The 115,343-nt window shown below is 57.7% G+C and carries 103 protein-coding genes and 1 pseudogene (2 of these 104 cut by a window edge); 34 read left to right on the top strand and 70 right to left on the bottom strand.

Features of this window, described 5'->3' with window-relative positions; genetic code table 11:
• Window positions 1–567, top strand: partial view of an LrgB family protein gene (locus HMPREF9451_RS08910; RefSeq protein WP_009139963.1) — the 3' portion only. Its footprint begins 129 nt before the window's first position; only the last 567 of its 696 coding nucleotides appear in the window; its start codon lies off the left edge, out of view; its stop codon occupies window positions 565–567.
• Window positions 568–691: 124 nt separating this feature from the next.
• Here HMPREF9451_RS08910 and HMPREF9451_RS08905 read toward each other — a convergent pair whose 3' ends face one another.
• Complete coding sequence (locus HMPREF9451_RS08905; RefSeq protein WP_009139962.1) at window positions 692–1,312, bottom strand: flavodoxin family protein; 621 nt, start codon at window positions 1,310–1,312, stop codon at window positions 692–694.
• A gap of 89 nt (window positions 1,313–1,401) precedes the next feature.
• Window positions 1,402–1,602, bottom strand: a complete 201-nt coding sequence (locus HMPREF9451_RS08900; RefSeq protein WP_009139961.1) for a hypothetical protein — start codon at window positions 1,600–1,602, stop codon at window positions 1,402–1,404.
• 409 nt (window positions 1,603–2,011) lie between these two features.
• Between HMPREF9451_RS08900 and HMPREF9451_RS08895 the strand changes: the two genes are divergently transcribed.
• Window positions 2,012–2,797: an HAD family hydrolase gene (locus tag HMPREF9451_RS08895; protein ID WP_083851920.1), complete on the top strand. Its 786-nt coding sequence runs from the start codon at window positions 2,012–2,014 to the stop codon at window positions 2,795–2,797.
• Between the two features lie 264 nt (window positions 2,798–3,061).
• Here the strand turns inward: HMPREF9451_RS08895 and HMPREF9451_RS08890 are convergent, their stop codons facing one another.
• Window positions 3,062–4,675 carry an FAD-binding protein gene (locus tag HMPREF9451_RS08890; RefSeq protein WP_009139959.1) on the bottom strand — a complete coding sequence of 538 codons (1,614 nt, stop codon included), beginning with the start codon at window positions 4,673–4,675 and terminating at the stop codon, window positions 3,062–3,064.
• A 280-nt stretch (window positions 4,676–4,955) separates the two neighbouring features.
• On the opposite strand from HMPREF9451_RS08890, the gene HMPREF9451_RS08885 reads away from it, so the two are divergent.
• Both HMPREF9451_RS08885 and HMPREF9451_RS08880 read left to right on the top strand, forming a co-directional pair.
• Entirely contained in the window at window positions 4,956–6,431 is a 1,476-nt protein-coding gene (locus HMPREF9451_RS08885) for a response regulator transcription factor (RefSeq protein ID WP_009139958.1), read from the top strand.
• Window positions 6,432–6,556: 125 nt separating this feature from the next.
• Window positions 6,557–6,808, top strand: coding sequence for a glycoside hydrolase family 3 N-terminal domain-containing protein (locus tag HMPREF9451_RS08880; RefSeq protein ID WP_009139957.1), 252 nt, complete (start codon window positions 6,557–6,559; stop codon window positions 6,806–6,808).
• Window positions 6,809–7,329: 521 nt separating this feature from the next.
• On the opposite strand, the gene HMPREF9451_RS08870 is transcribed toward HMPREF9451_RS08880, so the two are convergent.
• The 8 genes from HMPREF9451_RS08870 to HMPREF9451_RS09555 form a co-directional block, all read right to left on the bottom strand.
• Window positions 7,330–8,082, bottom strand: coding sequence for a cyclase family protein (locus HMPREF9451_RS08870; protein WP_009139956.1), 753 nt, complete (start codon window positions 8,080–8,082; stop codon window positions 7,330–7,332).
• 185 nt (window positions 8,083–8,267) lie between these two features.
• The gene (locus HMPREF9451_RS08865) at window positions 8,268–9,536 is read right to left on the bottom strand and encodes an ABC transporter permease (RefSeq protein WP_009139955.1); all 1,269 of its coding nucleotides are present in this window, start codon (window positions 9,534–9,536) and stop codon (window positions 8,268–8,270) included.
• Window positions 9,537–9,538: 2 nt separating this feature from the next.
• Entirely contained in the window at window positions 9,539–10,408 is an 870-nt protein-coding gene (locus HMPREF9451_RS08860; RefSeq protein ID WP_009139954.1) for an ABC transporter ATP-binding protein, read from the bottom strand.
• 44 nt (window positions 10,409–10,452) lie between these two features.
• On the bottom strand, window positions 10,453–11,280 hold the full coding sequence (locus HMPREF9451_RS08855; protein ID WP_009139953.1) for a hypothetical protein: 828 nt from the start codon (window positions 11,278–11,280) through the stop codon (window positions 10,453–10,455).
• Window positions 11,277–11,738, bottom strand: coding sequence for an RNA polymerase sigma factor (locus tag HMPREF9451_RS08850; RefSeq protein ID WP_232204117.1), 462 nt, complete (start codon window positions 11,736–11,738; stop codon window positions 11,277–11,279). The genes HMPREF9451_RS08855 and HMPREF9451_RS08850 overlap by 4 nt, the downstream gene beginning before the upstream one ends.
• A gap of 284 nt (window positions 11,739–12,022) precedes the next feature.
• Window positions 12,023–14,395, bottom strand: a complete 2,373-nt coding sequence (locus tag HMPREF9451_RS08845) for an autotransporter outer membrane beta-barrel domain-containing protein (RefSeq protein WP_009139951.1) — start codon at window positions 14,393–14,395, stop codon at window positions 12,023–12,025.
• Between the two features lie 192 nt (window positions 14,396–14,587).
• On the bottom strand, window positions 14,588–14,839 hold the full coding sequence (locus HMPREF9451_RS08840) for a TIGR03905 family TSCPD domain-containing protein (RefSeq protein WP_009139950.1): 252 nt from the start codon (window positions 14,837–14,839) through the stop codon (window positions 14,588–14,590).
• Between the two features lie 90 nt (window positions 14,840–14,929).
• On the bottom strand, window positions 14,930–15,604 hold the full coding sequence (locus HMPREF9451_RS09555) for a thermonuclease family protein (protein WP_187364060.1): 675 nt from the start codon (window positions 15,602–15,604) through the stop codon (window positions 14,930–14,932).
• A 176-nt stretch (window positions 15,605–15,780) separates the two neighbouring features.
• Here HMPREF9451_RS09555 and HMPREF9451_RS08830 point away from each other — a divergent pair, with 176 nt between their 5' ends.
• Window positions 15,781–16,563, top strand: coding sequence for a hypothetical protein (locus HMPREF9451_RS08830; RefSeq protein WP_009139948.1), 783 nt, complete (start codon window positions 15,781–15,783; stop codon window positions 16,561–16,563).
• An 18-nt stretch (window positions 16,564–16,581) separates the two neighbouring features.
• On the opposite strand, the gene HMPREF9451_RS08825 is transcribed toward HMPREF9451_RS08830, so the two are convergent.
• From HMPREF9451_RS08825 to dnaK, 8 genes are all read right to left on the bottom strand, one after another.
• Entirely contained in the window at window positions 16,582–17,058 is a 477-nt protein-coding gene (locus HMPREF9451_RS08825; protein ID WP_009139947.1) for a hypothetical protein, read from the bottom strand.
• A 190-nt stretch (window positions 17,059–17,248) separates the two neighbouring features.
• Window positions 17,249–19,867: a heavy metal translocating P-type ATPase gene (locus tag HMPREF9451_RS08820; RefSeq protein WP_009139946.1), complete on the bottom strand. Its 2,619-nt coding sequence runs from the start codon at window positions 19,865–19,867 to the stop codon at window positions 17,249–17,251.
• A 3-nt stretch (window positions 19,868–19,870) separates the two neighbouring features.
• Complete coding sequence (locus tag HMPREF9451_RS08815; RefSeq protein WP_009139945.1) at window positions 19,871–20,233, bottom strand: metal-sensing transcriptional repressor; 363 nt, start codon at window positions 20,231–20,233, stop codon at window positions 19,871–19,873.
• A gap of 276 nt (window positions 20,234–20,509) precedes the next feature.
• The gene (gene clpB, locus HMPREF9451_RS08810; RefSeq protein WP_009139944.1) at window positions 20,510–23,230 is read right to left on the bottom strand and encodes an ATP-dependent chaperone ClpB; all 2,721 of its coding nucleotides are present in this window, start codon (window positions 23,228–23,230) and stop codon (window positions 20,510–20,512) included.
• Window positions 23,231–23,262: 32 nt separating this feature from the next.
• Window positions 23,263–23,649 (bottom strand): heat shock protein transcriptional repressor HspR, encoded by a 387-nt coding sequence (locus HMPREF9451_RS08805; RefSeq protein ID WP_009139943.1) that lies wholly within the window; start codon window positions 23,647–23,649, stop codon window positions 23,263–23,265.
• 15 nt (window positions 23,650–23,664) lie between these two features.
• A complete protein-coding gene (locus HMPREF9451_RS08800) occupies window positions 23,665–24,636 on the bottom strand; it encodes a DnaJ C-terminal domain-containing protein (protein WP_009139942.1) in 972 nt (323 codons plus the stop codon).
• A 115-nt stretch (window positions 24,637–24,751) separates the two neighbouring features.
• Window positions 24,752–25,441, bottom strand: coding sequence for a nucleotide exchange factor GrpE (gene grpE / locus HMPREF9451_RS08795; RefSeq protein WP_009139941.1), 690 nt, complete (start codon window positions 25,439–25,441; stop codon window positions 24,752–24,754).
• A 2-nt stretch (window positions 25,442–25,443) separates the two neighbouring features.
• Window positions 25,444–27,357 (bottom strand): molecular chaperone DnaK, encoded by a 1,914-nt coding sequence (gene dnaK / locus HMPREF9451_RS08790; protein ID WP_009139940.1) that lies wholly within the window; start codon window positions 27,355–27,357, stop codon window positions 25,444–25,446.
• 1,069 nt (window positions 27,358–28,426) lie between these two features.
• Between dnaK and HMPREF9451_RS08780 the strand changes: the two genes are divergently transcribed.
• The gene (locus HMPREF9451_RS08780) at window positions 28,427–28,810 is read left to right on the top strand and encodes a helix-turn-helix domain-containing protein (RefSeq protein WP_009139938.1); all 384 of its coding nucleotides are present in this window, start codon (window positions 28,427–28,429) and stop codon (window positions 28,808–28,810) included.
• Between the two features lie 734 nt (window positions 28,811–29,544).
• Here the strand turns inward: HMPREF9451_RS08780 and HMPREF9451_RS08770 are convergent.
• Both HMPREF9451_RS08770 and HMPREF9451_RS08765 read right to left on the bottom strand, forming a co-directional pair.
• Window positions 29,545–30,279, bottom strand: a complete 735-nt coding sequence (locus HMPREF9451_RS08770; protein ID WP_009139937.1) for a tyrosine-protein phosphatase — start codon at window positions 30,277–30,279, stop codon at window positions 29,545–29,547.
• Window positions 30,269–31,876, bottom strand: coding sequence for a helix-turn-helix transcriptional regulator (locus HMPREF9451_RS08765; RefSeq protein WP_009139936.1), 1,608 nt, complete (start codon window positions 31,874–31,876; stop codon window positions 30,269–30,271). The genes HMPREF9451_RS08770 and HMPREF9451_RS08765 overlap by 11 nt, the downstream gene beginning before the upstream one ends.
• Window positions 31,877–32,205: 329 nt before the next feature.
• Between HMPREF9451_RS08765 and HMPREF9451_RS08755 the strand changes: the two genes are divergently transcribed.
• The 3 genes from HMPREF9451_RS08755 (at window position 32,206) to HMPREF9451_RS09750 (ending at window position 35,493) form a co-directional block, all read left to right on the top strand.
• On the top strand, window positions 32,206–34,005 hold the full coding sequence (locus tag HMPREF9451_RS08755) for a molybdopterin-dependent oxidoreductase (RefSeq protein ID WP_009139935.1): 1,800 nt from the start codon (window positions 32,206–32,208) through the stop codon (window positions 34,003–34,005).
• Between the two features lie 11 nt (window positions 34,006–34,016).
• A complete protein-coding gene (locus HMPREF9451_RS08750; RefSeq protein WP_009139934.1) occupies window positions 34,017–35,075 on the top strand; it encodes a molybdopterin-dependent oxidoreductase in 1,059 nt (352 codons plus the stop codon).
• Between the two features lie 286 nt (window positions 35,076–35,361).
• Window positions 35,362–35,493: a LysR family transcriptional regulator gene (locus tag HMPREF9451_RS09750; protein ID WP_009139933.1), complete on the top strand. Its 132-nt coding sequence runs from the start codon at window positions 35,362–35,364 to the stop codon at window positions 35,491–35,493.
• A 41-nt stretch (window positions 35,494–35,534) separates the two neighbouring features.
• Here the strand turns inward: HMPREF9451_RS09750 and HMPREF9451_RS08745 are convergent.
• Window positions 35,535–36,661 (bottom strand): IS3 family transposase gene (locus tag HMPREF9451_RS08745; RefSeq protein WP_392391631.1). Its coding sequence is split into 2 segments (ribosomal slippage): window positions 35,535–36,403 and window positions 36,403–36,661, totalling 1,128 coding nucleotides; the frame shifts between segments, so codons are not numbered across the junction.
• A gap of 63 nt (window positions 36,662–36,724) precedes the next feature.
• On the opposite strand from HMPREF9451_RS08745, the gene HMPREF9451_RS08735 reads away from it, so the two are divergent.
• The 4 genes from HMPREF9451_RS08735 (at window position 36,725) to HMPREF9451_RS08720 (ending at window position 38,988) form a co-directional block, all read left to right on the top strand.
• The gene (locus tag HMPREF9451_RS08735; protein ID WP_316245094.1) at window positions 36,725–37,174 is read left to right on the top strand and encodes a transposase; all 450 of its coding nucleotides are present in this window, start codon (window positions 36,725–36,727) and stop codon (window positions 37,172–37,174) included.
• A gap of 189 nt (window positions 37,175–37,363) precedes the next feature.
• Window positions 37,364–38,215, top strand: coding sequence for an FAD-dependent oxidoreductase (locus HMPREF9451_RS08730; RefSeq protein ID WP_040626843.1), 852 nt, complete (start codon window positions 37,364–37,366; stop codon window positions 38,213–38,215).
• 86 nt (window positions 38,216–38,301) lie between these two features.
• Complete coding sequence (locus tag HMPREF9451_RS08725; protein WP_009139930.1) at window positions 38,302–38,508, top strand: hypothetical protein; 207 nt, start codon at window positions 38,302–38,304, stop codon at window positions 38,506–38,508.
• 15 nt (window positions 38,509–38,523) lie between these two features.
• Window positions 38,524–38,988, top strand: coding sequence for a hypothetical protein (locus tag HMPREF9451_RS08720; protein WP_009139929.1), 465 nt, complete (start codon window positions 38,524–38,526; stop codon window positions 38,986–38,988).
• A 299-nt stretch (window positions 38,989–39,287) separates the two neighbouring features.
• Here the strand turns inward: HMPREF9451_RS08720 and HMPREF9451_RS08715 are convergent, their stop codons facing one another.
• The 3 genes from HMPREF9451_RS08715 to htpG form a co-directional block, all read right to left on the bottom strand.
• Window positions 39,288–41,531 (bottom strand): oxidoreductase, encoded by a 2,244-nt coding sequence (locus HMPREF9451_RS08715; RefSeq protein WP_009139928.1) that lies wholly within the window; start codon window positions 41,529–41,531, stop codon window positions 39,288–39,290.
• A gap of 132 nt (window positions 41,532–41,663) precedes the next feature.
• Window positions 41,664–43,352, bottom strand: coding sequence for a helix-turn-helix domain-containing protein (locus tag HMPREF9451_RS08710; RefSeq protein WP_148508776.1), 1,689 nt, complete (start codon window positions 43,350–43,352; stop codon window positions 41,664–41,666).
• Window positions 43,353–43,521: 169 nt separating this feature from the next.
• Window positions 43,522–45,468, bottom strand: coding sequence for a molecular chaperone HtpG (htpG, locus tag HMPREF9451_RS08705; protein WP_009139926.1), 1,947 nt, complete (start codon window positions 45,466–45,468; stop codon window positions 43,522–43,524).
• 288 nt (window positions 45,469–45,756) lie between these two features.
• On the opposite strand from htpG, the gene HMPREF9451_RS10165 reads away from it, so the two are divergent.
• The 3 genes from HMPREF9451_RS10165 (at window position 45,757) to HMPREF9451_RS08695 (ending at window position 48,131) form a co-directional block, all read left to right on the top strand.
• Entirely contained in the window at window positions 45,757–46,098 is a 342-nt protein-coding gene (locus HMPREF9451_RS10165; RefSeq protein ID WP_232204116.1) for a helix-turn-helix domain-containing protein, read from the top strand.
• Window positions 45,999–46,706 (top strand): substrate-binding domain-containing protein, encoded by a 708-nt coding sequence (locus tag HMPREF9451_RS08700; RefSeq protein ID WP_232204115.1) that lies wholly within the window; start codon window positions 45,999–46,001, stop codon window positions 46,704–46,706. The genes HMPREF9451_RS10165 and HMPREF9451_RS08700 overlap by 100 nt, the downstream gene beginning before the upstream one ends.
• A gap of 306 nt (window positions 46,707–47,012) precedes the next feature.
• On the top strand, window positions 47,013–48,131 hold the full coding sequence (locus tag HMPREF9451_RS08695) for a 5-methyltetrahydropteroyltriglutamate--homocysteine S-methyltransferase (protein ID WP_009139924.1): 1,119 nt from the start codon (window positions 47,013–47,015) through the stop codon (window positions 48,129–48,131).
• Window positions 48,132–48,209: 78 nt separating this feature from the next.
• Here the strand turns inward: HMPREF9451_RS08695 and HMPREF9451_RS08690 are convergent, their stop codons facing one another.
• Window positions 48,210–49,004, bottom strand: coding sequence for a helix-turn-helix domain-containing protein (locus HMPREF9451_RS08690; protein WP_009139923.1), 795 nt, complete (start codon window positions 49,002–49,004; stop codon window positions 48,210–48,212).
• A gap of 330 nt (window positions 49,005–49,334) precedes the next feature.
• On the opposite strand from HMPREF9451_RS08690, the gene HMPREF9451_RS08685 reads away from it, so the two are divergent.
• From HMPREF9451_RS08685 to HMPREF9451_RS08680, 3 genes and pseudogenes are all read left to right on the top strand, one after another.
• A complete protein-coding gene (locus tag HMPREF9451_RS08685) occupies window positions 49,335–49,547 on the top strand; it encodes a helix-turn-helix domain-containing protein (protein WP_009139922.1) in 213 nt (70 codons plus the stop codon).
• A gap of 2 nt (window positions 49,548–49,549) precedes the next feature.
• Window positions 49,550–49,846: pseudogene (locus tag HMPREF9451_RS10280) on the top strand (HipA N-terminal domain-containing protein); the annotation flags it as partial.
• Window positions 49,847–49,951: 105 nt separating this feature from the next.
• Window positions 49,952–50,836, top strand: coding sequence for a HipA domain-containing protein (locus tag HMPREF9451_RS08680; protein WP_232204114.1), 885 nt, complete (start codon window positions 49,952–49,954; stop codon window positions 50,834–50,836).
• Between the two features lie 95 nt (window positions 50,837–50,931).
• Here HMPREF9451_RS08680 and HMPREF9451_RS08675 read toward each other — a convergent pair whose 3' ends face one another.
• On the bottom strand, window positions 50,932–51,120 hold the full coding sequence (locus HMPREF9451_RS08675; RefSeq protein WP_009139920.1) for a helix-turn-helix transcriptional regulator: 189 nt from the start codon (window positions 51,118–51,120) through the stop codon (window positions 50,932–50,934).
• A gap of 25 nt (window positions 51,121–51,145) precedes the next feature.
• Entirely contained in the window at window positions 51,146–51,460 is a 315-nt protein-coding gene (locus tag HMPREF9451_RS08670) for a DUF6442 family protein (protein WP_009139919.1), read from the bottom strand.
• A 228-nt stretch (window positions 51,461–51,688) separates the two neighbouring features.
• On the opposite strand from HMPREF9451_RS08670, the gene HMPREF9451_RS08665 reads away from it, so the two are divergent.
• On the top strand, window positions 51,689–52,927 hold the full coding sequence (locus HMPREF9451_RS08665; RefSeq protein ID WP_009139918.1) for an ATP-binding protein: 1,239 nt from the start codon (window positions 51,689–51,691) through the stop codon (window positions 52,925–52,927).
• A 131-nt stretch (window positions 52,928–53,058) separates the two neighbouring features.
• On the opposite strand, the gene HMPREF9451_RS08660 is transcribed toward HMPREF9451_RS08665, so the two are convergent.
• From HMPREF9451_RS08660 to HMPREF9451_RS08575, 18 genes are all read right to left on the bottom strand, one after another.
• Window positions 53,059–53,826: a GyrI-like domain-containing protein gene (locus tag HMPREF9451_RS08660; protein WP_009139917.1), complete on the bottom strand. Its 768-nt coding sequence runs from the start codon at window positions 53,824–53,826 to the stop codon at window positions 53,059–53,061.
• 168 nt (window positions 53,827–53,994) lie between these two features.
• On the bottom strand, window positions 53,995–54,402 hold the full coding sequence (locus HMPREF9451_RS08655; protein WP_009139916.1) for an MmcQ/YjbR family DNA-binding protein: 408 nt from the start codon (window positions 54,400–54,402) through the stop codon (window positions 53,995–53,997).
• Window positions 54,403–54,561: 159 nt separating this feature from the next.
• Window positions 54,562–55,422, bottom strand: coding sequence for a hypothetical protein (locus HMPREF9451_RS08650; protein ID WP_009139915.1), 861 nt, complete (start codon window positions 55,420–55,422; stop codon window positions 54,562–54,564).
• A 134-nt stretch (window positions 55,423–55,556) separates the two neighbouring features.
• Window positions 55,557–56,042 carry a PIN domain-containing protein gene (locus HMPREF9451_RS08645; protein ID WP_009139914.1) on the bottom strand — a complete coding sequence of 162 codons (486 nt, stop codon included), beginning with the start codon at window positions 56,040–56,042 and terminating at the stop codon, window positions 55,557–55,559.
• Window positions 56,033–56,386 (bottom strand): type II toxin-antitoxin system RelB/DinJ family antitoxin, encoded by a 354-nt coding sequence (locus HMPREF9451_RS08640; protein ID WP_009139913.1) that lies wholly within the window; start codon window positions 56,384–56,386, stop codon window positions 56,033–56,035. The genes HMPREF9451_RS08645 and HMPREF9451_RS08640 overlap by 10 nt, the downstream gene beginning before the upstream one ends.
• Window positions 56,387–56,755: 369 nt before the next feature.
• Window positions 56,756–57,274 carry a helix-turn-helix transcriptional regulator gene (locus HMPREF9451_RS09895; RefSeq protein WP_009139912.1) on the bottom strand — a complete coding sequence of 173 codons (519 nt, stop codon included), beginning with the start codon at window positions 57,272–57,274 and terminating at the stop codon, window positions 56,756–56,758.
• Window positions 57,223–57,696 (bottom strand): helix-turn-helix transcriptional regulator, encoded by a 474-nt coding sequence (locus tag HMPREF9451_RS09890; protein WP_009139911.1) that lies wholly within the window; start codon window positions 57,694–57,696, stop codon window positions 57,223–57,225. Before HMPREF9451_RS09890 ends, HMPREF9451_RS09895 begins: the two co-directional genes overlap by 52 nt.
• Window positions 57,697–57,988: 292 nt before the next feature.
• On the bottom strand, window positions 57,989–58,783 hold the full coding sequence (gene yaaA / locus HMPREF9451_RS08625) for a peroxide stress protein YaaA (protein WP_009139910.1): 795 nt from the start codon (window positions 58,781–58,783) through the stop codon (window positions 57,989–57,991).
• Window positions 58,784–58,859: 76 nt separating this feature from the next.
• Window positions 58,860–60,086, bottom strand: coding sequence for a Fic family protein (locus HMPREF9451_RS08620; protein ID WP_009139909.1), 1,227 nt, complete (start codon window positions 60,084–60,086; stop codon window positions 58,860–58,862).
• Between the two features lie 341 nt (window positions 60,087–60,427).
• Window positions 60,428–61,687 (bottom strand): DNA (cytosine-5-)-methyltransferase, encoded by a 1,260-nt coding sequence (gene dcm, locus HMPREF9451_RS08615; RefSeq protein ID WP_009139908.1) that lies wholly within the window; start codon window positions 61,685–61,687, stop codon window positions 60,428–60,430.
• Window positions 61,688–61,888: 201 nt separating this feature from the next.
• Window positions 61,889–62,257: a VOC family protein gene (locus HMPREF9451_RS08610; protein ID WP_009139907.1), complete on the bottom strand. Its 369-nt coding sequence runs from the start codon at window positions 62,255–62,257 to the stop codon at window positions 61,889–61,891.
• A 266-nt stretch (window positions 62,258–62,523) separates the two neighbouring features.
• Window positions 62,524–64,221: a Na/Pi cotransporter family protein gene (locus tag HMPREF9451_RS08605; protein ID WP_009139906.1), complete on the bottom strand. Its 1,698-nt coding sequence runs from the start codon at window positions 64,219–64,221 to the stop codon at window positions 62,524–62,526.
• A 607-nt stretch (window positions 64,222–64,828) separates the two neighbouring features.
• Entirely contained in the window at window positions 64,829–65,596 is a 768-nt protein-coding gene (locus tag HMPREF9451_RS08600; protein WP_009139905.1) for an SDR family NAD(P)-dependent oxidoreductase, read from the bottom strand.
• Between the two features lie 220 nt (window positions 65,597–65,816).
• The gene (nrfD, locus tag HMPREF9451_RS08595; RefSeq protein WP_009139904.1) at window positions 65,817–66,701 is read right to left on the bottom strand and encodes an NrfD/PsrC family molybdoenzyme membrane anchor subunit; all 885 of its coding nucleotides are present in this window, start codon (window positions 66,699–66,701) and stop codon (window positions 65,817–65,819) included.
• Window positions 66,702–66,707: 6 nt separating this feature from the next.
• Window positions 66,708–67,247, bottom strand: coding sequence for a 4Fe-4S dicluster domain-containing protein (locus HMPREF9451_RS08590; RefSeq protein ID WP_009139903.1), 540 nt, complete (start codon window positions 67,245–67,247; stop codon window positions 66,708–66,710).
• A complete protein-coding gene (locus HMPREF9451_RS08585; RefSeq protein ID WP_009139902.1) occupies window positions 67,247–69,451 on the bottom strand; it encodes a molybdopterin-containing oxidoreductase family protein in 2,205 nt (734 codons plus the stop codon). Before HMPREF9451_RS08585 ends, HMPREF9451_RS08590 begins: the two co-directional genes overlap by 1 nt.
• 47 nt (window positions 69,452–69,498) lie before the next feature.
• Complete coding sequence (locus HMPREF9451_RS08580; protein ID WP_009139901.1) at window positions 69,499–70,131, bottom strand: molecular chaperone TorD family protein; 633 nt, start codon at window positions 70,129–70,131, stop codon at window positions 69,499–69,501.
• A 45-nt stretch (window positions 70,132–70,176) separates the two neighbouring features.
• The gene (locus tag HMPREF9451_RS08575; protein ID WP_009139900.1) at window positions 70,177–70,893 is read right to left on the bottom strand and encodes a 4Fe-4S binding protein; all 717 of its coding nucleotides are present in this window, start codon (window positions 70,891–70,893) and stop codon (window positions 70,177–70,179) included.
• A gap of 264 nt (window positions 70,894–71,157) precedes the next feature.
• On the opposite strand from HMPREF9451_RS08575, the gene HMPREF9451_RS08570 reads away from it, so the two are divergent.
• A complete protein-coding gene (locus HMPREF9451_RS08570; protein ID WP_009139899.1) occupies window positions 71,158–73,272 on the top strand; it encodes an aldehyde ferredoxin oxidoreductase in 2,115 nt (704 codons plus the stop codon).
• A gap of 82 nt (window positions 73,273–73,354) precedes the next feature.
• Here the strand turns inward: HMPREF9451_RS08570 and mazG are convergent, their stop codons facing one another.
• The 3 genes from mazG to HMPREF9451_RS08555 all read right to left on the bottom strand — a co-directional run bounded on the left by mazG (window position 73,355) and on the right by HMPREF9451_RS08555 (window position 75,882).
• Window positions 73,355–74,149: a nucleoside triphosphate pyrophosphohydrolase gene (gene mazG, locus HMPREF9451_RS08565; protein ID WP_009139898.1), complete on the bottom strand. Its 795-nt coding sequence runs from the start codon at window positions 74,147–74,149 to the stop codon at window positions 73,355–73,357.
• A 242-nt stretch (window positions 74,150–74,391) separates the two neighbouring features.
• Window positions 74,392–75,018 (bottom strand): iron-sulfur cluster assembly scaffold protein, encoded by a 627-nt coding sequence (locus tag HMPREF9451_RS08560; RefSeq protein WP_009139897.1) that lies wholly within the window; start codon window positions 75,016–75,018, stop codon window positions 74,392–74,394.
• 9 nt (window positions 75,019–75,027) lie between these two features.
• Window positions 75,028–75,882 (bottom strand): hypothetical protein, encoded by an 855-nt coding sequence (locus HMPREF9451_RS08555; protein ID WP_009139896.1) that lies wholly within the window; start codon window positions 75,880–75,882, stop codon window positions 75,028–75,030.
• Window positions 75,883–76,259: 377 nt separating this feature from the next.
• Here HMPREF9451_RS08555 and HMPREF9451_RS08550 point away from each other — a divergent pair, with 377 nt between their 5' ends.
• The 3 genes from HMPREF9451_RS08550 (at window position 76,260) to HMPREF9451_RS08540 (ending at window position 78,786) form a co-directional block, all read left to right on the top strand.
• Window positions 76,260–77,774, top strand: a complete 1,515-nt coding sequence (locus HMPREF9451_RS08550; protein WP_009139895.1) for a helix-turn-helix transcriptional regulator — start codon at window positions 76,260–76,262, stop codon at window positions 77,772–77,774.
• A 202-nt stretch (window positions 77,775–77,976) separates the two neighbouring features.
• Window positions 77,977–78,165 (top strand): 4Fe-4S binding protein, encoded by a 189-nt coding sequence (locus HMPREF9451_RS08545; RefSeq protein WP_009139894.1) that lies wholly within the window; start codon window positions 77,977–77,979, stop codon window positions 78,163–78,165.
• Between the two features lie 261 nt (window positions 78,166–78,426).
• Window positions 78,427–78,786 carry a winged helix-turn-helix transcriptional regulator gene (locus tag HMPREF9451_RS08540; protein WP_009139893.1) on the top strand — a complete coding sequence of 120 codons (360 nt, stop codon included), beginning with the start codon at window positions 78,427–78,429 and terminating at the stop codon, window positions 78,784–78,786.
• A 163-nt stretch (window positions 78,787–78,949) separates the two neighbouring features.
• On the opposite strand, the gene HMPREF9451_RS08535 is transcribed toward HMPREF9451_RS08540, so the two are convergent.
• Complete coding sequence (locus HMPREF9451_RS08535) at window positions 78,950–79,408, bottom strand: hypothetical protein (protein WP_009139892.1); 459 nt, start codon at window positions 79,406–79,408, stop codon at window positions 78,950–78,952.
• Between the two features lie 176 nt (window positions 79,409–79,584).
• Here HMPREF9451_RS08535 and HMPREF9451_RS08530 point away from each other — a divergent pair, with 176 nt between their 5' ends.
• The 7 genes from HMPREF9451_RS08530 (at window position 79,585) to HMPREF9451_RS08500 (ending at window position 87,399) form a co-directional block, all read left to right on the top strand.
• Entirely contained in the window at window positions 79,585–79,839 is a 255-nt protein-coding gene (locus HMPREF9451_RS08530; RefSeq protein ID WP_009139891.1) for a hypothetical protein, read from the top strand.
• A gap of 2 nt (window positions 79,840–79,841) precedes the next feature.
• Window positions 79,842–80,351, top strand: coding sequence for a nickel-responsive transcriptional regulator NikR (gene nikR, locus HMPREF9451_RS08525; RefSeq protein ID WP_083851915.1), 510 nt, complete (start codon window positions 79,842–79,844; stop codon window positions 80,349–80,351).
• Between the two features lie 189 nt (window positions 80,352–80,540).
• Window positions 80,541–82,988: a carbamoyltransferase HypF gene (gene hypF, locus HMPREF9451_RS08520; RefSeq protein ID WP_009139889.1), complete on the top strand. Its 2,448-nt coding sequence runs from the start codon at window positions 80,541–80,543 to the stop codon at window positions 82,986–82,988.
• A gap of 38 nt (window positions 82,989–83,026) precedes the next feature.
• Window positions 83,027–83,263, top strand: a complete 237-nt coding sequence (locus tag HMPREF9451_RS08515) for a HypC/HybG/HupF family hydrogenase formation chaperone (RefSeq protein WP_009139888.1) — start codon at window positions 83,027–83,029, stop codon at window positions 83,261–83,263.
• A gap of 2 nt (window positions 83,264–83,265) precedes the next feature.
• The gene (gene hypD, locus HMPREF9451_RS08510) at window positions 83,266–84,345 is read left to right on the top strand and encodes a hydrogenase formation protein HypD (RefSeq protein ID WP_009139887.1); all 1,080 of its coding nucleotides are present in this window, start codon (window positions 83,266–83,268) and stop codon (window positions 84,343–84,345) included.
• 68 nt (window positions 84,346–84,413) lie between these two features.
• Window positions 84,414–85,439, top strand: a complete 1,026-nt coding sequence (hypE, locus tag HMPREF9451_RS08505) for a hydrogenase expression/formation protein HypE (protein ID WP_009139886.1) — start codon at window positions 84,414–84,416, stop codon at window positions 85,437–85,439.
• Window positions 85,440–85,647: 208 nt separating this feature from the next.
• On the top strand, window positions 85,648–87,399 hold the full coding sequence (locus tag HMPREF9451_RS08500; RefSeq protein WP_009139885.1) for a glucose-6-phosphate isomerase: 1,752 nt from the start codon (window positions 85,648–85,650) through the stop codon (window positions 87,397–87,399).
• A 405-nt stretch (window positions 87,400–87,804) separates the two neighbouring features.
• Here the strand turns inward: HMPREF9451_RS08500 and HMPREF9451_RS08495 are convergent, their stop codons facing one another.
• Window positions 87,805–89,469 carry an FAD-dependent oxidoreductase gene (locus HMPREF9451_RS08495; RefSeq protein ID WP_009139884.1) on the bottom strand — a complete coding sequence of 555 codons (1,665 nt, stop codon included), beginning with the start codon at window positions 89,467–89,469 and terminating at the stop codon, window positions 87,805–87,807.
• 1,048 nt (window positions 89,470–90,517) lie between these two features.
• On the opposite strand from HMPREF9451_RS08495, the gene HMPREF9451_RS08485 reads away from it, so the two are divergent.
• Window positions 90,518–91,126 (top strand): response regulator transcription factor, encoded by a 609-nt coding sequence (locus HMPREF9451_RS08485; RefSeq protein WP_040626833.1) that lies wholly within the window; start codon window positions 90,518–90,520, stop codon window positions 91,124–91,126.
• 113 nt (window positions 91,127–91,239) lie between these two features.
• Here the strand turns inward: HMPREF9451_RS08485 and panF are convergent, their stop codons facing one another.
• Both panF and HMPREF9451_RS08475 read right to left on the bottom strand, forming a co-directional pair.
• Window positions 91,240–92,760, bottom strand: coding sequence for a sodium/pantothenate symporter (gene panF / locus HMPREF9451_RS08480; RefSeq protein WP_187364059.1), 1,521 nt, complete (start codon window positions 92,758–92,760; stop codon window positions 91,240–91,242).
• Window positions 92,729–93,013, bottom strand: coding sequence for a YhdT family protein (locus HMPREF9451_RS08475; protein ID WP_009139880.1), 285 nt, complete (start codon window positions 93,011–93,013; stop codon window positions 92,729–92,731). Before HMPREF9451_RS08475 ends, panF begins: the two co-directional genes overlap by 32 nt.
• Window positions 93,014–93,331: 318 nt before the next feature.
• Between HMPREF9451_RS08475 and HMPREF9451_RS08465 the strand changes: the two genes are divergently transcribed.
• Complete coding sequence (locus HMPREF9451_RS08465) at window positions 93,332–95,011, top strand: hypothetical protein (protein WP_009139879.1); 1,680 nt, start codon at window positions 93,332–93,334, stop codon at window positions 95,009–95,011.
• A gap of 91 nt (window positions 95,012–95,102) precedes the next feature.
• Here the strand turns inward: HMPREF9451_RS08465 and HMPREF9451_RS08460 are convergent, their stop codons facing one another.
• From HMPREF9451_RS08460 to HMPREF9451_RS08425, 8 genes are all read right to left on the bottom strand, one after another.
• Window positions 95,103–95,816 carry a LytR/AlgR family response regulator transcription factor gene (locus HMPREF9451_RS08460; protein WP_040626906.1) on the bottom strand — a complete coding sequence of 238 codons (714 nt, stop codon included), beginning with the start codon at window positions 95,814–95,816 and terminating at the stop codon, window positions 95,103–95,105.
• A gap of 345 nt (window positions 95,817–96,161) precedes the next feature.
• Complete coding sequence (locus tag HMPREF9451_RS08455) at window positions 96,162–97,460, bottom strand: GAF domain-containing sensor histidine kinase (RefSeq protein ID WP_009139877.1); 1,299 nt, start codon at window positions 97,458–97,460, stop codon at window positions 96,162–96,164.
• Between the two features lie 12 nt (window positions 97,461–97,472).
• Complete coding sequence (locus tag HMPREF9451_RS08450) at window positions 97,473–98,297, bottom strand: sulfite exporter TauE/SafE family protein (protein WP_009139876.1); 825 nt, start codon at window positions 98,295–98,297, stop codon at window positions 97,473–97,475.
• Between the two features lie 3 nt (window positions 98,298–98,300).
• Complete coding sequence (locus HMPREF9451_RS08445; protein ID WP_009139875.1) at window positions 98,301–99,584, bottom strand: glycosyltransferase family protein; 1,284 nt, start codon at window positions 99,582–99,584, stop codon at window positions 98,301–98,303.
• Between the two features lie 389 nt (window positions 99,585–99,973).
• A complete protein-coding gene (locus HMPREF9451_RS08440) occupies window positions 99,974–100,564 on the bottom strand; it encodes a QueT transporter family protein (RefSeq protein ID WP_009139873.1) in 591 nt (196 codons plus the stop codon).
• A 189-nt stretch (window positions 100,565–100,753) separates the two neighbouring features.
• Complete coding sequence (locus tag HMPREF9451_RS08435; protein WP_009139872.1) at window positions 100,754–101,458, bottom strand: DUF805 domain-containing protein; 705 nt, start codon at window positions 101,456–101,458, stop codon at window positions 100,754–100,756.
• Between the two features lie 210 nt (window positions 101,459–101,668).
• The gene (locus tag HMPREF9451_RS08430) at window positions 101,669–103,255 is read right to left on the bottom strand and encodes a sensor histidine kinase (protein WP_009139871.1); all 1,587 of its coding nucleotides are present in this window, start codon (window positions 103,253–103,255) and stop codon (window positions 101,669–101,671) included.
• 93 nt (window positions 103,256–103,348) lie between these two features.
• A complete protein-coding gene (locus HMPREF9451_RS08425) occupies window positions 103,349–104,059 on the bottom strand; it encodes a response regulator transcription factor (RefSeq protein ID WP_009139870.1) in 711 nt (236 codons plus the stop codon).
• Between the two features lie 425 nt (window positions 104,060–104,484).
• On the opposite strand from HMPREF9451_RS08425, the gene HMPREF9451_RS08420 reads away from it, so the two are divergent.
• Entirely contained in the window at window positions 104,485–105,750 is a 1,266-nt protein-coding gene (locus HMPREF9451_RS08420) for a hypothetical protein (protein WP_232204113.1), read from the top strand.
• Between the two features lie 904 nt (window positions 105,751–106,654).
• Here HMPREF9451_RS08420 and purB read toward each other — a convergent pair.
• From purB to HMPREF9451_RS08375, 9 genes are all read right to left on the bottom strand, one after another.
• A complete protein-coding gene (gene purB / locus HMPREF9451_RS08415) occupies window positions 106,655–107,998 on the bottom strand; it encodes an adenylosuccinate lyase (RefSeq protein WP_009139868.1) in 1,344 nt (447 codons plus the stop codon).
• A gap of 26 nt (window positions 107,999–108,024) precedes the next feature.
• A complete protein-coding gene (locus tag HMPREF9451_RS08410) occupies window positions 108,025–108,705 on the bottom strand; it encodes a potassium channel family protein (RefSeq protein ID WP_009139867.1) in 681 nt (226 codons plus the stop codon).
• A gap of 163 nt (window positions 108,706–108,868) precedes the next feature.
• Window positions 108,869–109,528: a potassium channel family protein gene (locus tag HMPREF9451_RS08405; RefSeq protein WP_009139866.1), complete on the bottom strand. Its 660-nt coding sequence runs from the start codon at window positions 109,526–109,528 to the stop codon at window positions 108,869–108,871.
• A gap of 57 nt (window positions 109,529–109,585) precedes the next feature.
• Window positions 109,586–110,311 (bottom strand): hypothetical protein, encoded by a 726-nt coding sequence (locus HMPREF9451_RS08400; RefSeq protein ID WP_009139865.1) that lies wholly within the window; start codon window positions 110,309–110,311, stop codon window positions 109,586–109,588.
• A 371-nt stretch (window positions 110,312–110,682) separates the two neighbouring features.
• Complete coding sequence (locus HMPREF9451_RS08395; RefSeq protein WP_009139864.1) at window positions 110,683–111,111, bottom strand: PspC domain-containing protein; 429 nt, start codon at window positions 111,109–111,111, stop codon at window positions 110,683–110,685.
• 9 nt (window positions 111,112–111,120) lie between these two features.
• A complete protein-coding gene (locus HMPREF9451_RS09745; RefSeq protein WP_009139863.1) occupies window positions 111,121–112,011 on the bottom strand; it encodes a PspC domain-containing protein in 891 nt (296 codons plus the stop codon).
• A 31-nt stretch (window positions 112,012–112,042) separates the two neighbouring features.
• Window positions 112,043–113,374 carry a hemolysin family protein gene (locus HMPREF9451_RS08385; protein WP_009139862.1) on the bottom strand — a complete coding sequence of 444 codons (1,332 nt, stop codon included), beginning with the start codon at window positions 113,372–113,374 and terminating at the stop codon, window positions 112,043–112,045.
• Window positions 113,375–113,455: 81 nt separating this feature from the next.
• Entirely contained in the window at window positions 113,456–114,286 is an 831-nt protein-coding gene (gene trhA, locus HMPREF9451_RS08380; RefSeq protein WP_009139861.1) for a PAQR family membrane homeostasis protein TrhA, read from the bottom strand.
• Window positions 114,287–114,337: 51 nt separating this feature from the next.
• On the bottom strand, window positions 114,338–115,343 hold the final stretch of the coding sequence (locus tag HMPREF9451_RS08375) for a PH domain-containing protein (RefSeq protein WP_009139860.1). It continues 1,061 nt past the right edge of the window; only the last 1,006 of its 2,067 coding nucleotides appear in the window; the start codon falls outside the window, past its right edge; its stop codon occupies window positions 114,338–114,340.

Raw genomic sequence — 115,343 nt, 5'->3', positions numbered from 1 at the left:
GTCATCATCTCCGTATTGGTCCTGCTGCAGATTCCCCTTGAGACCTACGAGCAAGGAGCGGAGGCTATTTCCGCCATGCTCGGCCCCGCGACCGCCGTGCTTGCCTATTCCATCTACCAGCAACGACGCGTGCTGAAAAGCCACTTCCTGCCCGTACTGCTCGGATGCCTTGCCGGATCGGTCACGTCCATGGTCAGCGCCTACGCGCTGTGCCAGCTGCTGGGACTGGGCAACCAAGTGGCCCTTTCCACCTTGCCGAAGTCGACCACTGCCCCCATAGCGCTCTCCATTACGGGCGAGCTCGGCGGTACTGCATCCATCACCATGGCGGCTGTCATCACCACAGGCGTGCTCGGCGCAATTCTTTCGCCCACGCTAGCAAAGCTGTTCCGCATCCGCAGCAAAATTGCGCAAGGCGTGGCCATCGGCACCTGCAGCCACGCCATAGGAACGACGAAAGCGCTCGAAATGGGAGAGCTCGAAGGAGCCATGAGCGGCGTTGCCATTGCCGTATCGGGGCTTTTAACCTGTTTCATCGTCATAGGGGCGCAGGCGTTTTTCGGCTAAGCGCCCGCAAACGCAAGGCGCCCGCAAAACCTGCAGACGCCTTGCAAGACAACTCGCCCTCTCTCAAGAAAGAAGACGAGCCTTCATCAAGCGAAGAGCGGAGATTCATCTCGCGCTAAGATAGCTATCGAATGAAATTCGTGCGAATGACGGGTTCGCGCGGCGGCATCTCGATTCCGGCGTTCTTACCCGCTTCGATGCACTTCATAATCCACGCCATATTGCGGCCGAGCGTACGCATGGTCTGCATGCCCTCTTCGTCGTGCATGACCTCCTCGGGCGTGTTTCCATGAACTTGATTCCAATACTGAGAGCCAACAACCACCATGTTCGAAATGGTGAAATACTTATTGAGCTGGTCGAAGGTTGCCGTTGCGCCCCCTCGGCGACAACTGGCAATAGCAGCAGCGGGCTTGCCAGCGAACAGATCGCCCCTGCCATAGAACGCACGATCCATAAACGACGTGAGCGCGCCCGACGCGCTGGCAAAATGCACCGGCGACCCGAAAACGAACGCGTCGTAGCGCGAAGCGTCGTCGAGGAATTGGTTCACCGCGTCATCAATAAAGCAGCGACCCGACTTGAGACACTTCCCGCAACCGAGACACCCGGAGATAGCGCCCGTTCCAATCCACATGATGTCGGCGTCGATGCCTTGCTCCTGCAAACCGGCCTCGACCGCGCCAAGCGCCGTATACGTGCAGCCGCGACGATGCGGGCTTCCGTTGATAAGCAATGCCTTCATGAGGACCCCCTTTTTGGTTCAAGCTATCGCATCCCCATGATACCGCGCCTGAACCCCAAGCTGCCCCGTCGTTGCCAGGATGTATCGCATTACCCGGAATGGCTCTTTCGAACGCACAGCCCTGCAACAAAAAGAGCGAGCAAGAACGCACCTGCTATGCCCATGGCAAGCACCCCCGCCTGCTCGCCGAAGATGCATCCTATCAGTGCGCTTGCCAGAACGGAAACCACCAGATAGAACGAGGCCACCGCATAGACAACAAGCACTAACGATCCATCATGCTGTTCCATTCCTGCCTCTTTCCGTATCGGTGATCATGACGGCCGACAAAACAATGGAACGAACTGCGGAGGGGCCAGGCAGCGAGCGCCGCCCGCCACACCCGTACGTAGCCGTCGTCGCGAGCGGCAGCCGCATTGACGCATTGACGACTTCGTCAGCAAACTCAGGGCAGTATAGGCAGAGCCCCCTTGACGATGCCGCCGCTTTCGTTTGTTTTGCCGATTGGTTGATCAGCCAAGACGGACTCTTCACATGGTTTCGCCCGAAAAGCCGCCCGCGGCGCAAAATCGTCCGCACAGCGCAATGCCGCTCCTTACCGCCGGGTTTTTCCTCCAGGCACATGCCGTTGCAACCTATACACTGTCACGACAAATCGTTTACAAGGAGAAACGGTCAAACGAGAACAAGGGACGCACTATGAACGATTGCACCGAAAGCTACGAAGAGAGCCGTACTTTTAACCCCGAAAGCAACGAAAAGGAGCGCACCGCCGCCAGAAGACGAGAGCACAACGGGTTCCCCCTCGCTTCATTCGCCCATGCAGATATCCGACCCAGCGCTCCCGACATGGTCGAGGGCGTGATTTTCGACCTTGACGGCACGCTTCTCGACTCTATGCCTTGGTGGGAGAACCTTGGCGAAAACTACCTGATTTCGCGCGGGAAGACGCCCGCGCACGACATACGCCACCACTTCAAGAGACTCACGCTTGAAGGCTCCGCCCGATACATGAAAGAAGAGTACGGCCTCGAAGAGTCTATCGCGGAGATTTCTGCCGGGATTTTGGCCGGAATCGAACACGCCTATCGTGACTCCATCCCCTTGAAGCCCGGAGTTATCGAGATGCTCGAAGCATTCTCTCGGTCGGGGGTACGCATGTGCGTGGCAACAGCCACGGAGCATCATTGCGCCCAGGCTGCGCTGGAAAGACTTGAGGTCCTGCATTATTTCTCAGCTGTTTTCACTTGCAGCGAAGTGGGGGCGAGCAAAACCGAACCGCTTATCTTCGACATATCGCTTGCGCATTTGGAAACACCATGTGAAACAACATTCGTCATGGAAGATTCGCTCCATGCCATAGAAACGGCACGCAGGGCCGGCTTTCCGACCATCGCCGTGCACGAAGCAGCATCGGCAAGCGACGAAGCGGCAATCAGGCGCATTGCAGATGTGTATCTGGATTCGTTCGGACTGAAGGCGTAGCACCTCTCCCTCAACATGCAAAAGCCCCGAACCGTCCGCCTTGCTTCTCTCAAAGCGAAAGACAGACGACTCGGGGCCAAGAGCTTGCCGCACGCGAAGGGGAGGGAACGCGCGGCAATACATCGTGAAAAGTCGGCAAGGAGAGGTGGTGCTTCAAAGAACGGAAGCACCGAAATGCCCTACTGCGTTAAGGCGCCATGCACCGCCATGGACGAATTGCTTCATCACATTGCCGTACGAAGGCACCCGCAACGGCATCATCGGCTACTTCGCAGCCAGAGCGCGGCCAACCACGTAGCCCTGCGTATGGCAGCGACCAAGCGAAAGACCGGGAAGATCCATCGGGTAGTCGGGGCTTCCGAAGAAGTTGCCCGCGCAATTGCCAATGGCGTAAAGGCCTTCAATCGGATTGCCCTCGGCATCGAGAACGTTCATTTCCTCGTTCACGTTCACGCCATGCACGATTGCAGAAAGACGAATGTGACGATGGATGCCGTAGAAGGGTGCCTGCTTGATAGGCTTGAGCCATTTCGCCTCTTTGCCCATGTCGGAATCTACGCCGGCATCGACAAGCTCGTTATAGCGCTTCACCGTCTCGGCGAAAGCAGCTACATCGGTAAGGCCGAGCTTTTCGCCAAGTTCCTCAATGGTGTCCGCCTTAAACGTCGCAATGAGGTCTTCGTACACGCCCGTCTTCTCGCCCTCTTCTTCAGGCATGTAGGCCTTCAGAGCTTCGGGGTCATAGAGCTTGCCGGGCCAGTCGGCGCAGTCGGTCATGTAGTTGCTATCGAAGACCTGCGTGTAGTAGCCCTCGTCTTGCGGGCCGGTAAGGAAGTTGCCCATATAGGCCATTGCAGAACGAGATTCGTTGCAGAAGCGCGTGCCGTCGTTTTTCACGCAGAGGAATGGCATGTCAGCCATGGAGCCAGGGCCCGCGTCGAAGTCGTGCTGGACCTTAGAGCCGCATACCGGCTCCATGCGAGCGCCCGCCCACACCATCATCTTCTGACCGTCACCCGTCTTGTTGTTCTGCTTACGAGCAATATTGGCCATATCGGGATTGTAGTAGGCCATCATTTCGTCGTCATTGGTGTAATCGCCCGTGGCAATTACGACGCCCTTGGAACCGTTGAACTGAACGTGGCCATTATCGGTATCGCAAATCACGCCGATAACCTTGCCGGAGTCATCTTTGACAAGCTGTTCGGCACGAGAGGAGTAGAAAATCTCCAAGCCGTCTTTGCCGCCGAAATAATCGCACAAGTCCTGCATTCCCGTGCCTGTGTTATACGGCTTCGGGCCGTAATCGAAGGCGAAATAGGTGATAGGCTGGCCGTCAATCGTACTGATAGAGGAAGTCCACTTCGCCGTTGTGTCAACAATCTGGCATCCCGCCTCAGTGGATTTGTCCCACAGCCATTTCAAAGCCTCGCCGGAATTGTTCGCCCACAGGTTTACCTGATCGCGATGGGAGCGCCAAGCGCACTGTTCGGTCACCCACGAAACAACCGCAGCGCGACCTGCCTCGTCGGTCTGGTCCGCAACCAGAGAGTCGCAGGTATTGCCCTGAGAGATAGCCTTGCTCTCCTTTTGGACAAGAGCGACCTTGGCTCCGCTTTCGGCCGCGGCAAGAGCGCACGGAACGCCCGCAGCACCGGCACCCACGACCACGATGTCGAATTCTTTGGTTTCAGCAATATCGGTAATAGCCTCAGGCTGCTGGAAGAAGCTCGGAAGGCCGTCGCTCGACGCGCCGCCTTCGGCCGATCCGTTTTTGCCCGCCGAAGAAGGCGCGCAACCTGCAAGCATGCCGGCGCCCGCGGCGCCCATTGCGGCAACGCCGCCGAACTTGAACAAATCACGACGAGTAAGTTCCATGATTCCTCTTTTCTTTTTCCCTCCTGTGGTTTCGACGCTTTGACCAAAAGTCCTGGCCGCGTCGAACTGAGGAGAACTCTACTCGGCAATTTGAGAGATTCCATCGACCTCCGCACGTAAACAGTGGTCTATTTCTTATAACCCCTTTCTATAACCCCCTGTTTACCAGGAGTTTCGCTAAGATTGCAGTTTCCGACGAAAGCCCGCTTTCGCTACAATACCCCTGTAGAAAACCCCCGCAAGATTCGTCCGGAAAGAAATTTCGCCCTCGGAGACCCTTATGCAGCCTTCTGATTCGCACGAAACCGCCCAGGAAAACGTCGGACGACCGACGCTTCTCTTTGGCTTCATCCCCCTAGTTCCCCTGGCCTTTCTAGGTCTTGGAATCTACCGCGCCTGGATAGAGATCGCTTTCGTCGGATCGTTTACGGGCTTGCCGGCGCATGCGCAAAACATCTTCGGAGGAAGCCTTGGCGTACGCGACCTTTTCGACGGAAGCATGGTGGCCGCCTCTTTTGCCTGTGCACTTTTCGCAAAGCAAATCGGTCCGTTTTTTGACAAAAAGCCGATTTACGCCATAAGCTCCTTGCTTCTGGTTCTGTCCACCGTACTTGTTTTCTCAACGCGGTTCTTCCCTGAATCTTCCTTATTCCTAGGGTCGTTTGCCGCCGTAGCAGGCGGCGTAGGAATAGCCTTTCTTATCCTGCTTTGGAGCGAACTGTACGGATGCCTCAACCCGCTGCGCGTTGCAACGTATTATTCGCTTTCCATTGTCGTAGGAGCGATTGTCATATACATATGGCATGGATTCATGTTTCCCTGGCTTTTCGTAATGACCGCCTTGCTGCCGCTCGTCTCCATTCTTTGCGTATACGAAAGTTTCCGTCAGCTGCCTTCGGAGGAGCGGCCGCAAAATACAAAAGCTCGTCTTTCCATCCCCTGGAAAGCAATTATCTTGATGTCTATCTACGCTTTTGCTTACGGGCTTCTGGAAAACACCACGTATTCGGGCTACTTCGGCCCCCATTCGGCGCCGGGCACGCTTGCTGCCGGAGCGGTTGTATTCTTCGCCGTTGCCGCGCAGGGCAGACATTTCGACTTCGGCATGATTTACAGGCTAGCACTCCCCTTTACCGTTGCCGCCTTGTTGCTCATTCCCGCTTTCAACATCCTAAGCGAGCCAGTCAGCAGCTTCTGCGTCTCAGCGGGCTACACTGCGCAGTCCATACTCGTCATGGTCATCATCGCAAACCTATGCTATCGCTATGGAGCATCTGCCATTCTGCTTTTCGGAATCGAGCGCGGCGTGCGGCAAATTTCCATGATTGCAGGGCGCGCAGTAAACGACCAGGCGCACCTTCTCGGAAACAACGGAGAAGTGTTCTTAGCCGCATTGACCGTCGTTGCGGTAATGGCGGCAACTTTGATTATCATGTCGGAGCGCGAGCTTTCAAGCAGCTGGGGCATCACGGTGGATAAAACAAACCCTGGTGAGACATCGCCCATCGCACGCAAGCACGAACTCTCCTCGCGCGTTGCCGACGTTTCACGCGAACATAAACTGTCCGCCCGCGAAGAAGAGGTTCTTCTCCTGCTTGCGCAGCATAAAACTGTCGGCAGCATTGAGCGCGAGCTTTTTATTGCGAACGGCACCGCAAAAGCTCACGTCCGCCATATCTATCAAAAACTCGATATTCATACGAGACAGGAATTGTTCGATATGCTCGGCGTCGTTGACAACGAAAGGGTTCGGTAGAAAGTCACACCCGAAGAAGCGGCCGACACCGCAAGTGCCATTGCAGCCTACCTGGCCGACCTGGGCTTCAACGTAGATTTCGCGCCCGACGCCGACGCACCCTTCGTCATGGCCGGGCATCTGACGTGCGAAACAGCCACGGGAAGCCCGCTGCCGGCATCTTTGAACCAGGTTATTTCCGCGATGTGCTTCGTTCTCAGCTGGGATACCAAGGCATCGTCATTACCGATTCGTTGAGCATGGCGGCGGCCACCGAGGCGACTTCGCCCGATTGCGTAGGCGTTGACCTGCTGAACGCCGGTGGCGACATGATTCTCATGCCCCTCGATTTCACCGCCGCTTACCAGGGGATATTCGATGCTGCAGCATCAGGCTAAATTCCCGAAGCGCGCTTGACGAATCCGTCAAGCGCGTGCTGACCGCCAAGCTCATGCATCTGGACTAGCCGGCCAACGGGGAATGGCAGCGGTCGTGCAAGACCGGGAGGAAACCCCGTTTGTCCGAGAGAGCGTTCAAAAGCCTGCACACGAGAGACGAGGCGCGCACGCCCCCGGTTTTACCCGAGACAGAGTCAAACCATACTGTTTCGTCGTTTTGCGCAGCGAGATTGGCAGTTTCGACGAAATAGTATGGATGAAAGGCCGCGACGACGGACCGCTCAAAATCGGCAAGCTTTTGACCTGGGATTTCTCATGGATGGATGTCGGAGCCGAAATCGAAAGCGCACCCGAGCCATGCTATCTCGTCAAAAGTGACAAAAAACATGGCAAGAAACGACGAGATAGCATGGATTCGTGCCGAAAGCGGACGAGGGGGCGAATCGGGCGTCGCAGCGGACGAGTGCGAAGGGCGAGTCGGGCGTCAAGGGCGAGCGAGCCCGCCCTCTAATGGGGGCGCGCTATTCTTCGCACACGGCCCACACGCGGGCGGGCAGGCCAGACGCGCCTTCGATACGAGGCCACGCCACAAAGACGATCGCGCCCGCAGGAGGAACCTTGTCCAGATTGGCCATGATTTCCACCTGAAGATGGCACGTGTCCAGCACGTAACGCTCAACCGCCAAATCGTCGGCCTCGACGGCCAAATACGACGCGTCGGTATCAAACGTCTCATGGCCGTTCATCGCAACGCCGCGCTCCTCGAACAGGAACTTCAGCGTCTCGATAGACCATCCCGGGCAATGCTCGCCGCCCTCTTCGTCGAAATTGCACAGCGCATCATAGCTAGGCCAGCGCTTGTACCAGTCGGTGCGCAAGGCGACAAACGCCCCTTCGGGAATGCGGCCGTGCTCTTCTTCGTACGCGAGAACATCATCGACCGTCACCGCGTAATCGGGGGTTTCGGCCACCTTGCCCGAGATGTCGATGACGCACAGCGGATACACGCTCTGTTCCACGCCAAACTCTTCCGCAGCAGGACGACCAGGCACGAAATGCATGGGAAAATCAACGTGCGTGCCCAATTGACCAGGGAATTTGTACGTATGGATGCGGCACGAGAGCATTTCTTCATCGTAGTCGAACACGGTCTTGCACAGCTCAACCGACCCGTCGGGAATGCCGCCCCAATACGGGCTTTCGTTGGTCAGCGGATGGGTCAAATCAACCCATCGACAGCGCTTCAATTTCTCAAGATCGCCCCACAAGCTCATGACGGTCTCCCTTTCGTCCGGTCGAATGCCTTTTGGCCACTGCCCTCCATTGTGCCGCATTAAAGGCAACTGCGCGCGCAGAAGACGAGACTTGTGCCACTACGTTACATCGGCGGCGCTTTTCCGAAGAGAAACGCCTCGAGAAGGAAGCGTCAAGCCAGGCGACGGCACCTGGAGACGGCGGCCTACGCCACCTCATGCCGACGAAACGCCCACGCAGAAAGCGGCACGCACGCAAGCACCATGACACCATAGACAAGCGCCATCATAGCGGGATGGTCCAGCACAAGCCCTCCCAGGGGGTACGACATATAACGCCAGAACATGGTAGGCGCCACCAGCCCCGATGTCGGAAAGAGGACCACCAGATGCGTGAGAATTCCCAGCCCGCCCGTAGGAACCATGCCCGTCAATAGCACCAGTGCCACGTCTATTGCGAAGATAGACAACACCGAACGAAGCACCGACGACAGTAGAAACGTCAAGGCCGCGAACCCCAGCGTCATCAGGTATGCAAGCCCCACCATGATTCCTGCGCACTGCGCCATCGTAAGTGCATACGGCGACGAAAGCGCCATCACCTGAGCAGGCAAGTCGCCGCCTCCCGCCCCGTATGCCCCAAGAGAAACGCCGCAGATAATAACCGCACATACCGCAAACACCGCCGTTGCAAACACGAACGAGGCCACGAGCTTCGCGCCGATGAGTTTCGTCCTGCCATAGCGCGATGCAAGCAGCACGCTATCGGTGCGTTCGCGATATTCTCCCGCGAACATAGGGGCCAGGCCCACGCATACGGCAATCATCGCAAACGCAGCGAACGCTATGCAGTCCATGATGTTTTCCCATCCGCCTGCGTAACCGTACGAAAGCGGCTCCGCCACCTGCTGCTGCTTGTTCGTCCAAAATGCACGCTCGGCATCGGAGTAGACCCACGACCCTTCCTGCCCGTCATCAAGGGTCGCCTGAACCTTTTCTTCGATCGCATCGTAAAAAGGAACCTCGGGGTCAGGGCCCAAAAGCGCCGATACCTGGATGGGCTCTTTGCCGCCCGAATTCCATGCCGAAAAAAGCCAGGGATAATATCCTGCGCCATACAGTTCGCTCCACGTTTCATCATCGTATGTTAAAGAGACCGCATCGTATGCAGCCGCGTTGCTCATCGACGCGATTTCCGAGGGGTCAAGCTCGGAAAATGCCAAGTCATAATAGGCCGCCACTTCCTCGGCAACGCGATCGCCGCTCAGCACACCCGCATGCTCCTCGGCGGCCGCCTGCCTTTGATGGATAGCGTCGAAGCCGCTCAGGATTTCTTCGGTATTGCTCGTCGTCTTGGTCTGAAGCACATTAAGGGTCATGATGGCGCAGAGCGCCAGAACGACAGCCAGGCAGGTATAGCGCGTAGACGGACGCGCGATGATTTTCTTCAGCTCGAATTTCACCAGGTCGAACATGACTACCTACCTTCCTTGAACGTGTAGAGATACAGGTCTTCCAGCGTCGGCTCTACGGAACGAGCCTCTTCGGTGGGCGCCTCGTCCGACACAACACGAACGACGGCCGCCCCATCCGACGCGTAATGCACGTTGCTTGCGCACAGTTCTTCTGCCATGCGGGCCGCCTTCTGCGCCGACGCGCGACACTCCCACACCTTCCCCGCAACGGAGGCAACAACCGATTCGGGAGCACCGCGCATAATGAGCGCCCCGCTCTTCATAAGAAGAACCTCGTCGGCGATGTATTCGACATCCGACACGATATGCGTGGAGAGCAGCACGATCTTATCCTGCGAGAACCCTGCTATCAGGTTGCGAAAACGCACGCGCTCTTTGGGATCGAGACCCGCCGTCGGTTCGTCGAGCACCAAAACTTCCGGATTGTTCAGCACGGCCTGGGCAATTCCCAAACGCTGCTTCATACCGCCCGAAAACGTGCGGATTTTGGCCTTGGCGTGGTCTGCCAGCCCAACTTCATCCAGCAAGTCCGCACAGAGGGAACGCGCCTTGCGACGTGGCACGCCCTTCAGCGCCGCCATATAAAGCATGAAATCCATCGCCGTGAAATCTGGGTAATAGCCGAAATCTTGCGGCAAATACCCTAGCAGCGCACGGTATTCCTCACCCATCGAGGCCACGTCGACACCGTTGTACGCAATGCGCCCGCTCGTCGGTCGCAAAACATCGCACACCATGCGCATGAGCGTCGTTTTACCAGCTCCGTTCGCCCCAAGCAGGCCATAGACTCCCGGCTTCAACACAGCGGAAACTCCTGCTACCGCATCCTTCTGCCCAAAGCGCCTTGTCACATTTTCGAGAGAAAGCTCCACGGTTTCCTCCTTTACCATCTAAGACTTCTCCAAACCCGCTAAGCTCATCGATTTACATACGAGGAATCGAAAGCAAGAACCCTGGGAGAGAACCGCATGTCGGAAAGCCAACGGCGCGCCTCGAAAAGCATCCATGCCGCCGCAGCAACAACGACAATCCCCCATATCCACCAGGAAGCCATCTCGTAGACCCAGGAGCACTTGATTGCCAAACCATAGGCAACCGCCACCACGATCGAACCCCAGGCCGCCGAAGCAGCGAGCGCGCCCGATGCGCCCATGCGACGTGCCGCCGCAAGGCATCCGCCCACCGTAAGAAAGTACGGCGCGAAGACCTGCGCGACGACCAAGACAACCTCGCCTTCTGCGGCGATGAGGCACGATGAGACGAAAAGCGCCACGGCGTTTGCGCATGCCAGCACCGTCATGCGCGCGGACGCAACGGACCGCGCATTGAACTTGCACGACCGCTCGAGCTCTACAAGGCCGCACATGCGCGATGCGAATATGTCGGGCAAGCCGCACACGGCAATAGCCGCACCTGCAAGACAGGCAAAAAGTCCCATCGTCCCAGACGGGTCAGCCCAGGAAACGAAAACCACAAGCGCCACAACAGCCGCCTGAAGCAGCCATGAACGGACGCCCATGAAACGCGCCTGCCCCGCAACGAACGCAGCATAATCGGCCACTTGTCCGCATCGAATCTTTTCGGCGACGGATAAGGGCATCCCGTCAAACGCAACATCCCGCTCTGCGCGAATATCGGCACATTCACGGGCGACCCTGTCCGCCACGGCCGCTTTTACCGCCGGGTCTGCGGAAACGCGGCGGGAGCGGTAATACGCCTTCAAATCGTCTTCGAGAGTCCTCACTTCAACCTCCCTTTCGGTTCCGGGGCAAGAGCGCTGCGCGCGTGCGCGAGCGCACGTTTGAGGAGCCTATTCATCGCAAAACGCGACATCCCCATGACAGAAGCCGCTTCTGCCACACCAAGACCCTGATCGAAACGCAGTTCTAAAGCCTCACGCTCATCAGGCGGCAACGAAGCTAAAGCCGATTCCAGCTCTACGGCATACGAATCGCTCTGCGACGGCTCAAGGCCTTTGTCAAGTTCGACAAAACTCGGTGCCCGACCGGCCGATCGCGCCGCATCGATACACGCATTGCGCGCTATGGTTAAAAGCAACGCAAGGGGCTTGCCCCGTTCGTCATACGCTTCGGCACGACGAACGAACCGAAGAAACGTCTCCTGCGTCAAATCTTCCGCCGCAGACACGGGGGCGTGGCGCCTGCAGTACGCCAACACATCTTCATAGTGCCGCTCAACCATGAGACGCATCGCTTTCTCGTCAAACGATGTGCTTCCTGTCTTCAAACGTTTCTCACCTCCTATCCTCTTTAACGACGAAGCGCCCCCTTAGGTGCGAATTTATTTAGAAATTGTTGCACCATCTTCGAAAGACTCCGAAAACAGGCAAGAAAAAAGGCTCCGATTCGTCGGAGCCTTTTTGCGTGCGCCCATTCGCGGAAACGTTAGGGCGAAATGCTACGTCGTCTTCTCGAGGGCAGTAGCAATCCCTCTATTCCAACGACTTTGCCTTTTCAGCGAAGCCGCTACTCTTCGCGACGCTTGCGCGTCGCAGCGGCAGCGGCACCTGCGGCCACAACGCCGGTCAGCGCAACTACGGCAACCGCGGCATTGGATGCGTCATTCGTCTTAGCGAACGTTGCGGAGCCCTTCGAGCCGTCGGCCTTCGCGGCCTGGTTCGTATCATCAGAAGAGTTGCCGCCCGCATTGCCAGCAGCCGAGCCTCCCTCGGAGCCAGAACCGGCAGCGGAGTCGGAAAGCTTCACCGTAACGGTCAGGGGGTCGACCCCGCTCTCGTCACCTTCGGCCGTTCCGTCTTTAACCGCAGTGAAAACGAAGTCGAACGTTTTGCTCGTATCGGCAGCGCCGATAGCCTTGTTCAGCTCTGCAAGATGCTTCGTGTCCACCTTCACCGCGTAACCTTGCTCGACACTCATCTCGACAAGAGCAAGCAGATCGCTCTCGGCGAGCGCGGCAGCCTTGCCGCCCTTTACGTCGTAGGAATACACGCCGTCGATAACGGAATCCTTCGCCAGAAGCTTAGCAGCAACAATTCCGAAAGAGCCGTCCTCTTGCTTTTCGAATCCAAAGCCAGGGGCGATGTATTCATCTGCAGGAGGATTACCTTCAAACACGCCTCCAGAAACCTCAGCATTTTCAGACTTATTGGCGTCATCGCTCGTGAAGATGACCTCTTGATCGCCCGTGGTCACAAAGGTTCCGCCAAGAACAACGGTCTTGCCCTGCTCGGAGTCTCCGGCCTTTACGTTGAACACAACGCCATTCGCGTCATCAGCAGGATCGAACGTTCCGCCGGTGATGGTCAGCTCGTTCCAGTTGAGAATAGAGGCTTCGGCTCCGTTCTTAACCTCTCCGCCGTTGATGGTCATCGTTCCATAGGAGTCGTTCTTGAGGTATTTTCCGCCCTCGACTACGCCACCGTTCATCGTGAGCTGCGCCGTATAGCCGGGCGTGCTCGGCGAACCCGAATACCAGCCGTTGGCAATGACGCTCGAGAAGGCGGCGGGAGAGCCGTCTGCCAGCAGCAGCTTCACCGTAGTACCGCCGTTGATTTCAAGATCGCCTTCATTGAGGATCGTGTAGTAGGAGTTACCGTTTGCGCCCGAAGCGGTTCCGGCCTCTTTGGAGCGCTCGAACGTTCCGCCGTTCAGGACGACCTTTGCGCCCTCCTCGATGGAAAGAGCCGCCTTGCCATGCGTTACATTGTCCACAACGCCGCCGCCAACGGAATCGACAACGGAGAAGTTGGCGTCCGCGCCAACCGTAATGGTGTTGCCCGTCAGGTTGGCAATCTTTTTACCCGAAAGATCGATGGAGACGGTTTTGCCCTCAGGAATAACCACGTCTTCTTCGACATCGGCGAGCAGGAACACAACCGTGCCGTCCGATGCCTTCTCAATCGCCTCGGAAACGCTTTCGTACCCTACAACGGAGCCGTCTGCATTTTTAATCGCAGCAACGTTGTTGCCGACCGCAACCAGGCTGCCATCCACCCACTGATGCCCGTCGGGGGCGGGAAGCGCCACGTTCTCGCTCTTTTCGACCTTCACCTTATCGCCGCCGGACGCAACGTTCAAGCTAGCCGCAGAAAGATCTCCACCGTTAATCGAGAGAGAAAGATCCGCATCGTTTCCGGAAGAAAGCTCGATTGCGCCCACAATAGCGCCGGCATCGGGAGAAACCGTCACGCTAACTTGCTTGTAGGACGAAAATCCGCACACATCGAATGCGACCCCGGGAGCAGCCTGGCCGGCTTTCACATTCGTGCCCGCGCCGATCGCCGTGTTGCCATTATTGTTGGACAGGGTGTACTGGGTAAGCTTGCCGCCTTCGAGGGACACGCCGTCAAGAGTCAGATTACTGTAATTCTGAATCAGGATTACAGCCTTATCGGACTTGATGGTTCCGTTCTTGAACGTGATATTGCTATTCTGGAGAAGCTGGAATCCGTTTGTCTCGGTTCCCGCCGATCCAACGGTGCTTCCATCCACCGTATAGGTGTGTCCTCCAAGGTCAAGCGTAAGATCCGTTCCGCTCTTGACCACCACTCCATTGCCAGAGACATCGCCCGTCAGAGTGACAACCGTGCCAGATGCCGTTCCGGCAGACACGGCGTCAACGGCCTCTTGCAAAGTCGGATAAGACGTTTCTCCGATTTTGATGGCGCCTTCCACCTGAGCCTGTGAAGCCTTCTGCTCCGTCGGAGCAGCCGCAGGAGTGCCCTGCTGAACGCCATCATTCGCCGCAGACTGCTCAATAGCCGCAGGCGTAGGCGCTGCCTCGTCCGCCACGGCCAACGCCGGCACACCGAACGTTGCCGCAAGCGTTGCTGACATCACAACGGAAAGAGCCTTGCCCCTCCTGTTTTCCTGCTTCATACCGAACCTCCTTGTTTGCCACCAACAACAAAACACGCAGCACACCGGTTCGCCAAGAAAAGCATCAGCGCCCAGGTCACCGTTCGTTTTACGAACAGCCTGTTTACGTAATGTGCGCTTTACCGTGAATGATACGCAATAAACAGCCAGCATCAAGGGTAATTCGGCCGAAACAGCCCACTTCTCTGCAAACTATCTTTGATTCTCCAACGCAAGTTTCAAGGCTTGGGCGAGCTGATCGGGACAGCTCGTAGGGCGCGGTCCGCATGACGTTCCCTCGAGCAGCTCGACGACGCGCTGCGCCGGCATGCCCTCAACGAGCCTGCCGATACCTTTCAAGTTCCCATTGCAGCCGCCCTCGAAACGAACATCGCGCACAACGCCGTCAACGACATCGAACTGAATGGAGCGGGAGCATGTTCCACGCGTCTTATACGAATACATAGTTCCTCCTGTTTGCCTTGTGCCGTCTTTTGAAGAAGTGGCAGCCAATCGCCCACACAGCGCCATGCCGCACGCGAAGCGAACACACCCCTAGATTGCGTAGGACCAGTCAGCACCCTCCGCCCAAAGGCCCTTATCGGCGTGGTACGCCTCGAGCTGCGACGCCTTGAAAATGGTGAAATACGCATCGTTCGGCTTATCCTTGTGAGCGACGCCATAGCCCTCTGCCAACATTTTCGCATTGAGCATTTTAGCGCGTACTTCGTTGACGTCCGTGAAGCTTGTCGGCTTCGCAATCCAGACGAAGCGAAGCAGCTGGCCGTTCTTCGTGCTGTCAGTAGTGTCCTTCTGCAAATACACCACATCGCCCACATGAAGGATCATACGAAGGTGATTTGCAGCCTGGGCGCCTTCGGCCGTGCCTTTCTCCTGGCCTGTGCCGCCTGCCTCAGGAGTGTTGATGCCAATCATTCTGACAGTCTTTTCTTTGCCGCCGACCAGCACGTCTATGGAGTCGCCGTCGACGACATCAACAAGCACCGCCTCCTCAAGCACCGTAGGCACCGTATGGCGCAACCCGAGCGAAGCCACCTCATCGCCCGGAGCGAGCGTCACCGCCTGCCGTTCGGCATGATGAATGTTGGAAAGCACCTGGTCGGTCAACACCTCGGAAGGAATGAAAGCCTTTCCGCTGGCGTATGACAGCAGCACGCCAACCACCAAAACGATTGCGGCGGCCATGGACTTCTGCTGTGTAGAGTTCAATCTCGACATGCCTGGATTATAATCGGGCATGCTCGCAAGAACTACGAGAGCCGACAAGTGAGCGCGAATTGCGTAGATGGCAAAATCCCCCGAGTCACGAACTCGCGGACGCCCGAACACATCGCGTGTCGAAAACGCCGTTGCAACCGCCCAACATTCTACAAAGAGGAGAACCCATGCAAAAAGGACATGCGCTGGTAGCACTCGCTGTCGCAGCCGCATTGTTCATGGGAGTTCCCCATTCCGCCTTCGCGGCCGATACGCAAGGCCGTTCGGGCATTGACGGAGCGGCCGAAGCGCTTCGCAACGAGCTCAGCCCCATGCTGCTTACCTACGAAAACCTTCAGAAGAAGCGCGGCGTCACAGGCAGCATCGATATCAGCAACGCGCGCGTCCAGGGATTGCAAGACGTCATGTACGACGGAAGCCCCGTCGAGCCCACCATCACGCTGAAGCTCGAAAACAAGGCGCTGCGCGAAGGAAAAGACTTCGACGTGGCCTTCGAGGGCGACAACATAAACCCCGGCACCGTCTCCGTGACCATCACCGGCAAGGGGGCCTACGGCGGAACCATAGAAACCGGATTCACCATTCTTCCCGGAGACCTTGCCTACGCCACCGTCGACGTCATTGCCGACCAGACCGAGACAGGAGAACCCCTCTGCCCCGCGCCCACCGTTGAACTCGAAGGAAAAATCCTTGTCGAAGACGTCGACTACACGGTCTCCTACGAAGACAACGTGGAAGAAGGAACGGCCATGCTCATCGTGGCAGGAATAGGCAACTGCACCGGACAGCAGCATGCAACCTTCGAAATCCTCGAAGGCCCGGAGGAAGGCCAAGAACAACAAAGCGACCTGATGGCCGCTTTGCCGTTTGTAGTGGGACCCGCCGCCGTTGCGGCCGTAGCCCTCGTAATTGTGATGATCACGCTCTTCCGCAGGAAACCTGCAAAATAACGGCCCTATCGGCCCAGGCTACCAAAGCGCGTCGTTTTCGTCTTCGTCGAAAGAACCGCCGAACGCTTCTTCGTAGGAGCCCCACGACTTAGAATCAGAAAATGCAACAAATCTATCGGTGGAGATATCCATACGCTGGCCGCTTTCGTCGAAAGAACCGCCGAAGAATTCCTGGAACTTCTCCTTCACCGCGTCGTTGGCGGGGCGGCAAAACCACACCCACGCCGCAGTAGGGCCGTTCGCCTCGTCGAAATCGGCGCCGAGCCCGGATTCCACAGGCTCGCCTTCGGCGTTCTGAATCACATACCCGTCAATGGCGAAGCATCCTTTGAAAAGCATGCGAGAAAACACGCCTTCCGCCTGATTGTCCACAGCATTCTCGCGTTCGAAGAAGTCGATCCTGCATGAAGAGCAGCTCTCGGGCTCTTCGTCCCGCTTGCCTGCCATCATGTTCGCCATCATCTGCATCATCATGCGTTCGGAATCGTTTTCCATGAGTCCTCCCCGCGTCTCGTCAGGTTCTGCCTGCGGCGCAACGTCAGCGGCGCTCGTCTTTTGCGCTCATTGCGCCATTCGTTCTTTCGAGCATACTCTAAAACGGCATCGCGATGTATCGATACCCTTTGTGCTTCTGAACGTATTGCCCAATGCGAGCTTATAAATTTCGGAGAAAGCCGCAGGTGGGTTACGCCTCCATCGAGGCTTCGTAGTCTTCCTTTACCACGGCTTCGATGAGCGTTTCGTCGGCAACGTCTTCGGAGAGCGTCACTACGGCGCGCTTCGCATCCAGATCGACATCGGCGCACTCGACGCCTGGCACTTCTTCGAGCGCCTTTTTCACATGGGCCACGCAACGGGGGCACATCATTCCTTCGACATGCAACGTCTTTTCCATGGGTTTCTCCTTCTCGTCGTTTTCGACTTCTTCATCGTTTTGGCGACGGCCCAACGTGCCATCGGCCCCGATCTCATCATGCGCCAAATATTCCACCGGCTTCCACCTGCGCAAACGAAGCGCATTGCTTACCACGCACACCGAACTTAAGCTCATGGCCGCAGCGGCTATCATGGGGCTGAGCATCACTCCCGCCCAGGCCAACGCGCCGGCAGCAACGGGAATGCAGGCGGCGTTGTATACCAGCGCCCAGAACAGATTCTGCTTGATGATACGCATGGTTGCGCGCGAAAGCTGGATGGCGCGGGCCACGTCCAGCAAGTCGCTGCGCATCAGCACCATATCGGCGGCATCCATGGCAATATCCGTTCCCGCCCCGATCGCTATGCCTACATCGGCGCGGGCGAGCGCGGGCGCGTCATTGATGCCGTCGCCCACCATGGCAACGGTGCCAGGATTCCCTTCGGCAAGGCACGCAACTTCGCGCTCCTTATCCGCAGGCAATACGCCGGCTATCACGCGATCGACGGGACATGCCTTCTGAACGGCAAGGGCGGTCCTTTCGCCGTCGCCCGTCATCATGACCGTAGCAATGCCCATGGCGGAAAGCGCCTTCACGGCCTGAGCACTCGTAGGCTTCACCGCGTCCGCCACGGCCGCCATGCCCACGACGGAACCGTCCTTCGCCACGAACAGGGGCGTAGCGCCTTCATCTGCCGCGCGCTCTCCCATAAGGGCGAACCCGTCCAAAGCGACGCCGCAGCTTTCCATAAGACGCGCATTGCCCACCATGTAGCGGGACGACCCGACAACGGCGCTTACACCACCTCCTTCGACCTGGGAAAACTCCCTCGCTTCAGGAATAGCCACCTCTTGCTCGCCCGCATAATCGACAAGAGCCTTCGCCAACGGATGCTCGGAATAGCGCTCGACCGCCGCCGCAGACGCTACAAGCCCGCGCTCGTCTGCGCCTTCAGCGCACATGAACGAGACAACGCTGGGATGTCCCTGCGTAATGGTCCCCGTCTTGTCGAGCACGACGGTCTTCACGTCATGAGCTGCCTGCAGAGCCTCGGCGGATTTCACCAGAATGCCCGAGCGCGCCCCACGACCCGTACCGACCATGATGGCCGTCGGCGTTGCCAGACCGAGCGCGCACGGACACGAAATGACCAGCACCGAGATGGCGCGCGCAAGCGCCGTCTCAAGCCCGGCCCCCATTGCAATCCATACACAAAACGCCACGAGAGCAACGACCATGACCACAGGCACAAACACGCCGCTCACTTTGTCGGCGATCTTTTCGATGGGCGCTTTCGAGCTTGTTGCCTCATCAACCATACGAATAATGCCCGCCAGCGCCGTATCTTCTCCCACGTGCTCCGCACGAAGAACCATCCAACCCGAACGGCTGACCGTCGCGCCGATGACGCGGTCGCCCGCGTTCTTCTCGACCGGAACGCTCTCGCCCGTAATGGCCGATTCGTCTACGGCAGCAGAACCCTCGATTACCACGCCGTCCACGGGCACGCTCGCGCCCGTGCGCACAACCAGCTCGTCACCCACCTGTACATCCTCGATGGGAACCTCTCGCTCTTCCCCATCCACGCGCAGAAGCGCCGTCTTAGGGGAAAGATTCATAAGAGACGTCACCGCATCGGTCGTCTTCCCCTTCGCGCGCGCTTCGAAATACTTACCCAACGTGATGAGCGTGAGAATCATAGCGGCGGACTCGAAATACAAATCCATGGCAAAAGCGTGCGCCGCCTCGACCTGCCCCGCGCCAAACGCATAGCCCATGCGATACAGCGCATAAACGCCATACAGCGTGGAGGCGGTAGAGCCCAGCGCTATGAGCGAATCCATATTGGGAGCGCCATGTGCCAAGCTGGCAAAGCCGACCTTGAAGAACTTGAAGTTGACGAAGATAACAGGCAACAGAAGCAGAAATTCCGTCAGCGCGAGCGGCAAGACGGTTTCTGCGCCCGAGAAAAACGACGGCATGGGCCAACCGAACATATGGCCCATGGAAAGGTAGAACAAAGGAATAGTAAATACGAAGGACACGATGAGGCGCGTACGCATCTGCTTGCGTTCCGCTTCGGCGCGCTGCTGCGAGCCGGTTCGTTGCGCCGAACGAGACGAAGCCCCATTTGACGACGGGCCCGCGGCCGCAAGACCGCTTCCACGAACCTCGGCGCCGTAGCCCGCATGGCTCACCGCCGCGCACACGGCATCATCTACACGCCGCATTGCCGCAGGCGTTTCGTCCGCATACGAAACCTCCATGCTGTTTTTGAGCAGATTGACGGCAACATCCTGTACGCCCTCCACAGCACGCGTCGCCTTCTCGACGCGCGCCGAGCATGCCGCGCAGGTCATTCCCGTGATGTCGAACGTCTGCTTCATGGCCTAGCCAAACCTTTTGATGAGCTGCATGACTTCGTCGACCACTTCGGCGTTGCCACTGCGAATCTGTTCGACCACGCACGTTTCGAGATGATCTTGCAGGATGATTTCCGAAATGCGCCGGATTGCCGCCTCCGAAGCAGAAAGCTGCATGAGCACATCTCCGCAGTAGCGGTTATCCTCAATCATGGCCTTCACGCCGTTGAGCTGGCCGATCGCGCGATTGAGGCGCTTCTGGATGTCCGACTGGAGCTCTGCCGCGCGTTCGGTGTCCTTGTGCCTGCATGCGCCGCATTGCTGGGTCTTGCCCGATGCCGCCGTATTCTGCTTGCCCATGCAGCACGAATCCTGCTCGTATGTTTCCATTGCATCCTCCTATGCCCCCATAGGGTATTGGATTTTTGAAAGGAGTATACCCCTTGAGGGTATATCGAACAAGCACCGAGAAATCGGGCCTTCGAAGCGCCTTTCTAAATAGCGAGAATCACGAAAGACCCACTGCGGGTGCAAACGCAAACAGGGGGCGCTCCTTTCGGAAACGCCCCCTATTCAAGGACTTCGCGGCATGTCGCCTTATTGCGATTACGCATGCGGCGCCTTAAGCGGCCTTTGCTCAGGACGACTGCTCGCCATTCGCGCGTCTTACGCCTCAGGCACCTCGTAGGAGCCGTCGGCGACATCATCATGCACGCTTTCCACAACCTGCGGCGCTTCCACCGTGCAGGTGTAGCCCTCCATGATGTCCATATCGATGATGACCTTGGAGCCTTCCAACACATGGCCCGCAATCATCTCGTTGGCAACACGGTCCACCACTTCGCGCTGAACCAGACGCTTCAACGGACGTGCGCCATATACGGGATCGTAGCCGTCGATGGCAAGCTGCTCGACAGCGGCGGGCTTGACCTCGAGGTCGATACGACGCTCGGCAAGACGCTCGCGCACCTTGGCGAGTTGCAGGTTCACAATCGGCTCGATTTCGGCAGACGTCAGCGCATTGAACGTGATTACGTCATCGATGCGGTTGAGGAATTCGGGGCGGAACGTGTTGCGCAACGCCTCGTCAACCTGGGTCTGCAGCTCGGCGATCTTCTTCGCCATAGCAGCCATGTCACCCTGCATCATATCCTCAACCATAGAGCCCATGCTCTCCTTCTGGCGGCTGAACTCGCGAATAGCCTGAGAACCAACATTGCTCGTCATGATGATGATCGTGTTCTTGAAGCTGACCACGCGGCCCTGGCCGTCGGTCAAACGACCGTCATCAAGCACCTGCAGCAGAATGTTGAAGACGTCCTGGTGGGCCTTCTCCATCTCGTCAAGCAAGATGACGCTGTACGGCCTGCGGCGCACGGCTTCGGTCAGCTGGCCGCCTTCGTCATAACCCACGTATCCCGGAGGGGCGCCGATCAAACGCTGCACGCTGAACTTCTCCATGTACTCGGACATGTCGATACGCACCATGGCGCGCTCGTCGTCGAAGAGGTATTCGGCCAACGCCTTCGCAAGCTCCGTCTTGCCCACGCCCGTAGGGCCGAGGAAGAGGAAGCTGCCGATAGGACGGTCAGGATCGGACAGGCCTGCGCGGCTACGACGAATGGCGCTTGCCACAGCGGATACCGCTTCATCCTGGCCCACGACGCGCTCGTGCAGCTTGACTTCCAAGTCCATGAGCTTAGACATCTCGCCCTGCATCATCTTGGACACCGGGATGCCCGTCCATGCGCTTACCACCTCGGCGATTTCCTCCTCGGAAACCTCCTCTTTCAGAATGGCGCCGTCGCCCTGCTTGGCGCTTACGGCTTCTTCTGCGGCAGCAAGCTGACGCTGCAGCTCAGGAATACGCGCGTAACGAATCTCGGAAGCCCTGGACAGGTCGCCCTCGCGGGTTGCCTGCTCCTCTTCTACGTGCGCGGCGTCGATGTCCGCCTTCAGACGCTGCACGCTTTCGATGACGTCTTTCTCGTTGCGCCATTCGGCCTTGCGAGCATCCAGCCACTCTTTGGAGGTTGCCATCTGGCGGCGCAGATCCTCAAGACGCTCTGCGCTCGCGGGGTCGCTTTCCTTCATAAGCGCCTGCTCTTCGATTTGCATCTGCGTATACCTACGCTGCGCCTCGTCGATCTCCTGCGGCATGGAGTCGATCTCTATACGAAGACGGCTGGCGGCTTCGTCCATGAGGTCGATCGCCTTGTCGGGCAGGAAACGGTCGGAGATGTAGCGGTTGGAAAGCTCTGCGGCAGACACAATGGCCGAATCGGTAATACGAACGCCGTGGTGGATTTCGTACTTCTCCTTTAGGCCACGCAGGATGGCGATGGTGTCCTCCACCGTAGGCTCGCCCACCAGCACCGTCTGGAAACGACGCTCGAGCGCAGCATCTTTCTCGATGTACTTGCGGTACTCATCAAGCGTGGTGGCACCGATGGCATGCAGCTCGCCACGAGCCAGCGCCGGCTTGAGCATGTTGCCCGCGTCCATAGAGCTATCGCCCGTGGAACCAGCGCCCACGATGGTGTGAAGCTCGTCGATGAACAAGATAATCTGCCCCTCGCTCTGCTTCACCTCCCGCAGCACGGCCTTCAAGCGGTCCTCGAATTCGCCGCGATATTTCGCTCCGGCAACCATAGCGCCCAAATCAAGCGCCACGATGTCGCGGTCGCGCAGGCTGGAGGGAACGTCTCCCGCCACAATGCGCTGCGCCAAGCCTTCCACGATAGCCGTCTTGCCAACGCCAGGCTCGCCAATGAGCACGGGGTTGTTCTTCGTGCGGCGCGACAGCACCTGGATGGTACGGCGAATTTCATCAGAACGACCGATCACCGGATCGAGCTTGCCCTCGCGCGCCTGCTGCGTCAGGTTCTGGCCGTACGTGTTCAGCGCGTCCAGCTCGGGCTTGCTCTGCTGGTCGGTGATGCGCGTGTCGCCGCGAAGGCTGTCGTATGCCTCCTCGATGTTTTTGCGCGTCACGCCTGCGCCGGTGAGAATCTTGCCCGCCTGGCCCTTGTCTTCGGTCAAGGCGATGAGCAAATGCTCGCTCGTGGCGTAGCTGTCGCCCATCTTCTCGGCGATCTTCACCGAATTATCGATGACGGAAATCAGGTTTTGGGTGGGAAGGGGCATGCCCATGACACCGCCCGTGACCTTCGGCCCGTTCGCAATGGCGCTTTCCACGTTCGCCTTCAGGGCGGCAGGGTCGGCCCCGACACGCTTGATAATGGCGGAGAGGTTGTTCTCCCCCGAATCGAGCAACGCCTTCAGCAGGTGGATGGTGTCCACCGACGCCGCTTCGGCATCGCCCGCAACGCCCATGGCACTCTGGAATGCCTCCTGGGCAGTCACTGCCAATTTGTCCAATCTCATGGCCGTCTCCTTCACTGAAGTTCCAATGGTTCCTAATCGTTCATGCGACGAATGCTTACGACCTGGGGCTCGGGCAGCACGAGCGCTGTCACGTTCGCCCTGGTCTCAAGCTCGTGCACACGGTCCGCCAAGCGACGAACCTTCTTGTGCAGATCGTCTATCTCTTCGTCGCGTTCTTCAAGCCTGCCTTTGAGGTCAAGAATGCGGATGACGCCGGCAAGGTTGATGCCCTCGCTCGTGAGCTCGTTGATAAGCTCGAGGCGTTCAATGTCCGCCTGGGAATACATGCGCGTATTGCCGCGTGTACGCTGAGGCGACACAAGACCCTTCTGCTCGTAGATTCGCAGCGTTTGCGGATGCACTCCCGCAAGCTCGGCGGCAACGCCGATCATATATAGCGGCCTGTTGCGGTCTTCCATGGCTCGTTGCCTCCTTTACGCCGTCAATCCCGCACGAACATCGATGCCTTGCGCCTCGCATGCAGACTGGAAATCCTCCATGGCCTTTCTCTGCTCGGGCGAAAGATCCTTGGGCATTTCCACATGCAGCGTGATGCGAAGCGAACCCTGCGGGCCGCCCTTCACGTCGGGAGCTCCTTTGCCGCCCACGCGAAGCTGCGTGCCTTCCTGCGAACCGGCGGGAACCTTGATGCGAATCTTGGTTCCGTCGGGCGCGGGCACCACGATGCTTGCGCCAAGAACCGCCTCGGACACGGTGACAGGCACCGTCATGAGGACGTCCGCCCCATCGCGCGAGTAGATAGGATGATCGCTGATCTTTGTGGTGACCAGCAGGTCTCCGTTCGCGCCGCCGTTCGCACCTGCGGCGCCCTTGCCACGGAAACGAACGCGTCCGCCGCTTACGGCACCGGCGGGAACCTTCACATCAAGCGTTTCGGCGGCAGAAGAACCTGGCACCTTCACGCTCACTTTTTTCGTGCAGCCCCTGAACGCCTCGTCAAAGCTCACGTTCAGCGTAACGTTCATATCGCGACCCTGCTGCGGACGCGGCGCGCGCTGCTGACCGAAACCCGATCCGCCGAAGCCGCCGCCGAAGATATCGTTGATATCCCAGCTGCTGCCGAACGCGCCCTCGCCGCGGCGGATGCTCTCGAGAATATCCGCCCAGCTGCCGGCACCTGCGAACGGGTTCTGACCGGCGCCTGCGCCGCCCCATCCGTACGGAATGCGGTTTTCATCCGCCGTTCCATACTGGTCGTAGAGCTTGCGCTTCTTTTCGTCGCCCAGCACTTCGTAGGCCTCGTTGATTTCTTTGAACTTGGCCTCGTCGCCGCCGGCATCGGGATGGTGCGTACGAGCAAGCTTGCGGTACGCCTTCTTTATCTCATCGGCGGTGGCGGTTTTGGACACGCCGAGAATCTTGTAATAATCCGGTGTTGCTGCCACGACCGACCACCTTCCTTTCTTGTTCGTTCATGCCCTGTAACGATTTCGTTATTACGTCGTTACCAGTCGCTTTCTACAACGAAGGCGGACTGTGCGCCCGCCTTCGAAACTCGTATTATTCTTCTTCCGCCTCGCGCTTCGGGCCGCCTGAGGAGATGGTCACCATGGCGGGACGAAGGACCTTCTTACCCAAGCGATAGCCCTTCTGGTAAACCTGGGCCACCGTTTCGTCCGGGATGCTTTCGTCCGGCACCGTGGCTACAGCCTGGTGCTCAAGCGCGTCGAAGGCTTCGCCGGCAGGGTCGATTACCTGCAGGCCGTGCTTTGCAAACACCTGCGTGATCTTGGAGCTGATGGCTTTCACGCCATCAAGCAGGCCTTCTTCGCCGTTTTGCTCGGCGTGGGCAATCGCACGCTCGAAATCGTCGAGCACGGGAAGCACGTCTTCCATGAGCTTTTCCGCTGCGCGAATCTTCATATCAGCTGCTTCCTCGGCTGTGCGTTTGCGGTAGTTGTCCCATTCGGCCTGAAGGCGCAGGTAGCGATCTTTCATGGCAGCGGCTTCAGCTTCCGCAGCAGCAACGCGCTCGGCATCTGCCACAACGGCTTCGGCCTCGACGGCAATGTCTTCAGCCTCTTCGGAGACCTCATCTTCCGCAGCCGCGTCTTCGGCCTGCACGGCCTCTTCGGGCGCTTCGGGAGCGGCGGAAGCGCACTCGGCGCCTCCGCACTCCTTCTCTTCAGCGCCTTCGATGGGAATCTCTCGAGCGTCGTGCTCGGGGGTGTTCTTCTCGTCGGCAGCCATGATTACTTACCTTCGTTCTTGTCGTCGACAACCTCGTAGTCAGCCTCGATCGGACCATCGTCCGCCGGGTTTGCAGCACCTGCAGCGCCGGCGCCTGCGGCACCTTCTGCCTGCTGGGAGCTGTAAACGACCTCGGCCAGCTTGTAGCCCGCCTGCTGAAGTTTCTCACCTGCGGCCTTGATGGCCTCGATGTCGTTGCCCTCAAGTGCGGTGCGGGCCTCGGCGATGGCAGCCTCGGCAGCAGACTTCGTGTCGGCAGGAACCTTGTCACCCAGTTCGGAAAGCGTCTGCTCGGTTGCGTTCACCAAAGAGTCGGTGTTGTTGCGAGCCTCGGCCTCTTCCTTGCGCTTGGCGTCTTCGTCGGCATGAGCCTCAGCGTCTTTCACCATGCGATCGACTTCGTCGTCAGACAGGGCGGTGGAGCCGGAGATGGTGATCTGCTGCTGCTTGCCGGTGCCCAGATCCTTCGCAGAAACGTTCACGATGCCGTTGGCGTCGATGTCGAACGTGACCTCGATCTGGGGCACGCCGCGACGAGCTGCGGGGATGCCGGTGAGCTGGAAGCGGCCCAGGGTCTTGTTGTCGTTTGCCATCTGGCGCTCGCCCTGCAGAACGTGAATCTCAACGGAGGTCTGGTTGTCGGCCGCCGTGGAGTACACCTCGGTCTTGCGGGTGGGGATGGTGGTGTTACGATCGATCATCTTGGTCATAACACCGCCCATGGTCTCAACGCCCAGGGAAAGCGGGGTGACGTCCAGAAGAAGGATGCCCTCAACGTCGCCGGAAAGAACACCACCCTGAACAGCTGCGCCGATAGCAACAACCTCGTCCGGGTTCACGGACATGTTGGGGACCTTGCCGGTCATGGTCTTGGCGAGCTCCTGCACGGCGGGCATACGGGTGGAGCCGCCGACCAGGATGACTTCGTCGATCTGGCCGGTGGAAAGACCCGCATCCTTCAGTGCGCGCTCGACAGGCTGCTTGCAGCGATCGAGCAGGTCCTTGGTGATGCGCTCGAACTCCGCACGGGTCAGGGTGTAGTCAAGGTGCTTCGGGCCGGTTGCGTCAGCGGTGATAAAGGGCAGGTTGATGTTTGCCTGGGTGGTGCTGGAAAGCTCCATCTTAGCCTTTTCCGCCGCTTCCTTCAGACGCTGCAGAGCCATGGGGTCTGCCTTGAGGTCGATGCCGCCGTTGTCAGCCTTGAACTTGTCGGCCATCCAATCGATGACGCGCTGGTCCCAGTCATCGCCACCGAGGTGGTTATCGCCTGCGGTGGACAGAACCTCAAAGACGCCGTCGCCCAGCTCGAGCACGGACACGTCGAAGGTGCCGCCGCCCAGGTCGAAGACGAGAATCTTCTGGTCCTTCTCAACCTTGTCCATGCCGTACGCCAAAGCGGCTGCGGTGGGCTCGTTGATGATGCGCTTGACGTCAAGACCGGCAATCTTGCCTGCATCCTTGGTTGCCTGGCGCTGAGCGTCGTTGAAGTATGCGGGAACGGTGATGACAGCCTCGGTGATGGGGGCACCAACCTGCTTTTCAGCGTCAGCCTTCAGCTTCTGCAGAACCATGGCAGAAATCTCTTCGGGGGTGTAATCCTTGCCATCGATGTCTATGACAGCGCGGCCGTCCTTGCCGGAAACGACCTTGTAAGCGACGGTTTTCTGCTCTTCGGTGGTTTCGGCGAAGTTGCGGCCGATGAAGCGCTTGACAGAGGAAACGGTGTTCTGCGGGTTGGTAACCGCCTGGTTCTTTGCGGCCTTGCCCACTACGCGCTCGCCGTCCTTGCGGAAGCCCTCAACGGACGGCGTGGTGCGGTCGCCCTCGGCGTTGACCAGAATGGTAGGCTCGTTGCCCTCCATGACGGCCATGGCGGAGTTGGTGGTGCCAAGGTCGATACCAAGAATCTTGCCCATATCTATCAGTCCTTCCTTTGGTGCGAAAGCCGCTGTGCGCGGCCTTCGCGTGGCGGTTTCCCGCCGACTGTTATTACCTCGTTCGAGTGGCCCGTCCGAATGCTGCCGTGCAATGGCGAGCTCGACGTTGGGCCTGCACCTTCGGGGCTTAACCCTTTCGGTACCGCACCTTCAGAACTTCATTCTTTTGGTGCCGTACTTTCGGACCTCAACCCTTTCGGTACGATTGCCAATATAAAATCTAAGTCTGGTGTTGTCAACTTATCTCACAATTTATTCGGCATGTTACCTAAATGTCATTTTCGCTGATAATCTGGCAGATAGGGGCGCATGCGAAATATAGCCCGATCGCACAACACACAGCGACCACCCCGCGCGGCAAGGAATTCCCGTTGAGCTTCGTCGTCTCGTCATCATAAGAAAGCCGCGGACTCTGTCGGCGTAACAAAACCCCTTCCATGAGGGATCCCGTCAGTGCCAGAAAGGCTCCTTCCCGCATGGCTCGCACCTACGCATGCGGCCTAGCCTACGTGGCGCTCTCGCCTACGCATGCGGCCTAGCCTACGTGGCGCTCTCGCCGGTCGGACGGAGCCGATTGTGCGAGTGAGACCGTCCATCTATACTATTTCGTTCGCTTTTGCCAGCCCGAATGCACGTTGCGACGACATAGTATGGATGGGCCCCGGGCATTCGGCCCTCATCGGCGGCGATGTTTGCAAAACGCCAGGTCAGAAGCTCATGCTCGATTCCTCGGAAAAGAAGGGGAGCCGGCATCCATACTATTTCGTCGATGCGTGCATTTTCCTTGCACAAACGCACGAAATAGCATGGATTGCCGCTTCACGAATAGTCTGATGCTGATCGAAAATCACCCGTTTGAGCATGCCGCGATTCATCTGGTGCCCATTCTGTCAAGCATGCTGGACGATGTAGCATCATTTTGTCCAACATACTCGACGACCAAATGGCGCCATCAGCGAAGAATGGTGCACGTTTTTAATATTCATTGCGATTCCGCAACTATTTATTATGATAAGCATCTCGGAAACGCCTCGGCTAGGAGCCCACCATGCTATCTGTCTCCCAAAGCGCCGAAATACTCGGCATCTCTTCCGCACGTGTGCGGAAACTCGTCAGCGAAGGATCTCTCGACGGTGTAAAAATAGGCAGATCCTGGGCGCTGCAGGAAGCGTCGGTATACGACAGACTCTCGAAAAAGCCCGGCGCAGGAAGGCCTGCACGCACGACCAACGGCGCGCCCGCAGATAAACAAGTCCCAACACACGACCTGCACAGCCTTTACCTTGAATGCAAACAGGCGTTTCAATTCGAGCCTTCGCTCCAGGCCATCGAAGAGGCGGAGACACAGGAAGAAGCGGGGTTCTATATGGCGGTCGCCGACTACTTCCTGCAGCACAAGCAGCGCGAATTGATTGCCCAGGGAGTGTACTAATGAGCACGCAGGGATGCATCCTTGGAGACGAAAACGGCTCCGTACGAAACGCCGCCGATTGCGCAACGTTTCATCATGGATGTTGCGGGCAATGGCAAGCGAAGGGTGGCGCACCGAATAGCCAAGGCGTCCCAATGACGAACTGAACCCCTAATGTGCAAAAGGTCCCTATAGCTGGACAGGCGATGAACCGCCTTCTGGCGTGGGGCCCCACGCCAGAAGGCAAGATTGCTTGGCAGGGACTACCCCGCCAAATCCAAGCGGCGCTTCGCCGACAGATGCGCGACGGTGCCGGGAAGGAGGGGGGACGCGCTGGTCCTCGGCTTTCCCAGCAGAAAGAATGCTGTCCCGACGACGCGAAGGCGGAGAGCCTCTTCTCGATGGCAAAGACGAAACTTTGTCACGACCGGAAGGGGCGGCCACCTCGTGAAGGAACTTGACGGTACGACGACTCGCGCATAAGCGGCGCCTGAACAGAAACGGGGTCCTTTGCGCATTTTGGCTCTAGCTTAATTGTCGGAAGCGCCTTCATTAGACGCGTTGCCGTCGGCTCTCATCTAGCCGACCGTCGATAAACGGCATCGAATTGCACCCGCGGGACTTCTGCATGCATTTTCGTTATCGCAGCAATATGCGAGGCAGCCGTTCTTTTATGCTGGATAAGTGTCGGCATTCCCCCATTGGAATGATGCTGACGAATTCGGAGAAGATTTTCCCTGTCGGGATAATTCCGGTTAATTCGAGTGGAATTTTCCCGATTGGGATAATCCAACCCAGCCATCGAACGAACCGTAGCGCTCTTCGATAGCCGCCAGAAACACTTCCAGATATTCTTCGCGCGCTTCAAACATGGCGGCAAGAACCTCCACGGCATCGGGCGGCATAAGACCCGCATAGTGAGCAAGGTCTCGGCGGTTCATTTCGGCGTTGTATTCGTTGGTAAGAAGATAGTCCGCCATCACCGCATTGCGAGAAACTCCGCATGCGATCTGCGTGCTTGCGCACACCACGCCCACGCGGTCTTTTCCGTTTGCACAATGAACAAGCGCGGGTTTGCCGTCGGCGATGATTTTTCGCACAATGGCTCGCACCGCATCGGCGTGATCGGCCATGACGCCGTAAAGAAAACGCATGCGCTCTCCAGGAAGGCCGTAGGCCGCCTTCACGTGGCGCGATTTGGTTTCCTGCGTGCGGGATTCGTCGTCTTGCAAATCGACCGGGCACACGCGTATCTCGAAGGCGTCACAGACAGTAGCAGGTTCGGGGTTGGATACGCGCTCCGCTTCCTTACGCAAGTCGTAGACAACCTCAATTCCCAGCGCGCGCAACGCCTCTATATCCTCCGTCGTTGCATCGGTCAACGCGCGCGAACGAAACACCGCAGGACGTCCTTCGCGGCCATCAAGACCAGCGCACATGCGCAAACCTAGCTTTTCACGCAAACCGTGCGAAACGCCGTCATTCATCATGCGATGCCGCCCCTTCTTCCTGCCCCAGCAAAAGCGCCATCATCTCCTGGCGATCATGCACGCCGAGCTTCGCGTATATATGGGCCACATGGGTTTTCACCGTATTGCCCGATAGAACCAAGTCTTCCTGAATGCCCGCACGGGTACGCCCGCGCGCCATGCACGCAAACACATCGCGCTCGCGCGGCGAGAGGCCATAGACGTCGGCAAGGTTTTCGCAGCGCTGGGCAATCAAAGCATGAAGACGTTCCGTCGCATCGGACACCCCTTCGTCATGCTCATTGACAACGGCCTGCTCTGCCGATGCGGTGACCCCCAAAGAATCGGACGTGACTTCTTGCGAACCAGAAGCAGAGGCATCCTGCGCCCACGAGCCTCGGCTCCAGTTCGCCCGCATGGCAAACACCACCACGGCATAAGCCGCCAAAAGCACAAGCGTCGTATCGACCACTGTAGCGTGACTCATGAGCACAACCCAGACAATGGACACGCTCGCATACACCGCGCAGGCAAACCCGACCACGCGATACGAAGGAACGTCAAGCGCATCGAGCGCCGCAATAACCACGCACCAGAACAAAAGATGGGCAAACAGCTCGTCGAGCTGTACCACCATGCTCAAAAACATTGCTTCGGCGCTATTCGGCTCAATGCGCAGAGCCATGGCGAACATGCCTGCTAACGTCACCAATATGGCAGGCTGAAAACGCATGGAAACAGGACGCTCCTGCACGGCAATCAGCGCAAAGCGCCCGAAAACAACCAGGCATATGCCGCCAAGGGCGAGACTTGCCATCCATGCGATAGATTCAGAAAGGCTTGTGTGGGTGTCTCCCCACATGCCAAGGAAGCTCATGGCTCGCACGACGGCAAGAAGAATTGCCGCCACAGCCACAATGGCCATAAGGTCGCGCTTCTCGGAGCGGCCCATAGCCACAACGCGCGGACGGCTGGGAATACCGAATTCCGTATGCGTGCGCGATTTGCGAGCCGAAACCCCGGGATCGACCCATGGATTGCGCTCCACTTGATGCTTTGCCGCAACACGGGCGGCCTCGAAGACGAGAGCGGAAAGGAGGGGCAGGACGACGGCGACGGCAACCTGAACGTCCGAACCAAAAGAAGCGCCAAACGCTTCCACAAGCACAAGTTTTGCAAACAAAGCCGCCACGATACTCCATACCGCGCACGAAAACAGCTGCGTGCGGGCAAGCAACAGGTTGTAACGGGCAACCAGCCAAAAATACCCCACGCCCGACACGCACAGGCCGAACGCAGCCAAAGCGCCCGGGTCGAAAAGATCCTGCCGGTAGGCCAAGGCGAAACACGCTGTGCCCATAGAAGCAAGCAAGGGCAGAACCGTAACAAACAGCCTGTTTCCTTTGCGCATTCCGTGGGGAAATGCGGCGAATAAAACGCTCAACACCAGAATGCCCGCCAAGAAGAACGTGCGCGGGTTCGTCCAGCCTTGCATGCCGTCGGAAGCAGGCATGAAACCCAGGGTATGCCCCATAAGGGTGCACCATACAAGATTGAGGCAAGAGCCGAGCGCGCACAGCACAACGCAGGCGTTCGGCCGCGATAGAGAAACGCCCATGCGCACCCCCCTTGATTCCCCTTGCAGCAAAAGACGTTCCGGCCGATTTTATCCCAATACCTCGCGAAAGGAAAACAAAAGCGGCAATCACCCTTTTGGGCGATGCCTCTGAACTGGCATTTCGTGAAAATCGTATTTCGCGGCGATACCAGTTTTGCATGCAGCTTCCTACCATAACCTTGCATGCGCGCGCAGGAGCCATGGGACACGCCCTCCTTTTTGCCCCTTGCCCTGCGCGCGCCTTCGTCTAAAGGGGAGGAAAGGAGGATTCGATAAGACGAAGGCACAGACGGAAACACCGTCATCACGTGATACAACAAGGGAGACATATGTCTATCAAAAGCAAAATTGCGATAATCGCAGCATGCCTTACCTGCGCGCTCTGCTGCGTAGCGGGATGCACTCCGCAAGAGCAGCCCGACCAAACGCCGGCAAGCGCGCCGACTGCAAACGAAAACACCGAAGAAACCGCCGTCACACCCGAGCAGCAGAAGGTCATCGACGGCGAAGAAGGCATCACCAATGCCGACATCAACGAAGAGGCGTATCCCGGCAAGGAATACCTCGACGGGCTCTACGACCGCTGGGAAACCATCGGCGAGGAGCATGCTCCCGAAATCCGCACGCTTCCCAACGGCCAGATGGTGCAGCGCACTCCCACCGAGTACGAAGTGAATCCCGATGCCTGGCAGATCCAGGCGGGCTCCAACTCCTACAACACCTACTGGCTGGGCTCTGACAGCCGCGGCTGCGAGTCGTGCCACGCCGACCTGGACGCCTTGCTGAAGAACCTGCCCTACGAGCATCCCGTGGCATGGAACGAGGCTCTTGGCAACGAAACCACCGTCCAGCAGTGCCTGTTCTGCCACTCCTACGCTCCCGGCTACATTGCCAAGCAGTACGAGTTCGGCACCCTGATGCACGGCATCCACTACTCCGGCCCGGGCAAGGGCAAGTTCGAGGGCGACTACGAAGGCAGCTGCATGTCCTGTCACAACGGCACCGAGAACGGCGAAGGCCTGCAACTTTGGGACCTCACCAAGTACGAGCGCCTCTGGGGCATCAACAAGGTCGAAAATGTCCAGGGCGACTTCTCCATCGACCAGGAGATGACGCAGAGCCAAGACGAGGTGTTCTCCTACGACTGGATGCATGCCTACTATGACAACATGCGCCACGGCGCAGGCGTAAACGGCCTGAACCTCGAAATGCCGCAGAGCCTGTTCGACAACTGGGAAATCACCATCGAGGGCAACGTCCCTAATCCCTACACCGCCAAGCTTCCCGACCTGATCGCCGAAGCCGAAGAGGCGGGCGTGGTCGTGAACAAGACCTCCAAGATGGTCTGCAACTGGAACCCGGTCGGCGGAGGCGGCGTGACCAACACCGAAATCACCGGCATCCCCGTGAGCTGGCTGGTTGAAAAGGCCGGCGGATACCTCGACGACACCACGGGCGTGCGCGTCATGCGCGCCGACGGCAGCTCCAAGCGCGCCTTCCCGAAGGACAAGCTCGACGACAACGAAGCGCTGCTCGTCTACAAGATCGGCGGCGAATACCTTGACGCAACGCGCGGCTACCCCTGCACCAACTGGGTCGAGGGCGTCGACGCCCAAATCAACTCCAAGCAGGTCGCAAGCTACAACGTTACCAACGAGGACATCGACTACACCGACAAGTGGGCCGGCAACCCCAATGCCTGGCAGAACGAGGCCGGCGACATGATGAACAAGCCCAATGCCACCATCCTCGGCGTGCCCGACGGCTTGATCGTCCAGAACGGCCAGCCCTACACCTTCAACGGCTACGTCGACGGCTACGACCAGCAGATCGCCAGCGTCGAGTTTTCCATGGACCAGGGCGAAACCTGGACCAAGTTCGACCTTGACGAAACCGACGTGAACAAGATGGTCTGGTGGAATTTCACCTGGACGCCCGAGAAGGAAGGCGCCTACTGCCTGACTGTCCGCGCAACCACCGCCGATGGTCTGACCAGCTACGAAACCCAGACGGTCATGATCAATGCGAAAGACGTCATGCCCACGCCCGAGCAGACTACCGTGCTTGAAACGGCAAGCCTGGTTCCCGCTCCGACCGCAGACGCCACCGCCGAAGAAGAAGAGAAATAGGAGGGCCTGCCATGAAGTTTTCCACTCCTAAGAAGGTCCTGGCTGGAGCGGCGGGCGTCGCTCTGATCGCCTCGGGCGCCACCGTGGCATTCGCCGAGAACGGCCCGCAGGCCGAAGGCCTTTCGCACGACATCGACGGCAACACCATCGATTCGCACCGTCTGACGATCGACAAGGACTTCACGCACGTCGCCGACGTACAGGGCGAGTTCGCCTTCAACCAGGAAGGCGTGACCCCCAACGACGAGCTGTTCAACGTGTTCGGAACCGCGCTCACCTCGATGTGTTCGAAGCCGTCCGTCGAAATGCTCGACAACGGCGAAGGCATCGCCAACTACTACATCAACGTGGGCGGCAACATCAAGAAGAACTTCACCGTAAACGTGTCCGAGATGAAGGACTCCGAGGAAACCGCCCTTATGGGATGCTCCTGCGCCACGGGCAAGCCGTTCGGCCAGGCCGCCGTCGTGGGCGTTCCGCTGGAGTCTATCGTGGGCATGGCCGACCTCGAAGAAGGCGTGAACACCGTGACCGCCTACGGTGCCGACGGCTTCGGCCAGGCGCTGCCCCTGCAGTACGCCCTCGATAAAAAGGCCATGCTGGTATACGAAGTGAACGGCGAAGGCCTGAAGTCCACCGACGGCTCCGCCGTGCAGATGTGGCTTCCCGAGACGGTCGCCCGCTACTTCACGCGCGATATCGTGAACATCGAGCTGACGCGCCAGGCGGAAGAGCCTGCCGTGCAGCAGGTCGACCCGCAGTTCCGCAACAAGATCGACATCCTCAACACCTCCGAGGGATGCGTATTCAAGGCTGGCTACGACATCACCTTCGAGGGCGTGGCCGACGACTGCGGCTCGCCGATCACCGCGATCGAATTCTCGTTCGACGACGGAGCCACCTGGACCAGCTGCGCCACCGACGGCGCAACGGCCGACAAGTGGGTGAACTGGCAGTTCACCACGTCGTTCGCCGAGCCGGGCAGCTACAACCTGTCCGTGCGCGCCAAGACCGCCGACGGCGTGGTGTCTCCGCTGGAGGCATCGCTCGAGTTCGAGGTCATCGAATAGAGCTGCACGCGAGGCTGCAAAGGCAACGAACGACACGCGTCAACCAACGTGACGCAAACGCAGGAAAGGGAGCCCCGGGCTCCCTTTCCTTGTATCTGACGAGCGCAAGATCACCTTCCATAACCAGAGTGAATCGCATTGCCATCTCGACGCAATCGAGTCTCTCCCGTTCGGCGGCGCTAAGACGCCGGCGCGGTCTGATAAGATGCGCTCTCAGAAATCGAGGCAAGAATCAAATTCTAAAATCCAACAAGCCTGGCCTGGAGAGCGGAGAGGCGGCAGGACCATGAGGGTAAACCAGCTTCAATACTTCGAATCGGTCGCGCGCAACTTGAGCTTCACGAAAGCGGCCGAAGAATGCCACGTTGCGCAGCCTGCCATCAGCCAGCAGATCCATGCGCTCGAGCAGGAACTGTGATTGATGTGGCTGATGTGGCAACATCTTTTTGGGCGATCCGGTCAGAGACTCAGGCCCGCCTCCCTGAACCCGACCGGGGTCATGTAGCCCAGCGTCGAGTGCAGCCTGCAGTTGTTGTACCAGTTTACCCAGTCGAACAGCTCGGTCCTCAGATGCTCCTCCGAGGCGAAGGGGCGCCCCCGCACCAGCTCTCGCTTGAGCACCCTGTTCGTCGACTCGACCACTGCGTTGTCGTGGGGGTTGCCGGGGCGCGAGACCGACCTCTCGATGCCGAAGGCCGAGAGCAGCGCGTCGATCTCCGCGTTGCAGAACTCCGACCCTCCGTCGCTGTGGAACATCTCGACTTCGTCTAGCGGGAAGTCCACGTTCGAGAACGCCGCCTTGACCAGGCGCGCGTCCTTGCGCCGCCCGCACGAGCTGCCGACTATCTCGCGGTTGCACAGGTCGACCAGGAGGCAGACGTAGCACCACGAGCCGCCGGCGCGGACGTAGGTGAGGTCGGCCGCCAGGTGGGTGCGCGGGGGGTGGCCGTCGAACCTCCTCGCCAGCACATTCCCCGCGGAAGGCGGCTGCGCGGGCCCGCGGCCTCCCCGCGGGGCGCGTCCCGAGTACGCGCTCGCCAGGCCGTTCTCCCTCATGATGCGGCATATCCTGCGCCTCGAGGCGACGACTCCCGACCTCGCGAGGACGATCTTCAGCCTCCTCGCCCCGTATCCGCCGCGGGACGCCTCGAAGGCGCCGACCACGTCCGGCTCGATCGGGTCGGGGGCCTTCGGGCGCGGCGGGTGCGCGAGCATGTGGTAGTAGGTCGAGCGCGGGACGCCCAGGATCCTGCACTGCGCCGATACCGGGTAGCGGCGGGCGTTGGCCGCTATCACCGTCACTTTCGTGCGAATATCAGCGCCGCTTGTTTTAAAACATCGACCTCCATCCGCAGCCGCGCGTTCTCGCGCTCGAGCTCGAGCAGCCTCGACTCCTCGGGCGTGCGGTTGTCCGCCGCGCGGGTGGAGCCGGTCTCGTGGACGAGCTTCACCCAGCGCCGGAACGTCGACCTGCCGAGATCGTACTCGCGCATGATCTCGGCGGCGGGCTTCCCGCCGTCGTAGAGCGCCACGATCTGGCGCTTGAACTCCTCGGTGAACTTCCTCGGGTGCTTCGGGTCGCGCATCGGAGCCTCCTTCCGCAAAGGGCCCTCCGTCCCTCATGAAACCGTCCAAAACAGTATAGCCACATCAGCCACATCACCGAGAACTCCGTCGAGATCGGGGCGCTGACCGCCGAGATATCCGCGCTGCCCGCATCCGACGAGACGTACAGATGCCTGCTCACCGTGCCGGGAATAGGGCCGAGGACGGCATCCGAGCTGGTCATATCCATCGACATCGCCGACTTTCCCAGCCACGACAAGCTCGCGTCGTACTGCGGGCTCGCGCCGCGCAACCGGCGATCCGGCACGTCGATATCGTCGGTGTCCGCTTCGCGGCGGGGCAACAAGAGGCTGAAGAACCTGCTCATATTCTCGTGCAACTGCCTTGCGCGAAGCCATGGCCGATGGGGAGACTACTACGCCGAATGCAGGGGCAGGGGCATGCCTCACGGCAAGGCGATCAAGGCGCTCGCCAGGAAGAGACTCAAGGTGATCTACGCGGTCATGAGAGACAAGACGACCTATTCCGCCTAAGCGATTCCGCCTAAGCGGAGCAAGGCGAAAACCCAAGGCCCGCTCGGGTCGGCGTCAGCATTGCCAAAAACCATCGCCGAAAAGACGAGTCACCCTTGACAGAACTATAGGAACACCCCCTTTTTTTACTTCCTATGCTTTCGTCCATGGAGATTCCGATCGAAAGAGACGAAGGGAGTAGAAGTGGGAATGATGGAGAAGGGGCTTTCCCGCCGCAATTTCCTGGCGGGTGCGGCAGCGGACATCGTCGGTGTTGCGGGCGCGGGCATGCTGGCATCCTGCGGCACTCCGCAGAAGGCGGACGAAGGCCAGTCGGCGGATTCCGGTCAGACGGAAGCGGCTGCCCTTAAGGAACCCACCTCTACGCGCGATGCGGACATCGTCATAGTGGGATCCGGCGCTGCGGGATGCTTGGCGGCCTACGAGGCGGCCAAGCTCGGCGTGGACAAGGTCCTGGTGGTCACCAAGAGCGGCAATGCGACCAACTCGAACTTCAATGCGATCACCGGCACATACGCCGTCGAAACCGAGGGCACCAAGTCCATCGGGCAGGACTACAGCCTTGTCGATATGTACCAACGCATGATTTCGTTCGCCCACTGGACGGTCAATGCCAAGCTGCTGCGCGATTGCGTCATGCTGCTGCCCGAAAACATCACCATCCTGCAGGAGATGGGTGCGGAGACCGCCATCCTGGGCGATCGCTACAACGCCGGTTTCACCTGCGTGCACGGATTCGTCACGACCGATAAGGGCATTCCCGTCGAGCAGGCGCTGACCGGGATGGGTGTCGAACTCCTCTACGATGCGCCGGCCACGCACATTCTCATGCAGGATGACAAGGCGGTCGGCATCCAGTGCGAGCAGGGCAAAGACGTCATCAACGTCAACGCCAAGGCGGTGCTGGTGTGCACAGGCGGCTACATGGCCAACGAGGAGATGCTCAAGCAGGTCTACGGCAATGTGACGCTGTGTAACATGGGGTCCGAGAAGAACACCGGCGACGGCCAGCGCATGGTGCTGGAGGCCGGCGGTGTCTAGGACCGCATCCATGGCCTGGGCATGAACGATATCTACGGCATGAACGCGAAGAGCACCATCTCCGCGTTCTCGATGCGAATCCCTTCATGCAGCTCGCCTTCTATGGCGGTCTGCTGGTCAACCCCGACGGCAAGCGCTTCATGAACGAATACATGCTGGCTCAGGAGCCCCTGAGCGGCGGCGCTGAGGCAACGCCGCATCAGCAGCGCTACTACGCCGTGTTCAGCGGCAAGGTTGTGGACTCCATGAAGGAGACCAGCTACTACGAGAGCATCGGCAAACCGGCCGTTTGAACCTCTGCGGCAACGATGCTCAATGCGCCCATCGCCGATTCCGATACAAATCTTGCCAAGGCCATCGAAGAAGGCTGGTGCTACAAGGCCGATTCCATCGAGGCGCTCGCTGAAGCGGCTGCGCTGCCCGATCTGGCTGCCACGGTGACGGAATACGATGGAATGGTTGCCGCGGGTCAGGACACGCTGCTCTTCAAGCGCGACGAGTTCCTGCAGCCTGTCGAGGATGAATCCTCTGAGTACTACGCATTCGAGTACAATCCGAGCGCGTTCAACACGTTCGGCGAAGCCCGCACCGATGAGTTCTGCCGCGTGTTGGATGTGGACTTCAATCTCATCGACGGTCTGTATGTCGGCGGCGTCGAAAACGGCAGCCTGTTCAGCACCCCGTACTACGATTGCGGCGGTTCGTGCTCTGGTCTGTCCATGTCCTCCGGCCGTTTGGCCGCTCGCCATATGGCGGAATACATCAAAGACTAACTCCCCAGCTGGCCCAAACTCCAAAACCCCTCCCAGGTCCGCCGCGCATCCCCTCCGCGCTGCGGACCTCCCCTGTTTGACGGATTACGACTCGCCCAATTGACGCGCATCTGCAGCGAACGTGCTGCCCCGATGCACAATGGCCGCCATGCAACATTTCAGAAAAGTCTCATTAGATTTACCGCGAGCGAACACGCCAACAGCATGCGTATCCGCGACGACCATCACGGCACCGATTCTTGCCCAATTGCATCGTCAAACGAAGGGCGCAGCAATGCCGCGCCCTTCGCCTGGAGGGATCAGATCTGGCGTGCTGCAGCGTTGCCAGAGAAGATAGCCTCATCGATATTGAAAGGACGAGCGCAATCTCCGACGGTATATACATCCACGGAAAGGCCTTCGGCCAATTCGACATTCGGCAGGCAATCGGTGGCATCTACCAACGTGCCGCACGCGAGCTCCTGCTCGAGGCCGGTTTCCGTCGTGATGGTAATTGAACCGTCGCCGACGCTATTCACAGAAGCCTTCGGCCAGAAACGCACGCCAAGCGCTTTCATCGTTGGCTGCGTGTAGGTACGCACCCAGTAAGAGTGGCCGATACCAATGGCTCCAGCTTCGCTGGGGGTCACAACCTGAACGTGCTTTCCCTGCGCGAGCAAATACATTGCCGTATCAATCGCTTGAACGTTCGAACCCGCAATCACAACGTCATCAGCGATATCTGCGGTCAGGAAGTCTTCGACCGAGACCACGTTCGTGCCATTGCTCGAGGAAAGACCCAACGATGCACGCTTTCCTCCTGTAGCAATGACCACCGCATCAGGGTTCTTCTCGTTGATGAATGCAGCATCGACCTCCTGGTTCGTGACCACTTCGACACCGTTAACTTCCATCTGCTTGACGAAGTAGTTCCTCAGGACCGCAAGGTTTTCATGAGGGCCCTTCACGTTGTTAGCAAATTCGAGCAGGCCGCCCAGGGAACCATCTTTCTCGTAGATAGTCACTTTGTGACCGCGCTGCGCGGCGACGCGCGCAGCCTCCATGCCTGCAGGACCCGCACCAACAACCATGACGTTTTTTACCGTACTAGCCGGCTCTGGCTCATAACCGCCAGTCAGCTGGCCGGATGCGAAGCGGAACGGATGAGCTGCGTTTGTACGGCAGCTGAAAATCTGGTTACCGCTGGCGTCAGAATCCCAGTGACAGTGCATGCAGCGCGTGCAGGGTCTAATCTCGTCCAATCGCCCTTCCTCAAGCTTCTTGAGGTAGTCGTAGTCGACGCTCAGAGGTCGGTTCATCAGGATAAAGTCGAGCTCGCCGTTAGCTATGAGCGACTCGAAGAACTCGGGGTCACGAGCTGGATCCATGTAAGTAACGGCACCCACGGGAATGCTCACGGCCTTTTTGATCTCCGCAGCAACCTTGGTCATGATGCCCAGGCCAGACTGGTCGGCTTTAAGCATGCCCTGCCAGTGACGCTGGAAGTCGAACTGCGTACCATAGCCCGAAGTGCCTTCAATTCCGTAGCCCGTGAAGTACAAATCGCCGGCGAATTCTGCAACGTGCTGGCCGCAGGGCCCGATACGAACATGCAAGGAATCCGCACCCGCTTCCTCGATGAGCTTACACATTGCCTTGTTCTCTTCGACCGTAGTGAACAAGGCGTTATCGCCGATGTTCTTATCGTTCTCTTCCACGCCATTAATGAGCACCTGGATGGGGAAATCCTTGCCACAGCGCTCCTTGATGCCGCGCACGACTTCGCACACGAACCGAGTGCGGCTCTCGAAGGTCTGCGGGCCGTATTCGTCGTCACGTTTGTTCCTGTTACGAGACATAAAGGTCTGGCCGATATTCTCACCGGCAGCGTTGATTTCCACGCAGTCAAATCCGCATCGCTGCAGCGTTTCGGCAGCCGTAATGGTATCGGCGATCAGGTCGCTAATCTCCTGCGCAGTCATATCCATGCAGTCAGACGACTGGAAGATCGCCGTCGGATCGGGCTGGAAGCCGCTAAACTCCAGACCCATAGTTGCAAGCTGGTAGCCCGCAAGGCTGCCGTTGTCGTGGATGTTGTCGACGAAGGCGGTGAGCTCTTCTTCTTTCCAATCCACGAATTTGCCCACATCGGGGATGGCGCGGAAGTGCGGATAGAGCTCAGCGAAGTCGTCGCAGTAGACGATGGACGCCCCGCCTTTCGCGAGCAAACCGTAATGCTGCATGTGCAAATCGCCAGTGATTCCCTGAGAAGTCACACCGATAAAGCCTGCGGCAGATTTCACCACGCGATTGGGAAGCGTAAGCGACCCCATGGTCCATTCGGTGAAAAGAGAGGGGCACGCGCCGGTTGCTGCTGTGTCTGTTTCAACCTGCGGATTGAGTTTGGCGGCATGTGCGCGCACATTCTCTTCAGAGGCCGCCTCGGAGGCACTGCTAGCTTCCGGGGCGGTTTTCGGCGCGCAGCCAACGATGCCTAAAGAGGCCAACGCACCCGCTGTAACCGCAGTTCCCGTCAGAAACGAACGTCTTGATATATCCCCCATGTTCATTCCTCCTTGCTTTCTATTGGATACGCTTTTAGCAAGCGATGTCACCATAGAAAAACATCAGAGAAATTCGTGTCTCAAAGTGGGTGAATCCGCGGAAAAGTGGGTGATTCAGAGCGTCCGCCCAGTTCATTCAGCCCCAATGCTATCTTCGCAGTAACTGATGAGATCTTGGCGCGTATGTATCCCAGTAGCTCGGTAGATTCGCTTGACATGCGACCTAACGGTATTTTGGGAAATAAACAGCGTCTCGGCGATGGCCGGTACGTTTTTCCCTCGCAAAATGAGGTCGAGAATCTCGGCCTCTCTTTCGCTAAGGCCATGTCTCTGCTTCACGATATCGACTGCTCCGCTAGCATAACGAAGCCGAGAAGCAGGCTGCTCCTCCTGGTGTTGCTCTTCACTCTCAGAAACGTATTTGGAATCCACCTCAGCCTCGTGATGCTGCGCTTCGCTCCTGCGCCCGCGTGCAATCAAGAAGGTCATGCTCAGAACGTACACGCAGAAAAATGCACCGAACACCGTCAAAAGCTCGGTAGAGCTCTGCGTATTCAAAACCTTCGGCATGAGGTTCTCCATAAAAATATTCATCGCGGCAAGAATGAGATACCCGATTGCATAGAAAGATTCGAAAGGCACGTTTTCGTCACGCGAAAAGCGAACAGCGTCCGAGCAGTAGAGCGCATTGGACGCAGCAAAATAGAGGCTCGACCCTATGAACAACATGACGAGGGTGTACTCATGCCCTGCAAACGGAACGAAGAGGAGGGCGGACACCAAAACAGGAGTCACATATTGAAAGAATTTCGTCGAATGAGGGCCCTTAAAAAGATTGAGCACCAGAAGCGATAGGAGTCCCGCAGACAGCTGAGCGAGACAAACGATGAATAATTGCATCTGAGGCTGAAGCATATCCATCAGGCCGAGGTAATTGATTGATGGCGCAATGATTTGCAAAGCCATTACGCAAATAAGGACATCCGCAAATTTTTTGAATGTAATTAGATGCTGACGAGCAACATCTACGAGACCGCTCTCGATGTGCCTCTTTACGGACGACGTTTCGGAGCTCGAACGATCAAGAAGGGCGAGGAGCGCACTCAGCAAAACCAGACCGCCGATAATCAGGGGTTTGGGAGCCTGCAGCGCGAAGCAGCATATGGCGTTTCCTCCCGCCGCAATAAATAAAGCAACGGGAAAAACAATGCCCGGCGAAAGGGACTTTAGAGAAATGTACGTCATCCAATAAATAGAGGAACACGAGAAGGTCCAGCCAACAAAAAAGGCCATCACAAAGAAGGGCAGCCCGCCTGTCCTCCATAGCCCTCCAATAGCAATCGTTGCAGCAATAGCAGCACCACCCACGATGAGGCTGGGAGCCCATTTCCCACTGGTTCTACTCACGACCGAAATGACAGCCCTCACCAGAATACCGAACAGCATGCCAGCGGCTGCGGCCAAAGGATAGACAGAAGCGATTTCTGGGCTTACAGGGCCGAAAAGCTCTCCACTGGCGAATGCGGAATTGCCATTCCAAACTCCTACTCCATAAAGAACCATACCGGTCCCGAGGCCCAGGGATGCATAAAGATACTTTGTAGGAAATTCCATGGGGACTCCGTTGCGCCATTGCGGATTCAACAAAGGCTGATTGTATAGCATTTCTTGATTGGCGCTATTCGGGCCACACGGAACAGCGTTTCCATGCGGCAGTTCAAATCGGCCCGACCAGCGCAAATGGACACGAAACGAATGCACGGCTGAAGCGCAAAGGATCGCGGCAAAGCTCCGAGCGACAACAGTACCGCAGCGGAACAAACTCCCAGGCTACCTCAATGCAGGCGAGAGGCGCCCTCGCCGTCCATCCGCTCGCTCCAGGTTTCGATTATGGAGTACACTACGAGAAACCTTCGCGGCATCCGGAAGACGAGGGCGCCTCGCAGCCGGATAATTCCGTTGCGACGGCCAGCAAGCCGCCGCAATTCCCTTATTTCATCAACTTGGCGATTTCGTTAGCAAATGCCACAGGATCTTCAAGCGGCATACCCTCCACAAGAAGCGCCTGGTTGTACAGCAAGCTTGCATAGCTTGCCACCTTGTCAGCATCGCCCGCTTCCTGTGCTGCCTTCAGCGTTGCGAAAATCGGATGCTGCGCATTCACTTCAAGCACACGCTGGCTCTTGATCTCTTCGCCGCCGTCAGGCATCTGGGACAGAATCTTTTCCATCTCAAGCGACACGGGGCCTTCGGCCGTGATGCACGCCGGGGCATCCTCCGCGGAAGCAAGACGCGTGGACACGCCCACTTTCGACACGTGGCCATCCAGGGCGTCCTTCATGGCGCCAAACAGGCCCTCGTTTTCCTTAGCGGCTTCTTCGGCGGCCTTCTTCTCGTCCTCGGTCTCCAGGCCAAGATCGCCTGACGCCACGTTCTTCAACGGCTTTTCGGTGAACTCTTCGCCCTCGGCGGCAGGCTTGCCATAGCCCATCATGGCCTGGAAGCAGAATTCGTCCACGTCCTGCGTGCACAGAAGCACGTCATAACCCTTGTTCATGACAGCCTTCACCACGGGCATCTTGGCCAGGCGTTCCACCGATTCGCCCGCCGCATAGAAGATGGAATCCTGACCCTCGGGCATAGCGGCCATGTACTCGTCGAGCGTGATCATCTTCTGCTCCTTTGCGGAATAGAACAGCAGCAGATCCGCCAATTCGCCCTTGTTCATACCGTAGCTGGTGTAGATGCCATACTTCAGACCGCGGCCGAACTGCTCGAAGAACGCCTCGTAGGCTTCGCGGTCGTTGTCGCGCATAGTGGCCAGTTCGCCCTTGATCTTCTTCTCGAGCTTCTTGGCAATCGCGCGCAGCTGGCTGTTATGCTGCAGCGTTTCGCGAGAGATGTTGAGCTGCAGGTCCTGGCTGTCCACCACGCCGCGCACGAAGTTGAAGTAATCGGGCAGAAGCTCCTCGCACTTCTCCATGATCATGACGTTGGAGCTGTAGAGCGCCAAGCCCTTCTTGAAGTCCTTGCTGTACAAATCATACGGCGCGCGGCTGGGGATGAACATGAGCGCATCGTAGGTCAGAGCGCCCTCCGCATGCACCTTGATGGTGCGCACCGGATCAGCGAAATCGTGGAAATCGGACTTGTAGAACTCGTTGTACTCCTCCTCGGTCACGTCAGACTTGCTGCGCTTCCAGATGGGAATCATGGAGTTGATGGTCTCGGTTTCGGTGTAGTGCTCGAACTCGGGTTTATAGTCATCGCCAGCATCTTCGGGCTTGGGCAGCTCGCGCGTCTTGTCGCACTCCATCTGAATGGGATAGCGCACGTAGTTGCTGTACTTCTTGATGAGGTTCTTCAGGCCCCATTCGGAAAGATACGTATCGTAGTTCTCTTCGTCGGCGTTGTCTTTGAGGACAATTGCCACATCGGTGCCGTGGCCGGAGCGCTCGGCAGCTTCGATCGTGTATCCTTCGACGCCGTCGCTCACCCAGCACCACGCCTCGTCGGAACCGAAGGCGCGCGAGGTCACGCGCACCTCTTTGCCCACCATGAAGGCGGAATAGAAGCCCACACCGAACTGGCCGATGATGTCCACGTCGTCGCCCTGGGCCTCGGCATTGTCGGTCTTGAACTCAAGGCTGCCGGAATGCGCAATGGTGCCCAGGTTCTTTTCAAGCTCGTCCTTGGTCATGCCAATACCGGAGTCCGACACCGTTACGGTGCGGGCGTCGCGATCGAAAGACACATGAATAGCCAGCTCGTCCTTGCCCACCTTAACATCGGAATCGGTCAAGCTCTTGAAGTAAAGCTTGTCCACGGCGTCAGACGCGTTGGAGATAAGCTCGCGCAGGAAGATTTCCTTGTTGGTGTAAATCGAGTTGATCATGAGGTCGAGCAGCTTTTTGCTCTCTGTCTTGAATTTCTTCATAGAATGAAGCCTTCTTTCATGCATCGCGCGGGCGAGCCCGCAACGTTATTACCTTAGATGACGAAGCGAACGAAGCCGCATGCGACGGCGTTGCGGCGTGACCCGCTGCGGAACGGTGATGCGGGGCGGCAGCCCAGCCACGCGCCCTTCTTCGCTACACTCTTTAGCACTCAAGACGCATGAGTGCTAAAGAGGATTGTAGTACCAGCCTTCACGCTGTCAACCGAAGCTCGGAAAGGCTCCATGCAATGTTGACGTTTTGTTGCGAAGGAAAGCGATTGCGCGATAATGCCAACGACACACCGGAGGAAAGAGGATGTCGTGAAACTCCAGCAGCTCAAATATCTTGTCACCGTCGCGGAATGCGGCAGCATCACCGAAGCCGCGCGACGGCTGTTCGTCTCGCAGCCGAGCATTACCGCGTCAATCCGAGATCTTGAGCGCGAAATGGGCGTCACCGTGTTCGAGCGCACAAGCAAGGTGTTATCGCCACCGACGAAGGCCAGACGTTTCTTGGGTACGCTTGCCAGGTGCTCGAGCAGGCGGAGTTGCTCGAAGAGCGCTATAAAAACAACGCCAAGCCCTCGCCTCGTTTCGCCGTATCGTGCCAGCATTACTCGTTCGCGGTGAACGCATTCGTCGACGTCATTCGCGCCTTCGACGCGTCGCATTACGATTTCACGATTCGCGAAGAGCAGACGCACGAAATCATCGAAGACGTGGCGCGCATGAAAAGCGAACTGGGCGTAATCTACCTGAGCGACCGCAACCGCGAAGTCATCGGCAAGATGCTGCGTGCCGAAGAGCTGGAATTCAAGCCGCTGTTCACCGCCGCGCCGCACGTGTTCGTCTGCTCGTCGCATCCGTTGGCGGGACGCGCCTCGGTCACCTTCGACGACCTGGACGACTACCCTTATCTTTCCTATGAGCAGGGTGACTTCAATTCGTTCTACTTCTCGGAAGAGCCGGCATCCACCCTCGATCGCCGCAAGAACATCCGCGTGCGCGACCGTGCGACGCTGTTCAACCTGCTCATAGGCCTCAACGGCTACACGGTGTGCTCGGGCGTGATCAGCCACGAACTCAACGGCGAAAACATCATTGCGCTCCCCCTCGAAGCGGACGAACACATGGAAATCGGCGTGATTACCCGCAAGGGGACAACGCTTTCTCGCTACGGCAAAGCGTATCTCGAGGCAATCCGCAGACACGTCCCGGGCGACGCCGGAGACGAGTAACGCAGGCGCATCGGGCGTGTTCGGGGGTTCGAGGCGGCCAGCGCGCCGCGTCCCCAAAGCCCTCGACGCTCGTGAATCCGTTGCGACCCCTTTCGGCGTCCAAGGCCTCGTCGCTGCAATCCGCTGCGGCATCCCTTTCGACACACGCGGCCTCATCGCCGCAATCCCTCCCTACCGCCCATCGTCCTTTGCCATAGGTTTTTCCTATGGTATATGCCTATTTTCTTGTATTTCCCAATTGCGCGCACAAACGTCATACTCCTCAGCATCGAACATTCCACCGCACATCCGATGAGAGGATTCACCATGACCAAGCCCGCCACCTGCCACTATGATGTCGTCGGCAGCTTTCTTCGACCCGCACGCCTTAAGGACGCTCGCGCCCAGCACGCTGTCGGCACTATCAACGATGCTGCGCTCGAAACCGTCGAGAACGAATGCATCGCGGAGCTGATTGAAAAAGAAAAGGCTGCAGGCCTGCCGTTCCTCACCGACGGCGAATTCCGCCGCTCCTACTGGCACCTCGACTTTATGTGGGGACTCCATGGCGTCGAGCACGTCGAGCTCGACCACGGCTACTTCTTCGTGGGCGAGGAAACGACCAAGGGTTCGGCCGTCCTGACCGGAAAGATTACGGGAGAAAGCCATCCCTTCGTCGAACATTTCAAGTTTGTTCAGCAGTTCGAAAGCGAAGGCCACGTGGCCAAACAGACCATCCCCGCCCCTGCCCAACTTGTACTTGAGCTTTATCGCGACGAAGCAGCAACCGAGCGCACGAAAAGCTTCTACCCCGACGAAGACGAGCTGCTCGCTGACATCGGCGCCGCGTATCGCACCGTGATTGCCGAGTTGTACGCTGCAGGGTGCCGTCACTTGCAGTTCGACGACTATACCTGGGGCGCGCTGGTCGACGAAGGCTTCCAAGCCGCCATCCGCGCCACGGGTTCCACCCCGGAAGCCGAAGCTGAGAAATACCTGCGCGTGAACAATCTGGCGCTCGAGGATAGGCCCGACGACCTGATTGTCACCACGCACGTCTGCCGCGGCAATTACCACTCCACGTACGCCAGCAGCGGTCCGTACGATTTCGTGGCGCCCGTGCTGTTCGCCCATGAAAACGTGGATGCGTTCTATCTTGAATTCGACGACGAACGCTCCGGCGGATTCGAGCCGCTGAAGCATATCGCCGAAGGTAAAGAGGTCGTGCTGGGGCTCATCACCACGAAGCGAGCCGAGCTTGAGGACAAGCAGACCGTCATCGACCGCATCCACGAAGCGGCAGAAATCGTGCCGTTGGAGCGTCTGAGCCTGTCGCCGCAGTGCGGTTTCGCAAGCTGCGAAATAGGCAACAAACTCACCGAAGACGAGCAGTGGGCGAAGATCGCGCTCGTCAAAGAAATCGCCGAAGAGGTGTGGGGACGCTAAGACGTCCTACCGACGACGCAACGAACGCGCTGTGGCGCAGAAGCAGATAGATGCATCTGCGCCACAGCCGATCAGAGATCATTTCGGCTTCCTTACGCGCTGCGGAAGGGCTTGGTCGGCCCTGATTCGGCCGAGGTCCGTTTCATAAGGGTCGACCGCCTCGGGAATTTTGTCGAGCATGCCGACGCCTTGGCATACGCGCAAAAACGTCTCGAAGCTCACGGACGGGTCGCCGTTTTCGAGACGAGAAAGCGTTGCGCGCGAGACGGAGACGCGGTCGGCAAGCTCTTGCGCCTGCGCGTAGTTTTCGTCCTGCATCGCTTGCGCTATCAGCACGCCCGTCGCCATTTCGCGCGCGGCAGGTTCGGCGCTTGACGCAAGACGGCGGTAGTTCGCATCGATTGTCGAACGATATTCATCCTGATCGTCAGCCGATTCCGCAGACACAACGCCGCCCGACGCCTCACCCGCGCCGCCCTCGCCGCCGCCTTCGGATGCCCCGTAAAGGGACAGCGCCCCGTCAAGATACATCGTCAGAATGCAGGCGAGCTGGTCACATGCGGGATATTCGCGCATGGCATCGACGGCGTAGCGGAAGCCGGCATCGTAGCCTTCTTCGCGCACAAGGCGGTCGGTCTCGCGCTGGATCGCAAGGTTTTGCTCGGCAGTGATGTCGTCTTGAAACGAGAGCAGCGTGTTCGCGTCGGTCTTCAACAGGCGCGCAAGGACAGGGATCAGCGTGATGTCGGGATAGCTCGCCCCGCGTTCCCACTTGTTCACTGCGAGCGTCGAAACGCCCAGGCGCAATGCCACCTGCCCCTGCGTCATGCCGAGTTCGAGGCGTTTCGTGCGAATGACGTCGTTGATTTTCATGGTTGCCCCTTCGATCGGAAACATTTCGGTCGGCGCGCCGCACCTTTATTTGACCAGATGAGCAAACGGCTCGCAATTGAATAAATGTCGCGATACGTGTGCGAGAAATTGACCGTTGGTTAATGCGCGGACACCTCTGCTGCCGTACTCCCTGGCTTACGAATGCTGGAATTCGAGATGCGGCCGAAGCGGCCTCCCTTTCGGTCGCGCCCGCGCATTACAGTAAATTTATGCGAACGCATAAAAAGATACAGAAGCCGGCTTGATTTATGCGTTCGCATAAAATACAATTTGCAAAACCATCATTTATGCGAACGCATAAGGAGACTCATGATTCACGTCGAAAACACGCAGGAAATCGGGCGAATCATCCGCGAAGAACGCCGGCGTCAGGGCTTCACTCAGGCCGAATTCGCCGGGCTCGCGAACGTCGGCATCACCTATCTCTCCAATCTTGAAAACGGAAAGCCCACCGCCGAAATAGAGAAAGCCATCCGCATACTCACCATGCTCGGCATAGACCTTTATGTAGAAAAGAGATAGCGATGCGAACCCTTGAGATTTTCCGTCTTCTCTCCTGCAAGCCATGCCTTATAGGCAGAATATCGCCTAATGAAAGCATATTCGAATACGACGCATCGTATCTGGAAAGCCCCGACGCCCAACCCTTATCCCTCTCCCTCCCATTGAGACGAGAGCCATTCAAAGAGGCGCAATTCAAACCATACTTCGAGGGGCTTATCGCAGAAGGAGCCGCACGGCAAACCCTTGCTGCTGAATTGCAGACGTCAGAAAGCGACTATCTATCCATACTGGAACCCTGCGGGCGTGAGTGCATCGGCGATATCGTTGTGCACGAAGAAAGGCAACCCTTTGTCGGCGTTCCCGAGTCGTACGAAGCTCTGTCGAAGAGTGAATTCAAGGCCCTCTTTAAAAACGATTGCGAGATGGCAAACGAGAGCATCGCTTCTCGTCTCTCCCTCGCAGGAACCCAAAACAAAATCGGACTGGCGCACCTGCCGTCAGCCGCCATGGACGAAGGCTGGTTCAGACCTCAAGGATTCGCGGGGACGACTCACATACTGAAAACAAGCCACCTTCTCGACGTGCCCGAGCTTGAATATCTTTGCATGAAAACCGCAGCACAACTTGGAATACCCACAGCCAAAGTCGCCCTTCTTGATTTCGGAAAACCAGTTTTAGTCGTTGAGCGATTCGACCGCATTGTCAGAAATACCGAAAGAAATATGCAGGTCACAAGACTCCATCAGGAAGACCTTGCTCAGGCGCTCGGCATTACACCCGGGTCGAAGTATGTCGAACTATCCGGGAGCACCGTTTCATGCATCGCGGAACTCCTGAAACAAGAAAGCGCTCAACCAGCACGCGACGTCATATCCTTCGCGCAGCAAATCTGCTTCTCGTATCTGATTGGAAATTGCGATGCCCATCTCAAGAATTTTTCGATTGTCTATCACGAAGGGAGGGGGAAGGGAAAGCCCCGGACCTCGCTAGCGCCCGCCTACGATTTCGTCAGCACCACATATTTTCCGAGGTTCAGCCGCGACATGGCGTTCGCGCTAGGGGGAGAACGAGACATCGACGCAATATCGCCCGACAATTTTCACGCGTTGGCCCTTCAGCTTGGCATTTCGGAATCATCGCTTCGCAATCTGGCGAAACCGCTTGTCAATGAGATCGTCCCTGCCTTGCGAAAAGCAGGGAACGGACAAATGGGGGCGGTTCTTGAATCAACCCCTTATATTGCCGACCGACTTGAAGAAGACCTCCAGCCCCGCCTTGACGTCTTGCGTTCATTTTGCGGCGTCTAGGTGTTAAGTGCCGATAGGTCGCCCCTATCGCTGATGCGCAACACGAACGGCGGCCCTCGCATGCGCTGCGCGAACGCCTTCGTGCCACTAAGCCCTTAAAAGTAGAAAAGCTCCTCGAATTTTTTGTCGAGCGCAATGCAAAGAATGAGCGCAAGCTTCGCCGTGGGGTTGAATTGCCCCGTTTCGATGGAGCTGATTGTGTTTCGGGACACCCCCGTCAACTCGGCAAGCTGCACTTGAGAGAGACCACGCTGACGGCGCGCCTCTCTCAGGGAATTCTTCAAGACCAACGATTCCTTCATGGCTGCATCAACCCGCAATCGCATAGGCGCATAGCGACCCGATAGCGATAACGGCGTATAGCATCGTCACCAGAAGTGTCCATCTCGACCTGGTCTTATTCCATTTATAGGCGTTCGCGGCGACAAGGTACACGAATAGAATGGCAAGCAGGTCGTACGGGTTCCCACCCTCGGAGAACATGCGGATGAGAAAGACGCAGACGACCGCCGCCGCAACAGCGATTATTCCCCAGGTGCCGGCCTCGTCGGCCATCCTGCGCTCACACTCGTCCCAACGCCGATTTTCCAAGCGACTTTGAGCGAGAATTTCGTCCCTATCCATGGCTGTCCCCAATCATGCCAAGTTTTATTGTCCCGCAAGTATAAAGATGCCAATAAAACTTGGCAAGAATTCATTTCTGACGAAAGGACACGCAGCGCGAGACACTACAACAAAACGTCAGATTTACTCGATATTTTGTATTTTCAAAAGCAAATTGTCAGGTTGACTCGACATTTGTATCTTATATACCATGATTGTCGAGTTGACCTGACATTTTTTGGAGCAGCCATGACCGCATATGTTCATCGACCGTTTTACGAGAACGAGCTTCAGCAGCACAAGAGCAGCACCGATATCAAAGTAATCACCGGCGTGCGCCGCTGCGGCAAATCTTCCTTAATGGGCAATCTTGCCGAACAAGCGCAAGCCGACGTCGGAAAGGCCAATGTCTTCTATCGCCGCATGGACCAATTCGGTATTCCCCTTTCCCCCACGGCAGAATGGCTCGAACGGGAACTCGCCGACGCACTGTCGAAGCGAAACGCCGACCGCATGTTCTACGTATTCCTCGACGAAATACAGGATGTGTCCTGCTGGGAAAAAGTGGTGCGGCGCCTGCATACCCAAGAAGACATCGACGCTTACATTACGGGCTCGAACGCACACGTTCTCTCGTCCGACCTTGCCACGTTGCTCGGCGGGCGCTACGCGCAAATCCTCGTGCAGCCTCTTTCGTTTGCGGAATTCCTCTCATTTGCAAACGCACGGAACGTCACGTTCGCAAACATCGATGCCGCGTTCGCCGAATACGTACGATACGGCGGCATGCCCGCTCAGTTCGACCTGCCCGAGCGTACGGAAGAGCAGCTGGCCGGCCTGCTCGAAACCATTTACGAGACGATCGTGCTCAACGACGTGGCCATGCATGCCTCCATCGCGGATTTCGACCTTCTTTCAAAGCTCGTTCGCTCCACCTTTTCCACGTCGGGAAATCTTTATTCCACCCGCGCCGTCGTGAACACGCTCGCAAGCGCAGGGCGTAAGACTTCGTCGGAAACCGTCGACAATTACCTGAAGGCTCTTTTCGACGCTTTCATCCTTGACGAATGTGAGCAGACGGGCCTTGCAGGGAAGCAGGTGCTCAGGCCGCAGAGGAAACTCTACCCTGTCGACAACGGCCTGAGAAATGTCATGACCCGCTTCTCTCCCGGCGATTTCGGCGCACAGATTGAATGCGTCGTTTTCAACGAGCTCAAACGCCGCAAGCTTCATCCGGAAGTGGGTGTCCTGCGCGCGGGCGAAATCGACTTCGTTGCTTACGGAAAGAATGGAGAAAAGGAATATATCCAGGTCACCGCCTCGATGACAGACGATGTCACATACGAGCGAGAGCTCGCCCCCTTCGAAGGCCTACCCGATTCCTTCCCGAAAACCGTTCTCACGCTCGACCACTACCGCACGGGAATCACGGAAATGGGCGTGCGCATCGTCAACCTCATCGACTGGCTGCTCGAAACGGACGTATAACCGACCTGAAAGATGATGGGCTATCGGCCATGGTATGGCTCACCATGCTCGTCATAGACCTCTATGCAGAAAAAGAGACAGCCACGTAAACCCCAGCGAGTCCCGCTCAGCAATCGCGAAATAGCAAACCCCTACGCACGGCGAACGGGGTGGCGAATGACCGTCTTAAGGTTTTCGGGCTTCGTGCGGCGCGGATCGCCAAGATAGATCTCATGGTGCAGCCGAACACTCGGCACGGCGCCGTTCGCATCGAGCGCAGCCAGCACGGCAGCAGCGTCAAACGCGCCAGTGGTTGCATGCCCCTCGGGCGATTCGCCACCTTCGGCAATGTCGCAGATCAGCTTTTCGTCCTGCGTATACGCCGTCAGTTTTGCGATGGTCTCGGGCTCGTCATCGTACGGTCCACGATGCATAATTTGGATGCATGGCCCCTCGGCAAAACGAACCAAACGCGGAACCCCTTCCGCGCGCCCTCCCGATACCGCTTCACAAGCCTCGGCCAAAGCGGGCTTCTTTTCAGCCAGTTTTGCGCATGCCCACACGAACACGTCGGGCGTCACGAAGTCGGGCTGACGAATGAGCGAAACCCACGAAAGCGCTCGCTTATCGACGATCGAGGTGCCGTCGAATACGCCTGCACCCGCCCACCATAGACCCTCGAGCGGCGGCACCACGTAATCGAAATACCCTTCGGGCTGACAGGCGCCCATCTTCGACATTTTCACCGTATACGAAAGTCCGTAAAGTAGCTCGATGGCCTGAGCATAAGCACCACCGGGCTCATTCGGATCGCCCGTTCCCGCCACAGCAAGAAACGTCATCGGGGGCACTTCGACGAAAACCGGATTGGCCTTCGGCATGTAAAGATCTTTGTATTCCTTCTTGAAATCGAACGGCATGAAAACCCCTTTCTGGTCGGTAGTCGGCGGGCATGGAGCAGTCCGTCCATTCCAAGCGCGGCCGTTTTCAAGAAGAAGCGCGACGACACAGCGGTTGGCGGACAACCTGACATCGCCACCCCAACGGCCGAAGACCGCCGTCAAGACGAAACGGACTCGCAATTGCGCCTAAAAATCCGACGACGTTTGTCCGGCCGCAGCCGCAATCTCTCGCTGTAATTTCTTGGTCAGCTTCGAAAACACCAGTTCGTAAGAATGGTCGCACAGTTCCATGAGCAAACCGTCAACCACGTCCGCATCAAGGTCGATCGATACCCAATTGCGCTTATCCATATAAAACCCCGGATAAACGGCGTCGGGAAACTCCGCGCGCAGGGCTTCGGCCCATGCGGGATCGCATTTCAGCGTCAAAAGACGACGCCCTTTATACGGCTCCTTATGCTCGGGTCCCACCGTGAATTCAGCAGCGAACATCTTGCCGCCTACCAGGTAGCGCCACCACTCCCATTCGGCCTTGAGATCCTTTTCGGCACCGGGCTTGGCACGCAAATATGCATCGGCTTCTGCAGTATTCATCGAATCCTCCTGACAACATGACGCGCTCATCCTACAAAAGGAAATCGGACAATGCATGGCCTGTTTCGAAATAAGACACGAAGCAAAACAACAACCAGGCAAGCGCGTTCCCAGGCAACAATCGACGCGGCCCCGCAACCGCAGGCATGGCAAGCCCGCCTAAAGAGGCTCTGCCGTCACGAGCGTTTCAGTACGCGGATAAAACACGATGCGAATCCTGTCCCCCGCAGCGCATGTCGAGAAAAACTCGACTTCATCGCCATCGGTCGATGCCAGCTCTATGCGATGCAAGGCCGATTGGCCAACACCGCCACGAACCTCCGCGAAATCGACCTCCGTTGCTTCGCCCGAGAAGCCTCCCTTTCGAGCATCGCCGCCGCGCTTCACCGCATCCACCTCGACGATCGACGCCTCGATGTCCTCAGGTCCTGCCGTCACGTCAATCGCCAAAGATGAAAAACGAACGACCCCGAGCGCAAGCGCAGCGCAGGCCAGCATTGCAACAGCCACGATAATCGCGCCGCTTATCACACGGCCGCGCAACAGCACGACATTGCAACGGACTCCGAAGCGCGCGCGAAACGCGCGCCACGCAAGCACGACCCAAGCAATCATCGCCACCGCGACCCCCGCGACAAGCACTATACGAGCAGCCCCATACGGAAGGAAGCCGGAAACCGCAATCCCAAGCGCCCATACTCCGACAACGCCCGCCACTTCCAAGACCGCACACAGCAGCACGGGACGCTCAGCTTTGAATGCTTCTTTGTAGGAAAAATCCAATCGCTGATTGGGACCTTTGGCCCACGCATCGCGCAAAACCATTCCCGTCAAAACGGCACAGACGCCACCGAGAAGCACCGCCGCCAACACCATCGATGCGGCGCTCGCGGCATACGTAACCAACCCAGCCATGCCGACGCGCGAAGCCGCTCGAGAATAAAGGATGCACGCAACAGCGCATACCGCCGCTATCCCTGCCGCGATGCGCGTTTTATGCGAAAAATTCGACTTCACCACCTACCGGCCCCTTTCCAGCATGGCACGCACGGTCAACCATCCATTTCCGCACCAGCGCGGAACCGAACGCCTTGCTCCCGATGCGCATGGCGCCCTTTGGTGACGCCGCAAGCATAGACGCAGCGAAAACGCCGCTACCGCGCGAGCGCAAGCAGCGCCAAGGCGCGCTCGGGAGTTATGCATGCTTCGGGAGCAGCAGTAAGAAGCGGCTTATCGTTGGTGACGATATAATCGGCCTTCGCCGTCTCCCCCGCCGCGACAATCAGATTATCCTCGAAATCGCCGAACGTCGAACGCAGCATTCGGGCAAGCTCGCATTCCGCATGCGACAAGGGGGCAGCCGTAGCCAGTTCCATCATGCGCTCGACGCACGCCCATGCCGCCGGCCGATACGACGCGGACGCTTTCCCGCCGCCGGATCCATCAGTCGAACGAAGGCGACGAGGAATCAGATAGAACAGGTCTTTCGCCGACGTCGGGGCGTACAGCAAATCCGTCCGACCGTCCAACCCCGCTTCGATAAGCCCTTGAATTGCCTGAAGGCTACGCCCTTCGCCCATGAAGTAATCGAACCACACATTCGTATCGAGCAACAGCCGAGATGCGCGCATTACCGACATCGCGCCTCCATCTCTTCGAGCATGCAGTCATACATATCGTCGCGCAAGCGCTCTCGGTCTTTTTCCGGAAGCGGCTGATTAGAGGGGCGATACCCGCATGATTCGGCCGCAACGCGAACCGCAAGCCCAGCACCAGCAGCGGCGCGGGAGGCAGCAGATGACGGGCACTCACCCCGAACGTCGCGCTTCTCCATGAACGGCGGAACCGCCTGATGCTCGGCGGCATAACGCCAAACGGCCCTTACCACCTCGCTCGAGCTATAGCCGTTGCGCGAAAAAACGGCATCGCCGCTCTGTTTGAGGGCAGCGTCGATACGCGTGTTGAGCTGGACTGCCGTAGCCATATGCGCCCCTTTCTCTTCAAGATGCTAGCAGTATAGCACCACTTTTCAGGCATGGGCACCGAAAGGAACGAGGCCGAAAAGAATGGGGGACACCCACCGAATAGCGCCACACTGCCATTCGGCCTTGAAACCATTTTCAGCGCCGGGGCGAGCGCGCAAATACGCATCGACTTCCGCAAGTTCTATCGCAACCTCCCATGAGCGCGACCCGCCCATCCTGCGAGACGAAATAGGGCAAGGCATGACCCGCTTAGCCCAAAGAGGCAGATTCGCGCACCTACGAACAGCCGGCCGCAAGTCTTCCAGATTGCACGCCGCTGCAGCACCTGCCGCGATGCGCGTTTTATGCGAAAAGTTCGACTTCACCACCTACCGGCCCCTTTCCAGCATGGCACGTGCTTGGTCGTTCATCCAATTGCGCACCCAAGCCGGTTCAAGCACCTCCAAATACACGCCGTAAGAAAACAAGTGATGGAGCATTCGCTCGTTCAGTTGGCAACATACCGTCACCGACAGGCGACCGTCAGACATAACGTCGATAACATCGGGAGCGAACTCTTCCCGAACACGACCCGCCGACTCGGGAGCGAATAGCATAGAAAGACGAGGAGCATCGCCCGATGAGCCGCTTTGTGCAGCCGCTCCATCGGGTCCGATAAAGCGTGTGACAGGGGGAGCTTCGCGCAGTTCGAACGCAATGGGCAAAAGCTCGATTGACTCCCAATCCATGCGCAGCAGCTTGAACGTGCGCCAATTGTTGCGCATCCGACACCACGCCTGCACATACCACGACCGTTCTTTGAACAAAAGCTTCGCGGGCTCCACCTCACGCACGGTTACGCGGTCGGCATTATCGCGATACGAAAACCGCAAGACCCGACGGCGCACGATAGCCTCGCGCACAACATCGAAAGCGCGGCGGCACGTCGGCGGTGCGCCCCAGAACGAAAAACGACATCAATCCAATCGCTTGGCTCGCGGCGAAAAAGCGAGGCGAGGCGTTTCATGAGGGCATCGCCGCCGGAGGAGACTGACGCATCAACGCTCGAAAGCAACATAAGCGCCGCAAGCACATCGTCTTTTTCGTCATCGCTCATCAACGACGAGTCCATCACATACCCGGGCAGCAGCCGCACGCCGCCGCCCTTGCCTTGCACTGTATACACGGGAACGCCTGCGGCCGAAAGCGCCTCGATATCGCGACGAACCGTGCGCGGCGACACTTCGAGCACGCGCGCGAGTTCGCCCACTGTGCATGCCTCGTGCGCCATCAACGCATAGACGATTTCGAAAAGCCGCTGCTGTTTCATGGCCGCGCCCTCTCCTTTGTTTTGCACAATGTATTAACTAATTGTTAATAACTTTTTCCACATATATTCTTACCTACTATCTTAAGTGTTAAGAATTTTTTAATACAGAATAAGGTAGACAATCCTACGCATCTTCGCCGCAACCGCATCAGGGGCACAAAACACAAAGGCCGGATTTCCGCTTAACGGGAAATCCGGCCTTCATTTCGTTCTATATTCAAATATGCAGAAACTCGTACGCAGGCAGCCTCAATGTGTCGAGCCATGCGGTAGTCAGCCGTCGCGCCGCTGCCTAATGCACGAACACAAGCGCATCTTCCGACGAAAGCTTCCGATCAAACTCATAACCGCCCATGTCAAAGCGGGTGAAATCGGCTGGGCTCTCTATGTCGTTTTCGGCGCACCAGCGCACGAACGTCCCGCGAGCAGCCTTCGCTTCAGTCGAACGCTGAGCAAATTTCCCGTTGCGCATCGAACCGAACAAGCAAGTTACGTAACGAACCCCGCCCTGTAGCGCGCTCGCCCTGGCATACGGCTCAACCGCCTTCGCATACTCGACAGATGCAAGATTCACAATGACACGCTCGCAGGAATCGCATGCTTTCTTCTGCTGGTCAAGCTCATCCACCAAGGCATCGAACAAACGCGATCCCCAGAAACCATAAAGGGTACGCGCGTCTCCCACAGCAAGCTTCGCCTGCATTTCGAGTCTGTACGGCACCACCGCATCGAACGGACGCAACACACCGTAGAACCCTGACAGAATACGCAGGTGGCTTTGTAAGTATTCCAGCTGATCAGCCGTAAGAACATGCGGAGCCATATTCTGATACTGAATGCCTTCGTAAGAAAACACTGCCGGTGTACATGATTCGGCAGCTTCCACATCCATATGCATCACACGTTCGTAGTTCAACTCCGCCAACGCATCGCTGCACTTCCACAGCGCCTTCGCCTCGTCGTACGAAAGCGCACGCAACGCATCAAGCAGCTCGCGTGTCTGAGGGAGAAAGCGCGGCATATCCCGCCACGCGAACGAATCGCTTGCATCAACCATCTTTTTGGCGGGAGAGATCATGAACAGCATGCAGGTTTCCTTTCCTCAATGAAGCAATATGCGCTCCGGGATAGAAAGCAGGCAAAATACGCAGTGCTTGCTATTCTCAAACGCCCCCGAGACAAACAACTCGACGCTCGAGCTCGTCCAATTCGCATGCGTAATAGACCTTATGACCAACCCGTTCAACACGAACAAGGCCGGCATCTTTCAAAGGCCTGAAACGCCTCTGAAGCGTTGGCTTCGTTATATCGAGAACCTCGCACAGTTCGTCGGACATTACCCCATACAGGGCAAACAAGCGAGCAACGATAAGAATACGCATCAGTTCATAAGAAGATTTGTCTCCCTGTTCGCCATAAAGCTCCCAAGCAAGAGCCTCGTACTTCCGCAGATTTACATCCCTTTCCGCAAGGGCTTCCCTCAGACGCTCCATTCCCGTCAAAACGATATCGACGAACTCAATGACAAACGGCGTCAAATCCCCTTTGTTAAGCGGATGCTCGCATGTCATGAATGCCTTGTAGTAGCGCCCGATTTCTTCCTTTATGGCGAAGGAAAGCCTCAATCCAACGAGCTTTTCATACTCTCCCGCAATAATGGAACTGCTGATAAATCGATTCGTGCGCCCATTGCCGTCATAGAAAGGATGAATGTATCCGAAAAGAAAATGGCTCACGGCAGTACGAACAAGCACATCAACCTCTTCGTTTTCAAGGAAAGCAAGCATGCATTCCATCATCTCGATGATTTTTGATTCCGGTTGAACGCCATGATGCATTTCCTGCCCCGCGCCATCGACGACCGATACCGATCCCGTTCGAAAATATGTGCCGTCAGGTACTTTTGCGGGGTCGGAGGCGCAAACTTCCTGAAGCACCAGCTCATCGTAGATGCTTCGCACGTCCGAACAGGTGCTTATGAAAACGGGTTCTCCGCGCAGAAGCTTGTCGTATTTGGCAACAATGCCGTGGAAGCGCTTCTTTTTGTCGCTTTTCTCCAAGGTCTCAAGGACGTCGCTGATTTCACGACGTGTTGAGTAGACGTTTTCGATTTCGTTCGTAAGAACGATTTCGTCAATGAGGCAGGCGTTCGCGTAATCCGATATGGCTTTTCCGGGCAATTGCTGGATAAGCCGAAATATTTCCTTGTCGACTTTCGCCGCCTTCACAAGCATTGCGCTCAGCGGCGGCGTGAGGATGAAAAACGCAGGATACCCTCCGATATTGCAGCCTATCTTCACAGCCGATTCAGAATTGAACCTGCTTGCGTAGAGCTCTTTCTCATCCACGCTGGGGTCATGAAAGGCCTTGCGTAAAGTTTTATACTTCATGGCACCCCTTCTTCGGACAGCAATACATGATCAAAAGCACTGATTTTTTTATTCAAAAACGACCATTCTAAAGAATCCGATAAAAAAATGCCTGATTTTTTACTTTATATTGGCGAAAACGGCTTATCGAGTAAAACTTTTTACTGAATTGATGCCCCAACTACGGCCCGCTCTCCGATAAAAGCGAATCCGATACAGCGCAGCAGCCTGACACGAACGCTGCCCTCGCATCCGACGACACGAGGGCAGCGCAAAATCATCGAGCCCAAAACGTTGACTAACGCGAACAGCCAGATTCGACCAACGCGTACGCTTCGGAAGCACGCCAGCACGCGCAACGACTACTCGGCACGCTTGGCGATTTCTTTTCCTATGCGATGTACCACGCTAACTACGAGCGCGTTGCCCATGCAAAACGCTCTGTTACCGTCGGTCATGCCCGCATCCGTCCAGCCTTTCGGAAACGTCTGCAGCTGATCGAGCTCGTCGGGCACCAGGCGACGGTAGCGTCCGCTTTCCGTTTTCACGACATGCTTCGTACGCGACGCGCCGGCACCGCCCTCGCCTGTCAGGATGGTGCGCGACGGTTTATCGAGCGCATCGGGAAACGCCATGCCGCCTTCGCTGTACAGGTACGTGTAGCCCGACGAATGCGTGCGTTCTTCCTTCTTGGCGCCCTTGAAATACTCCCAGCGGCCGAGCTTGTCTTCGTCTATGAAGAAAGCCTCGGGCACTTCGGCTTCGGGAACCAACACGTCGCCCAAGGTTGCGAAAGGACCGCCATAGGAGGGCACCACCTCGGCAGTGAACACCTCGCCGTTTTGCATAGCGCCGGCACCGCGGAAGGGAGAGGCCTTAAGGCCTTTACCAAAATTCTCGCTGATTTCGAACGGCTCGCCCTTGATCGCGAATGCGTTCGCCTTCGTGACCGTGGAGCTTATCGGAAGCGCTTGGGCCAAAACGCCCGTTTCGCGAACGCGCTCCTCGACGTTCCAGGCCGGAGCGTCTTTCTGCGCGAAGATATATACACGGCGGCGGCGCTGCGGAGCGCCATAGTCGGCCGCATTCACCACACGCCATTCCACCGAGTAGCCGCGCTCGTTCAGGCACGCCAGCATAATGGCGAAATCGCGCCCGCGCTGCGATGCCGGCGACTTCAGAAGGCGATCCACGTTCTCAAGCAGCACGTATTTTGGAGAACACAAGAACAAGAACCGGTAGATCTGCCACCAGAGCACGCCTTTTTTGCCCTCGATGCCGCCCGCCTGATTCAGCGGTCGCGCAACCGAATAGTCCTGGCAGGGGAAGCCGCCCACCACCATATCGTGATCGGGGATAGAGCGCTCGCCCGCCTCCACCTGATCGAGCACGCGCTCAATGTCTTCGTTGACAACGGACCCTTCGTCAAAGCGCTCCGCATAGCAACGCGCAGCAAACTGGCGCGTCTCGGTTCCGGGCGGCTCCCACTGATTGGCCCAGATGGTCTTATACGGCCCGGCCGCAGGAAGATGCCATCCGCGTTCGTCGTCGTTATAGCCGTCAAGCGCGAGACGAAACCCGCCCACGCCCGCGAAAAGCTCGGCCACTCGAATGGTCTCCACGTCCTGCCTCCGAATTCTTTTTTGGAATCTTGCTGGGAAAATGATCGCCGATCTTGGTTCGGCAGTCAAGATCTCTTTTCGCAAAAGCGATATATTATCAGAACCCGAGCGCCCCCGAAGTCGAAAGCCGCAGTAGCAATGCTCGGTCTCTCAGGCAGGCCCCATAGCAGGTGCCCAACGCGATCGAAGCTATTCGAGACTCTACTTTGCAGGCACGATTTCCAGCCAGCAGCCATCGGGGTCTTCGATGAAGTAAATGCCCATCTTTTCGTTCACGAAGCAGATGCACCCCATCTCTTCATGCAGGGCGCGTGCGCTGTCCATATCGTCAACCTCGAATGCAAGATGCGTGTCCCTGCCGCCGTTGTTGTATGGCTCGGTTCGACCGTTGTTCCAAGTGAGCTCCATCTGAAAATCGGTCTCGTCGTTTCCAATGTAGACATTCTTCCACGACCCGTCTTCGGGGCCCATGCTGCTCTGCTCTACCAGACCAAGGGCCTTCTCGTAAAACTCGAGGGACTTCTCAAGGTCAAGCGCGTGAATGCACTCGTGAACCATTTTCGCTTTCATGCAATCCTCTTTCATTGCCTACCGTTAAAACGGAATACACCATACCCGCCGCGAAACGAGCAGCAACGCGCGCTCGTCATTTTTCACAACAACGAAAGGAAACGCACGCTTTACGCGTTGCCCGCATCTCGTGTGTGCCATCGCTCGCGGACGGAAACGCCAAATATGGTGTCGCCCAGACTTCACTCGCCGGCAAAACAAAAGCGCGCCCCGCCGAAGCGGAGCGCGCCTGGAAAATCGAGTCGGTCTTGCGCGCAAGCCCTTGCCTACTTCACCGAATCGAGCACGTCAGAATCTTCAAACAAGAAGTAATCGAGACTTGTTGTACCGGGGAATGCCTCGACAATATTGAGGCAGCTTCCGCCAATGCGCTCGATGTCAGAAAGCACGCGGTTGAACGCCTTCGTGAGGCTCGGCGAGCATTCCTTGCTTGCCACGCGCTTCATGTGGCCCTTGCGCATGTGCATTTCGATCTCGATCATGCGCGAGTTGCCCTCGTTCACACGGCGCGCTTCGTCGCTGTCGCCCGAAGCCATGGAACGCATGGCGCCTGCGAACATCTCTTCGGCCAAGAACATCGCATCACGCAGGTCCTCCGAAGCCTTGTCGGAGAAGTCGCTTCGACGAGCAATTTGCGCCACATCTCCGCACAGCTGGCCGATGCGTTCGATGTCATTGATCGCGCTCATAAGGTTCGCCGTACGTGTAACCTGATCCTCGTTGAGCAGACCCGTAGCGAACAGCTCGGCCAGGTAGTCGGTCACCTGCTGACAGACCTCGCCCGCGGCAGCGGCCTTGCGAGACGAGACGTCAAGGCGCTTCGCGTCCTTATCGCGCAGGGCGGCGCCCATATCGTGCATAGCCGCGCGCACCGTTTCCCCGCAACGAACCGTTTCTTTAGCAACAAGCTGAAGAGCAACGATAGGCTGGCCCAGCAGACGATCGTCGAGATATAAAGCGACCGCGGGATCGGAATCGCCTGCCGCAGTTTTCCTATCAGGAATAATGCGGGTCACAATCTTCACCATGAGCCATATGAATGGAAGCCACAACAGCGTCATGACGACATTGAACGACGTGTGCGCATTTGCAATCTGACGGGAAATGACCTCGATTTCAGGACCCGCCGGAGAAATGAACTGGATAAACGTTGCGAACGCGGGAATAAACCAGATGAAAATAAGGCAGCCGGAAATATTAAAGAGGCTGTGAGATACCGCGACGCGCTTGGCATTGCGGCTCTGGCCGATGCTAGCAAGCAGTGCGGTAATAGTAGTGCCGATATTATCACCAAGCAAAACGGGGATGGCGCCCGTAAGGCCGATGATGCTCGCACCGTCAGGACCGGGTGTCGCAGCAAGATTCTGCAAAACCGCGATAGTGGCCGAGGAACTCTGAACGATAACGGTCATAACCGTGCCGACGATAACGCCCAGTACGGGAATGTCCACGACCTGAGAAATCATATTGATGAACACAGGGCTCGTTGCGAGGGGCTTCATGGAATCGCCCATGGTCTCGATGCCAAGGAAGAGCAGGCCGAAACCGAGAATGCTCAGACCGACGCTCTTGATGCGCTCGGTTTTCGCAATGAACGACATAAGGAAGCCTATAAACACGAAGATGAGGATGTAGTCCGTGATTTTAAAGGCAATGATCTGCGCCGTGATCGTCGTGCCGATATTGGCACCAAGAATGATAGAAATGGCCTGAGGCAGACCCATTAACCGGGCACTTACGAAGCCGATCGCCATAACGGTGGTGGCGCTACTGCTCTGCAACACGGCGGTGGTCAAAGCGCCGGCCAACACGCCAAGGACGGGATTTTTCGTTAAAAGCGCGAGAATGTTTTTCATCTTTTCGCCAGCAACCTTCTGAAGGTTGTCGCTCATCATGTTCATGCCAAAGATGAAAATGGCAAGGCCTCCAAGAAGGCCGACTACGGTGGTAAACGCGTTGTCCACGATTCGTTTCTCCTAGATCGCAAGGGCAAAACTGCTTAAAACCATCGGGGGAAAAGTATAGCGACCCCGCAACTTTGCCCGGCCTTTGCAATGTAAGATTTTTGCAAAGTTTGCCCGAGAAAGGGCCTCATGCGCCGCTCACCGAAACCCACCTATCCGTCAAAGCGCAATACGCCGCTCGCCGGCCCCATCCACAGCGCAACCAGCGCCAGCGAACGGCATCTGTGCCGGAGCCTCCGTCGCAATGAAGGGCCCGTCAACGCCTTATGTCACGAGACAAGGGCTTGCTTATCGGTTTTTGCACGAAACGTATCAACGCAAGGGCCTCAAGGGACGCTTCATCAAGAAGGCGAGGCTTTTTATTCCTCATTACTTTAGCTTTTGTTGATTTTCCTGTGCGCTATTCTGGAAAGAAAGGGCTTCGTTGATACGTTTCGTGACTTTTCCGATATGCGAGAAGGAAATTCGTGCATTTTAAGCCGCGACGGCGCTCCGAAATCAAAAAAGGAACCCCAAAGCCACCCTCGAAACAATCTCGTACGACATAGCAAAGGCCCGAGCGCGCGATGCGCTCGGGCCTTAAACCATGCGGGATAAACGACGTCCCTTACGGCCTCAAACCGCTTCCGCCCTGCATGGTGATGGTCTCGCCGGAAATATAGCTTGCGTCTTCCGAGCACAGGAAGACGGCCGTACGTCCGATATCGCTTTCGGCATCGCCGAAACGACCTGCGGGAATGCCGCCAATCTGCTTTGCGTAAGCCTCGGGATACTCTTCTTTCCACTTCGCCAGCTGGCTTGTCATGACAAGCGGGCAGATAACGTTGCAGTTGATGCCGTCAGGGCCCCACTCGGTGGCAGCAACGCGGGTCATACCTCGAATACCCTCTTTTGCAGCAGCATAGGAACTTTGACCGAAGCGGCCGAAAAGACCTGCGCCGGACGCGAAGTTGACCACGGAACCCTTGGTCTCCTTCAGGTAGGGATGGCAGTGCTTCATGTAGAAGAAGACAGCATAAATGCCGGAATAGATAGCCTTGTCGAAATCTTCCTTGCTATGCTCGACCAAGGTAAGGCCGGAGGCGGAGTTCTGCGCATTGTTAATCAGGAAGTCAATACGGCCGAACTCTTCGGCAACCTTCTTGACTGCGGCAGCAACCTGCTCCTCGTCGGATCCGTCGGCCTGCAGGGGAAGAACCTTGACGCCGTACTTTTCCTCCAGCTCAGCCTTCGCGTCTTCAAGCTTCTGAAGATTGCGACCGGTAATGGCCAGATTGCAGCCTTCCTTTGCAAAAGCCGTCGAAAGACCCCAACCGATTCCGCCGCCTTTGCCGCCACCGGTGATGATGGCAACCTTTCCGTCGAACTTGCCCATAACGGTCTCCTCACTAGATGGTGTGTCTTGACCCCAAAGCCGTCTCGGACTTAAAGCCAAGCTCTCTTTTGGCGCATAGCATACCCGCCTTCCATGTTTCGTCTAGGTAAATTCCCCTGAAGTGCCCATTCTGTCGATATGCGAGCAATCTCGACGCATTTACGCCGCCGAAGCCATAAAAAAGCCCCTCGGCGCGCGCAAAGCACCGAGGGGCCGAAACCTACATCACAAACGTGACAGGAAGCGCCGCCATGACAACAAGGAAACGCAGCAAGAAACCGCCGATCAGCACGCCCGCATCGGATGCGGCGCTGATCATGTGCGCCTTCTTGGACTCTTCGAACTCCTTCGCGGAGAAGAAGAGCAGCCAGGTTTCAAGGCCGGTCGGAACAACCAAGCCGATCAGCACCAGGCCAATCCAGAACAGCGGAGCCCACGTCCCGGCAACCATGCTCATTACGGAGTCGAAGCCGGCCGGAGAATTGTAGCTAGTGATGAAGCACAGCGAGGCAACCAGCACAATCTCGATGATGGGCAGGCAGAAGTGGAACTTCTTCAGCACGCCGGCCTTGTTGAACTCGTCGGCATGACGAAACACCGCAACCAGCAGCACCGATGCGGCGCCGGCAGACATGGCAGACACCAGGAACAAGATAGGCAGCAGGGCGTTGTTCCACAGCGGGAACGTCTTGCACACGCCCAGCAAGGCGCCGGTGTACATGGCAACACACACGCCGAACACCACGCCAACAAGCTCAAGCCACTTCGGAACAGACTTCTTCATGAAATCGAGAACCACCACGATGATAGACACCACCATGAAGCCCGCCAAGAATACAACGCCCCAGGTCATAACCGAAAACGGGTTATGCAAAAGCAAGGCGAAGCGAAGCGGGTTGTGCAAGCCGGCCTCGGCGTCCACCATAAGCAACAGCAAGCCGATCATAACGGCTACGGGCGCAATAAGATGGCCGACCTTGCGCATGTTGACGGCCTCGGGATGACGCCACGCAAGAAACGCTGACGTCACAAACGCGCCGCCGCCCAAACCGGCAAGGAACAAATACCAGGCGATGGGAGCGCCCCAGATAGGTTCGAATGACATCCTTCATCACCTCACGTAGAAGACTTTTGATTTGGTCAAATCGCCATCGATCGGCTGAGCGTTCAGCTCGGCGATCTTCTGCGATATCTCGGAATTCGGGTCGTCGAGGTCGCCGAATGTACGCACGCCGGTCGGGCATGCCGTCACGCACGTGCACATCTCGGTGCCATCAAGTGCGGAAACCGTGCAGAAACGGCACTTGTCAACCGCGCCGGTTTCTTCATTGACCACACGCGCCTGGTAGGGGCACGCCGCCATGCAGTACTTACAGCCGATGCAACGCCCGTGATCGACGCAAACGATGCCGTCTTCCGTGGTGTAGGTTGCGCCCGTCGGGCATACGGCCTGGCACGGAGCGTCAACGCAATGCATGCACTGCGTGGGCACATGCTCAATCGTGACATGCGGATACGTGCCGCGCTCGAATTCATGGAACTTGATGAACGACTCAGCAGGAAGCAGGTCGTTTTGCCTCTGGCATGCCGTGCGACAGGCGTAACACCCGATGCATTTCGTCGTATCGATAAGCATTCCGTAACGTGCCATTACGCACCCACCTTCTTAACAGTCACCAAGACCTCATGCGCCATGGTGGAGCCATAGCCGCGCTCAAGCTGATAATCCATGAAGTCCGTAGGACGCAGGCCCACGCCGTACGCCGTATGCTGGTCTTTCGAAGAGCATCCGTACGCGGGCGGCATGAACACGGCCGTCGGGTTCAAACGCTGCGTCACCTTCACATGGCAGCGACCGGTAAACTTCTCGTTGGAAAGCTCCACCTCGTCGCCGTCTTTGATGCCCAGTTCGGCAGCACGATCGGCATTCAGCCACACGCGCGTCAAATCATAGTCTTGGGTAATGGACATCAGCGCTTCGCAGTTCGCCGTCATAGTGTGGCTATGAATGGCCTGCTTGCCCGTGATCAGGCGGAACTGGCTGCCGCCGGCGGGAACAACCGCAGGCGCCACCCATACGGGAGCGGCGGAATAGCCGGCCTTCTCGCACGCCTCGCTTGTGAACTGAATCTTGCCGGACGGGGTCTTCCACTTCGGCGTCTGGCCGTAGACGAAGGCCTTCTCGGGGAATTCGACCGTGCCAACCTTGCGAAGCTCGTCAAGGCTCAGACCCACCGTCTTAAGCTGCGCGTCCGCGAGCTCTTCGACCGTGAACGGGAAGTACTGGCCCACGCCGCACGCCTCCGCCAAGCCAGAGAAAATCTGATCGACCGGCAGGGTGTTCGGGTGGATAACATCGAGCACCTTGTCGCGCAAGGAGACACTCGGCACCTTGCCGCCGTTGAACACGGGAATCTCAAGGCGCTCAAGATAGCTGCATTCGGGAAGCACGTAGTCTGCGCAAAGCGCCGTCTCGGACATCTGAACGTCAACGACCACGCACAGCTCAAGGGCATCCAGGCACTCCTGCATGTAAGCCGGGTTGGAATAGCCGGCAACCATGTTGGAGTTGTAGAAGAACATGCCCTTGATTTTGCCTTCTTTCGCAAGGCTCGCAGCATGGATATTCACGCCCATGCCAGCCGAAGCAAGCGGGTACTCTTCGGAGCCCGCCTTCTTGGCCTCGACCTTCGGTACGGGAGGAAACTTCGTCTCATCAAGCTTACCCGCGCTGACACCCGAGGTCAAAAGCGCGCCGCCTTCCTGGTTCCAGCAGCCAAGCAGCGTGTTGAAGATGACCAGGGCGCGTGCCGTCTCTCCGGAGTTGGCATACTGGTTGCCAAAACCTCCGCGCCAGCCGGCGTCGATCGATGCCGCGGGGGCGGCCTGGGCGAACTCGTGGGCAAGGCGCTCGATGGTCTCGGCGGAAATGCCGCAGACGCCTTCCGCCCACAGCGGAGTGTGGTCGGCAATGCCGGCGGCGAATTCGTCGAAGCCTTCGACGTTTTCCGCCACGTAATCCTTGTCGTAGATGCCATCGCGAATCAGCACGTTGCACATGGCCAAAATAAACGCCAGGTCGGTGCCAGGGTTGATGGGCAACCATTCGTCGGCAAACACCGTGGAATTATTGCAGCGCGGATCGACCATGACGATCTTCGCGCCGTTTTCATGGGCCGCCTGCAGGTCCTGCAGATGGCTCGGACGAATGGCGTCAGCGACAGAACGGCCTATATACATGATCATCTTGGTGTTGGGGATGTCACTCTGGAAGTCTCCCGCACCAATGACCTGGGCAAAGCCGGATGCTTTCGAAAGGTTGCATGCTGCGCCGTGCGTATAGTAGTTCGGCGAGCCAAGCGCGTCCAGGAAGCGCTTGGTGTAGAATGCGCCGCTCGGACGGGGGTCTTGCACAAGAGCCAGCGCCTCGGGGCCGTTGGCGTCAATGATTGCCTTAACCTTCTCGCCGATCTCTTGATACGCCTGCTCCCAAGAAATCGCCTCGAACTCGCCCTTGTCGTTTTTCTTCAAGGGGTCGGTCAGGCGGTCCTCGGAATAGACAAAGGACGGATAGCCATAGCCGCGAGCGCAAATTTTGCCGCGAGCGTGGGCATCATGCTCGCTCGGGATGAGCTTCGACAGGCGGCCGCGCTTCACATACGCCTTGTAGCCGCACTTGCTCGAGCATGCGTTGCACATGGTATAGGCAGACCAGGAACCCTGATCGTTTTCGGGTTCGTCAGCGTACGCCTGCTCCCAAGCGCCGAAGCTCATGTATCCACCCGCCGCAGCAAGGGCCGCTACACCCGCGCTGCCGGCCAGAAAGCTCCGCCTTGTAATTGCGTTTTCTGACATTCTCGGTTCCTCTCTTACAGATATAACTTGAATATGCCGGCGGCTTCTTATTGTTCGGCGCCGCATGCCGCATCGGACCCTTTTGCAACCTCAACCGCGTCGATGAGGACGTCGACTAAGGCGAGGTAGAAATCCTTCTGAGGGTCGGCAAGACGCAGCAGCTTCTGCCGATAATCGGCCAGCCAGCCAAAGCGTTCCAAAGCGAATGAACGAGCATCTTGCGCGCAGCCGCTTCGCAAAAGCACAGCGAGCAAGTCAAGCTCCAAAGCCAGATGGTCCGGCCAAGCCTCGTAGCCCTGCGGCACGGTCATGCCCAATCGGTCAATAAGGCTTTCCATGTAAAGCGCCGATTCCGAGCGATACATGCCGCGCTGGCCCGTATTTGCGGCGCCGCTTTCACGCCAGGGACGATACAGCGACTCGACAGGCATAGCGGATTCGGGCAGACCGCCGGTGAAATGGCAACGGCAGAAACGTCCGTGCTCTTCGAAACTCGGCGGATTCTCAATCGCAGCAAGCTCGCGGGCGGCAAGGCGTTCGGCGAGCACTCCGCTTTCGGCGTGCGCTATTTCGGCAAGAAAAGCGTTCCATACCTCGGGAGAAACAAGCTCTTCGTAGTCTTGCTCACCAAGATCGACAAAGCACTTCGAAGCCACTGAAAACACTGCCGGAGTATTCATGAACCAGCCCTCTCATTCATTCGAAATTGTAAGAACAACGAGCGGTTAGTTCTCGACCAGCGTGGTCGTGCGGACAATGCCCTTGTTGATGGCCTCCTGCGCGATGTCTTTCCAGTCGACGAACTTGATCGCGCCGTTGGGGCACTGCACGGCGCAGCGACCGCATGCGATGCACTTCGTGGAAACGCCGGTTTCGGTGTCTACGACAGGCATGTTCCAAGGGCACGCTTCGTGGCACATGCCGCAGCCGATGCACGCCTCGGCGTTCACCACGCGAGCGCCGGTTTCCGGATCGGGCGCAATGGCATGCACGGGGCAGTTCTTGACGCACCAGGCGTCTTTGCACTGCTTGCAATGCTCAACGGTGAACTGGCAGTCGCGGAAAATGCCGTCGGGGCTTTCGCCGCCAGAACCGAAGTTATAGTTATCCCACACGCGAACGCGAGCGGTGTGCTGGCATGCACGACCGTCGTTGCGCAGCGAGCACATAAGCTCGCAACGCTGGCATCCGGAGCAACGCGCGCGATCGGTGATAATCATCTTCTGAGGCAAGGGGTCGAGCACGATGCGACCCGATGCGATGCTTTCTTCAACAACCCCCCATTTGGCAAGAGCGCCGCCGGCGATAAGTCCGGCAAGACCGATGCCTACGCCGCCGATAACCACCTGACGACGAGTGAAGCCCTTCTGCGCGGCCTGCTCAGCGCCTTCCGCCGCTTCCGCGGTCTCAGTCTGCCCCAGGGCCCCCTTCTTCTCCTCCATCGAATGTTCCTTTCCTAGCATCCTTCGTAAGGACACATACCCCCCTGAAACGCACTTCGCACAAAAGCTATATTGCAGGGGCGCGCCGGTGGCTCGTCCCCTCTTTAGGGATAAAAACGCAGGTGAGAGACAATCCCCTCAAAGAGGGGACACCAAAACCGCCCAATTGCGGATAATGACCGCTGACCGAAACGGTCGCACACGCACATGCCTCCGCACACGCAGCTTCACGTCAACGTTTCAAAAGAGACTTGGAGAATTGCAATGGCAAAAGAAGACAACGTTTCGTTCGGTTGGGCCGGCAAAATCGCCCGCGTCAACCTGAGCACGGGCGTCATCTCTACCGAATCCACCGACCCATACAAGCAATACATCGGCGGTATGGGCATCGCCAACAAGATCATGTATGACGAGGTTCCCGCAGGAACCGATCCGCTCTCTCCCGAGAGCAAGGTCATTTTCGCCGTGGGTCCGCTGACCGCCTCCGGCGTTCCCCTGGCAGGCCGCACCACGCTTGCCCATCTGTCCACGTTCACGAAGGATCATCTGGTCGTCGACTCTCACATGGGCGGCATGTTCGGTGCGAAGCTGAAGCTCGCAGGCTGGGATGCGCTGATCATCGAGGGCCAGTCCGACAAGCCCGTTTTCGTCAAAATCATCGACGGCGATATCACCATTGAATCCGCCGACGGCGTGTGGGGCCTTGGCACCCGCGCTGCAACCGAGGCGCTGAACACCCTGGTTTCCAACCGCGCCTGCGTTGCAACCATCGGCCCCGCCGGCGAAAATCAGCTCCCGTACTCCAACATCATCAACTCCCGTAACCACTCCGCAGGTGCCGGCGTGGGCGCCATTCTCGGCTCCAAGAAGTGCAAGGCCGTCGTTGTCGAAGGCAACGGTTCGGTCTACGTCAAAGACCCCGAGGCCATTGCCGAGTTGTCTGACTACATGCTCTCCGACGTCATCGGCTCCAACAACAACCACGTTGTGCCCTCTACCCAGCAGGAATGGGCGGAATTCTACGACGAAGGCTCCCGTTGGACCGCGCGCGACGGCCTGACCTGGGCTCTCGCTGAAGACGGCCCGATCAACACCGGCGAGCCCAAGCCCGGCGAGCTTAATACCGTCGGCTATCGCTGCATGAAGTCCACCAAGGACCTCGGCCCTGCCGCCGAAAAATACACCGTGAAGATGAACGGCTGCCACAGCTGCCCGATTCACTGCTACTCCGACCTGCGCGTCGAAGCGGCCGAGGGCACCGCGGGCTTTGAGACCGTTGGCAACACCTGCGCCGCCAACTTCCCCGTGTCCGTTTACATGAAGAAAATCTTGGGCCTCGACATTGCCGACGACGAAAGCGTCCTGTGGGATATGACCACCCAGGCAACCATGGACAACCTCGGCCTTTGGTGCAACTACGCCCAGCTCTACCGCGATATTGCCCATTGCTATCGCGCGGGCGTTTTCGAGAAGAACCTGCCCGCCGAAGAGTACGCCTCCATCAACTGGGCCGGTTTTGAGAACGACTCCAAAGACCCCACCGTCATGGTTGAGATTCTGACCAAAATCTCCCAGAACGACTCTGAGCTCTCTAAGATCGCCTACGGTCCTTTGGTTTGGTGCGAGCGCTGGAACGACCAGGAATGGTTCGACACCGCAACGTCTACGCTCATCAACTATCGCGGCTGGCCCGTCCATCATGCAATCGAGTGCTTCGGCCAGGTAGGCGCCGTGTACAACATGATGTTCAACCGCGACGACATGATTCACTCCGCCGTCAACTTCCAGGGCTGCGGCCTTCCGTGGGAGATCAAGCAGCAGATCGCCAAGGAGGTCTGGGGCAGCGAGACCGCCATCGACCAGAACAAGAACTACACGCCCATGAACGAGTACAAGGCCAAGTTCTGCTGGTGGAGCATCGTCACCGACGTGCTTCATGACTGCCTGACCCTGTGCAACTGGGTGTGGCCGATGACCATGTCTCCCAGCAAGTCCCGCGACTATCGCGGCGACTTGGACCTCGAGGCCAAGTTCTACACCGCCGTCACCGGCGAGGAAATGACCCGCGACGAGCTCTACAAGCGCGCCGCCTCCGTCATGACGCTGCAGCGTGCCAACACCGTGCGCGGCATGGGCACCACCGACATGCGCAACGAGCATGACACCATCACCGAATGGGTGTTCACGAAAGACCCTGACATTCAGCCCTTCACCGCCGGCACCGACAAGATGGAGCGCGAAGACTTCCAGACCGCTCTTGGCATGGTGTACAAGGAATTCGGCTGGGACGAGAAGACCGGCGCCCCGACCGCCGCATGCCTGGATGACTACGGCATGGGCGACGTCAAAGACGAGCTTGCAAGCTTGAACCTGCTGTAACGTTCGCAAAGTAAGCCTTACGCACGAAGGCCCCTGGAATATCCAGGGGCCTTCATCGCTTCGGATGCTGAATTTGCACAGGCTAGCGGGCTTCGCGTCGCTTGGCCTGCTGCCAGAGCTCTTCCATCTCCTCCTGAGAAAGCTCCGCCACATCGCGACCTTGCGCCCATGCCGCCCCTTCAATGAACGACCAACGAGAACGAAACTTCGCACAAGTGCGGCGAAGCGCGCCCTCGGCGTCAACGCCGCGCCAACGTGCGACGTTGACCAGGGAAAATAAGACATCGCCAAATTCCAGCTCCGCCTCATCGGGTGTAGCGGCCGCCTTGAACTCGGCTATCTCTTCTTCCACCTTCGCCCACACGTCGGCTTCGCACTCCCATTCAAACCCCACGGCAACAGCTTTGCGCGAAATCTTCTGCGCCTGCATAAGCGCCGGAAAGCTCGTCGGCACGCCGTCAAGCAAGCCCGCTCGCTCGCCCGATTCGGCATCGGCGGCCTGCTTTTCCTTGAGCTTTTCTGCATCCCAAATGCCAAGCACCTCGGAAGCGTCTTGCGCCGCCGCATCGCCGAACACATGAGGATGGCGACGAACCATCTTCGCATCTATGTCTCGACACACGTCGTCGATGTCGAACTCTCCCGCATCGGCGGCAATCTGGCTTTGCAGCACAACCTGCAGCAGCACATCCCCAAGCTCTTCTCTCATATGGGCAACGTCGTCCGCCTCAATTGCGTCAACTGCCTCGAAGGCCTCCTCGATCATGTTGTGCGCAATGCTGCGGTGCGTTTGCTCGCGATCCCACGGGCAACCGTCGGGCGCGCGCAAGGCGGCAATCGTTGCAACGAAAGAGTCGAATTCTTCATGTTTTGACATAGGGTTTCCTTTCTTGGCGCATATGCCTGACAATGCGAAAAGCCCTCCGCCGCGCATGCGCCCGAACGGCCAGGCCGCATAGACTTCAACGTCTCGCCATGACGCACGGGGGCAGACGCGACGGCTGCCGAGCAGCTGCCTTTCAAACCTGAGAATCAGACGACAAAAGTAAGGCGGCATAAAAAATCGCGACGACACGCGCCGTCGCGATTCGATTGTAGCGGAAAAGCCGCACAGAAGCCCTATTTGCCGAAACGCAGAGAAACGCGCTGGTCGCGCAAGGAGCAGTGCTCGCACATCGAGCAATTCACCCCGAATTCGTCGCACGCAAGATTGGCGTCAAGCCATGCAAGGTCTCGGCCTTGGCGAAGGAAGAAATCACCCACCATGGCACGAACGGCCTCTACCGCCAAATAGGGCCGCGTGACGCGGTCGGCGGGCATCTTGCCAAGCTCACGCTTCAGGTCGGCCACGCTCACGTCAAGCGCTTCGTCCACCGTTTTACCCTCGATCAAAGCGGTAATCAGACTTGCCGAGGCAATGGTGGCAATGTCTCCGCGGCAACGAAAACCCGCGCGCTTTATCAGCAGACCGTCTTCGTCAATCACGCAGAAGAGCTGAATCGCACGCTCCCCGCGCTTTGACATGCCGGTCATGCTTGCCGCATTGCAGCCTTCGGGGATGCCTGCGCGCCTATGGTCTCCGGCCAATTCGACAATTCGCTCGGAGTACACGTCCATGTGCTCTTCGGGATCGACCTGGTAGATATCCCGCGTGCGAATGACGCGCACCACCGCATCGCCGAAATCGTGCTTCGGCGGCTCGGTGTCAGAAAAGTCAATGTTGCCGTGATCGGCGTAATCGTACATGTGGGCCTCCTACATGTTTGCGCGGCGCTCAACCGATTCCCATTCGGCCAGCGCTTTCGCCTGCGCGTCGCTGAGATAGTCGGTCGAATAGAAATACACGTCCCCGTTGCTTGCAGAGCAGCTTTTGATGTCAGGATACTGCCCGGATTCCTGCGCAATGCGAAATGCCTCGTCAATGCGCTCGTCAGTCATATAAACCGGGCGGTTTTTCAGCGATGCGGCCTTAAGCGGACGGGGGTAGATCTTGGACTCGTTGCGGGCATTGTCCACAAGCGTCATAACGTCGTCGTCCTCGGCGGCAAGAAACGCCCAATGCGCAAACGATTCGCTCATCATGTCGGACGAATACAGATACACCACCGTGCCTTCGAGCACCTTGATGTCGTCAAGGTGCCATGCGTCGTCTTCGGAGTCGGACGGCTCGGAGCTGCAATCTTTGGAATCGGCGGCTGCAGCATCGTTTTCGTGGTCCTGCGCCTCGATGATGGTGTCAAACACTAAGTCGGTGAACTCGACGGGCTCCATATGCTCGGGCGTCAAACCTGCAGCTTCCCAGTATTCCTCCGTAGTCAGCTCGCCAGCACGCGAGCGGCTGCGAATGTCGGCGAACACCGCCTCAAGCGCCTGCCGTTCGAAGTAAGTCTCGCGCTCGCCAGGCGTCAACGATTCAAGATACTCCTCGTGCTTGCGGCGCTCCTCTTCAGGATCGACCAGGTCGGACAAATCCTGCCCGGAAAGTATGGAGGATAGAAACTCCTCCTCCGGAGTCATGTCCGTGCCCGCTGCCGAAGCAAAACCCTGGCCAGGCTCCAAAACCGCTTCGTCGCACACAGACGAAGCGACCTCTTTGCAAGTCTCATCCATGAACGCCACTCCTCTTCTTTCAAAACCCGTCGGAGATACAGCTCCGACGGGCATCGGTGACAAATGCTTCGACAAGCATGCCCCACACAAAAAGCAAGCTGTCCCCTCTTTGAGGATAATGTCCCCTTATTTCAAGAAGTCGCACGTCAAACGCACCTGCCATCGCAAAGCGCGTCCAATTGCCACAACGCCGGCGCCGCGCTGTCGAGCGCCGCAATGCGTCAAAGCGGCGCCGAACGCCGCCGTGCGCCGACAGGCTCCCCCATTCGTTTTCTGCAGGCACGCCAAATTGATGCAATACAAAACCGCTCAAAACCGCACGGCTTACGCCGCCCTGCTTTATAATGAACACGTCCGAAAGGGGAGGGGACAACCGTATGCCACAAAACGACGCCGTTCGGCAGTCAGCGGCTTCTATGTCGCAGACCGTCTTGGCTCTTGCGCCCACGGTGCTGGGGCTTATGATTGCGCACATGGGCCTTATCGTTTCCGCCTATGGAAGCTATTCGAGCACCGACCAGGGAATCTACGCCGACGGGAGCAGCATCCTTGCCATGCTTCCGCTTTTCATCTTCATGTGCGTTCTCGGCAAAACGCGTATCAGGCTGGTCAAGAAGCACATCTTCGTGCTCACCTCCATAGCCATCGCCGTTCAGGCTGCATCCATCATCGCCCTGGGCGTCGTCTTGCTCACAGGCAATCTACCCAAGACCCTTTCCTTCGGGCTGTCCGTGATAATCACCCTTTCAAGCTATCTTTCCATTTTCTATTGGCTTCGCCGGGCACGCGGCGCGTCTTCGTCTTCGGCCGCAACCATCGCTTTCGGGTCGCTGCTTTTGAGCGAGCCCCTTATCTATCTTGCCTCTTTGATGCCGCATGGCGTGGCGTGTCTTGCCGTCGGGCTGCTGACGCTTGCCCAGTTCATCTGCCAGAAATATGCACGCTGCCGGCCGCTCGTCGAAAATATCCACGCCGAGACAACCCCGCTTGGCTACTTCGGCTTCGCAGAACGCATGATCGACGGCGTAAGACTGCTTGCCATTCTTGCCCTTGGCATGCTGCTCCTGTCGTTTGCCGTGGGCATACTTCGATGCTTCCCCGACGGAAGCCCCATTCCGTTTTCCCCCGCCACACGCGTCGCCTATATGGCCCTTGAGATGCTGTTGTTCGCAGCGCTTATCTGGCGATCGTTTCGCGGATCGCGCTCGGTTATGACCACCAGCATCTGGGTCATTCTCGAGGCGTCAGGCGTTATCGCCCTTATCTGCTACGCGTTCTTCCCGAACAACCTTGCGATCGGCGCCGTTTTCACCACCGTTTTCAACGCGGGCATGACCGGCTTCATGTGGTACCTGGTCGTCGCGTTTTCCAGCTTCGGCAACCGCGACCCGTATTACTACGCCATCGCCGGCTGGATGGTATTTATGGTGCCGCGCGCCATTGCCCGCATCCTCATGGAAATAGCACCGGGTTCCATGGGAGACGCGCCGCTTTTCGCAATTGTCGCGGCGCTGATTGCGGCAAACGCCCAGCTGGTTTTCGTGCAAATCATCTGGATCGAACGCACGGTTTCCAATGAAAAAAGCTCGGCCACCGCAAAAAGCATCCGAACCCTGCTTGGCCTTGACGACGCGGTCAAAGAAGATCCCGCCAGCATCCGCCGCGCTCTTATGCAAGACAACACAAGACAGATGCAAAACCAGTTTTTGCTCTCTGACCGAGAGACCGAGGTCCTCACGCTCTATGCAATGGGCCTGACGCAACGAAAAATTGCCGAGGAACTGTGTATCTCCCCCGGCACCACGCATACGCACATCAAACGTATCTACACAAAAACGGACCTGCATTCGCGACAAGAGATTCTCGACTATATTGAACGCTATACGGGCTAATACGACGTGAACGCGATGCGAACACTGTGCGGCGCACCGCCTGAAGAAGCCGTGCAACCCGCGTGCGGCGTTTTGTATGCCATTTGGCATCATTTGCAAATTTCTTCTCGCAAACACGCTATTGAATGGTATCTTGCGTGCAGGTGATAGGGACTCGCAGGGGGCGAGCTCCCGTTGTGTACGTGTACAAAAGGAGTGTGTCATGCCTCATCCTGTTCTTGAAACCGACGAATGCATTGGCTGCGGCATCTGCGTAGACGCTTGCCCTCAGGGCGTTCTTGAAATCGCCGGCGGCGTTGTTGTTCTTGAGAACGAAGATGCCTGCGTCGCTTGCGGCGACTGCGTTGAAGAGTGCCCCATGGGCTGCATCACCGAGATCGTCGAAGACTAACTCCGCAGCCATTTCATAGCGCATAACTTTGAAGGCCCGCTGGCAAAGGCGGGCCTTCGTGCGTTGCGGGGCTGCGTTGATTTCATTTTTTCTGCAAATATCCAGAACGCCCCTGATGCTTATTGGCATAAAGAATGAAAAAGTGACCCAGGGCAATTGCGGTTAGAAGGTTTCTATGGGATACTAAACGGCACCATTCAAACGAATACGCTTCGCTTAATCACACCTTAAACACCGCACGAGCGAAAGGACCGCCACCGCATGGCCACCAAGCTTTCACGCACCGCATGCCCCATTGAGGCAACGCTTTCCCTTATCTCCGACAAATGGAAGATTCTCATTCTGCGCGACCTGCTTACGGGTACCAAACGGTTCGGTGAGCTCAAGAAATCCATTGGCAGCATTTCCCAAAAAGTCCTCACGTCCAATCTTCGCGCCATGGAAGACGACGGCCTCGTCGTGCGCCAGGTGTATGCCGAAGTTCCGCCTCGCGTCGAATACACGCTGACCGAGCGAGGGGAAAGCCTACGCCCCGTCATTGACGCCATGCGCATCTGGGGCGAAGAACACCAGGCGGAACTAGTCGCCGAAGAAGAGGCGGCGAAATCCCAAGATTCCTAAACTAATACGGCAAGGACCGAGGCCAAGGCGAAAAGGCCCGCGCCGTATTAGCCGCAAAGAGGGGCAATTCCCATGCCCCGTCAGCCGCGCGGGCAAGCAGCCTTCGCGCCCCGTTCGTCACAAAAAGGCGAACCTCGCCCTCCGTTCGTCGTGAAAAAGGTAATCAGGAGTTCTCGGGCAAGCCCTGTTTGAGTTTTTTGAGCAAAGCCCAGTCGCGCTGTTTGAGCCTGACGTCTGCCAAATCACTCTCAAACGAAGAGAAGGCGACATACAGACGCCCGAACGCGAACCCAAACGAATCGGGAACAAATGGCTCGCGATACGCCTCGGTAAGCAACGCTGCAGCGCCTTCGTCGGCAACAACTAACACCAGCGGATCCAGGCCTTCAACGGCGGAAAAGACCGAGGTGCGATCAAGCGAGGACGCCTGAAGAAAGACGGGGTCGGGCGCGCCAATTCCCGCACAAGCCGCCCTCAAGGCCGTCACCGCCTCCTCCGAAAGCGGCAAGGAAGCCACTACGCAAACCTCCGCGTCAATATCGCCGTCTATGGCGGCCGCAAACGCAAGCAGGGATTTCTCCTTGGCTTCTTCATACATGTTATTTTTAGCAGGTTTTTTCACACCGCTCCCTTTTTTCACCACAACGCGCTAGAACCATATATCAATAATAGGTTCAAAGAACAGCAAGGCGCAAATTTGCAAACAAACGGCGCTGCGCACGCAGAACCGCCGCAGCGCTCGTGCAAACAGCGCACACGCGCCGACGCATTGCACACATTGAAGAAAAGGAGCGAACCATGTGCACCAACGGAATCAACACCGCTCAGTTTGAGCAGATGATCGACCAAATTGACGACCATATCAAACTCGAGCGCCGCTGGACTCATAACCTGGGCCATCAGGCGGAAGATGCCGGATACCAGACCGTTGGGGCAAAGCTCCATGAGGCCATGGCAGCACTCGACTCCGTCCGCGCCCTGCTCGACGACGCGAAAGACGCCCTCGAAGACGACGCCCGCGATGCAAGCGGCGTAACCGTAGAGCTGGTGTAGCCATGAGCCGAGACCTCATGCGGTTCTCGGTCGCCATGCCGGAAGACCTCCTCATCCGATTCGATGCGCTCGTGGCCAAACGCGGCCTTGCCAAGAATCGCAGCGAGGTTATCCGAGACCTGGTACGCGACGCTCTTATCGAAGAGGAATGCTCGCTTCCCGGGGAAGAAGTCATGGGCACGCTCACCATCGTGTTCGACCACCACACCGGCGATGTCCGCGACAAGCTCGACGGCATCCAGCACGATTACTTCGAGCAGATCGTCACGTGCATGCATGTGCATCTTGACGCGCACACCTGCATGGAAGTCATCATTCTTCGCGGCGAAAGCGCCCTTGTGCAAAGCATCGCGAACATCATCCTTGGGACAAAGGGCGTGACCCACGGCCATCTCACCATGACCACCACAGGCCATGGCCCCTACACCAACCAGGGAGAAAAAGCCGCACGCGCGTGGGCGCACGAGCATCCTCATGCGCCGGCGAGCTCCCCGCTTTACCCTGCTCACTGACAATCCCCGCGAACGGGCAGGCGAAGGCGCCGGACAAGCGCCCAAAAGAGCAGGTGAAGGCTCCGAAGCTGAAGAAGCCGGGCCGCTTTAAAGGCTCTAAACATCCTCGGTCCCGCCCGCCCCGAAAGAGCCGGGCGGATCGCTTGCAGAGCCGCCGCCGAGACAACCTATCTACGACGAGGAGAAACCATGAAAGAAGCCCTCGACATCGAAGTGCACGGCATTGTGCAAGGCGTGGGTTTTAGGCCGTTCATCTACAAAATCGCCCGACGCCACCTCATCAACGGCTGGGTTCTCAACGCCACCGCGGGCGTATTCATCCACGCCGAAGGCGAGTCCAAAGACATCGACGATTTCGTCATGGAAATCTCTGACAACGCGCCTGCGGCATCCCGCGTCGATGAAATCCTGATGAAGGAAGTCCCGCTGGAAGACTTCGAATCGTTCACCATCCGCTATTCGGACGAAGCCGCAGCCGAGGCAACGACTCTCGTGTCTCCCGACCTGGCAACCTGCGACGAATGCGCCGCCGAGCTGTTCGACCCCGCAAACCGTCGCTATCATTATCCCTTCATTAACTGCACGAACTGCGGCCCGCGCTTCACCATCATCAACAAGCTGCCTTACGACCGCAAATACACGTCCATGGCGGCATTCCCCATGTGCGAGCAGTGCGCGACCGAATACGCCAACCCCGAAGACCGCCGCTTCCACGCCCAACCCGACGCCTGCTTTGAGTGCGGCCCCCATCTCATCTGGCGCACGGTCGACCACAGCGCCAATGCACAAGAAGACCTCGAGCGCGTCAAGGCCGAAGAGTCCTCCTTCGCCGAAAACGGCACCGTGAAAGAAGGCCGCATCGCACCTTTCGGCGTAGACCTCAAGGCGTCCGACGCCATCATCGACGCAGCCGTGCGCATTCTGCGAGAAGGCGGCATCGTTGCCATCAAGGGGCTGGGAGGTTTCCATCTTGCCTGCGACGCGCGCAACCGCGAGGCCCTAGCCACGCTGCGCACACGCAAACGCCGCGGCACCAAGCCGCTGGCTGCCATGTATCATACGCTCGATGCCCTACGAAAAGATTGCCTGGTAGACAACGCCGAAGAAAGGCTGCTCACCGGCGCTCAGCGCCCCATCGTGCTGTTGAAAAAACGCGTCGAGGCGCATTTCGCCGAAGGGCTCGCCGACGGCTTGTCCGAACTAGGCGCCATGCTTCCCTACACGCCCTTGCAGCACCTGCTGCTTGCGGCCTTCGGCGGCCCTCTGGTCATGACCTCGGGAAACCTGCATGACGAGCCCATCCAGACCGACGACGACAAAGCCTTCGTAGCCCTGCACGACATTGCCGACGCCTTCGTGGGCAACAACAGGCCCATTCGCTGCCGTTTCGACGATTCCGTCGTGCGCGTAATCAAAGCGGGCAGCGCCGGCGAGGCCGTGCAGATGGTGCGCCGCGCCCGCGGATATGCGCCCATGCCCGTGCCCCTGAAACGCGAGGCCGAGAAGAACGACGCGCAGTCCGTGATTTTCGCCGCAGGTCCCGAGCAGAAGAATACGTTCTGCCTGCTACGCGGCGAGGAAGCCTTCGTCAGCCAGCACATCGGCGACCTGGAAAACGCCCCGACATACGACGCCTGGCTCGAGGCGAAAAACCACTATGAGACGCTTTTCGAGGCGCAGCCTGAAAGCATCGCCTGCGACCTGCACCCCGAATACCTCGCCAGCAAATGGGCCGCAACCGCGCACGAAAACGGCATGCCTCTGTGCAAGGTGCAGCACCACCATGCCCATATTGCCGCCGTCATGGCGGAAAACAACCTTGACGAAGCGGTCATCGGTGTCGCCTTCGACGGCACGGGCTACGGCGCCGACGGCGCTATATGGGGCGGAGAAGTCATGCTGTGCAACCGTTCGGATTACGAACGCTTCGCCAACTTCTCGTACCTTCCCCTGCCGGGAGGCGCCGCTGCAATCAAGAATCCGTTGCGCATGGCGTATGCAGCGCTTTGGCAGTACGACCTGCTCGACCATCCTGCAGCAGCGCGCGTCGTAAAATCGCTCGGCGAGGCGGCCGAGGTGTGCGACCGCATGATCGAGCGAGGCATCAACTGCCCTATGACATCGAGCGCCGGGCGCCTGCTCGATGCGGTCAGCGCACTTTTGGGCGTCTGCGAGCAGCCTACGTATGAAGGTGAATCTGCCATTTTGCTTGAAGCGGCGGCTGGATCGACCGATGAATCGTACGAAATCGCCCTGGTGAAAAACACGGCCACCGAACAGAGTACTGCGCATGACACGAGCGTCATCCTGCTCGACGCAGAGCCGCTGTTCAAAGCCGTGCTCGATGACATGCAGGCAGGCGTGCCCGTGGCAACTATCGCGGCGAAGGTCCACAACGCCATGATTGCCGCCATCGTCCAATCCTGCCTGGTTGCGAATGCTGCATACGGCATTTCAATCGTCGCGCTTGCAGGCGGCGTGTTCATGAACCGTTTTATCACCGAAGGCGCGATCGCCGCCCTTGAAGGCGCCGGATTCACCGTTGCCCTTGGCAAAGAGCTCCCGCCCAATGACGGCGCCATATCATACGGTCAAGCAGCCGTAGCGGCGGCACGCGCCAACCAGCAATCATCGTAGGCACCGCCCTGCAAGCCCCTTCCAAGAAAGGACACGCCATGTGTTTGGCAATTCCCGCAAAGATTGCATCCATTGACGAAAACAACCTGGCCACCGTAGACATCCTAGGCGTCACGCGCCAGGCGTCGATCGATCTGACCCCCCAGGCTCAGGTGGGCGACTACGTGCTGGTTCATGCAGGCTTCGCCATCGAGGTGGTGTCTGAAGAGCATGCCCAGGAAACGCTCGACCTGATTCGCGAGTTCCCCGAACTTGCCGATGTAGAAACGGCATAGCCATGATTGACCAAAACAGCTTTAAAGACCCCGTGCTCGCCCGCGGACTCATCGAGAGCATCCAGGCCCTTGCGCCTGAACACGCAACCCTCATGGAGGTGTGCGGCACCCACACCGTGGCCATTGCACGCAATGGCATTCGCGACCTCATGCCCGAAGGCTGCCGCCTCGCGAGCGGACCGGGATGCCCCGTTTGCGTCACCAGCAACCACGATATCGACGCCGTCATTGCGCTCGCGCGCATTCCGGATGTGATTCTGACCACCTTCGGCGACATGACGCGTGTCCCCGGAAGCACGTCTTCCCTGTTGAAGGAACAAGCCGACGGCCGCGACGTGCGCATTGTGTATTCGCCGCTGGACGCGCTTACCATCGCCAAGGAAAACCCCGATCGCCCCGTGGTATTCGTGGGCGTGGGTTTTGAAACCACTACTCCGCTCGTGGCCATGGCCATCAAACGTGCGGCGGCCATGGGTCTTGAAAACTTCAGCGTCTATGCCGCGCATAAGAACATGCCCGGCGCGCTCGACGTGCTGATGGGAGACCCCGACCTCAAGGTTGACGCACTCATCCTGCCTGGTCACGTGAGCACCATCATAGGCGTGAAACCCTACCAATTCCTCGCCGAGAAATACGGCATCCCCGGCGTTGTCACGGGATTCGAGCCGCTCGACGTGCTACAGGGCATCGCTATGCTCATGCGCCAACTGCACGAAGGGCGCGCGGAAATCGAGAACGCCTACGCACGGGGCGTCATGCCCGAAGGCAATCCCGTAGCCTTGACCGCGATCAACGACGTGTTCGAGACCTGCACCGCCACCTGGCGCGGGCTGGGCCCGATTGAGGGCAGCGGCTACCGCATCCGCGAACAGTACGCGCAATTCGATGCATTGCGCCGCTTCGAACCCGAAATCGAAGAAACCCGCGAGCCACGCGGCTGCCGCTGCGGAGACGTGCTGCGCGGCATCATGGCGCCGAACGAATGCCCCCTGTTCCGCACCGTGTGCAGCCCCGAAAACCCCGTGGGTCCGTGCATGGTGAGCTCGGAAGGGTCGTGCGCGGCGTATTTCCGATATTACTGATCCTTCGAGCACCGACCAAACGCCTTTACAGGCCGCCATGCGCAAAAGATAGAAACAAGGAGCATTCCATGAACGACGAAACCGTCTTGCTCGGACACGGATCCGGCGGAACCATGATGAAACGCATCATCGACGATGTCTTCGCGGCCTCATACGGCAGCGAAGAGCTGGCGCAGGGCAATGACGCCGCCGTGCTGCCCGCTCCCACGCCGGGCGAGCGTCTTGCCTTTTCCACCGACACCTTCGTCGTGACGCCGCACTTCTTCCCCGGCGGCAACATCGGGCGTTTGGCCGTATGCGGCACGGTCAACGACGTTGCCACCAGCGGCGCTCAGGTGAAGTACCTCTCCGTGGGCATGGTGCTCGAAGAGGGCTTCCCCATGGACGACCTGCGCCGCATCTGCGCCACTATCGCCGAAACCGCGGCCGAGGCCGGCGTGCACGTGGTGACGGGCGACACCAAGGTGGTTAACCGCGGCCACGGTGACGGCATCTATATCAACACCGCCGGCATCGGTCTCATTCCCGAAGGCCGCAACCTCTCGGGAGCATCGTGCATGCCAGGAGACAAAGTCCTTGTCAGCGGCACGCTGGGTGACCACGGCATAGCCATCATGAGCCAACGTGAGGGGCTTTCGTTCTCCGCACCCATCGAAAGCGACGCCGCGCCTCTGAACCGTCTGATCGGCGCCGTCCTCGAAGCCGCTCCCGACACGCGCTGCTTCCGCGACCCCACGCGCGGCGGCCTTGCCTCCACACTGAACGAATTCGCTGAGCAAAGCGGCGTCGACATTGTAGTGCGCGAAGACGATGCGCCCGTCAAAGACGTAGTGCGCGGTGCGTGCGACATGCTGGGCTACGACGTTTTCCAGGTAGCAAACGAAGGCAAGATGGTGTGCGTTGTGCCAGCAGACCAGGCAGATGCAGCCCTGGAGGCTATGAAAGCTGCTCCCTACGGCACGGATGCCGCTATCATCGGCGAAATCCAGGAAGCGCGCGCCGACCGCGGGCCGAAGGTTTATCTGGAAACGGGCTTCGGCACGAAGCGCATTCTGGATATGCTCGTCGGAGAACAGCTTCCCCGCATCTGCTAGCGCTATCACGCTTCCTGCCGCAACGCAGCTGACGCAAAGGCACCGCTCTCTTCAGGGCGTCATCATCATCCCTCCATATAGGAGCCGTAAAAGTAGCGTTCAGCAACGGGCATTTGCTACAATATCTCGAACAGCAGAAATATCGGTGGCGCACTTTATCGTGCGCCATTTTCTTGTATGGAATTATAAACGCGAGAAAGAGACGCCCATGATCGCCAGCGAAACCGAAAAGCTTTACCCGGCGGCGAAAACCTTGGTGCGCGATAAGGCCGCAAGCCGCATCCACGCCAAAGACCACACGCTCTATGACTTTGAGGAATCGGCGTGCGATTGCGCTGCCCACTTCATGGGCTGGGCGGACCTTGCGAGCAATCCTCCGTTTCCATGCGAAGAAATTCAGGCCTTTGCAGACAAGGCGATCGCAGATGGGATCAAGACGGTTCTTCTGATCGGCCAAGGCGGTTCTACGCAGGCCCCCATGACCATCACCAAATACAACAAAATCGACCGCAACGCAGTTGATTTCAAGGTGCTCGATTCCGTGTCTCCGGCGCGTGTGCGCACCATTCTTGCAGGCACCGATCTAAGCAAAACTCTCGTTCTTGTTTCGAGCAAATCGGGCGGCACCATCGAAATGCGCAGCGTGCTTGACGCTGTTCTTTCTTATTTCGAAGAGTGCATGCCAGCAGAAGACGTGGCATCCCACCTTGTTGCCATCTCCGACCCCGGCAGCAATCTCGCAAAACGCGCGCAGGACGAAGGGTGGCGGGCGTGCTTTACCGGCGAACCGACCGTAGGCGGTCGATTCAGCGCCCTTTCTGTCTTCGGCCTTGTTCCTGCGGCTCTCGTGGGCATCAACCTGCATGATTTCCTCGAGCAGGCGAAAAAGGCCGAACAGGCCTGCAGCGAAGACGCTGTGGACAACCCAGCCATCGTTCTCGCATCTTTCTTGTACGACAACTACCTCGCAGGTCGCGATAAATTCTGCTTCTTCACCCCGAAACGCGGTCGCGTCTTGGGCCTTTGGATCGAGCAGCTCGTCGCGGAAAGCCTCGGCAAAAACGGTCTCGGCATTCTTCCTAACATTGAGATCGATTCGCTTCTTCTTGCCGAAGACCCCAAGGATCGCTGCGTCATCACCTATTCCACGAAGACCGACCTTTGGGACGAGCGCAAGAACTTCGATTTGAGCCTCGCATACCTCAACGACTCCATCCCGCGCCTTTCCTATCGCGTGGAAAGCGCCATTGAGCTGGCGGGGCATTTCGTCATGTGGGAGTACGCAACGGCCATGTGCGGCTACCTGATGAAAGTGTGCCCGTTTGACCAGCCCGACGTCGCGTCCACCAAGGCGGCCGCCCTTAAAATCCTCGAAGAAGGCGAGCCCGAGCCTGATTTCGAAGAGGCCTTCATTGGCACGGTCCATATGGGCCAGGCCGAAGTCACCATGGCTCCTTGCGTCAAGGCCGACAATATCATGGATGCGTTCTATACGCTGTTCTCTTCCGTAAAGCCGGGCGATTACTTCGCGCTGAACGCTTTCTTACCGTTCGACGGCGAAGGTCGCCGCGAAGCGCTCGAGACCATCCGCCACGGCGTTGCCGACAAACTTGGCGTTGCATCGTGCCTGGAAATCGGCCCGCGCTACCTGCATTCGACCGGTCAGCTGCAAAAAGGCGGCCCGAACAACGGCGTCTTCCTGCTTATCTCCGCCGACGAACTCAAGGACATCCCTTTGCACGATGTTGAAGCGGAAAGTCTGGGAGCCCTTGCCAAAGCGCAGGCTGCGGCCGATTTGTCTATTCTCATCGAGCGCGGTCGCCGCTGCATGCACCTCTGCCTGCCCGACAACGCCGGCGTAACCATCCGCGCCCTGGGCGACGCCATCATGCATGTTCTCAACCGCATTGAAGCCGAGCGGGAAGCGGCGGCGCAGAAAGCCGCCGAAGAAGCAGAGTAGAGTTCGCACGAGGAATAGCGCCACAACCATACGCACGCTCAAGGGGCGGTCGGCACGAAATCGGCCGCCCCTTTTCCTTTTCAATAACAGCATGCAGGCTTTTCGCACCCGCCGAGGTCAAGCGTGTCGTAGAACATGCCTCGGGATTCGCCGTAATACACAAAAGAATGTATAGCACGAATCACCCACGTCGAAAGAAAACGCACCGGCACCATACCTCGCCGGCCAATCAGAGAACCCGAACTGCGGACAATTGCGCCCCAACTAGAGAAATCGGTCGGACAACTAGGGAACTTTACCAGAAAACTAAGGAAGTCTACTGAGGAAGCAAGGGTCGCGTCCTATAAAAGAAGGGCGGCAATGCCGCCCTTCCCGGAGGGGTATTTCGAAATCGGCGCCGAGTTCCTAGACGCCCATGGCCCTGTCTGCCGCGAACTGTCCTGCGCGACGCCCGCCCGTGCAGGCGCGACCATGGCTCGCGCCTGAAATGGTTATCGGATAGTCGCCGAAGAAGAAGCTGCCCGAGCAGTTACCTGCGGCCCAAAGTCCCTCGATGGGCATGCCGCTACCATCGATTACCTGCTGGCTGTCGTTGATTTGCAGACCTCCCATAGTCACAAGCAGCGTTGTGCCGGCGTGAACGCCGTAGAAAGGCAGCTCGGAAATGGTGTTCAGGCACTGCTTGCGCTTGCCGAAATCGGTATCGTCGCCCGCTTCGCACAGTTCGTTGTAATGAGCGATGGTCTCTTTCGCCCTCTCCACGTTTAGACCGTCCATTTTCGCAAGAAGCTCGTCGATGGTATTGGCCGAAAGAATTTTTCCTTCATCGATGAACTGCTGAATCTGCTCAGGGTCATGAAGGGGTGAGCGAAAGTCTTTGCACACCACCATTCCCATCGCCGGTCCTTCAACCTCCCATTTGGAATCCCATACGACCCACTTCATATGACGCGGCTGAGCATTGTGAGCACGGCACACATAGGCATACGGCATGTCCTCGTTACAAAAACGCTCGCCCATGTCGTTGAGATACAACCAAGGCTGCCTTGTCAGAGGAATGGAGGGCATGTGCTCAAGGCCTTCGACGCCCTCGTCGAAATACATCGGGCAATGAGGCGCCGGATCTATGGCACCGCCCGCCCATGCGCCCATGCGAATGCCGTCGCCGGTATTGTGTGCGGGGGTCGTGATGTTATGAATGTCTTCGGCATGGTGAGGCACGAAAGCATCGAGCATCTCCTCGTCGGCGCCGTAACCGCCCGTAGCGAGCACAACGCTTTCGGCATTCACCTGAATGAACCCCGTCTCACCGCTATAGACGACTCCAGTCACAGCCCCTTCTTCGGATTTCACAAGCTGCTTCACCTCGCAGTTGAAGCGCGCATCGACCCCAAGTTCGCTCGCGTAGGCCGTAAACGCTTTGGCCCAGCCAATCGCAAACGGCGGCTCGTAGCCAGCTTCCGACCCCTCAGCAATCAGCTCTTCCGTAGGGACGATTTGAAAAGCGTCCGTAGCAAAATGCTCGTACCAAGCATCAGGTATCACTTGCATCTCAATCGGCATGAGAGCAATTTCAACGCCATGGGAAGCAAGGACGCCGCCCGCCCAATCAAGAGCTTCGGCCGAATTGTCCACCCATGCTTTCACAACGCGGTAATCACCACGATGGTCGCCCCATCGCAATACTTCCTGAAGAACGTCTTCCTTGCGATCGCGCAGGTCGATACCAGCCTCAAGCTGAAGCGAACCGCCAATGGCCCCATAGTCGATTCCCCTGAACTGCGCAGCGCCCGTCTTTTCCAGAAGAACTACCTTGGCGCCCTTTTCAGCCGCAGAGCACGCCGCCGACATGCCCGCCATGCCTGCGCCGATAACGACCACGTCAGCCTCTTCGACAGATGCGATATCCGCAATCGCTTCGGGAGCCGTCTCCCAGCTCCAAGCGCCGCCGTCGGTTGAGGGCACCCGTTCGGCCTGCTTCGGCGCGCAACCGGCCAAGCCCATACCTGCAAACGCAGCCGCAGACGCCGCCCCGACTCCCAAAAATCCCCTTCTACTTACGTTTTTCACAATGGCTCCTTTCGCCCCTCCTTAATGCGCGGGCAACGGCCGAAGAGAGAACGAACCGCACTAGTTGCATAACCTCACTTGACAGCCCGAAGTCCGCAGTCGATGCTTTTAGTTTGCAAGCGGAAAGCAAGACGAACAATCGGCTCAAAGCGGGTATTCGCCGAAAACAACATCATCGAATATGGATGATGTCCGCATTTCCCCTGATAAATCGACCTGGAGGATGCCTTGATCTCGGAATGGATAGAAAATCTCAAAGATATTTGCAATCCTCTTGTCATGCTAGGAACAGGAACGGCAGTTTGCTGGATACTTCTCCTAGCCGCATCACCCGTATTCACAACCTCATCAATATCGCTTTCGCACCCCATTCCATGGAGAAGCACCGTCCTCGTTTCGTGTTTTTGCACATTCGCCGTCGCCATACTTATCGAAAAGAAAATGCCTCTTATTCTCGGAAACCTCACCGGAAGCACGGGAGCGCTAGCCTCTTCTGCGGCAAGCATTGTCGGCGCGCTCGTTCATTCCTTTGTCGAAACGACTGCCGCCCAATACACCTCGGCCGCCCTCATAGGCTTTTCGACAGCGTCAATCGCCCTTGCGTGGTCGCAGCCGCTCTCCGATCTTCCTCTTCGAAAACGCATTGCCGCCGCCGCGTCGGGAAGCATCGTCGGTTGCCTTCTTTTCATGGCGATAGCATTCATCCGGCAACCTTTCGATCTTTTCGTCGGAATTGCCCTCTCCCCAATTTCTCTTGGCTGCCTTTATAGCGCTCGACAAATCGGACGACCATGGAACTGGAACAGTTCCTTGGCATAAAGGATTCTTCGACCTTCGCCTGGTTGCCTCGGCTGCAGCGGCCGGAATACTTCTCGCCCTATGCGGACATATGGTCTTGGAAAACGATTCTCAATGGATGACCGAAAACGTAACGGGACGCGCCTGTATAGGCGCCTTCTTTGTCCTTGAAATCGCGCTATCAGTTTATCTCGTAAAAAGAGCCCGACCGGAAAGCCCCGCCTTGGCGCACAAACCAAGCGTCGCATGCATGACTTTGGCTTTTCTTTTCTTCCCCTTCGCCACTGGGAAAGCAAGCATCCTCTGCCTTGCCTGCGCCTTCACGGGCTTCGGTTGCCTCATGGTGTTTTTCGCCATTGTTCTGGGCAATATGACGCAAAAGCTCAGTACGTCGCCTATCGAAACATATGCACGCGGTTTTCTCGTCCTGACAGGCGGCATACTTTTCGGAGAAATCGTCGCACAAGGAACAAAGCTTCTTTATTCGCAAAATGTGAGCTACGTAGGAATTCTGAGCCTCATCGGAATGTTCGTCCTTTTAGCGTCTGAATGGCGGCTCATCGACGCAGCAAAAATGGCCAACGAGACAAGCGCCATGGGTGGCACGGACCTGCATGAAAGCCAATATCAGGAAAACGCTTTCAATATCCGAAAATTCGCCAAGCAATACGGACTTTCCCCTCGCGAGCAAGACGTGCTCAATCTGCTCATAAAGGGTCGGTCGGTGCCTTTCATATGCGACGAACTCTTCCTGGCGAAAAGCACCGTGGCCACCCATGTAAAGCATATCTATAAGAAAATCGGCATCACCCAAGGACGCCAAGAACTGCTCGATATCGTCGAGCATTTCGAGCAATGAATCCTGTTCGTCGAATGGCATATCCCGTGCCGCCGGGTGTCCACGGAAAACGCAAAAGCGGGCGAAAGAGCTCCTTCGCCCGCTCGGACTATCACACGCAAACGCGTATTCGGCTATTTCTCCGGGAAGAACACCTCGAGCTTCTTTTCGTCCGAAGGCTTGCCCAGATACGAGCCGACAACCATGAGAACCAGGGCAACCGTGATGCCGATTACAATCTGATGCAGCCCGAACAGCTTGAAGCCGATCGCCATGGTAAAGCAGTAGGCCAGCGTGCCGCCCACCATGGATGCAATCGCACCCGTCTTATTGGCACGCTTCCAGAACAGCGCGCCTACGAACACCCAGCAAAACGCCGTTTCCAAGCCGCCGAATGCGAACATGTTGATTTTCCAAATCACATCGGGGGGCGTGACGGCAAGCACGAACACGATAACGCCAATGCCGAGTGTGGCAATCTGGCTGAAGCGCGAGACGGTGTCATCCTGCACCTCGATGCCCTTTACCTCGGCGCGATGCAGCCACAGGTCCTTGACGATTGCGGAAGAAGAAGCGATCAGCAGCGAAGAGACCGTCGAGATGGATGCGGCAATGGATCCGATAATCGCAATGCCCGCAAGCCACGGCGGCAACGTCTGCGCAATGGCAACGGGAATGATATTGTCGACGCTTCCGCCATACGCAGCAAGATCATCGGTCAGCACACCCGCAGCCAACGTACCGAGCGCAGTCACGCCGATCATCATGGCGCCGATGATAACCGTACCCCAAATCATGGCTTTATGCAGGGATTTCGTATCCTTGTAGCCCATGCAACGAACGACCGACTGAGGCAGGCAGAACGTCAGCACACCCACCAGCAGCCACTGCGTGAAATACAACGAGAGAGGCATGGCGCCGCCCGCAAAAGGCTCAAGCAGCTCGGGACGATTCGCCTGGATGGTGTTCATGACATTCTCATAGCCGCCACCCGCGCTGAAAATACCGCCGGCAAGCACGGCGATACCCACCAGCATGGCAATACCGCACAGTGCGTCGGTCACGGCAACGCCGCGAAAACCACCGACCGCCGTGAAGATGATTACGGCCGCACCAAATAAAAACAGGCCCGTCACATACGAATAGCCCGTTACAGCCTCGAACAGCTTCGCGCCACCGACGAACTGAGCGACCATGGTAGCGACGAAGAACAGCACCAGGATAAACGCCGCAGCAATTGCCAGGGCATTGGACTGGTAGCGTTCGCGAATCACGTCAATGACCGTAACGGCACCAAGCTTGCGCGAGACGAGCGCCATTTTCTTTCCCATGATGCCGTACAGCAAAAACAGCGTGACAACCTGCACCGTGGCCATGTACACCCAGCCGAAGCCGACATTCCACGCCTGTCCCGGCCCGCCCACGAACGAACTTACCGACCCGTACGTGGCAATGGTGGTCATAGCCAGCACGAAGCCGCCCAGAGCACGATCGCCGATGAAGTATTCTTTGACGAAACCGCCCGCCGACGTAGCGCGCGCCCTTCTGCGAACCAGCAGGGCAAGACCCAAGGCCGCAAGAAGGAATACGAGCACAGGCACCAAGCCCGCAAGTCCAATAGCGTTAGTCACGGTTGGCTCCCTCTTCCTCTTCATCAAGATCGAAATCGGCGAAAACGCACTTTGCCAAAAACACCGCCACCGCAATGGCGAATACCCACGTACCCACCGTGCCGCCAATAATCCACGCAGGCGTGCCGAACACCTTCACATCAAGCCCCGCAAGGCCGAAACCTGCAACGGCCCACACCACGATGCAGAGCACGAGCGAAACCACCGTGGCTTTCGCTTCTTTGTTCGCTTGAAGCATTTTCTGACGATAGGTCAGTTCGCCTTTCGACGAGGCCATGACCGCTCCCTTCGTTTTCCAAATCAATTGCTTCTCCTATGACGCCGAGCCTTAAGTCCTTCTCGCCACAGGCGTCGTTTCTACAACGCGAAAATTGTATCGACGCGACGCGGCCGATGCGCCCACGTCGTCCCGCGAATAACCCCGTTTTGCGCATTCCCCGAAAGCAAGCCCTTTACCTGGGAAAACGTTTGCGGTTCAATAACGAAAGCTGTATATTTATGCGGGGTTTTGCGGGGTACAGCCAGAAGAGCGCCGCAGCAGAACCGACCCGGCAAAACGAACCCCCACGTGCGCATCGCATCGAGAAAGGCTGCCATGCATCTGAAGAAAACAAAACGCAACGGCCGCATCTATCTTTCCATCGTGCAGAACTACCGCAAAAACGGTACCACCAAAACACGCACAATTGAGACCATCGGGTACGCCGACGACTACGCCAATGATTACGACGACCCCATCGCGCACTTCGAGGCGCGCGTAGCGGCCATGAACGAAGAGCGGCGCGCAAGCCGGTCCGCAATCGAATTCTCTTTTCCGCCCAACTGCACCATCGATGCCAACCACACCGAATCCGCTCGTTGGGGCGTGGCCATCGCGCTAGCCTACCTTGACGCAATCGAGGCGAAACGCGGAATAGAACCCATCGCACGCAACGAGCAGCAACGGGCGACCAGCGTAGAAACCGAATCCGAAAAACGCGCGAAGCCCTCGCGCAACGACTCGTTTACGGCGCGGCGCACCTTCGAAGTCTTCGCCGTCGAACGCATGCTACATGCCTCGCCCAAACACGAAACCTGGGAACGGCGGGAATCATTTCCGCGCCCGTGCGATTTCCCCATCGACGAAGCCTATCGCGCACTCCCTTTAATCGCCCATGCCGACAAACGCATCGCTCGGTCAATGAGGTCGGCATACGAACGCATCCGTCCGAACCATGCGCCGCTCGAATGCGCGCACGTGGTATTGGGCACCTTCGCTTTCGACGACACCGACGACGTCGACTCGACCGGCAACCGTAACGCTGAAGGCCGTATAACCGTATGCCTTGCCATGGTGCTCGACGAAGATGGCATACCCGCCGACTACCGACTGCTCGAAGCAGACCCCGACGAACACGCCGTACGCTCGTTGGCCGATGACATAAAGAAGAACACGGGAGCACGTCGTATGGTCATGGTGGCAGGACGATTGTCCCGCGCCGAAGCTATTATGAACATGCTCGCCGCCCAGGGAGACGGGTTTATCATGCACCGGCCCCTCGAAACCGCCGTCGAGGATATGCGCCATTGGATCGTGGACGATCAAGGCTACACCACAAGCCGCTCGGGCAATTACCGCATCAAGTCGCGCGTACGAACCGCTGCGGTGGAAGCCCTCGACGTACCGGACGGAAAAGAACGCGAGCACATCGCCAAACATGTGCGCGTGCGCGACATCGTATTCTGGGGTCGCGATTACGCGCTGCGTCGGCAAAGTGGCCGAACCGAAGCCGAAACGGCCACCTTGGACGGATACGCGTGCATTGTGACAAGCGAGCTCAACCTCAAAGCCCCTGAGGTCTTTCACCTGTATCGAGAGCTCTGGCGCCTGGCCGAACCCTTCCAGGTTCTTGAGTCCGACTTTTCCCCCTCGCCCTACCCCACGCCACTCGGCGAACATATGCGAGCCCACTTCGCTATTTGCTATGCGGCCTTTTTCGCCATGCGTCTCATGAGAAGCGACCTGCATTGGCGCTACAACGCCGCCCAAGTGGCGGACTCCCTTATTCGAATGGAAGGCGGTTATCTGGCGGAAAACTGGTTTCTGTTCGGATATCGCAGCCCCGTAAGCGACGCCATAGAGCAGGCTGCGGGCGTAGACGCGGCGCAGCGGTTGCGCACGCGGCAAGATATCCGCAAAGGCATAGCGCAGGCACGCGCCCATATTAGGAAAAATCCAAGAGAAAAAAGGCTCGCAGAATGGGCCGACAAAACAGGGAAGCCAGACAACTCGTGACCTGTAGTTTTCCATCAGGCTTTCCGCGCACAAAAAAACGCCGCACCCTGCAAGGATGCGGCGCTGCTATTCACCTCAAGAGAAGGCAGCCTTAAAGACCCAAAGCCTTCTTCAAGGAAGACACACGGCGGCGAGAAACGGGAATCTTCTCCTCCACGCCATTCAGGGTAAGAAGGAGCGTTCCGCCCGTGACGGGCTCGACCTCCTCAACCATGGCCAAATTGACCAGGTAGCCGCGATGAACGCGGAAGAATCCATGGCCGTCGAGGCGCTTTTCGAGCTGAGCCAACGAGACCGTGGAGAAATAACGATCGGAATCGGTTTGCAGATACGCATAATCATCGCGCGCCATAACGTAGCGAATGCTGTCGATGGCGATGAGAATCTTCTTGCCGCCCTTCTCGACCGGAATGCGCTCGGACTGGGTTGCCTTCACGTGCAGGGTTACGTATTCGGCGGCGCGATTGACGGCTTGATGCAAACGATCGATCTCGACAGGCTTTACCAGGTAATCGACAGCATTGACCTTGAAGCCTTCAAGAGCATGCTCGCTATACGCAGTCACGAAGATGACCGCAGGGGGGTTCTTCAAACGCTGCAGAGCATCGGCGAACTGGATACCCGTGACCTCGGGCATGCTCACGTCGAGAAACAGCACATCGACGGGATAGCTCTGCATTTTTTCGATAGCCTCGCGCACGCTTGCCGCCTCGGCCAAGACTTCAACCCCGCCGACTTCCCCCAAAAGGTAGCGCAGCTCGGAGCGAGCGGGGGCTTCGTCGTCTACGATAATTGCATTAAGCAAAACATCCTCCATCACCCTTAGCAAGCAAAAGCCTGCCAAACACTGTTCCTGCATATTAGCCGAAAACATATGCCCCGTGAATAGTTTGGACGGGAATGAGACAGGATGGGCATCATTGGATGGCAAGTTATTGGTTTTATATGATGAAAAAACCATTTACCGACGTTATTGCGCCGTTTGTTTCACACGTCCTACCGTCCGCCGAGAGACGGCACGAACGAAAAAGCACCCGCCATGCCAGAAACAGTCCGCCTTCCGCTCCTGTGCCGAGGAAAGCGGAAAACAGCCAAAAGGCATGCGCGAGTGCTTCTTCGAACAACGAGCAACCCGGTTCGCGTTCAGGCGCTAATCATCAAGAAGGGCGTCTTTCAAAAACATCGTGACACATGTGCCATTGCCAGGAAGCGATTCCACCTCCATGCACGACTCGGTGCCGTAATAGCCCGTAAGGCGCTCGCTGATGTTCTTCATGGCTATGCCCAGGCCCTTCGACGCCTCGGGGCTCAAGAGCTTGCGCTGCTGCTCGGCATCCATGCCGATTCCGTCGTCCGCGACGGAGATATACACGTCGTCGCCTTCGCTTCGCGCCGTCACCTTAATCGTAAGCTTGCCTTCTTGCGGCATAGCATGACGCACGGCGTTTTCAACCAGAGGCTGCACCATGAACGCAGGAACCATCAGGTCTTCCAGGCCAGGCTCGACCTCTACGTCCATGAAGAGGCGCTCCTCCCCGAAGCGGGCGATCTCGAACGTGAAATAACGCATGGTCTGGTCTACTTCGCGCATCAGCTCAACCAAGTCTTCCGAATTCTCAAGCGTGCGACGATAAAAGATAGCGAACTCCCTCAGAAGCATGCGAGCGCGCTCGGGGTCGGTGCGCACGAGAGAGGCAATGGTGTTGATAGTATTGAACAGGAAATGCGGGTTAATCTGGGATTGAAGCGCTTTGAGCTCCATGGTGGTAGCAAGCTTGGTCTGCTGCTCAAGCTCAACGGCGGCAATCTGGGTGGACATGAGCTCGCCAAGGCCCTCCGCCAGGGCCACCTGGGTTTCGGTAGTATCGCTCGGATGGCGATAGTAGAATTTCAACGTACCGATGATGGCTTCGCCGCGGCGAAGAGGCACGATGATGCCCGCGCGCAAATGCTTGACCGAATCGGGAAAACCTATTTCGCTCGGAGAGTGGAGCACGCGAATCTGCCCATCTTCAAGAGTCGCATGCGTGGCCTTCGTGCGGATGGAAGAACCAGCCGCGCTTGACTCTTCTCCCAAACCGGCGTAGCCGAGGATGTGGTCTTTGTCCGTGATCGCCACGGCGTGGGCGCCCGTGGCCGGAAGCAGCAGCCTGCACACCTTCTGAGCCGTATCAACGCTCAATCCCTCCTGAAAACACGCAAGCGTTTCGGAAGCAATCTTCAGAATAGTGTCCGACTGGCGCGCACGCACGCTATCGGGATTCAGGTGAAGGTATATCAGAAGCGCCACGCAAACCGTGAACGTCACGCCCGCGAACACGTTCATGTCGCCGAAAGAATCGGGCTTTGCGGTAGCAATCACGATTGCCGCGGCCGACACGGTAGCCGCTGCGAACAAAACCAGGTCAAGCAGCTTCGCGTAATTGCCCTTTACGCCCAAGATGTTCATGGAAACCTCCTTCTAGCCAATGAGGCCAAGTTCGTTTGCCACCAGCACAAGCGCCATGACAAGAAGAAAACCGGCGAAAACGAAGCGCAACGTACGCTCAGGAACCTTTTTCACCATGCTCGCTCCCACAAAAGCGCCGGGAATGCTTCCTGCCGCCATTGCGATGCCGAGCAGAAAATGAATATTACCAAGGAGGGCCTGCTCGATGGTTCCGGGAACCGAAAGTATGCATACGGCGATCAGGGATGTTCCCGATGCCAAGCGCATCGGAATGGAAAGCAAGGTCATGAAAAGCGGCACCATGATGAAGCCTCCGCCCACACCGACATAGCCGCTCAGAAGACCGGCAACGACGCCAATGAGCGCAACCTTCGCGCAATACGCAGGCGTAAGCTTAATGGAGGGAAAACCCTCTTGCCGACCCTGCGTTTCGGGGACTTCTTTCTTTTTTTCTTGTTCTCCTTTTTTGGGAGCCGCCAAGGCTTTTCGGAACATAGTGATAGAAGAATACGCAACAACCAGGGCCGTTGCTCCCATGATGGCCCACCCCGGAGACTTCGTTGCCGCCCATACTCCAACAGGGGAAAGGCAGGCTCCGGCCAGTCCGCACAGCAGGCCGACGCGGGGCAGGCTCGTTTTGTTGCGAGCATGCTTCACCAGCCCCGATACGGACGTGGGAATGATGGTGAATAATGATGTAGCCGTAGCCTGAATGGGGTCAAGACCGAACGCCAGCCGGAAAAGCGGAACCATGATGGTGCCGCCGCCGATGCCCAAAAGCCCCGAAAGAAGACCAACGACGATGCCGACGAGCGCAGCGATGATGAACGTGGCCATGCGCTACTCACCTGCACCAAGGTTCAGACGAATCTCTGTCGTTTCTCCCGGGCTGATGCTTCCTGCATCATGGCGCATCTGCTCCATGCGCTGCTGCTCCTGGTTGCTCGATTGAACCAGAATGCCCTGCATGATCACGTCGTTTTCGAAGCGAGACATGATGGCCGGCCATTTGAATTGGAATTCGAAATACTTCGAGCAGTGGGTTTCGGCGTATTTCGCCGCCTCGCCCGTTGCCGATTTGGCCGCCTGTCTGTAGCCCCGGCCATCCGGTCGCCCGATAGAGCGCAGCAACGCCGTGCGCCTGATTCGCTTCGTTATGTTCGACTCCAAAAACGGTCCCGGATACGGCTGAAGCGACTGCGGCTTAATCTGCAAAAGGTCGATCTGCGTGCGTGCATATTCGATTTTGCGATACTCGTAGAGCCAACGGAAGATATCCTGGCGAAAACGCAGCCCTTCACGCGGCGTTGCGGGAGGAAGGTGGCGCATCACCCATTGGTTGTCGAACCAGATATCGCTACCGTACATGCGAAGGTCGAGCATGTAGTCGAGGTCTTCGCCGCGAGCGACCCAGGGGTCGAAAGATACGCGTCGAAACGCCTCTTTATGCAAAGCAAGGCAGCCGCCGCAAACGTGGTTCGAGCGGGAAAGACGCGGACCCGCCATGGCCTTGGTGATCCAAGCGTTGAAAGCCTTGCCCTGCTGCCAGAAATGGTCGTACCACTTCGTTGGCTTATTGGAAAGGAAGCTGCCCTCCTCGTTGAGGTAATACCCCGTCTTTGCCAGAATGGGCACGCCTCGGCGAGTCAGCTTCCCAAGACCGTACATGGCCTTCTCGAGAAACGCCTCGTCCTCCACCACGGAATCGTCGTCGAGAAAGACGGCGGCATCGAAATCGAGCATGTTCGCAACCAAAAGGCCAAGATTTCTTACCGCACCATAACCGGAAAGGCCTATCTCGTTGCGGACGGGAACGCCCAACTGCTCCATACGCTGCCTGATCAGCGCCAGCTCAGGAGCGCCGACAACCGTAATGCTCAGGTCGGAAAAGTACTCAGCGATCGACCTTGCCTTGCTTGCCGCCTGGTTCTCAATGGAAGGCTCGGCCGCGACAAGAATGACGATATGACCCAAGCCTCGTACTTTTCTCAACGAGTCAAGGCAGCGAGGAAGCTCCCCTTGCGACGAAAGAGACGTAGTATGATCGTAGGTCGAAGTGACCTGGCCCACTTCGGCATGGCGGCGCGCCGAGATAAAGACAGGAATCAAAATGACAGGGTTCATACGCTTCCTTCTATAACGGGTATCCGGCGCAGCGAACGCGTTCTTGGACGCCCTCCGACATTGCCTTCCCATTCTACCCCTTCGGCCATCGTCGACCTAAAAAACCGTCGAACAGACGAAGAGCACACTGCCTTGCGCGGCAACCGTTTGCCCGCAAATTCGCCCAAGCGCCTGCGATGCCGTCTTGGAATTCACGATGCCCAGGAAAGGCCATGGTTCGAAGGCCCTCGACGACTTCGGACACAAAAAACCCGCGCCGTTGGGGAGCGCGGGCAAAATCAAGGGGCTATTTTCGGACTCGTCAAAGGGCGCAGCCTTCGAGGAGGCGCTTAACCCGTCAAGAAACAGAGTCCTTGAAAAGATGGCCAAATCCGTCGGGAGGCTGATTCCTAAGAAAGATTCTTGAAAATGTTCGCCTTGCCAAGAGCTTTCAGGAGCGGCATGCCCAGAGCATAGACCACGACCGCCTCACCTACGCCCGTAGCGACAAGGCCGAACAGATACATAGGAATGTATGCGCCGTCCAGGCTGATCGTCGTGAAGGGAATGGTGTAGAAGCCCAGACCCTGCAGGAGGATGGGGAGGTAAGCAGGGACGATGACGGCATTGGCGATTACCGGACCCAGCAGCGCAATTGCCGGACGCGAGGCGAATTTACGGCACCACAACGCTCCGACCAACGTAGCGAGCGAGCCGAACACCACGTCGAGCAAGCCGAGCGCGCCCGTGCCTGCAATAACCATGTTGGCAACATTCGCCACGATGCATCCGATGGTAAGTCCCGGAACGGCGGCGGGGGTCAAGACGGCAAGAACGACAAGCGCCTCGGAAATGCGGAACTGAACCGGCCCCCATGCAAGACCCTGCAAGAGCACGAGTGCAGCGAGCGTGCACGCCGCATACACGGCAGCGATCATGCCCGCCTCAGCAACGTAAGACGTGCGCGCCGAAGACGCGCCTTTAACGGCAGCTTTTTCCATGTGATTCTCCTTTGTTCCGCGCGCGGAAAAAACCGCACGGGCTATGGGCAACGAATAAGCAAGCGAAGCACAGGGCCCAACGATGCACCTCGCGAATGCGCAGTATAGCAGATGACGCGCTTCAAAGGAGAACAGCAAACGACCCCGAGCATTCAGCTTCGGGGTCGTTCTCAAACGTTTCGATAGGCGCTATTTCGCCTGATCTGCTTTTTTCGCCGCTTCGCGCTCGGCCTTCAGCTGGGCAATGGGCTTGGAGGCATCCTCGCGCTCTTTCACTTTCGCCGCCTCTTCTTCGGCCTGTTTCTGAGCCTCTTCGGTGGAAACCTGCGGCTCTTCTTCCTTCTTGCCGAAGAAGCGCTTCGAACGCGTCTTCTTCTTTTCTTCTCGAGCCGCTTCCTTCTCGGCAGCACGCTGGTTGTTCGCGTTGGTGACGAGGTGCTCTTTCACCTGCTTTGGGTGCTTCTTCATCATTTCCATCTGGTATTCGCGACGAACCTTGCGAATCTTGGAGAAGTCGAGCCAGACGGCTGCGATGATGAACGCGTACGCGGGGATGATGCAACCCCACGAAGCCCAAACCACTCCAGGGAGCAAATTCGGCAAGACCATGCCGAGCACCGTCAGCACAATGGCGGCGATCAGGCAAAACCACCAGATGCGACGCAGTTTTTTATAGCGTTCGGTAGGGGGATTGTAGAACATGCGGTCGAGCTCGGCCTGTTTTGCGCGCTGCTGCTTCTTGATGGCCTTCTTCTCCTGAGGGGTGTGGCCGCTCGGCTTGATGTAGACGCTCGCGGCGGCTTTGCTCTTGGGCTTTGCGGACGCAGCGGACTTTTTGGTTTGGCCCTTGACCTCGCTTTGATAGCGGTCGTTCATCGGATTACGTTGAGACACTTGGGATTCGTCCTTTCCAGGCGCTTAAGCGCATTTTTTTTCGTAACAAGGAATAATGCCAAAGCAAGCAGCGCATCGCAAGTCTTAAGACCCGCCGTTTAGCCGCTGTAACCTGCAACAACCGCGCATATCGCAGGCCTTTGCGCGCCACGCAGACGAATCGCCGCAATACGAGCTGCCCTCAAGCCGCAGAGAGATGCGGTTCGCGCGCTACCTGCGGCCTTTTTGCCTATGGCCCTGCCCCTTGCCTTTCTGCTCCTTCTCCTTCTGCGCCTTGATGCGCTCAAAGTCGTACAAAGGAATATGGATGGTGAAACAGGCGCCTTCGCCTTTCTTGCCCTCGACCTGAATCCAGCCTCCGTGACGATCGACGATTTCCTTGACGACAGCCAGGCCGACGCCAAGACCGCCGCTTTGACGCTGGCGGCTTTCTTCAGCACGCCAGAATCGGTTGAAGACCATTTTGCATTCCTCGGGCGAAAGGCCGATGCCCGTATCCTTCACCGAAATGGAAGCCATGATGTCGCCCTTGCGGACCTTGACCGTAATCTTTCCAGGAGCAGGGGTGTAGCGCACCGCATTCGAGATGAGGTTAGCCGTGGCCTGCCTGAGCATATCGCGATCGCCATACACCATGACCTCGTCTTCGGCGTCGAACTCGAGAGTGAGGCCGGCATCGTTGACGAACGCCTCGTGGGAGAGGGCCAAGGGCCTGATGAGCTCACCGACGTTGATGACCTCTTCGTTCATGGGAGTAGAGCGGCTCTCAAGGCGCGAAAGGCGCAGAAGAGCATCGACTAGCCTTCCCAACCTCCTCACTTCGAGGTTGATAGTGCCGAGGCGTTCCTCGTCCGGCTCGAACACGCCGTCGACGATGGCCTCGACCGTGGACTGGATCGCCATAAGCGGCGTGCGCAATTCATGGGCCACATCCATCGTGAGCCTGCGCTCGAGCTGCTGATTCTTCTCGACGCTTTCCGCCATGGCGTCGAACGTCTTTCCCAATTCGGCGATTTCGTCATCGCCTTCGAGATTCGTACGCGCCGACAGGTCTCCTTCTTTGATGGCCGCAGCAGTGCGCGTCATGCGGTTGATGGGGTCCACCAGACCGCGCGCGAACAAGAAGCCTATGCACGACGCAAGCAAAACCGAAAGTACGGCAGCGAAGGCCATGGCCTGGTAACTCTGGTTTCTGAACGTCTGGTCGGCTTTCGAAAGAAGAACCTCCGAGCCGTAAACCCACATATGGACCGATCCGACAACTTTGCCGTTGCTCAAGACGATAGACGACGTAGCCATTTTGTCGTTGCCGTTCGGGGCAAAGGATTCTTCGTTAAGAATATTGGGGCCAAAACCGTCAGATGACCCGCTATTAGGAAGGGACGAGTCGTAGACAACCTGGCCCGTCTGCATGCTTGAAACCTGAATACCCATGCCGGGCTGCAGTGCATGTGCCGATTGAGCAGGCTGGACATCGTCAATCCCTATTGCCGGATACGTTCCTCCCCCCGCTTCGCGGATTTCCTCTATAGCGGTTTCGTGATTCGCTTCGTAGAGGCTCGCAACGCTTTTCGCCGTTGCATCCGCAAGCTCTTGAACGTTCTCTCTCGTATACGCCTGGAAATGCTGCTCCCATACATACGAAAGCACGCCCATAGCCACGACGACGGTCATCATGGCCACGAGCGCGAATGTGCACGTGACACGCGTTGTGTACGAACACTCGAATATTCTGTCACGAACGCGCGCGAACGCGCCCTTATGCTCTTTGCTGGGTTTCTCGGACGAAGACACCATGGCGCAGACGCCACCTCCTCGCGATATGCGGCATCATCAAACAAGGCCCGGCCCAAAGAGCCGGGCCTTGCCGTGCCCAATTCTAATATGGAATTATCCCTGCTGCTTCGTGGGATCTTCGAAGCGATATCCGACGCCGTGAACTGTGTGCAGCCATTTCGGATTGCGAGGGTTGTCGCCGATCTTGGCGCGCAGATTCTTAACGTGAGAGTCGATGGTGCGCTCATAGCCCTCGAAGTCATAGCCGAGGACCTTCTCCACAAGCTCCATGCGCGTATACACATGGCCGGGGTAGCGGGACAACGTGGTGAGCAGCTTGAACTCGCTCGCAGTAAGATCAACCTCTTCGCCGTTGACCAGGACTTTATGGCCGGAAACGTCGATGGTCAGCTCGCCGAATTCAAGCACTTCGCGCTGAGGCTCGGAATCCACATGAGCGCGGCGCAGAAGAGCGCGCACGCGCGCAACCAGCTCGCGAGGAGAAAACGGCTTGACGAGGTAGTCGTCGGCGCCGAGCTCGAGGCCGATGATACGGTCTCCCACATCGCCCTTCGCAGTCAGCATAATGATGGGTACGTCGGAGTTGTCGCGAATCGCGCGGCATACGTTCTCGCCCGGAACGCGCGGAAGCATGAGGTCCAAAACGACCAGGTCGAAATGATGCCTACCGAATTCTTCCAAGGCTTCCTGACCGTCGCCGACGGCGGTAACCCAATAGTTGTCACGCTCAAGAAAGCCAGCGACAGCATCGCGAATGGCCTTTTCGTCTTCTACAAGTAGGATGCGACGAGTTTCATTACTCATAATTAGCACTCCTCATACAGTCTCGGGGGCGTCCCTTGGCTTTTGTCTTAGACTTTGCCAAGCCCGGTTTGCGTTTATTGTAACGATTCGCAATGCCATAGACGCTTCCTGGTAACAAAATGACACAATAAGCGTCTATGGCTGAAAGAAAACCAACACCACGACGTACGCCCTCCACGCGCTCTCCTCATGTAAGGACGGCGCGCCCCGTCGGAGGCTCCTCGCCCTCGCGCGCACGCAGGGCTTCTGTCGGCATTTCCTCAAGCAGGGCGTCGAGACATACCGCAGGCGGGCGGGGCGGACGCGTTCGAGATACGCGTCCCGCAAGCGTAGGCCTCGGCCCGTTGGCGAAAGGCGCCTCGAGCGCAGCTTTCAAAGCCAGCCACGCCGCAACCGCGCGCGCGGCCAATGCCTCACGTCCGAAAATGAGGCAGGCGCCAAACGCCCTCAACGAACAAGTCCGCATTCCCCTGCCCGAAGGCAAGCACACCACGCTCACGCGCCGACAGCTCATCGTCGGTGCAGCGGGAATAGGTGCGCTTTTCGCCATAGGTGCCGGAGCGCAAGTGGCCACAACAGCAAAAGAAGCGAGCAGCACGGTCGCAACGCTCGAAGTGTCGGAAGACGCCGTCGTCTCTTTGAGCGACGAAGGTGCGCTTTCCGCCATTGAGGGCGATGCGCCGCTGGCTCTGTCCGGCGAATACAAGCTTCCTTACGGGTCTTTGGTCTGGGCGAATTCAGACTCTTGCGCCGCGTGCCTTCTTCCCACCGAAGGGGCAGACCCCCTCTGCCAAGGAGCCATCCTCAATCTATCGGATGGAACGCTTACCACCATCCTGGAGGCGCCCGTCAGCACCGAACGAGGGTTCGATATCTGCGATATACGCTGCAACGAACATGGCGTCGTTTGGACCGAAGCAAACTGCCTCTCGGGCGAATGGCGCATCTACCAGGCAAGCGCTTCGGGAACGTCAATCGGGTCTCCCGTGCTGGTGGAAACCGGAACATCGGATTATGAAATACCCTATCTGTGCACCGCCGGCAATCGAGCCTTTTGGCAGGTCGTGCCCGCGTCTTCGGGCAACGCAAGCGCCGAAGACTCTCTTCTGAAATCGGCCTCATTCGGATCGTCCGATGTCCGCGAAGACTGGCGGTCGAAGGGGCGCATGGGAACCGCACCCTATTCCACCGGAGACGAAGTGGTCATAACGCCCCGCGTTGACACGACAGGCGTGTATTACCAGATGACGCTTCTTGATGCCGATAGCGGATCGAAGAAAGACGAACTCACGCTGCCCACCCCCATGAAGCCCCTTGATGCGGGATATGTGAATGGACGGTTCACGTTCTCGTTCGACGCTTCCTATCAAAATCAGGGAGGACTCAGCGGAATCGGAACGTTTGCCCCTATCGATCGCGGTGGTTCAAGCGGGTCGGAATGGTTCTGCTTCGACCGAAATCCCACCGCGGCCCCCGCATGGTCCGGCTCCTATTTCATGGTCAAATCAACCCGTACGGTCAGCGGAATAGACTTTGCCGCACGAACCTACTTTACCCTGCCATGCCCCGACGGATGCGACGACTACGGAGATTTCCTTGCGTCCACGGGCACCCACGATGTCATCGTCACCTACCTTGGCATGCCCTCGGACGACGACGCCCATACGCTCGTGCGCGTCTGGAAGGCGTAGCCTTTAGCGCAGCCTGCGTCTGAGGGCGCTTAATCTTAGTACGCCCTGTGCCTGAGGAACCTAGTCTTAGCATGCCCTGCGTTCGAGGACGCAGGCCCTAGCGTGCCCTGCGTCCGAGACGCGTAAGCCCTCGCATACTCCGCGCCTGAAAATGCACAGCCTTAGCATACCCTGGCATGCAAAGGCCGAGCTCCTCTCGTGGTCAAAAGAGGCGCATTTGGAGAACCTCAAACGCGCCAGACGACGGCCGTGGTCAAAATGGGTCTATAGGGAGACAATTTGCAGCTCAAAACCAACGGTTCTCCAATGCAATGGGGCTTTTAACTCTCTTATATGATGCTTGCGGCCGATAAACGGTATGTATTTCAATGCGAACGGTTTCTCCCTTTCTCCTAATGCGTCCTTTTTGACCACGAGTCGCAGTCTCCGGCTCTATCGTCTCCCGCCATGCTTGCGAACCCCGTTCGAGCCCTGCGGATTCAACTTTCCGCCCAGTCTCCAGCCTCCTTCTCACATACAACGCTTTTCGACTACGCAAGGCCGCAGCGGGTCAGTCGAGCCAAGCAGTGGGCTTTAGGCCCTGATACTTTTGGCCAAAGAGTTTTCCACTTAGTATTAGGAATTTGTTAATAATTTTTCTCTCTTTTAACTCTTATTTAGGTATTTATATTCTTGAGTATTAACTTTTATTTAATACTAACGAATGGAGGCATCCCCGCGGTACAAAAAACAAACAGCTGCCTTGGCGCGGCTACGCGCATGTGAGCAAAAATCGATAGCGCAAAAAACCGGGCCCGCACAATGTGCGAGACCCGGCTTTAAATGTCAGATATGTCGAAGAAAACACGGCTCAGCAGCGATAACACGAATACGTTCGAAACGCTATGCCGCCTTTGCCTCGTGATTAGAATTCAAGCTCCTTGAGCCTGCGGAATACCTCGCCCTTGCGCCCAAGGAATGCCCAGGGGTCGAAGATTTCGTCAAGCGTCTCCTTCGAAAGATTAGCTTCAGAATCGGCCTCGAGACGCTCTCGGTACGTCGGGCCGTCAACCGCATTCTGGATATCGCTCCATACGGCCATGGCGTTGCGCTGCACAATCACATATGCATCCTCACGCGTAATGCCCGTATCTACCAGGGCAAGAAGAACCTTGGACGAGTAAATCAGGCCGCGCGTACGGTTGATATTATGAATCATTCTCTCGGGATACAGCTGCAAGCCGTCAAGCATCCACTGCATCTTGCCGAACATGTAGTCGAGCGCCGTGAAGCTGTCCGCAAGAACGACTCGTTCCGCGCCCGAATGAGAAATGTCACGCTCGAACCACAAGGCGACATTATCAAACCCTACCTGGGCGTTCGCCTTCACTACACGGGCAAGGCCGCATACGCGCTCGGCCGTGATGGGGTTGCGCTTATGAGGCATGGCAGAGCTGCCCTTCTGGCCCTTTTTGAAAGGCTCCTCGGCTTCGATGACGTCGCTTTCCTGCATGAGACGCACCTGAAGAGCAATGCTTTCGAGCGTAGAGGCGGTCACGGCAAGGGCGGAAAGCACCTGAGCATGGCGATCGCGGGCAAGCACCTGAGTAGAAAGGGGATCTGCGGCGAGCCCCATCTTCTCGCACACGTACTGCTCGACGAAAGGATCGATGCTCGAATACGTGCCCACGGCGCCGGATATGGCCCCCGTCGCTGCAACCTCACGCGCCTGCAGCAGACGGTCCTGCGCACGCTTGAGAGCCCATGCCCAGCTGCCGAATTTCATGCCGAACGTCATAGGCTCGGCATGGATACCGTGCGTTCTGCCGACGCAGAGCGTGTCTTCGAACTCGAACGCGCGGCGCTTGCAAGTCTCGCCGAGCGCTTTAACGTCCTCAAGAATGACATCAATAGCCTGGGTAACCTGATACGAAAGAGCCGTATCGCCCAAGTCGGACGAAGTCATACCGTAGTGGACCCAACGGCTCGGCTTCTCCTCCTCTTCGGGAATCTCGGCATCGATATATTCCGCCATGCATGTCAAAAACGCGATGACATCGTGATTCGTAACCGACTCGATTTCGTCAATGCGCTCGACCTTGAAATCGGCGTGGCGGCGAATCCAAGCGGCCTCTTCTTTGGTTATGCCGCATTGGCCAAGCTCGGCCTGAGCCTCGCACGCCAGAATCTCTATCTCTTTCCAGATAGCAAACTTGTTTTCCGGCTCCCATATCTTCCCCATGGCGGGACGAGTATAACGAGGAATCATTTCTCCACCTTCCGTGATAAGCAGACTTACAGATTAGCGAAAAGGGCTCGAACGTCGTCGACGACATCATGTTCTGCGACAACAACAGCCTTGTCTCCGGGATAAAGAACGGCATCGACCGAGGCGATCTCGGCATCGCCGTCTTCACGACGGTCGATTGCAGCAAGAAGAGCGCCCTCCGGCAGGGCTATCATGTAGGCAGGAACGCCCGCCTCTGGGTCGAAATGCTTCATGCGAGAAGGAATTCCCAGCTCGATGAGGACAATGTCGCCGCGTGAGAGGGCCGACACGACGCCCACACTTCCCAAAAGCGCCTCTTCCTCAATCATGTTTGCGATAAGCATGGTGGAAGAAACGCTCTCGATTCCCACCTCGCGGAAAATACGGCGGTTTTTGGGATTGTTCACACGAGCGATGCATCGCGGAACGTTGAACACGCGAGTTGCAATCTCGCATGCAACCAGATTATCGTCGTCACGCCCCGTTGCGGCAACGAACACGTCAGCATTCCTGATTCCCGCGTCCTCCTGAAAGTCGGAGTCGCACCCGTCGCCATTGATGATGAGGTACTGACCCTGCAGCTCTATGGACAGGCGGTCAGCCTGCGCGCGGTTCGCCTCGAGCACAGCAACCTCGTGGCGCTGGTCGAGCAAGACACCCGCAAGGTAGCTTCCTACCTTACCGCCTCCCATGATTACGATGTACACTGCTTCCTCCTACGAATAGGCCGTTTACCAAACTCAACCGAACGCGGTCGCCATCGAACAGCGCATGCGAGCAAAAGCCCGCGCCAAAGCGAAAAACGACGCTCGAAGCGCGCTTGCCTCCCGCCACAACGTCTACGCCAGAACAAAGTGTACCCGCTGTATGTTACATCTGCATGTATTTCGAAAACGAACCGAGCAAATCATGGCGCACGCAGGCCAAAACGCTATCGCCGTGATACAGGACGCTATCTTTCGTAGGAATGGAACTCGCGCTACCATCGCGGCGCTCGAAGGCAACAATACGAATGCCATGGCTGCGTTCGAGCTCCGAAACACGCGCGAACTTCATTCCTACGACCGACAGATCGAGGGAAAAACGGAGAATCTCGAAATCCCCGAACGTATCCAGATGGCTGCCGTGGCCGGAAAGAATCTTGGAAAAAAGCTCCTCGGCGACAAGGGAGGTGCCGCATACGTAGTCAAGACCAAGCTGCATGTACGCGCGTTCGCGCGCAGGATTGTACAGGCGGGCGATAACATGAGGGACATGGAAGATTCGCCGGGCAACCTCTACCACCATAAGGTTGGAATTGTCCGACTGGGTAACCGCCGCAACAACATCTGCCTCTTCGACGCCGGCGCGAATCAGCACATCTTCATCGAATCCGAGACCTTGCAACGTTGTCCCGTTGAAATTTCTGCTCAGATTAGAAAACGCTTCGGCGTTGCGATCGACGACGCACACGTTGCCATCATTCTGAGAAAGCAACGTTGCAAGCTCCGAGCCAACACGGCCGCATCCGACAATAATGATGTTAGCCATATCGCACCTTCCCGAAACAAAAGATGCGCGAAATGCGCATCTTGGTAAACCCGATCTTTATAGGAATTTATAGTATACGTCTCGAACGCCCCAATCGTGAACATCCGACACCCCAAAGAGCCTCCAGCAGCCCGGGGCAAGATCAATCGCCCTGCCATAGCCGGCGAAGCCTCCGGTATCGGTCACCGTTGCAACGATGATCGTCTCACCATAGCGGATGGCCACAGGGTGCCCCAGAAGGTGCGACTGCGACTCCGGCACGGCAACCGTCAAGCCGTCCCATGTAAGAGGGACGCCAGAAGCCGTCGCGTCGGTTCCGAAATTGCCCTTGCCGTCGTCGTTGTCCGCATAGCTATATGCCGAAGCAGATCCGAGAGTCCACCCGTCGCTTTCGTCGGGAAGAATGTGAGGCGCGGTAGGAAGCGGGTCCATCGTGCCCAGCGCAAGGGCCGCTGCGACCGTGTTTTCATTGGTTACGTCATAGCCGGAAAGAACGATGACGGGATCGGGGTCTTTCACCGTAATAGAACGAGCAGCGGAAGAAGAGGCCGACGACGTGTTGGCAGAAGACGTTTCTATTCGCTCCGACGGTTCGGCCTTGTCGTCCTGGGAGACGGTGTTTTTCTGCACGCCAATGCCAATCGTGTCCGAATCAACATCGTAGGAAGCAATTGCGGGAGTCAGAGCAAAGACCGACACAGCAACAACCGCAATGACGGCGCAGCAAACGACCAGCGCGACAATCGCGCTGCGAGACAGGGTATGTGCCGTCTTCTGTGCCAACAAGCCTCCAATAATCAGCGGTCGTTTCGACCCAAGCGGACAAGGCGCAGGCAATACGTGAACGCATCCCGCGCTTGCGAAAAACTCCGCTATTGTACTCGATAAGCGCAGGCCTGGAGAAGACCTACCGACCGAATAAGAGGCGCAACAATACCAAGACAACACCTTGAACAGGCGTTTTGACGAATAGAACATGCTCTGTAGCGATTTTTTGAATTACCCCCGAGCAATCCGCTCGTCGCCCTTAAAGGGCCGCCCACCGACCGCAGCCTAACGAAAGCATGCATCGCGCAACCGCACGTGTGCCCTTGAGAAAACGCATGGGCACGCAGGGCTCTCGAGACCTGAGCCTTGTTGCCGCGACAACGATTCTACGCGTAAGGAACAACTATCGCTATAACCGCGTATGCAAGCAAGACCGTCGGGGCCGCAATGACAAGAAGGATCACCGCGATGATGCGAACGACCGTAGAGTCAACGCCGAAGTAATATGCTATGCCACCGCATACTCCCAAAAACCGGCGATCCTCCAGGCTACGGCGGAACGGGCCCCTCGGCCTTGACGAGGTGAAGCCGGCCAGCTTCCCACGCCTAGAAGCCCATACCAGATACACGCCCGCGACAACGAACGCGCTCGGCCATATAATTCCCCAAAGAGCACGCATAATCTGCCCGAGGCGAAACCATATATCGCCGGGGAAAACGTTTCCCGCCAAATTGAATACGCCGAGTACGATGAGCACGACGCCGAGAACGACCGCCATCCGCGGATGACGCGAGTTTTTCTGACTGTCCGCCATCAGCGCCTCCTAGGCCCAGGGATTGACATCGTATACGCGAACGCCGAGCGGCGTATTGATAACCGCGCGCTCCAACGGACCTGGAACAGCAAAAAGGAACACCACCGCCAGGCACACCACCACGATAACCAACGCAATGACAAGATCGAATGTGTCGTTGTGAAGCGACATCCTCATCAAAAGCAAACCCGCAATTACAAGCAGCACGGGCCACAGCTCGTCCACGGCAACGATGGCCGATTGCCAGGCAATAAGCCCCGTTGTCATAAGCAAGGCCACAACGCTCACGGACGCGATCGAAAGCCCCGCCGAAAATCGCCGGGTCCGTGACCCGCGGCTGGATGGAACAAGCATAAGCACGAAACCGGCAACGGTGAACGTCAGAGGCCACAACTGCCACCACATAACGCCTTCGACCACAATGTCGAAAACCACCACGACCTCAAGGGCCAAGATGACAGAGCCGATCCACACACAGAAGCGAGACCAGCCCGTCATGCCTACCATTTCGCAGGGACAATCTTCGGGCTTTTCCGCAGGCTGTGCCACGGAATCCTCCACCACGCGCCCCTCATCGAGCGAAAACCCGACAGGAGGAACAGGAGCCGCACCACGCGAGCGAGCTCGAGAGCGCACGCGCGAGTCGGAAGACGCGCAGCCTTCCGACTCGGCAGAAACATAGGCAGCGCACTCTATAGGAATAGACGCGTCAAGGCGCTTGGGTATGACAAGCCAAATAACCGCATACACCGGCAGCACAAGCCCAAACGTCACAATGGCGAAAAGAACGGCAAGAATGCGAACGACGAGAGGATCCACGTCGAAGCGATCGGCTATCCCAGCGCACACGCCGGCAATGGCCTCGTCGCCAGAGCGTTGGAGCTTCTTCGCCTCGGCCATACGGGCCCTCCTTATCGCATTCGCTGCGTTGCTACTCCTTGGCATCCTCGTTCTTTTGAGCTTCGGGGCTGGCCTCTTCGAGGCGCTTGACCCGTATTTGAGACACACGGCGACGCCTCATCTGCTGCACCTTGAAACCGTAGCCGCCGATGACGAACTCGTCGCCGAGCTGAGGAACGCAATCGAACGTGTTCATGAGCCATCCGGCGATCGTTTCGTACGATTCGCTCTCTTCGACAGGCAAGCCAAGCTCTTTCGCCTCATCGGAAGGGCACGACCCGGCAATAACCCATTCGTGGTCGGACAGCTGGGTGATATGCTCGTTTTCGCCGAAGTCCGTTTCGTCTATGATTTCGCCGACGATTTCCTCAACGATGTCTTCGATGGTAATTAAACCAGCGGTTCCACCGTATTCGTCGACGACAATGGCCATCTGTTGACGATTCGTTTGCATTTCGTTGAGCAGCGGAAGCAGGTCCTTGCTTTCGGGCACAAAGTCCACATCGGCAAGGTAATCGACAACCGCATCCGTCTCTCGGTCGTCAAGCAGAGGGTTGATGAGGTCTTTATAGCGAACAATGCCGATGACGTCGTCTTGATCTTCGTGAAACACCGGAAGACGCGAGTAGCCCGTGCCGCGCATGCGGTCGATAGCCTGCTTCACCGTTTCGGAGTCTTCAACCATGATCATATCGACGCGCGGGGTCATGACCTCGCCCGCCGTAGAATCTCCCAGGTCCAGAACCTCGTGAATCATGCGCTTTTCGTCATCGTCGAGCTCTTCGTTGTCGGCGACGATATAGCGAATCTCCTCTTCCGAGACATCCTGTCGATCGTCTGCGCTTTTAACGCGCATGATGCGCGCCAGCAGGTCGGCCGAAGCGGCCGTGAATCGAACGATGGGGCTGAATATCTTCTGGAAAATAGAGAGCGGGCCGGCGACGGCCTTCGAAACCGACTCGGCGGAGGAAAGCGCAATGCGCTTGGGGACAAGCTCTCCTATCACAATGCTGAAATACGACACGATCAAAGTGATCAGCACGGGGGCAAGGCCAGGCGCCACAAGCGCCAGCCATTCGACGCCGAACGAGGAAAGCCACTGGGAAAGAGGCTCCGAGAGGTTCGTAGCGGCGGCCGCGGAGGCAAAAAACCCGACGAGCGTAATGGCGACCTGAATGGTGGCGAGGAAGCGATCGGAATCGGCCGCGAGGTCAAGCGCTCGCGCGGCTTTTTTCGAACCCTCCTCTGCTTCCTTCTGAAGAACAACCTTGCGGGCATTGACGAGCGCCATCTCGGAGGCGGAGAAATACCCGTTGACAAGAATGAGGACAAACGTGACCAGAATGCTTATTCCAATGTCCATGAGGAAGCGTCACACCTTATCAAATCGCCGCCGACCAGGCGGAAAACCAAACCGCGTTCTTGCGCGGCACGTGCCGCATGATTACAGCACGTACAAAACAATGGAAAGGAACTGAAGAATGCTGCCTGCAAGCACCCATAAATGGAAAACCGTATGCATGTAGGGAATCTTCTTCAGCACGTAGAACACGCACCCGATGCTGTAGCAGATGCCGCCCGCCAGAAGCAGCATGAGCCCCGGAAACGCGAGGCTGGAGACAAGCGCGGGAAGGAACCCCACGACGCACCATCCAAGCAGCAAGTAGATGACCGCCGATATCCAGCGCGGCCTATACACCCAGAAGGCCTCGAAGGCAATGCCCACAATGGCTAGCGCCCATACCCCGATGCAGAGGAAAAGGCCATTCGAATTCGCGAGCGTGATAAGACAAAACGGCGTATAGCTGCCGGCGATGAAAAGATAAATCGCCGAATGATCGAGCACCTTGAACACCTTTTTCGCCGGCAGCGGAACCAACGCGTGATAAAGCGTTGACGCCAGGTATTCGAGCAGCATGGAAATGGTGTAAATAAGAGCCGCCGCCAAAGCAACGCCGCCGCCGTGAGAGACCGCAATCACGACGCAGATGGGAATGGCCGCCACGGCCAAAGCCGCACCGATTCCGTGGGAGATGGAGTTGGCAATCTCTTCACCGACGGTGTATTCGCGCGCGGGCTTCTTTTTCGAACGCGCCGACGAACGACGCGCCTTGGACGGTTCTTCCGGCACCACCGAAGAAGCCGGCAGGTCGCGAATGTCTTCAAACGAAGAAATCCGCCACGCATGAGACGCGGATGCAGAAGCGTCCGCCGTGTCCTTGGAAGGCTTGGAAAAGCCTTGCGAAGATGGGTTGTTTTCAGCGTTCGTGTTCATAAACGGCATTCTAGCATAGGAACCGAATCCGCCGATGACAGCGCCGATTCGTCATCGTTCAGTTACAGAAGACTCCGTCCGGGGCCTGATCCATTCAATCCACGCAGCGGCATCCTCCTCGGAAACATCCCACAACGCCTCCGTCGTGCCTCCGACGCCCGCAGCCGTACGCGCATTCACTATGGCGACATGTGCCATACGCTGAAACGGATTCGTCCTGATGAAGCCATACTGTATTTTCTTGCGCGGAATAATGGAGGTCTTCACGGACAAGCCGCCGTTCGTCATGCTCATGAAAACGCGGTTGCATCCCATGGCCGAACGCTTGTACCACAAAACGGCGTCTATCACATTCAAAGCAAACATCAGGATGAAGAAGCCGCAATAGACGAAAAACGCAATTTGTACGATAGAGAACAGCCCGGGATCCACAACAACCATTCCCGAAGCCGCCGTGTACACGAGTCCCGCATAGGCAGCAACCGCAACGACGAACAGCCAAAACGACACGCTGCGAATGACGCTGCGACGAACGATGGCGCGGCGAAGGGCAACAGCGGCGGGACGCACCGTCTCTTCCGGCACATGAGAGAATTCAGGCAGAACGCCGTCGAGTATTTCCGACACACGGGACACCTTCACGAATGGATGGATAACCAGGCCGCGCACCGATGAAGACTGCGCATTGGAATCTTCGGTGCTGAGCGAATCGATCTTGCCAACCGACAGCTCGCAATAACCGATCAGGCGGCGAACGAACGACTGCTTGATGACGACCGTCTGCACGCGATCGACATCGACGCCGTGAAACGAACGCTGCAGCAAACCATGCTCGACCTCAATGCGGTTTTCACGACGGCGGACCCTAAAGCCACCATACTGCACAACGGAGCCCACCACAGAAAAGGCCCAGAGAGCAATCACGCACAGCACCGCCCACAACGCCACTTCCCATGCGAACGTGTTGAACGCACCGCCGACGACCGACGCGGCGGCATCCGGAGAGGCTCCTTCCAAGGCCGTTCCCGCTATCATGCCCTCCACCGCGTCTTCCGTC

The sequence above is a fragment of the Slackia piriformis YIT 12062 genome, assembly GCF_000296445.1.
GTDB classification, from domain to species: domain Bacteria; phylum Actinomycetota; class Coriobacteriia; order Coriobacteriales; family Eggerthellaceae; genus Slackia; species Slackia piriformis.
This window is presented reverse-complemented; position numbering and strand designations above follow the sequence as displayed.

Coding starts and splice junctions, on each gene's coding strand:
- HMPREF9451_RS08905 (WP_009139962.1), bottom strand. CDS start 1,312: ATGAAGGCATTGCTTATCAACGGAAGCCCGCATCGTCGCGGCTGCACG.
- HMPREF9451_RS08900 (WP_009139961.1), bottom strand. CDS start 1,602: ATGGAACAGCATGATGGATCGTTAGTGCTTGTTGTCTATGCGGTGGCC.
- HMPREF9451_RS08895 (WP_083851920.1), top strand. CDS start 2,012: ATGAACGATTGCACCGAAAGCTACGAAGAGAGCCGTACTTTTAACCCC.
- HMPREF9451_RS08890 (WP_009139959.1), bottom strand. CDS start 4,675: ATGGAACTTACTCGTCGTGATTTGTTCAAGTTCGGCGGCGTTGCCGCA.
- HMPREF9451_RS08885 (WP_009139958.1), top strand. CDS start 4,956: ATGCAGCCTTCTGATTCGCACGAAACCGCCCAGGAAAACGTCGGACGA.
- HMPREF9451_RS08870 (WP_009139956.1), bottom strand. CDS start 8,082: ATGAGCTTGTGGGGCGATCTTGAGAAATTGAAGCGCTGTCGATGGGTT.
- HMPREF9451_RS08865 (WP_009139955.1), bottom strand. CDS start 9,536: ATGTTCGACCTGGTGAAATTCGAGCTGAAGAAAATCATCGCGCGTCCG.
- HMPREF9451_RS08850 (WP_232204117.1), bottom strand. CDS start 11,738: ATGGTTGAGCGGCACTATGAAGATGTGTTGGCGTACTGCAGGCGCCAC.
- HMPREF9451_RS08845 (WP_009139951.1), bottom strand. CDS start 14,395: ATGAAGCAGGAAAACAGGAGGGGCAAGGCTCTTTCCGTTGTGATGTCA.
- HMPREF9451_RS08840 (WP_009139950.1), bottom strand. CDS start 14,839: ATGTATTCGTATAAGACGCGTGGAACATGCTCCCGCTCCATTCAGTTC.
- HMPREF9451_RS08830 (WP_009139948.1), top strand. CDS start 15,781: ATGCAAAAAGGACATGCGCTGGTAGCACTCGCTGTCGCAGCCGCATTG.
- HMPREF9451_RS08825 (WP_009139947.1), bottom strand. CDS start 17,058: ATGGAAAACGATTCCGAACGCATGATGATGCAGATGATGGCGAACATG.
- HMPREF9451_RS08820 (WP_009139946.1), bottom strand. CDS start 19,867: ATGAAGCAGACGTTCGACATCACGGGAATGACCTGCGCGGCATGCTCG.
- HMPREF9451_RS08815 (WP_009139945.1), bottom strand. CDS start 20,233: ATGGAAACATACGAGCAGGATTCGTGCTGCATGGGCAAGCAGAATACG.
- clpB (WP_009139944.1), bottom strand. CDS start 23,230: ATGAGATTGGACAAATTGGCAGTGACTGCCCAGGAGGCATTCCAGAGT.
- HMPREF9451_RS08805 (WP_009139943.1), bottom strand. CDS start 23,649: ATGGAAGACCGCAACAGGCCGCTATATATGATCGGCGTTGCCGCCGAG.
- grpE (WP_009139941.1), bottom strand. CDS start 25,441: ATGGCTGCCGACGAGAAGAACACCCCCGAGCACGACGCTCGAGAGATT.
- dnaK (WP_009139940.1), bottom strand. CDS start 27,357: ATGGGCAAGATTCTTGGTATCGACCTTGGCACCACCAACTCCGCCATG.
- HMPREF9451_RS08780 (WP_009139938.1), top strand. CDS start 28,427: ATGCTATCTGTCTCCCAAAGCGCCGAAATACTCGGCATCTCTTCCGCA.
- HMPREF9451_RS08770 (WP_009139937.1), bottom strand. CDS start 30,279: ATGATGAATGACGGCGTTTCGCACGGTTTGCGTGAAAAGCTAGGTTTG.
- HMPREF9451_RS08765 (WP_009139936.1), bottom strand. CDS start 31,876: ATGGGCGTTTCTCTATCGCGGCCGAACGCCTGCGTTGTGCTGTGCGCG.
- HMPREF9451_RS08755 (WP_009139935.1), top strand. CDS start 32,206: ATGTCTATCAAAAGCAAAATTGCGATAATCGCAGCATGCCTTACCTGC.
- HMPREF9451_RS08750 (WP_009139934.1), top strand. CDS start 34,017: ATGAAGTTTTCCACTCCTAAGAAGGTCCTGGCTGGAGCGGCGGGCGTC.
- HMPREF9451_RS09750 (WP_009139933.1), top strand. CDS start 35,362: ATGAGGGTAAACCAGCTTCAATACTTCGAATCGGTCGCGCGCAACTTG.
- HMPREF9451_RS08730 (WP_040626843.1), top strand. CDS start 37,364: ATGATGGAGAAGGGGCTTTCCCGCCGCAATTTCCTGGCGGGTGCGGCA.
- HMPREF9451_RS08725 (WP_009139930.1), top strand. CDS start 38,302: ATGCAGCTCGCCTTCTATGGCGGTCTGCTGGTCAACCCCGACGGCAAG.
- HMPREF9451_RS08720 (WP_009139929.1), top strand. CDS start 38,524: ATGCTCAATGCGCCCATCGCCGATTCCGATACAAATCTTGCCAAGGCC.
- HMPREF9451_RS08715 (WP_009139928.1), bottom strand. CDS start 41,531: ATGGGGGATATATCAAGACGTTCGTTTCTGACGGGAACTGCGGTTACA.
- htpG (WP_009139926.1), bottom strand. CDS start 45,468: ATGAAGAAATTCAAGACAGAGAGCAAAAAGCTGCTCGACCTCATGATC.
- HMPREF9451_RS10165 (WP_232204116.1), top strand. CDS start 45,757: ATGCCAACGACACACCGGAGGAAAGAGGATGTCGTGAAACTCCAGCAG.
- HMPREF9451_RS08695 (WP_009139924.1), top strand. CDS start 47,013: ATGACCAAGCCCGCCACCTGCCACTATGATGTCGTCGGCAGCTTTCTT.
- HMPREF9451_RS08690 (WP_009139923.1), bottom strand. CDS start 49,004: ATGAAAATCAACGACGTCATTCGCACGAAACGCCTCGAACTCGGCATG.
- HMPREF9451_RS08685 (WP_009139922.1), top strand. CDS start 49,335: ATGATTCACGTCGAAAACACGCAGGAAATCGGGCGAATCATCCGCGAA.
- HMPREF9451_RS08680 (WP_232204114.1), top strand. CDS start 49,952: ATGGCAAACGAGAGCATCGCTTCTCGTCTCTCCCTCGCAGGAACCCAA.
- HMPREF9451_RS08670 (WP_009139919.1), bottom strand. CDS start 51,460: ATGGATAGGGACGAAATTCTCGCTCAAAGTCGCTTGGAAAATCGGCGT.
- HMPREF9451_RS08665 (WP_009139918.1), top strand. CDS start 51,689: ATGACCGCATATGTTCATCGACCGTTTTACGAGAACGAGCTTCAGCAG.
- HMPREF9451_RS08660 (WP_009139917.1), bottom strand. CDS start 53,826: ATGCCGTTCGATTTCAAGAAGGAATACAAAGATCTTTACATGCCGAAG.
- HMPREF9451_RS08655 (WP_009139916.1), bottom strand. CDS start 54,402: ATGAATACTGCAGAAGCCGATGCATATTTGCGTGCCAAGCCCGGTGCC.
- HMPREF9451_RS08645 (WP_009139914.1), bottom strand. CDS start 56,042: ATGTCGGTAATGCGCGCATCTCGGCTGTTGCTCGATACGAATGTGTGG.
- HMPREF9451_RS08640 (WP_009139913.1), bottom strand. CDS start 56,386: ATGGCTACGGCAGTCCAGCTCAACACGCGTATCGACGCTGCCCTCAAA.
- HMPREF9451_RS09890 (WP_009139911.1), bottom strand. CDS start 57,696: ATGAAACAGCAGCGGCTTTTCGAAATCGTCTATGCGTTGATGGCGCAC.
- yaaA (WP_009139910.1), bottom strand. CDS start 58,783: ATGCTGTTCATGATCTCTCCCGCCAAAAAGATGGTTGATGCAAGCGAT.
- HMPREF9451_RS08620 (WP_009139909.1), bottom strand. CDS start 60,086: ATGAAGTATAAAACTTTACGCAAGGCCTTTCATGACCCCAGCGTGGAT.
- HMPREF9451_RS08610 (WP_009139907.1), bottom strand. CDS start 62,257: ATGAAAGCGAAAATGGTTCACGAGTGCATTCACGCGCTTGACCTTGAG.
- HMPREF9451_RS08600 (WP_009139905.1), bottom strand. CDS start 65,596: ATGGGCAAGTTCGACGGAAAGGTTGCCATCATCACCGGTGGCGGCAAA.
- nrfD (WP_009139904.1), bottom strand. CDS start 66,701: ATGTCATTCGAACCTATCTGGGGCGCTCCCATCGCCTGGTATTTGTTC.
- HMPREF9451_RS08590 (WP_009139903.1), bottom strand. CDS start 67,247: ATGGCACGTTACGGAATGCTTATCGATACGACGAAATGCATCGGGTGT.
- HMPREF9451_RS08585 (WP_009139902.1), bottom strand. CDS start 69,451: ATGTCAGAAAACGCAATTACAAGGCGGAGCTTTCTGGCCGGCAGCGCG.
- HMPREF9451_RS08580 (WP_009139901.1), bottom strand. CDS start 70,131: ATGAATACTCCGGCAGTGTTTTCAGTGGCTTCGAAGTGCTTTGTCGAT.
- HMPREF9451_RS08575 (WP_009139900.1), bottom strand. CDS start 70,893: ATGGAGGAGAAGAAGGGGGCCCTGGGGCAGACTGAGACCGCGGAAGCG.
- HMPREF9451_RS08570 (WP_009139899.1), top strand. CDS start 71,158: ATGGCAAAAGAAGACAACGTTTCGTTCGGTTGGGCCGGCAAAATCGCC.
- mazG (WP_009139898.1), bottom strand. CDS start 74,149: ATGTCAAAACATGAAGAATTCGACTCTTTCGTTGCAACGATTGCCGCC.
- HMPREF9451_RS08560 (WP_009139897.1), bottom strand. CDS start 75,018: ATGTACGATTACGCCGATCACGGCAACATTGACTTTTCTGACACCGAG.
- HMPREF9451_RS08555 (WP_009139896.1), bottom strand. CDS start 75,882: ATGGATGAGACTTGCAAAGAGGTCGCTTCGTCTGTGTGCGACGAAGCG.
- HMPREF9451_RS08550 (WP_009139895.1), top strand. CDS start 76,260: ATGCCACAAAACGACGCCGTTCGGCAGTCAGCGGCTTCTATGTCGCAG.
- HMPREF9451_RS08545 (WP_009139894.1), top strand. CDS start 77,977: ATGCCTCATCCTGTTCTTGAAACCGACGAATGCATTGGCTGCGGCATC.
- HMPREF9451_RS08540 (WP_009139893.1), top strand. CDS start 78,427: ATGGCCACCAAGCTTTCACGCACCGCATGCCCCATTGAGGCAACGCTT.
- HMPREF9451_RS08530 (WP_009139891.1), top strand. CDS start 79,585: ATGTGCACCAACGGAATCAACACCGCTCAGTTTGAGCAGATGATCGAC.
- nikR (WP_083851915.1), top strand. CDS start 79,842: ATGAGCCGAGACCTCATGCGGTTCTCGGTCGCCATGCCGGAAGACCTC.
- hypF (WP_009139889.1), top strand. CDS start 80,541: ATGAAAGAAGCCCTCGACATCGAAGTGCACGGCATTGTGCAAGGCGTG.
- HMPREF9451_RS08515 (WP_009139888.1), top strand. CDS start 83,027: ATGTGTTTGGCAATTCCCGCAAAGATTGCATCCATTGACGAAAACAAC.
- hypD (WP_009139887.1), top strand. CDS start 83,266: ATGATTGACCAAAACAGCTTTAAAGACCCCGTGCTCGCCCGCGGACTC.
- hypE (WP_009139886.1), top strand. CDS start 84,414: ATGAACGACGAAACCGTCTTGCTCGGACACGGATCCGGCGGAACCATG.
- HMPREF9451_RS08500 (WP_009139885.1), top strand. CDS start 85,648: ATGATCGCCAGCGAAACCGAAAAGCTTTACCCGGCGGCGAAAACCTTG.
- HMPREF9451_RS08485 (WP_040626833.1), top strand. CDS start 90,518: ATGACTTTGGCTTTTCTTTTCTTCCCCTTCGCCACTGGGAAAGCAAGC.
- panF (WP_187364059.1), bottom strand. CDS start 92,760: ATGAAGAGGAAGAGGGAGCCAACCGTGACTAACGCTATTGGACTTGCG.
- HMPREF9451_RS08475 (WP_009139880.1), bottom strand. CDS start 93,013: ATGGCCTCGTCGAAAGGCGAACTGACCTATCGTCAGAAAATGCTTCAA.
- HMPREF9451_RS08465 (WP_009139879.1), top strand. CDS start 93,332: ATGCATCTGAAGAAAACAAAACGCAACGGCCGCATCTATCTTTCCATC.
- HMPREF9451_RS08455 (WP_009139877.1), bottom strand. CDS start 97,460: ATGAACATCTTGGGCGTAAAGGGCAATTACGCGAAGCTGCTTGACCTG.
- HMPREF9451_RS08450 (WP_009139876.1), bottom strand. CDS start 98,297: ATGGCCACGTTCATCATCGCTGCGCTCGTCGGCATCGTCGTTGGTCTT.
- HMPREF9451_RS08445 (WP_009139875.1), bottom strand. CDS start 99,584: ATGAACCCTGTCATTTTGATTCCTGTCTTTATCTCGGCGCGCCGCCAT.
- HMPREF9451_RS08440 (WP_009139873.1), bottom strand. CDS start 100,564: ATGGAAAAAGCTGCCGTTAAAGGCGCGTCTTCGGCGCGCACGTCTTAC.
- HMPREF9451_RS08430 (WP_009139871.1), bottom strand. CDS start 103,255: ATGGTGTCTTCGTCCGAGAAACCCAGCAAAGAGCATAAGGGCGCGTTC.
- HMPREF9451_RS08425 (WP_009139870.1), bottom strand. CDS start 104,059: ATGAGTAATGAAACTCGTCGCATCCTACTTGTAGAAGACGAAAAGGCC.
- HMPREF9451_RS08420 (WP_232204113.1), top strand. CDS start 104,485: ATGAGGCAGGCGCCAAACGCCCTCAACGAACAAGTCCGCATTCCCCTG.
- purB (WP_009139868.1), bottom strand. CDS start 107,998: ATGATTCCTCGTTATACTCGTCCCGCCATGGGGAAGATATGGGAGCCG.
- HMPREF9451_RS08405 (WP_009139866.1), bottom strand. CDS start 109,528: ATGGCTAACATCATTATTGTCGGATGCGGCCGTGTTGGCTCGGAGCTT.
- HMPREF9451_RS08395 (WP_009139864.1), bottom strand. CDS start 111,111: ATGGCGGACAGTCAGAAAAACTCGCGTCATCCGCGGATGGCGGTCGTT.
- HMPREF9451_RS09745 (WP_009139863.1), bottom strand. CDS start 112,011: ATGGCCGAGGCGAAGAAGCTCCAACGCTCTGGCGACGAGGCCATTGCC.
- HMPREF9451_RS08385 (WP_009139862.1), bottom strand. CDS start 113,374: ATGGACATTGGAATAAGCATTCTGGTCACGTTTGTCCTCATTCTTGTC.
- trhA (WP_009139861.1), bottom strand. CDS start 114,286: ATGAACACGAACGCTGAAAACAACCCATCTTCGCAAGGCTTTTCCAAG.